This is a genomic window from Streptomyces sp. NPDC008092 (assembly GCF_042957285.1).
GTDB lineage: Bacteria > Actinomycetota > Actinomycetes > Streptomycetales > Streptomycetaceae > Streptomyces.
The window spans coordinates 56,652-171,994 of sequence record NZ_JBIBHY010000019.1 but is presented as its reverse complement, the minus strand read 5'-3'; the positions used below and the strand labels follow the sequence as shown (position 1 = coordinate 171,994).

Below are 115,343 nucleotides of genomic sequence, written 5' to 3'. Positions count from 1 at the left end.
TCCTCGATCAGCAGCAGATGCATGCCGACAGGCTCACAAAAAGCAGCCCCGCCGCGCTGTGCAACCGCCGTTCCGTTCCCTCGTATCAGTGACCCTTCGGGTTTCTCATGTGACGGCGGCACGCACGAGCCCGCCGAGGCGTTCGCGCGGAATTCAGCTGGATGGCGTACGTGCGGAGGAGGAGCCGCGCCAGGACATCCAGTGTGCTGCCAGCTTCCGGTTAGGAGACGGTTAAGAAACAGGACACCGGGGTCGCCGTGATTCCATGGGAGCGCCTGCTGCGGACAGCCGGAAGTGGCCCGTGACCTGTGCCTACCGCGTGACGGGCATGGCTGCTCTGTGCGGTGGGGCCCTTGTTGTGCCGCCGCCGAGAGGCTGCGGCAGAACTCGTGCGTGGACCTGATTCTCGGGCGTTTCACGGTTTTCGGTGCCGGGGTTTATGGAAAGCGCCTGTATTTCCGCTTGATTGGCGCTTGGACACGTTCCCGTAGTGTCCGGCATGCGGTCCGGTCCAGGTCCGCCGCGTGCTGGAAAAACCACTCGACTTCCGGGAATCCGCCATGCCTTCAGGTACCCCCGACACATCCACGAGTCCTCCGCTCCGCCACGGAAGGGGTGAGGGGACGCCCGAGGCGACGATCGACGAACTGCGGCGGGTGCGCCCGGAGCTGGCCGAGCCGTTCGCGGCGGCCTTCCCCGGCGCGCGGGCCACCGTCCTGGGACGGCTGTGGGGCGCCCTCGCCCGGGAGCCGCTGCCCGGCGTGACCGTCCGGCACCGCGAGGCGGACACCCTGGTCGTGACCCTGCGCAACGGCGACCGGCTCACGGCGCCCGACATGTGGGCCCGGCGGTTCGCCCGGGCACCCGAGGACTTCACCGTGTCGGGACCCGACGGGCCCGTTCGCGGACCGGCGCAGCTCCTCGCCCTGCTGGGGCCGGCCGGTCCGGCCGCGGACCGGCTCGCCGCCGAGCTGGACAACAGCGTCGTCAACCTCGCGCTGGCCCGCGCCGCGAACCCCGGCGGGCCCGGCAGGCCGCGCGACTCCGCCGACGCGGAGCAGGCGGTGGTCGACGGCCACCCGCAGCACCCGTGCTGCCGCACCCGTACCGGCATGTCCGTCGCCGAGGTCCTGGCCTACGCGCCCGAGCACCACCCGGTGGTCCGACTGGCCCTGCTGCCCGTCCCGGCCGACCGCTGGCAGAGCGCGGGCACCTGGCCGGCGGAGCTGCGGGACGGCGACACGTTCCTGGTCCCGGTCCACCCCTGGCAGCGGGACCACGTACTGGCGCGCCACCGCGACCTCGCCGTGACGGGGCGGACGATCGCGGCCCGGCCGCTGCTGTCGCTGCGCACGCTCGCACCGGTGGCCGAACTGCCCGGCTGCCACGTCAAGACCGCCCTCGACGTCCAGGTCACCAACTACCGGAGGACCATCTCGCCGGCGGAGGTGGCCGACGGGCCGGCGCTGTCGGAGCTGGTCTCGGCCGTCGTCGACAAAGCCGGGTTCGGCGAGAACCTGCGGGTGCTCCGGGAGCTGGGCGGCGGCGCGGTCCGGGTGGGCGGGCGAGCCTCCGGCAGCCTGGCCGCGATGCTCAGGGAGTCCACCGACTCCCACCTCGGCGACGGCGAGATCGCCGTCCCGCTGACGGCGGTGCACGCGACCGGCGCCGCCGTCATGGCGGGCGATCCGGTGCGCTGGCTGCGGGACTTCGCCGCGCTGGTGCTGCCGCCCGCGCTGACCCTGCTGTCCATGGGGGTGGCGCTGGAGGCGCACGGCCAGAACACCCTGGTCGTCCTGCGGGACGGGCAGCCGGTGCGGGTGCTCTACCGGGACCTGGACGGGGTCCGGGTCAGCCCGCGCAGGCTGGCCGCCTGCGGATTCACCCTGCCGCCCCTGGCCGGCACCCGGGCGGGCGACGACCCGGACGCGCTGCGCGGCAAGCTGTTCGGCGCGCTGCTCAGCGGGGTCTTCAGCGAACTGGCCGACGTCGTCGCCCGCACCCGTGCCGTCGACCCCGGGACGCTGTGGGAGACGGTGGCCGAGGCCGGCCGCCGGGCGTACGCCGAACTGCCGGACCACGGCGACGCGGCCGTCTTCTTCGGCGACACCCTGCCGTTGAAGGCCACCGTCGCGATGCGGCTGGCCGACGACTCCGGCAAGGCCCAGTGGATTCCCGTCCCCAACCCCCTCGCCCGGTACCGCCCCTTCCGACGCACTGGAGCCACCCTGTGACCACCTTCGCCCTCGCGCCCGGCGCCGGCACCGCGGCGCCGGCCGGTCAGCCGGACCTGACCGCCGACGCCGTCACCGCCCACACCCTGCTCAACTGCCTCGTCCGTGAGGTGTCCGCCCCCGAGCACCAGGTGACCGTCGACCACGGCCACCTCCTGCTGCGCCTGCCCCACCGCGGCCTTCTGCTGCGGGCCCGGCTCCGCCGGGTCTCGATGATCGGCGCCCACCGCTTCCAGGGCCCCGTCCAGAGGCTCCACGAGGCCGCATGGGCCACCGTCGGCTGGCGGGAACTGGCCGGCTACGTCCGGGAGGAACTGGAACTGCGCACCGGCACCGCCAACGACGAGTTCCTGGAGCAGGTCACCGACAGCCACGAGACCATCCGCGCCACCCTGGAACACCGCGCCCGGGCGCCGCAACCGGACCTCGTCCCGGACCTCGTCCCGGACCGCTGTCCGGATCTCTATCTGGCTTCGGAGCAGGCGCTGGTGTTCGGACACCGCTTCCACCCCACGCCCAAGGCCCGCAGCGGCGACCCGGCGGACTGGCTGGCGTACGGACCGGAGACCGGGGCCCGCATCCGCCTGCGCCACCTGGCCGTACGCCGCGAACTGGTCCGGGAGGAGGGGGAGCCGGAGGAGCTGGACAGGCTGGGGCCGCCGGTGGACCCGGACTTCGTGACGCTCCCGGTGCATCCCTGGCAGTTCCGGCTGCTGCGCGGCCACCCGGGGCTGCGCGCGGCGATGGCGGAGGGCGCCGTCGTGGACGGGGGCATCGGCGGGCCCGAATGGGTGCCCACCGCGTCGGTGCGTACGCTCTACCAGCCGGACGCGGACACCTTCCTGAAGTTCAGCCTGAACGTCCGTATCACCAACTGCCTGCGCAAGAACGCCGGTTACGAACTGTCGGGGGCCGTTGCCCTGAACCGGCTGGTCCAGCCCGTCATGACCCGGCTCGCCGACCGCTTCCCCGGCTGCGCACTGCTCGCCGAGCCCGGCTACCGCACGCTCGCCGCCGGCGGCGACACCGACCTGGCCGAGGGGTTCGGCGTCATCGTGCGCGCCGGCCTGCGACCCCACCTCCGGCCGGGCGTGACGCCGCTGCTGGCCGCCGCGATCGCGGACGAGTACCCCACCAGCCGGGCGCACGTCTCCCACCTGCTGGCCCGCGCCGACGCAGACCCCCTGGCCTGGTGGGAGGCGTATCTCGGACTGCTGCTGCCACCCGTGCTGGCCGCGTACTTCGAACACGGCATCGTCCTGGAACCGCACCTGCAGAACGTCGTCGTCGGGGTCCGGGCGGACGGCATGCCCGCACAGATGCTGTTCCGCGACCTGGAGGGCACCAAGCTCCTGCCCGGCCATCACGAGCGGTTCCTGGCCACGCTGCCGGAGGACGTCCGCGGGCCTTTGACCTACGACGCCGAGCGCGGCTGGAACCGGGTCGCGTACTGCCTGCTGGTCAACCATGTCGCCGAGGTGCTCGCCGCCCTGGCCGACCTCCGGCCGGCGCTGGAACCCGCGCTGTGGGGCCTGGTCCGTGACCGTGTCGACGCCTACGCCCGCGGCGCCGGCGCACCGCCCCGGCTGCGTGCCCTGCTCTCCGGCGTCCCGCTGCCCGCCAAGGCCAACCTCCTGCTGCGCTGGTCGCGCCAGGCCGACCGGCAGGCCCGCTACGTCCCCCTGCCCAGCCCGCTCGGCGCGGACTTCCCCCGCGAGGTGACGCCGTGAGGCCCGCGCTTGCGCACCACGTCGGCCGGCTGGCCGACGACGACCTGCCCGCCTACCTGTACGACCTGCCCGGCCTGCGCGAGCACGTCCGCGCCGTCCGGGCCGCGCTGCCCCGCCGCGTCGAACTGTTCTATGCGGTGAAGGCCAACTCGGACCCCCGCCTCCTGCGGGCCCTGGCCGGGCACGTCGACGGGTTCGAGGTCGCGTCCGGCGGCGAACTCCACCACGTCCGCGGCCTCCTCCCCGAAGCGCGGATCGCCTTCGGCGGCCCCGGCAAGACCCCGGCGGAACTGGCCGAGGTCCTGGACGCGGGCGTGGAGCGCCTGCACGTGGAGAGCGAACACGAACTGCGCACGCTGACGACGCTGCTGGGCGACCGCACGGCCGACGTGCTGCTGCGCGTCAACGTGCCCGTGCTGCTCCGTTCGGTCTCCCTGGTCATGGGCGGCTGTCCCAGCCCCTTCGGTCTTGACCCCGCCCAGCTGGACCCGTGCCTGCGGATCATCGCGGCCGACGGCCGTATCCGGCTGCGCGGCCTGCACGTCCACGTGGCCAGCGGCCTCGACGCGCGCGCTCACCTGGCCCTCGTCGGCCAGGTCATGGCCTGGGCGGACCGCTGGGCCCACCAGCAGGGAATCGCGCTCGCCGAGGTCAACATCGGCGGCGGGATGGGCGTCGACTACGCCCGTCCCGACGAGGTCTTCGACTGGGCCGCGTTCGGTGTCGGGCTGTGCCGGACGCTGGAGCGCCACCCCCATGTCACGCTGCGGATCGAACCCGGCCGCTCGGTCACGGCCTACTGCGGCTGGTACGTCACGCAAGTCCTGGACGTCAAACGCAGCCGCGGCCAGGCGTTCGCGGTCCTGCGCGGCGGGACCCACCACCTGCGCACCCCGGCCGCGAAACAGCACGACCAGCCCTTCGAGATCGTCCCGGACCCGTCCTGGCACCACCCCTGGACCCGTCCGGAGGTGCGCGGCGAGCCGGTGACACTGGTCGGTCAGCTCTGCACCCCCAAGGACGTCCTGGCCCGGCGCGTCATGGTCGACCGGCTGCGGACCGGCGACCGGATCGCGTTCGCCATGGCCGGCGCCTACGCGTGGAACATCTCCCACCACGCGTTCCTCATGCACCCCCACCCGGCCTTCCACCACATCGACGACCTGGACGCGCCCGTCGGGGACGCGGACGCGCACGCGGGCCGGCCGGCATGAGCGTGCAGTGCCGCCCGCCACGCGGAGCAAGGGACGGCACGGTCCTCGCCACCCTCACCGTCCGGGTCTTCCGCCGGTACCTGCTCGGCCAGCTGACCTCCAACATCGGCACCTGGATGCAGCGAGCCGCCCAGGACCTGCTGGTCCTGCGGCTGACCGGCGGCAGCGGCAGCGCGGTCGGCATCGTGACCGCGCTGCAGTTCCTGCCCCAGACCCTGTTCGGCCTCACCGGGGGAGTCCTCGCCGACCGCTGCCCCCGGCGCAGGCTGCTGCTGATCACCCAGACCACCATGGCGGCGCAGTCCCTGCTGCTCGGCCTCCTGACCGTCACCGGCACGGTGAGCCTGCCCGCCGTCTACGCCCTGGCGGTGGCCCTGGGCACCGCCACCGCCGTGGACGGTCCCGCCCGCAACGCGCTCATACCGGACCTGGTCGCCCGCGACCAGGTGGCCGCCGCCGTCAGCCTGAACTCCGCCCAGTTCAACGTCGCCCGCATCCTCGGCCCTGCCGCCGCGGGGCTGACCGTGGCCGCCGTCGGTACCGGTCCGGTGTTCCTGATCAACGCGGTCTCCTACCTGGCGGTCCTGTACGGGCTGGCCACCGTTCCGTCCGGTGGAGTCCGCCACCCCGGCCGAGACCGGCCCGGCCGCACGCGCCTGACCGACGCCTTCCGCCACATCGCCGGCACACCGGAACTGCTGCTGCCGGTCACGCTCGTCGCCTTCGTCGGCACCTTCGGACTCAACTTCCAGGTCACCATCTCCCTCGTGGCCGTCACCGTCTTCCACTCCGGCGCGGCGGCCTTCGGCTGCCTCTCCGCCGCCTATGCCGGGGGCGGCCTGCTCGGCGCGCTCCTCGCGGCCAACGGGAAGCAGCCGCCCACCGCACGACGTCTGATCACGGCAACGGTCGCCTTCGGCGTACTGGAGGCCGCGCTGGGCCTGATGCCCGGCTACGGCACGTTCACGGCCCTGCTGGTCCCCGTCGGCTTCGCCGCGGTGATCGTCACCACGACCGCCAACGCCCTGACCCAGCTGCACGTCGACCCGCACCTGCGGGGGCGGGTGCTGTCGGTCTACTTCCTGGTCCTCCTGGGCGGCACCCCCGTCGGCGCCCCCCTCGTCGGCGTCGTCTCCGACGCGCTCGGCCCCCGCTCCGCCCTGGTCCTCGGCGGTGTCATCTCGGCGGCCTCCGCACTCGCCCTCCAGGCCTGGAACACCCAGCGGCACCGGCCGCACCGGGGGCGCGGGACGACGGGCCCGGCCGCGGAGGGCGGCCGGAGCGCGCACACGGAACTTCTCCGGTCGCGGGGCGAGTGATCCGCCCGGCGGCAGTCAGGATGTGTTCAGGTTCCGGCTGGCACAGTCGAGCACCATGACCCGGGAAACATCCGATAATCCGGTGGCTTCAGAGGCCGGCGCCCGCCGGCGCGATCAGCGGCGCCCCGGCGGAAAACCGGCCGGGGCGGGCTCGTCTCTTCTTGCGCCGCGGAGATCGAATCCGGAGACGCATTTCCTGGAATTACCGCCGAGAATTCGGGCGCTTGCACAGCGGTCCATGCCCGCAGGCCGGTGACCAGGCGACTCCGAGAACGCGCTTGGCCATGCATTTCCAGACAATCACCGTTGCGCAGACGTGAGGGACACCCCTCCGCGCTGCCGCTCGTTCCATGCGAGGACTACATGACAACTGCGACGACGCCCGAGGATGTTCGGACGCCTGCCAGGCAGATGCTGAACAAGGTTCCCGAGGTCACGATCTGGTTCTGGATCATCAAGATTCTCTGCACCACGGTCGGTGAAAGCTTCGCCGACTGGATCAACATGAACCTCGGCGTCGGCCTGATCAACACGGCGTTGATCTTCACCGTGGTGCTGGCAGGCGTCATGGGCTGGCAACTCAGCACCAAACGCTACGTCCCGTTCGTGTACTGGCTCGCCGTCGTGGTGGTGAGCGTGACCGGCACCCTCTACACGGACATCCTCACCGACAGCCAGGGCGTCCCCCTCGCGTTGAGCAGCAGCGTCTTCGCCGGCCTCCTGGCCGTTGTCTTCGGGATCTGGTACGCCCGCGAGCGGACCCTGTCGGTCCACACCATCACCACCCGTCCCCGTGAGCTCTTCTACTGGCTCGCGGTCCTGGTCACCTTCGCCCTCGGCACCGCGACCGGCGACTGGACCCTGGAACTGACCGGCTGGACCGCGGGCGTCTCCGTGTTCCTGCCGCTCGGGCTGATCGTCGCGATCGTCCTCGGATGGCGCCTCGGCGCCAACGCGGTGCTCTCCTTCTGGCTGGCCTACATCCTCACCCGCCCGCTCGGCGCCAACCTCGGCGACTGGCTCGGCTCGCCCAGCGGCGACGGCGGCCTGGGTCTCGGCACCGCGGTGACCAGCGTGATCTTCCTGGGCGCGATCCTCGCCACGGTCGTGTACCTCACGGTCAGCCGCAGCGACGTCATCGAGACCGACGCTGTCGCTCATGCCCCGCAGGCGCTGAACCCGGCCCGCGAGCGGATCATGCTCGGCTACTACGCCGTCGTCGCGGTGGCGACCGCGGCGCTGCTCGTCTGGGCGCACCACCAGCCCCACGCGGCCGCGGCCAGCGAGGAGGACAGCCCCGCACCCGTGACCGCCCACCTCACCCCGGAGCAGGCGACGTCTCCGTTCCCGCCGGCCGAGATCGCGAAGTTCCGCACGATCGCCGCCGACACCCTGGCAAAGCTGAACGCGGGCGACCAGTCGGCCGCGACGGCCCGGGTGACCGACCTGGAGACCGCCTGGGACAAGGACCAGTCCGCCCTTGAGCCCAAGAGCGGACAGTCCTGGCACTTCCTCGACGGCGAGATCGACCAGGTCCTGACGGCGCTGCGGGCACCGAACCCCGACAAGGCCACCGAGGTCAAGGCACTCGACACCCTTCTCACCTCGCTCGGCTGACCGAGCCCGACGACGGACCGCCCCGGCGCATCCCTGGCGCCGGGGCGGTCGGCGGTCCGGTCCTGGGCGGGCGGTTGCATGCGTTTTGCGAGTGCGACTTACTCTGACAGCTTGTAGGAGCCCCCGGGAGGGTGTCAGCGTGTCCCGGTCAGGCCCCCGAGGGGACACCGGAGGGTGGTCCCGCGGCCACGGCGGGGCCGTGTCCCTGGTCGACGGTGGGGCCGTGGCCTTGGTTGAGGAGTGGAGAGAATGAGCGAACACCGGCGCCGACCGGCGGGCAGGACCACGCCGTCCGGCTCGGACGGTATGCCGTACGGCGGCCGGGCCGCGGCACGCAGGGCAGCCCAGGCCAAGGGCGGGCGTGCCCGTCGCGCGGGGGGCACGCGGCGTACGGACGAAGGACGTCCCGCTCGGCGCGGCCTGATCGACTACCCGCGGGCGGGCAGGCGCGGCTTCCGGCGCTGGCTGCCTTCGTGGAAGCTGGTGTCCGGCACCTTCCTGCTGTTCGCCGGCGGGCTGATGGGCCTGTTCGGCTACGCCTACGCCACGACGACGATCCCCGGCGCGAACCCCAGTACACAGGCGCAGAGCAACACCTACTACTGGTCCGACGGCTCGGTGATGACCACCCAGGGGTCGACCAACCGGCAGAACGTCGATCTCGCGCAGGTCCCGAAACTGGTCCAGTGGGACTTCCTCGCCGCGGAGAACGCCACCTTCTACTCCGATCCGGGCATCGACACACAGGGCATGCTCCGCGCCGTCTACCACATGGCCACGGGCGGTGACGTGCAGTCGGGGTCCACCATCACCCAGCAGTTCGTGAAGAACACCTATCTCAGCCAGGACCAGTCGGTCACCCGCAAGCTCAGGGAGATCATGATCTCCCTGAAGATCGGCGGCCAGATGTCCAAGGAGGAGATACTCCAGGGCTACCTCAACACCTGCTACTACGGCCGGGACGCCTACGGGATCGAAGCCGCGGCCCGCACCTACTACCACGTGCACGCCTTCCAGCTGAACGTCAGCCAGGGGGCCTTCATCGCCGCCACGGTCAACGAGCCGAGCCTGCTGATGCACGCCGACACCGACCCGCAGGCCAAGGCCCAGGCCAAGGCGCGCTGGACGTACGTGCTGGACCGGATGGCGAAGATCCACCAGATCACCGACGCCCAGGAGCAGCGCTACCTGGCGGCGGGCTTCCCCACGCCGAAGCCGTACACGCCGTCGGCGGGAATGGCCGGGCAGACCGGCTACCTGGTGCAGGCCGCGGCGAAGTACGTCGAGGCCCACACCTCCCTCACCGAGCAGCAGCTGGACCGGGGCGGCTACCAGATCTACACGACCTTCGACAAGAAGAAGGTGAACGCGCTGTCGGCGTCCGTGGCGGCGATGGAGCACCGGCACCTCGACCCGCAGCACCGCTCGGCCGACAAGGACGTCCAGGTCGGCGCGGCGTCGATCAGCCCGTCCACCGGCGCGATCGTGGCGCTGTACGGCGGGGCCGGCTGGAACAAGGGGCACTGGACGGACAACGCGGACGCGACCGGGGTGCCGGTCGGCTCCACCTTCAAACCCTTCGACCTGGCCGCCGCTCTCGACCACGGCGCCGTCCTCTCTCCCGGGCAGCAGGCCTCGCCGATCACCCCGGCCTCGAAGTTCGACGGCGACGACGGCATCACCATCAAGAACCAGCAGGGCCAGGAACTGCCGGACCCGAACGACCCCACGGGGCTCCTGCACCAGCGCAACGACGTGACCACGAAGTGGGGTTACATCACCCTGCGCAAGGCGATGGAGCAGTCGGTCAACACCCCCTACGTCCAGCTCGGCGAGTACGTCGGCTACGACAACGTGGAGAGCGAGGCCCTCAAGGCGGGGCTGCTGCGCACGAGCCTGCAGTACGACACCCCGGGCTTCTACATCGGTACCTCCACACCGTCGGCGATCCGCATGGCGGACGCGTACGCCACCTTCGACGACGGTGGGATCCAGCACGAGCCGTACTCGGTGACCAAGGTCGTCGCCGACGGCCGGCAGCTGCCCGGCTTCGCCAAGCCCAAGGGCACCACGGCCATGCCCTCCGCGACCGCGGACACCGTCACCGACGTCCTGCGGGACGTCGTCAAGAACGGCACCGGTACCCACGCCCAGGCCCTGGGCCGCCCGGTGGCCGGCAAGACCGGTACGACCGACGACTACAAGTCCGCCTGGTTCATCGGCTACACCCCGCAACTGACCACGGCTGTGAGCATGTTCAAGGAGGACCCGAAGAACGCCGGCCTGCAGTCCATGCAGGGCGTCGGCGGCTACGCCAAGGTCTTCGGCGCCGACATGCCCACCGAGGTGTGGACCGGCTACATGACCGCCGCCCTGCAGGGACAGCCCGTCCAGCAGTTCCCGCCCGCACCCGAGCCGGGCCAGAGCACGGACGAACTCGGCGCACCCTCGCCGACGCCTTCCGCCACCGTGGCCCCGAGCACACCCGCGGCCACCCCGACGGCACCGGCCACCCCGACCCGCACGGCCGCACCGTGCCACCGGCATCGGAGGCACTGCGTCAACCCCAGCCCGACCGACACCACCGGCACCACGACCGGCACCACCGCCGGCACCGGGGGCGGCCTGCTCGGCGGCACAACCGGCGGCAACACCTCCCCCTCGCCGACGACCAGCTCACCGGCCCCGGCCTTCACCCGCGGGGGGTGAGCGCGTCGGCCGTACGGCGCGCCCCATGTCCCGCGGCCGCACCGTCCTCACCCGGCGTTACGCTCGGGGACTGTGAGTGACGCGCCGCGCAAGCAAGTGACGGAGACCCCGGGGGAGCCGCCGGCGGAACCGGGGACCGCCCTGCGGGTCGCCGTCGTGCTTCTGGTGGCGGCCTCCGGGGCGCTGGAGACCATCTCCTTCACCGCGTTGGACCGGGTCTTCGCCGGGGTCATGACCAGCAACCTGGCCCTGCTCGGGATGGCGGCCGGCCGTGCCCAGGGCGCGGGTGTGACCGCGGCGGTGCTGGCGCTGGCGGGATTCGGGCTCGGCGCGGCCGTCACCGCCCGGTTCACCCGCGGGTGCGAGGGCACCGTCACGCACTGGCCGCGGCCGGTGCTGCGCTGTCTCGTCGGCGAGGCGCTCCTGCTGGCCGCGGGCGCGGTGGTCTGGGCCGTCCTGGGCGGAGCGCCGGGGCGGACGGCCCGGGACGTCCTGCAGTTCGGTGCCGCGCTGACGATGGGCATCCAGTCGGGGGCCATGGTGGCGGCCGGCCGGGCGGCGGCGCCGACCACCTATCTGACCGGCACCCTGGCCACGTACATCGTCAAGGGAGTGGGGGCGGGCCGCCCGAGCCGCTGGGTGCCCGTCCGGCTGGCAGCCCTGATCGCGGGCGCGGCGGCCGGCGCGGCGGTACTGCGGACCGCGCCGGGATGGGCCGGAGTGCTCCCGCCGGTGCTCGTGGTGTGCGCCCTCCTGGCCGCGGGCACGCCTGCGGACCGGACGGGCCGCGGCGCGTCCGGGTAGCGAGTGCGAGGCCGCGGTCTCCTGGCCGGGCGGAGTCGATGTGCCGGTGTTCCCGGGGCACCTCCTTCTCGGTTCTCCTAAATTAGTAATTAATCTTGACACAGTTTCGGCCACGGGCCACAGTCGTCGCCGTGACGACGCAGGACCGCTCCGGCAGAGCGGCCCGCGTCCGGTTCTCCTGCTTCCCAACCCCCGGGAGACGCAAGTGACTTCGCACCCGCCCGCAGCCGGACCCCGGCACCACCGGATCACCAGGGCCGCCCTCGCGGCAGCCGTCGCGGTGGTCCTGGCCGCCACCGTGACCCCCGACGCCGTCGCCCGGACGGCCGTCGACCAGGGCGCACCCGCCGGCTATGACAGCGGCCTCGCGCCGACGCCCTACATGGGCTGGAACTCGTACTACGGGCTCGGCGCGCCCACCGAGAAGGAGGTACGCGCCGTCGCCGACAAGCTGGTCGGCAGTGGCCTGCGGGACGCCGGCTACGACATCGTCTGGCTGGACGGAGGCTGGCAGGCCGACAACCCCCGGGACGCCCAGGGCCGGTTGGTCGCCAACCCGGACCGCTTCCCCTCCGGCATCCCCGCCCTCGTCTCCTACCTGCACAAACGGGGACTCCGGGCCGGCATCTACACCGACGCCGGCACCTACGACGGCGGCAGGAGCTGCGGTCTGGGCAGCCGTGGGTACTACGACCAGGACGCACGGCAGTTCGCGGGCTGGAAGATCGACGCGATCAAGGTCGACTTCCTCTGCGGGATCGGCGCCAAGCTGGATCCGGGCCCCGCCTACAAGGAGTTCAGCGACGCGGTCGCCAAGTCCGGCCGGAAGATGCTGCTGAACCTCTGCAACCCGCTCACCGACGACTGGGGCCTGCCGCACACCCCCGAGCAGGACGCCCACAACACCTACGTCTACGCCCCGGCGATCGCCGACTCCTGGCGCACCGGCACCGACATCGCCTGGGGCACCCCCAGCCCCGGCGAGTGGCCCAACATCCTGCGCAACATGGACGCCAACGCCTGGCACCCCGAGGCTCAGGGCCCCGGCCACTACAACGACCCCGACTACCTCATCCCGATGCGGAAGATGACCGACGGGACGTACGAGCTGACGCAGGAGGAGTCCACCACCCAGTTCGTGATGTGGGCCGAGATGGGCTCGCCGCTGATGCTGGGCTCCGACCCGCGCACCCTGTCCGACTCGATGCTCGGCACCCTCCGCAACCCGGAGATCATCGCCGTCGACCAGGACCCCCTCGCCGTCCAGGGCGTACGGGTCGCGACCGACTCCGTCGGCGACGTCTACAGCAAGGTCCTGCAGGGCCACGGACAGCGCGCGGTCGTCCTGCTCAACCGCTCCGACCAGCCGGCCCTGCGCACCGTGCAGTTCGCCGACACCGGCCTCGGCGGCCCGGTCCGGGTCCGTGACCTGCGGGCGCGCGCCGACCGGGGTACGCACACCGGGTCGTACACCGTCGAGGTCCCCGCGCACGGCACCGCCTTCCTGAAGCTGACCGGCGCCGACGCACTGCCGGGGACGGACCTGGGCGTGGCGGCCACGGCGAGCCCCGCCGTGGCGAGCGACGGCTCCGCCTTCTTCCGGGGGACGCACGGCTCGCTCGTCCAGAACACCGGCGGGAGCACGAAGGACCTCGGCGGGCCCGCACAGGGGAAGATCCTCGGCCAGCCCGCCGTGTACGCCTCCGCCGGCGGCCGGATCGACGTCTTCGTACGCGGCGCCGACTCGCGGGCCTACCGGCGGGTCTACGCCGACGGCCGCTGGGGGCGGTGGCAGTCCCTCGGCGGCGATCTGACCGACGCGCCGTCCGTCGCCTTCACCGATCCCGCCCACTGGACGCTGTTCGCGCGCGGCGCCGACGGCACGGTCGTGCAGCGCGGCCCGGCCACCGGCTGGTCCTCGCTCGACGCGCCCGCCGGACTGCAGGTCTCCGGCCGGCCGTCCGCCGCCGTCGACGCCCAGGGGCGCGTCCGTGTCGCCGTCCGCACCACTGCCGACGACGTGTGGACGCGGACCCGGGACACGTCGGGGGAGTGGTCCGACTGGACCTCGCTCGGCGGGACCGTCAGCGGCAGCCCGACGCTGGTCGCCGCCGGGGACGCGGTGCTGCTGTACGCGCGGGCCGCCGACTACACGCTCTGGCAGCAGCGGTACGCCGACGGCGCCTGGCAGGGCTGGAGCAAGCGGCAGGAGTTCCCGAGCGCCGCCTTCGACGGCGCGCTCGGCGCGGTCGCCGGCCCGGACGGAGCCGTGGACGCGGTGTTCCGCGGAGTCGACGGCCACGTGTACCGGACCCAATTCAAGTGAACGAGGAAACCACCATGGCCAACCCCCAGACCAGCAGACGGCGGTTCCTCGCCGGACTCGGTGCCGCCGGGACCGCGGCACTGCTCAGCGGCTGCGTCACCTCCACCTCCTCCGGGAAGACCTCCTCGAAGGGCCCGGCGACCCTCCAGTCCAACCTCTCCGCCCCGCAGGCCAAGGCCGCGATGGAGGACCTGGTCGCGGCCTACGGCAAGAAGGGGTCAGGCAGCGCGAGCCTCAACACCGTCGCCGCCGAGACCTTCCGCACCCAGCTGCCGACGTACCTCACCTCCGCCAACCCGCCGGACGTCTACACCTGGTACCCCGGCTCGGTCGCGGACGCCTACGCCAAGAAGAACCTGCTGCTCGACCTCGACGAGGTGTGGAGCTCCTCGCCCGACCTCAAGCGGTACACCAAGGCACTGAACTCGCTGTGCACCGCTAGCTCCGGCAAGAAGGTCTTCGTGCCCAACACCTACTACTGGTGGGGCATGTTCTACCGGAAGTCCAACTTCGCCAAGTGGGGCGTGAGCGAGCCGAAGAGCTGGGACGAGTTCCTCGACCTGTGCGACAAGCTCAAGTCCAAGGGCGTCGCCCCGATCGGGCTCGGCGCCGGCGGCAACACCCCCTGGGTGGCGTCGGCCTGGTTCGACTACCTCGACATCCGGATCAACGGCGCCCAGTACCACCGTGAACTCCTCGCCGGGAAGCACCGGTTCGACGACCCCGAGGTCCGCAAGGTCTTCGACCGCTGGCAGGAGGTGCTGCCGTACTTCGACCCGAACGGCACCGCCCTCGCCTTCCAGGACGCCACGACCGCCCTGCTGGGCGGCAAGACCGGCATGATGCTCATCGGCACCTTCTTCGCCGACTCGGCACCCAGGAGCGCCCTGGACGACATCGACTTCTTCCGCTTCCCCGTCATCGACGCGAAGATCCCCCTGGCCGAGGAGGCGCCCGTCGACGGCTACTTCGCCAGCGCCCGCACCGGCCGCCGCGACCAGGTCTTCGACCTGCTGAAGTACCTCGCCACGGCCGGGGCCCAGGAGATATACATCAAGGGCTCCTCCGGCACCGTCCTGCCCTGCAACCCGGACGCCAAGGACTCCGGCACCGCGCTGGTGAAGAAGGGCCGCGCGCACGTCGCGGAGGCCGCCGAGATCACCCAGTTCTTCAACCGGGACTCCAGCGACGCCCTCCAGCCCACCGCGGACACCGCCCTGACCAAGTTCCTGGCCAAGCCGAAGCAGATCGGCAGCATCCTGACCGACTGGCAGCGCGACGCCCAGAAGATCTGGAACGCCTGACGTGGCCGTGCTCACCGCCCCCGACCGGACGTCCCCGGCCCGCCTGCCCGTGAGGGGCAGGCGGGCCCGGGGCCCCCGGCGCACCCCGCCGCTGGTCCTCGCCTTCGTCCTGGTCCCGCTGCTGGCCGAGGCCCTGTGGGTGTTCTGGCCCGCGCTGCAGGGCTTCTACCTCGCCTTCACCAAGTGGGACGGCGTCTCCCCGCCGCAGTTCGTCGGCCTGGACAACTTCCGGGAGATGGCCCACGACGACGTCTTCCGCAGCGCGCTCGGCCACACCGTGCTCTGGCTGGTCCTCTTCGGCGGCCTCTCCGCCGTCCTGGGCCTCGCCGCCGCGCTGCTGCTCCAGCAGGAGCGGCGCGGCGTCGGCTTCTACCGGGCCGCGCTGTTCCTGCCGGTCGTCTTCTCGCTCGTCGCCACCGCCCTCGTCTGGCAGGCCATCTACCAGCCCGACGGCGTCCTCAACCGGATCCTGGCAGGCGTGGGCCTCGGCAGCCTCCAGCACGCCTGGCTCGCCGACCAGGACACCGCCCTGTACGCGGTGATCGTGCCCGCCCTGTGGCGCCAGATCGGCTACGTCATGGTCCTGTACCTGGCCGGCCTCAAGGGCATCGACCCGGCGCTCTACGAGGCCGCCAAGGTCGACGGCGCGAGCGCCTGGCAGCGCTTCCGGCACGTCACGCTGCCCCAACTGCGCAGCGTCAACGCGGTCGTCCTGTCGGTCATCGTCATCGACTCGCTGCGCTCCTTCGACGTCGTCTGGTCCCTCACCCGCGGCGGCCCCTACCACTCCTCCGAACTGCTCAGCACCTACATGTACTCGACCGCCTTCCAGTCCCTGCGCCTCGGCTACGGCTCCGCCCTGGCCGTCGTCATCTTCGTCCTCGCCTTCGGGGTCATCGCCTCCTACCTCGTCCGCGCCTTCCGGGAGGCCGACTGATGTCCGCCGACGCCACGGCCGACTTCCCGGCCAACTCCACGGCCAACTCCACGGCGCTGCGCCGCAGAAGGGCGGCCACCGCCGGTTTCCACCTCGGTGCCGGCGCCCTGGCCGTCCTGTGGCTGCTGCCGATCGCCCTGGTCCTGGTGACCAGCCTGCGCTCCTTCGACGACATCGCCGCCCACGGCCTGGGCAGTTGGCCGCACTCCTTCACCCTGTCCAACTTCGGCCAGGCCTGGACCGGCGGCGGCCAGCAGCAGGCCCTGATCAACAGCCTGCTCGTCACCGTCCCCTGCGTCCTGGTGACCCTCGCCCTCGCCGCGATGGCCGCGTTCGCCCTCAGCCGCTACGAACTCCCCTTCCGCCGCTCCCTGTTGCTGCTCATGCTCGGCGGCAACCTGCTTCCGCCGCAGATCCTGCTCATCCCGGTGTCCAAGCTCAGCGAGGTGCTGGGCGTCTACGACACCCTGCCCGCGCTGATCGGCGTGCAGATCGGCTTCGGCGTCGGCTTTTACGTCTTCGTCCTGCACGGGTTCATGCGGTCGATCCCGGTGGAGATCCAGCAGGCGGCGGTCGTCGACGGCGCCGGGCCCTGGCAGATCTTCTGGCGGATCATCCTCCCGCTGACCCGCCCCGCCCTGGCCGCCCTCAGCGCGCTGTCCTTCACCTGGATCTTCAACGACCTGCTCTGGGCGATCACCGTCCTGCGCAGCGACACCAAGATGCCGATCACCGCCGCCCTCATCGGACTCCAGGGCCAGTACGTGTCGATGTGGAACGTGATCGCCGCCGGCTCGGTCATCGCCGCCGCGCCCACGGTCGCCGTGTTCCTGCGCTTCCAGCGGCACTTCGTGGCGGGCCTCAACCTCGGAGCGGTCAAGTGACGTACCAGCGCTGGACCTTGCGGACGGACCACACCAGCTACACCGTCCGCCTTTCCCCGGACGGGCCGTGGGCCGAGCTCGACGCCTGGGGCCCGCTCGGCGTCGAGGACGGGCCGTCCGCCCTGGACTGGTCCCACCGCACCCACTTCATCACGCCCGCCGACGCGGCCCCGGCCGAGTACCTGCCGTACGGGCTGCGGCCGTTCACCGGATCCGAACTGGTGGTACGAGGCCGGGGCGAGGACCGGGGCGTGTGGTGGGAGTTCGCCGGCGCCGAGGAGACGGCCGGGGGCCTGCGGCTCGCCTTCACGGACGAGCTGACCGGCCTGCGCACGGTCCTCTGCTACGAGACCGTCCCCGGCACCGACGTGATCCTCCGCTGGGCCGAGTTCACCGCCGCCACCGGACTCCGCCTGGAACGGCTCGACTCGGCCGCCGTCACCGTCCCCGTCCGGGGCGCGGCCCGGCTGACGTACCTGTCCGGTCAGTGGTCGCAGGAGTTCCAGCACACCCGACTCGACCTCACCCGGGGCACGTTCAGCATCGGCAGCCTGCAGGGTGCGCCCGGCCACGCGTACGCGCCCTGGCTCGCCGTGCAGGACGGGGACGCCACCTACGGCGTCGCCCTCGAATGGCCCGGCAACTGGCACATCACGGCGGAGGCCGAGCCGGGCGGTGCCGTCCGGGTCCGCGCCGGGCGGGTCCCGCACGAGGGCGCCGTGCACCTGGCCGCCGGTGAAACCCTCGCGACCCCCCGCCTCGCCTGCGCCTTCAGCCCCGACGGACTCGACGGCCTGTCCCGGGTCTGGCACCGCTACGAGCGCCGCCTCACCGGCGACCGGCTGCACCGCACCCGCAAGGTCCTCTACAACTCCTGGGAGGCCACCGGCTTCGACGTCGACGCCGCCGGGCAACTGGAGCTCGCGAAGGCGGCCGCGGACCTCGGGGCCGAGCTGTTCGTCGTGGACGACGGCTGGTTCACCGGCCGCGGCGACGACACCGGCGGCCTCGGCGACTGGTACCCGGACCCGGAGGCGTTCCCGCAGGGCTTCGACCGGTTCGTGGCGGACGTCCGCGCCCTCGGCCTGGACTTCGGCCTGTGGGTGGAGCCGGAGGCGGTCAGCCCCGGCAGCCGGCTGCACACCGAACACCCCGAGTGGGTCTACCGCATCGACGGCCGCCCGGCCCGCCTCGTCCGCAACCAGCTGCTCCTCGACCTGGGCCGCACCGACGTCCAGGACTTCGTCATCGGCACCCTCGACCGGCTGCTCGGCGCCTACGGCATCGGCTACCTGAAGTGGGACATGAACCGCCCGCCCACCGAACGCGGCCGCCCCGGCACCGGCCCCGCCGACGCGGTCGACCTCGACGCCGAGCACGTCGCCGGATACCTGCGGGTCCTCGACCACCTGCGCGCCGCCCACCCCGACGTCACCGTCGAGGGCTGCGCCGGCGGCGGCGGACGGATCGAGCACGCCACCATCGCCCGCACCGACGTCGTCTGGCCCAGCGACAACACCGCGCCGATGGACCGGCTGCGCGTCCAGCACGGCTTCCTGCACGCCCACGCGCCGCACGTCATGAGCTCCTGGGTCACCGACGCCCCCGGCATCTTCGACCCGCGCCCGCGCAGCCTCGCCTTCCGCTTCGTCAACGCCATGTGCGGCGTCCTCGGGATCGGCGCCGACCTGCGCGCCTGGACCCCGGAGCAGCGGGCCGAGGCCGCCCGCTGGATCGCCCGCTACAAGGAGGTGCGGGACGTCGTCCACCACGGCGAGGCCCGGCTGCTCGGCACGCCGGACGACCCCACCTGCGGCGTGCAGTTCGACGCCGGTGACCGGACCGTCGTCGCCGCGCTCTCCACCGGCCGCCTCGACGGGGCACCGCTGCTCCCCGGCCGCCCCGACCGGCTCCGGCTGCGGGGCCTGGACCCGGCGGCGCGCTACCGGGACACGGCGACCGGAACGCCGTACGGCGGAGCCCATCTGCTCCACCACGGCCTGCCGTTCGCGTGGAGTGCCGAACACGACGCCGACCTGGTGGTGCTGAGGCGCCTGTAGGCCGCATATGTTTCCAGCAGCTCACCCTCTAAGGAGCCCGATGGACCAGTCCGTACGACGGTACGGTGCCCGCTTCACCGGCCGTACCGCCGTGGTGACCGGCGCCGCCTCCGGTATCGGAGCCGCCACCGCCGCCCGCCTCGCCGGGGAGGGCGCCGCCGTCGTGGTCGCCGACCTCGCCGACGAACGCGGCCAGGCCGTGGTGGACGGCATCGAGAAGGACGGCGGCCGGGCCGGTTACGTGCACGCGGACGTGGCCGCCGAGGACGACTGGGCGCGGATCGTCACCGCCGCCCACGCCTTCGGCCCGGTCGACGTGCTCGTCAGCAACGCCTACACCGTCGACGTCGCGGCGGCCCACGAGACGACTCTGCCGTCCTGGCAGCGGCAGCTCGCCGTCAACCTCACCGGCAGCTTCCTCGGCGTCAGGGCGGTCCTGCCCGACCTGCGCGCCCGCCGCGGCGCCGTCGTCCTCACCTCGTCGGTGCACGCCCACGCGGGCATTCCCGGCCACCCCGCCTACGCCGCGGCCAAGGGCGGCCTGCTGTCCCTGTGCGGGCAGCTCGCCGTCGAGTACGGGCCCGAGGTGCGCGTCAACGCGGTACTCCCCGGCCCCATCCTGACCGGGGCCTGGGACCGGGTGGAGCCCGGGGAGCGGGAGCGCAGCATCGCCGGAACGGCCGCCCGCCGCTTCGGCACCCCCGAGGAGGTGGCCGCCGCGATCGCGTTCCTCTGCGCCGACGAGGCCTCCTACATCACCGGGTCCAGTCTCGTCGTGGACGGTGGCTGGAGCGTCGTGAAGGCCTCCGCATGATGCCCTTTGAAAAGAAAGGCTGTACGACATGACGCCCTACGCCCGCCGCGGTGTGCACGGCCAGACCGTGGAGGCCCTGGCGCGCCGCATCCTGGGCGGCGAGATCCCGGAAGGGGCCACGCTCGACCTGGTGGCGCTGCAGAGCGAACTCGACGTCAGCCTCACCGCCCTGCGCGAGTCCCTCAAGGTGCTCGCCGCCAAGGGCATGGTCGACGCCCGCCAGAAGCGCGGCACCTTCGTGCGGGCCCGCGCGGACTGGAACCTCCTCGACGCCGACGTGCTGCGCTGGCAGTTCGAGGGCGGTCCCACGACCGGCGCGGAACGGTCGCTGCTGCGCAACCTCGCCGAGGTCCGCGCCATCATCGAGCCGGCCGCCGTCCGGCTCGCCGCCGAGCGCCGCACCGAGGCCGACCTGCTGTCCCTGGAGACGGCCGTGGCGGCGATGGGGCGGGAGGAGGCCGACCCCGGCCACGCCGTCGACGCCGACCTCGCCTTCCACCGGGCCCTGCTCACCGCCACCCACAACGAACTGCTCGAACGCATGGAGATGGTCATCGAGTCGGGGCTGGCCCACCGCGACCGGATCGTGCACAGCTCCCCGCACAGCGAGGACCCCGTCCCCGCCCACCGCGCCGTCCTGGACGCCGTACGCGACCGCGACCCGCAGGCGGCCGAGACGGCCATGCGGGCCCTGCTCGACCAGGCGGGCCGCGACCTGGCCCGGCTCGACAGCCCCGAGGACGGCACCGAGGACAGCTCCGAGGACGGCACCGGGACCGGGACAGGTACGGACGACACGAAAGGCAGCGGCGGCCGGTGAAGATCGAGCGGATAGAGACCTTCCTCGTCCCGCCACGCTGGCTGTTCTGCCGCGTGGAGACCGACGACGGAGTGGTCGGCTGGGGCGAACCCGTCGTCGAGGGGCGGGCCGAGGTCGTCCGCGCGGCCGTCGACGTCCTCGCCGAGTATCTGGTGGGGCAGGACCCGCTGCGCATCCAGGACCACTGGCAGGTGCTCACCAAGGGCGGCTTCTACCGGGGCGGTCCGGTGCTGTCGAGCGCCGTCGCGGGCCTCGACCAGGCCCTGTGGGACATCGCCGGCAAGACCTACGGCGCACCCGTGCACGCCCTGCTGGGCGGTCCGGTGCGCGACCGGGTGCGGGTCTACGCCTGGGTCGGCGGCGACGAACCCGCCCAGCTGACCGAGCAGATCGCGGCCCAGGTCGAGGCGGGCTTCACCGCGGTGAAGATGAACGGCGCCGGGGCCACCTCGCCGCTGGCGACCGCCGCGGAGACGGCGGCCGTCGTCGCCCGGGTGAGCGCCGCCCGGGACGCCCTCGGCCCGGACCGCGACGTCGCCGTCGACTTCCACGGCCGCTTCACCGCCGCCAGCGCCCGCCGCGTCCTCGCCGAACTCGCCCCGCTGCACCCGCTGTTCGTGGAAGAGCCGGTCGTCCCCGAACAGGGCCACCTGCTGCCCGGCCTGGTCACCGCGAGCCCGGTGCCGCTGGCCACCGGCGAACGCCTGTACTCCCGCGCCGAGTTCCTGCCCGTCCTCGCCGCCGGCGTCGCGGTCGCCCAGCCGGACCTCTCGCACGCCGGCGGCATCTCCGAGGTGCACCGCATCGCCTCGCTCGCCGAGACCTACGGCGCCCAGCTCGCCCCGCACTGCCCGCTCGGCCCCATCGCCCTCGCCGCCAGCCTCCAAGTCGCCTTCGCCACCCCGAACTTCCTCATCCAGGAGCAGAGCCGGGGCATCCACTACAACAAGGAGGCCGACCTCCTCTCCTACCTCGTCGACCCCGAACCCTTCCGCTTCGTGGACGGGCACGCGCATCGCGGTGACGCCCCCGGGCTCGGCATCACCCTCGACGAGGCGGCCGTCCGCGCGGCCGACCGCGCCGGGCACCGGTGGCGCAACCCGGTGTGGCGGCACGCCGACGGCTCCTTCGCGGAGTGGTGACCGTGCCGCCGCCCCTCGACGTCGTGACCGACCTCGCGCACGGCGGCCGCTGGACCTCCCTGCGGCACGGCGAGCGGGAATGGCTGTGGCACCGTGCGAGCCCGGGACGCGACGGGGTCGCACCGGGCGACGCGTTCGTGGACGCCGGGGGAGTGGAGGAGTGCGTCCCGACCGTGCGCGGCACGCCCGACCACGGGGACGCCTGGTCGCGGCCCTGGACGCGCGACGAGGACGGCTCCGGGGACGGCTTCGGGGAGACGGTCCGCTGCGAGCGCTTCACCCTGAAGCGCAAGCTGCGTGGTACGGCCGAGGGCGTGGAGGCCGACTACGCGCTGACGGCCGAGCCCGGTTTCCGCTTCCTCTGGGCCGCCCACGCACTCCTGGACCTCTCCGAGGAGGCCGTCGTGCGGGCCCGTGACGGGGCGCCCACCCGGCTGTTCCCGGAGGCGGCACCCCTGCTGGACCGTCCCTGGCCGGACGGCGCCCCCTGGGTGGAGGGCGACTGGCCCGCCCCCCGGGGGCTGCGGCTCGACCGGTTCGGGCCGGACGACGGTACGGCAGTCGGGGCCGTGGTGGACGGCGGCCGGTGCTGTGTGCACGACGGCGCGGACCGGCTCGCCCTCGCCGTCGAGGCGGAGGGACAGCCGCTCTCCGTCGCCCTGTGGCGCAACCTCGGCGGCTTCCCCGCCGGCCGGCCCTATCGCAGTACGGGCGTCGAGCCGATGCTCGGCCGCGTCTTCGACCTCGCCGACGCGGGCCCGGACGACGCCGCCCGCGTCCCCGCCTCGGGCGAGGTCCGCTGGCGCCTCACCGCAACCGCGGACTGCCGCTGCCCCTGAGGCATGAAGCCCCTGGGGCACAGACCCCTGTGGCCCAAGTCCTCACAGACACAAGGCCCCTGAGACACAAGGAAGGAGCCCGCTCGTGGATCTGCGAGCCGCCCTCGCCGCCCGCCGCCTGCTCGCCATCGTGCGCGGCGGCGACCCGGACGCCGCCCTGCGCACCGTGCTGACCCTGGCCGAGGAGGGCATCGAACTGATAGAGGTCTCCCTGAGCGGCACGGACGCGCTCACCGTCCTCAGCCGGGCCGCGAAGGAGCTGGGCCCCGGCCGGCCGCTGGGCGCCGGCACGGTGCTGACCGCCGCCGACGCGCACGCCGCCCACCGCGCGGGCGCCACCTTCGCGGTCACCCCCGGCCTCGGCGCCGGTGCCGACACCGCGGGACAGCTCGGCATGCCGGTCCTGGCGGGCGTGCTGACCCCCACCGACGTGATCGCGGCGCAGGCCCGTGGCGCGGCCGCGCTGAAGCTCTTCCCGGCCGCCGAGGCCGGGGGAGCGGCGTATCTGAAGGCGCTGCGCGGGCCGTTCCCCGACGCGGCGTTCGTCCCGGTCGGCGGCGTCGACGTGCCGGCCGCGCGGGCCTACCTGGCCGCCGGGGCCACCGCGGTCGGCGTCGGCTCCCCCCTCGTCGGGGACGCGGCGGACGGCGGCAGCATCCTCGCCCTGCGCGACCGGGCCCGCGCGTTCCGGGCCGTCGTGCGGGAGGAGGGGGCCGCGTGACGGCTGCCTGGCGTCCGGCCCCGGGACCGGTCGTCTGCCTCGGCGAGACCATGGCCGCCCTCGCCCCGGACCCGCCCCGGCCGCTGGCGGACGCCGGGCACCTGCGGCTGTCCGTCGCGGGCGCCGAGTCGAACGTGGCCATGTACCTCGCGGCCCACGGTGTCCCGGCCCGCTGGCTCTCGGCCGTCGGCGACGATCCGCTGGGCCGCCGGGTGCGTGCCGCGGTCGCCGCCGCCGGAGTGGACGTGACCCATGTGCGCACCGACCCGCACCGGCCCACCGGCCTTCTCCTCAAGAACCCGGGCCCCGCCGGAACCCGCGTCCACTACTACCGCACCGGCTCGGCGGCCTCGGCCCTCGGCCCCGGCCTGCTCGACGGCGAACCCGTGGGCTCGGCCGCCCTGCTGCACCTCACCGGCATCACTCCCGCCCTGTCCGCGTCCTGCCGCGCCCTGGTGACCCGGGCCCTCGCCCCGCCCGCCGCCGAACGGCCGTACACCGTCAGCTTCGACGTCAACCACCGTGCGGCGCTGTGGCCGGACGGCACCGCGCCGACGGTGCTGCGCGCCCTCGCCGACCGTGCCGACATTGTCTTCGTGGGCCTCGACGAGGCCCAGGAGCTGTGGGGCGGCGACCTGACCGTCACCGGGCTGCGGGAACTGCTGCCCGGCCCGCGGATCCTCGTCGTCAAGGACGGCGCCCGCACCGCGACCGCGGTGACCACGGACGGCACGTGCACGGTGCCCGCGCTGCGGACGGCCGTGGTGGAACCGGTCGGGGCGGGCGACGCCTTCGCGGCGGGCTTCCTGGCCGGACTGCTGCGCGCGGAGACGCTGCCCCGTGCCCTCCGGCTCGGCCACCTCACCGCCGTGTCCGCCCTCAAGGTGACGGGGGACCACGGACCCCTGCCCGAAGCGGCGGACATCGCCCGGCTCCTCGGACTCCCGGACCGGGACTGGCAGCGGTACGAGGAAGGCTCCGAGGCGGTTCGAAGTTAGTTAATCAAGGCGATGGAATAATCGGTGGACCGTCGCTGGACTCGCCGGCGCGATCGGCAGGGCCAGGGACGGTCTCGCCGGTCCGGCCGGGACGGCGTTTCCAGGGCGTGGGGCGCCTGCTCGGCGAGGTCATTCCGCCTTCGTCCGTTCGCCCCTGCGGCGGTCGAGGGTGTTTCCGCGGACTTCGTCCAGGTGATCCCGGCGTGGGCCGGTGCCGGTCCGATCCGGCCCGGCCCGGTCCGATCCGACCCAGTCCGGCCCGGTCCGATCCGACCCAGTCCGGCCCGGTCCGATCCGGCCCAGTCCGGTCCGGCACGGCTGTGCGCCGGGGCCGGACGAGGTCGATTTTGGCATGTTCGTGTCATTCACATGCCGAGCGGCTCGCCGGCCGCCACCTCGCGGTATCCGGACGTCAAAACGAACGTCACCCTGAGCAACAACACCCTGCGCGGGGCCTTCCGGGCGGGCCTCTGCATCGACCGCAAGAGCGTCGACGTGACCCTGACGGGCAACACCATCGACGGTCCGGCCGACCAGGGGATCTGGATCACCTCGGGGGTCACCGGCACCGGGACCTTCTCCGGCAACACCATCCAGAACCTGCGGTCGGGCCGGCCCGCCACCCAGAACGACTCGGCGTCCACCTTCACGATCACCGGCTGACCGGAACCCGTTCCGGCGCCGCGGCCGTCCGGACGGGCGACGCCCCGGCCGTGCGCACGGCCGCGACCCGGAAGGGCCCCGCCGACGTTCGTAAAACGTATTGACAAACCAAGGGGGCGTTCATAGGTTCGCAACGCCCCCCGTCCGACCCGCCCTTTCAACACCGACCGCCGTGCCCGACCGCGCGGCGCCGATGGGAGTGTGCGATCACCTTGACCACCGACATCCGGCGGGCGCCGGCCGTCCGCGGCGGCTGGGACGGGCACCGGCCCGTGACGATCGGCGACGGCCGCGCCGCCACCACCTGCCCGCCCGCCGGACTCCGGGCCCGGCCCGCGGTGCCGCCCGCCGTGCGGGTCGGGAACAGGACCAGGGGACCCGAAGCGCGGGGCGGGTCCTCGCACCGGCCGCCGGCCGCCGGACCGACGGCTTCAACGGAGCCCTCGCGCAGAGGGCGCCCGCACCCCGCGTCGGCCGAACCCGCCGCCCACGTCCCGGACATCACGCTCACCCCCATGGACGCGGCGGACCAGGGCCGCGCCCTCCCGGTGACCAGCACCTGCGAGCGTCCCGCACCGCTCCACTGACCCTTCCCCGCAACAGGAGACCCCCCTCATGCACGACGACCGGAACCTGGTCGAAGCACGTCTGGAACGCGTCCTCAGGGAACGCATCCGGCCCGCCGTCCACCCCGTCAGCACACCGCTGAGCGTGGAGATCTGGTCCACCCCGGGCGAACCCGTCCCGGTGGCCGAGGGGCTGGCCGCCCCGACCCGCCCCGTCGCCGCGGGCACCCCGTGGGGCACGCCGTGGGGAACCAGCTGGTTCAAGGTCACCGGCACCGTCCCCGCCGAGTGGGCCGGCCGCACCGTCGAGGCCGTCCTCGACCTCGGCTTCACCCCGCGCACCCCGGGCTTCCAGTGCGAGGGCCTCGTCCACCTGCCCGACGGCACCCCGGTGAAGGGCCTGCACCCGCGCAACGCCCACGTCCGCGTCGGCTCGCCGGTGACCGGCGGCGAGCAGGTCCACTGGCGCGTCGAGGCCGCCTCCAACCCCGACCTCGACGCGGGCGGCGTGCCGTTCCGGCCCACCCCGATGGGCGACCGGGCGACCGCCGGAGACGCTCCCCAGTACGTGCTGGGCGAGATGCGGCTGGCCGTCTTCGACGAGACCGTGTGGAACCTGGTCATGGACCTGGAGGTGCTCGGCGAGCTGATGGCGGAGCTGCCCGCCGACGGGGCTCGCCGCCACGAGATCCTGCGCGCGGTCGGCCGGGCGCTCGACGCCGTCGACCTCCAGGACGTCAACGGCACCGCAGACCGGGCCCGTTCGTGTCTCGCCGGGGTCCTCGCCGCCCCCGCCGCGCCCTCCGCGCACCGGATCAGCGCGGTCGGACACGCGCACATCGACTCGGCGTGGCTGTGGCCGCTGCGCGAGACGGTCCGCAAGGTGGCCCGTACGGCGTCCAACATGACGGCCCTCCTGGCGGAGGACCCCGACTTCGTCTTCACCATGTCCCAGGCCCAGCAGTTGGCCTGGATCAAGGAGCACCGGCCCGAGGTGTACGCGAAGGTGAAGAAGGCGGTCGCGGACGGGCGGTTCGTGCCGGCCGGCGGGATGTGGGTGGAGTCGGACACCAACATGCCGGGCTCGGAGGCGATGGCCCGTCAGTTCGTGCACGGCAAGCGGTTCTTCCTGGACGAGTTCGGCATCGAGAACGACGAGGCGTGGCTGCCCGACACCTTCGGCTTCGCCGCCGGACTCCCGCAGATCATCAGGGCCGCGGGCTCGACCCGGCTGCTCACCCAGAAGATCTCCTGGAGCCGGACCAACAGCTTCCCGCACCACACCTTCCAGTGGGAGGGCATCGACGGCACCCGGATCTTCACCCACTTCCCGCCCGTCGACACCTACAACTGTGAGATGACGGGACGTCAGATCGCGCACGCGGCACGCAACTTCAAGGAGAAGGGCGTCGCCACCCGTTCCCTCGCGCCGACCGGCTACGGCGACGGAGGCGGCGGCACCACCCGGGAGATGGTCGCCAAGGCGGCCCGGCTGCGCAGCCTGGAGGGCTCGGCCACCGTCGAATGGGCAGCGCCCGCCGACTTCTTCGCCAAGGCCGAGGCCGAGTACCCCGACCCGCCCGTCTGGGTCGGCGAGCTGTACCTCGAACTCCACCGCGCCACCCTCACCAGCCAGGCGCAGACCAAGCGCGGCAACCGGCGCAGCGAACACCTGCTGCGCGAGGCCGAACTGTGGGCGGCGACGGCCGCGGTGCGCACCGGATTCCCCTACCCCTACGAGCAGTTGGACCGGATCTGGAAGACGGTCCTGCTCCACCAGTTCCACGACATCCTGCCCGGCTCGTCCATCGCCTGGGTGCACCGCGAGGCCCGCGAGACCTACGCGCGGCTGGCCGGGGAGCTGGAGGACGTCATCGGCGCGGCGCAGCGGGCCCTGGCGGGGGAGGGGACCCGGGAACTGGTCTTCAACTCCGCCCCGCACGCCCGCCGCGGCGTCCCGGCCGGGAGTGCCTCGGCGCGATCCGTCCAGGGCGGCACCGCGACCCCCGTACCGCGCGAGGGCGGCGGCTACGTGCTCGACAACCACCTGCTGCGGGTCGAGATCGACGGCCGCGGACTGGTCGTCTCGGCGTACGACAGGGCCGCGGACCGGGAGGCGATCGCACCGGGAGAGGCCGCCAACCTGCTCCAGCTGCACCCCGACTTCCCCAACCAGTGGGACGCGTGGGACGTCGACGCCTTCTACCGCAACGTCGGCAGCGACCTCACCGAGGTGACCGCACTGGAGGCCGAGGGCGGTGCGGTGCGCGTCGAGCGGGTCTTCGGCGGCTCCCGCGTCACCCAGCTGCTGTCGGTCCCCGCGGACGCCAAACGCCTCGACATCGACACCGAGGTGGACTGGCACGAGACCGAGCGCTTCCTGAAGCTCGCCTTCCCGCTCGACGTCAAGGCCGACCGGTACGCCTCCGAGACCCAGTTCGGGCATGTCCACCGGCCCACCCACCAGAACACCAGCTGGGAATGGGCCAGGTTCGAGGCCTGCAACCACCGCTTCGTGCACCTCGACGAACCGGGCTGGGGCGTCGCCGTCGTCAACGACGCTACCTACGGCCACGACGTGACCCGCGCCGTACGCACCGGCACCGACGCGGGCACGACCACCACCGTACGGGCGTCGCTGCTGCGCGCGCCCCGCTACCCGGACCCGGAGACCGACCAGGGAGTGCACCGCTTCCACCACGCCCTGGTGCCCGGCGCGACGATCGGCGACGCCGTCCGCGAGGGCTACCGGGCCAACCTCCCCGAGCGCCGGGTCACCGGAGCCGTCGCCGAGGTGGCGCCGCTGGTGACCGTGGACGACGAGGCCGTCGTCGTGAGCGCCGTGAAGCTGGCCGACGACCGCAGTGGCGACCTGGTGGTCCGGCTCTACGAAGCGCACGGAGGCCGGGCCCGTGCCACCGTCCGCGGCGACGGCCTCGCGACGGACCGGGCCGTCCTCACGGACCTGCTGGAGCGCCCGCTCGCGGACAGCGAACCGCCCGCCACGGCGGACGGCGCGGTCGTGCTCGCCCTGCGGCCGTTCCAGCTGGTCACGCTGCGGGTGCCGCGCGCGTGACCCGGCGGTGCGCCACCCCGGGCCCGGCGCGTCCGCCGGGCCCGGGGCCGGCTCCGTCTCCGTTCCCGTACGCACCGAGAGAGGCCCAGCACCATGACAGTCCCCGCGTCCGGGACAGCCCCCTCGTCCGGCCGGCCCACGGCGGTGTCCGTCATGGACCCCGCCGTCGCCGGCCAGGTGCTCCCGGCGGACCTGCGCGACCGGCTCGCTGGGCACGTCCGGCTCGCACCCGGCCCGGTGGGGGCGGCCTTCCCCGCCGCGTTCGCCGAGGCGGAGGTGCTGATCAGCGGCTGGGGCTGCCCGCGCCTGACCGCCGGCGCCCAGGGCAGCGAGGTGCGCCGGCTGGGCCGGTACGCGGTCGCGGAGGTCGAGCGCTGGGCGGCCGGCGAGCCGCTGCTCGGGCAGGTGACCCGGGAGGCGCTGCACCGGCTGGCCTGACCCGGCCCGCCGGGCCGCACCGGGCGTCACCCCGATGCCGATCGGCCTCCGCCATCCGGCCCGCGTCCGGGGGCAGTTGGGGGGCGGTGGGGGGAGTCAGTCCTCGGCCACCCGGATGATCGTCCGGCCCGGCGTGCGCTTGTCCGGGGTGAACGCGGCGACCGCCTCCGCCAGCGGCAGCACCGCACCGACGACCGGTGCGAGGCGCCCGTCCCGCAGCCGTGCGGCGAGGTCGGCGAGGCGCGCGCGGTCGGGTTCGACGACGAAGAAGACCGCCCGCCCGTCCGCGGGGCGCACGGTGACCGGGTGGGCGATGGTGACCAGCGTGCCGCCGGGGCGGACCAGCGTCGTGGAGCGGTCGAGGATCTCGCCGCCGATCACGTCGAAGACCACGTCGACCTCGCCGACGTCCTCCAGCCGCTCGGCCTGGAGGTCGACGAAGGTGTCCACGCCCAGGTCGCCCGCGAGGTCGCGGTCGGCCGCCCGGCCGGTGCCGATCACCCGCGCGCCCGCCTCCCGCGCCAGCTGTACGGCGATGGAGCCGACACCGCCCGCGGCACCGTGGATCAGCACGGTCTGCCCGGTGGTCAGGCGGCCGTGGTCGAAGAGGCCCTGCCAGGCGGTGAGCCCGGAGACCGGCAGGGCGGCGGCCGTGACGTGGTCGACGTCGGCCGGGAGCGGGGCGAGGTTGCGGGCCTCGACGGCGGTGTACTCGGCGAGCGTGCCGTCGCGGGCCCAGTCGGCGAGCCCGAACACCCGCTGGCCGACGGTCAGTCCGGTGGTGCCGTAGCCCAGCTCGGTGACCACACCGGACAGTTCGTGGCCGGGCACGCTCGGCGTGCGGTCGTGGCCGGCCCGGTCCGTCCAGGTGGCGGGCCAGGTCAGCTCGCCGGGCGTGAACCCGGCGGCGTGCACGCGCACGACCACGTCGTTCTCGGCGGCGTGCGGATGCGGCAGCTCGGTGAGGGCCAGGCCGCCGACTCCGGCGTCGCGGTCCTTGACGGTGATGGCTCGCATGAGGGGTTCCTCTGGGAGGGTGGGGACATCGTGGCGGCGAACCGGCCCCGCCCCCGGCGGCGGCCGTTCGCCGTGACCCGTCTCAGCGCCCGGCGCCGGGCCCTGCCACCGCAGACGGCGGCGGGCCGAGGCGGGCGGCGGGTGCTGCGGTCGTCACGCTCCCGACCCTACGCCGGAACCGGCCCGGCCCCCTGGGCCACTTCGGCTCCTCTGTCATGGGCCGCTTTGCCCGCCTCCCGGCTGCCCCCGCGCACCGGCAGCCCTCCCGGCGGACGCCCCTTTCGTCCCGCAAGCCGCAAACCGACCCATGAACTGTCCTGCCGGAAGCATTGACGTTAGCCCATCGATTGGATTTACATACTGGTGCCGGTCCCGGGTGCCCGGGGCGCCGCCGCGACCTGGGCCTGTTCTGGTTCCGAGATACCGGGTCCCGTGTTTCGGCACCCTCCTGGACGACACCCGCAAGGGCGTCATACAGGGCCGGCGACCGATGAAGGCGTGGGACGACGCGATGGACAACTCGCGCAAGGAGGCCGGCGACCGGATCCGCGCCGAGTTCGAACAGGCAGGGGAGACCCGGAACTCATGAACCGCACACCAGCCGAGGACCGCGCCCACTGGGAGTCGGCCGCGGACCGGATGCTGCTCGCCGTCCGGCCGTACGCCGGCGAGGACCACGCGCTGGTCCGGCTCCCCGGCGTGCCCAGCGCCAACGGCACGCTCAGCGACGGCCTGGAGGGGTTCGCCCGCACGTTCCTGCTGGCCGGTCTCCGGCTGGCGGGGGCCGGCGGGGCCGACCCGCACGACCTGGCCGGGTGGTACGCGGCCGGGCTGGCCGCCGGCACCGACCCGGACCACCCGGACCGCTGGCCCACCTTCGCCGAGTGCAACCAGGCCAAGGTCGAGGCCGCGTCCGTCGCCCTCGCCCTGCACGAGACCCGGCCCTGGATCTGGGACCGCCTCGACGGCCGGGTCAGACGGCGGATCCTCGACTGGCTCGCCCCGATGGTCGGCGACCCGATGCCCGGCAACAACTGGATCTGGTTCCAGGGCGTCACCGAGGCGTTCGCCCGCACGGCCGGCGGCGCGTGGCGGCAGCAGGACCTGGACCGGGTCATCGCGCTCACCGACGGCTGGTACGCGGGCGACGGCTGGTACTCCGACGGACTCACCGGCGGTGAGCGGCGCAACTTCGACCACTACAACGGCTGGGCCATGCACCTCTACCCGCTGTGGTTCTGCCGCATCCTCGGCGCCGATGCGCCCGCCGGACTCCTCGACCGCTACCGGGCCCGGCTGCACCGCTTCCTCGAAGACCACCGGCACCTGATCGGCGCCAACGGCTCACCGCTGATCCAGGGCCGCTCGCTCACCTACCGGCACGCGGCGCTCGCCCCGCTGTGGACCGGCGCCCTGTTCGACGCCACCCCGCTGGCGCCGGGGGAGACCCGCGCCCTCGCCAACCGCATGCTCGGCCACTTCGGCACCGGCGCCGACGGCCTGCTCACCCTCGGCTGGCGGCGCCCGTTCCGCGGCATCCTCCAGGTGTACTCGGGACCCGCCTCCCCGTACTGGGCGTCGAAGGGCTTCATCGGCCTCCTGCTGCCGCCGGACCACCCGGTGTGGACCGAGCCGGAGCGCCGAGTCGCCGTGGAGAACGGCGACTTCACGCGCTCCCTGGCCGCTCCCGGCTGGCTGGTCTCCGGCACCGCCGCCGACGGCGTGGTACGCGTCGTCAGCCACGGCGGCGACCACGCCGACCCGTCCCGCCCGCACGCGGACGACCCCTGCTACGCGCGGTTCGCCTACTCGACGCACACCGCGCCCGAGACACCCGGCGACCCCACCCTGCCCGGCGGCAGCGCCGACGCCGACCCGCTCGACAACGCGGTGGTGCTGCTGGACGCCGCGGGCCGCGCCTCGCACCGGCGCCCGGCGACCCGGGTGTCCCTCGCCGGTGCCACCGCCGTCTCCCGGTCCCGCGCGCACTGGCCCGCGGACGCGACCTGGGACCCGTTCGGCGGCCCCGACACCCGCTACACCCCCGGCCCCTGGATCACCGTCGGATCCGCGCTGCGCGGCCCGGTCGAGGTACGGGCCGTACGCGTCGACGGCGACCCCGGGGACGAGCACGTGCTGCGGGTCGGCGGCTGGGCCCTGGCCGGCCGGGCGGACGGCGGTCCCGCCAGGAGCGCCGATGACGACCGCGGCGCGGCCGCCCGGGGCGCCGGCGCAACCGCCCGGGTGGCCGGCGCAACCGCCCGGGTGGCCGGCGACGACGGGCTGGTCTCGCTCGTCGTCGGCGAACGGGGCCTGCCGCGGGCCGCCGTGGCCGCCGGCGTCGACAGCAACGCCCTCGGCTCCCCGTCCGCCACCCCCTTCGCCGAGACCGACGGGCCCGTCGCCCACGGCACCCTGTACATCGCCCTGATCCACCTCGGCGGCACCGACCCCACCGCCCTGCCCGAGGTCACCGCCCGTGCCGAGGGCACCACCCTGCTCGCGGACGTGACCTGGCCGGACGGCAGCCGGGACACCCTCCGGCTGCCCCACCCCGCGCACGACGGACGGAAGGACCAGCACCGTGCATGACGACCGCCGGATCACCGAGACCCGGATCCGCAAGCTGCTGGACCGGGTCGTCCGCCCCGCCCTCTACAGCGCCGCGCGCCCCTTCGAGCTGAGCGCCTGGTTCGTGGACGGCGAACCCGTCCCCGTCGCCGACGCGCTGCGCGCCGACTACGCGCCCTTCGCGCTCGGCTCCACCTGGGGCGGCCCGTGGGCGACGACCTGGCTGCGGGCGAGCGCGGAGATCCCCGCGGAGTGGGCGGGCCGGCGCGTCGAGGCCGTCTTCGACCTGGACTTCGACCTGACCAGGGGACCCGGCGGCCAGGCGGAGGGCCTGGTCCACGACGCCCAGGGGGCACCCGTCCAGGGCCTGCACCCCTACCACCGGACCGTGCTCCTGGCCGGCTCGGCCACCGGCGGCGACCGGGTCGACCTGCTGGTCGAGCTGGCCGCCAACCCGCCGATCGTCGCGAGCGCGGGCGTCGGCGTCCACTACGGCTCGCCCGGCACCGCGGGCACCGCGCCCCTCTACCGGCTGGTGCAGGCCGAGATCGCGGTGCGCGAGGACGAGGTGTGGCACCTCGTCCACGACATCGAGGTCCTCGACGAGCTGATGCACGAACTGCCGGCCGGATCCAGCCGGCGGCACGGGATCCTGCACGCGCTGCGCCGGGCCGCCGACGCCGTCGACCCGGCCGACGTGGCGAGGACCGCCCCCGCGGCCCGGGAACGCCTGGCCGAGGTGCTGTCCCGGCCCGCGCACGCCTCCGCGCACACGGTCGCCGCGGTCGGCCACGCCCACATCGACTCGGCGTGGCTGTGGCCGGTGCGGGAGACCGTGCGCAAGTGCGCCCGCACCTTCACCAACATGACCACGCTGGCCGAGGAGTACCCCGAGCTGGTCTTCGCCTGCTCCTCGGCGCAGCAGTACGCGTGGATGAAGGAGCAGCGCCCGGAGATCTTCGCCCGGATGAAGAAGGCCGCGGCCGACGGGAACTGGGTGCCGGTCGGCGGTATGTGGGTGGAGGCGGACGGCAATCTGCCCGGCGGCGAGGCACTCGCCCGCCAACTCGTGTACGGGCGACGGTTCTTCGCGGAGGAGTTCGGCGTCGAGCAGAACGGCGTGTGGCTGCCCGACTCGTTCGGCTACACCGCCGCCTATCCGCAGCTCGCCAGGCTGGCGGGCGCCCGGTGGTTCCTCACCCAGAAGCTCTCCTGGAACGAGACGAACAGGCTGCCGCACCACACCTTCGCCTGGGAGGGCATCGACGGCACCCGGATCTTCACCCACTTCCCGCCCGTCGACAGCTACACCGCCTCCCTCACGGCGGGCGAACTCGCCCACGCGGAAGCCAACTTCGCCGACAAGGGCGCGGCCACCCGGTCGCTGGCCCCGTTCGGCCACGGCGACGGCGGGGGCGGTCCCACCCGCTCGATGCTGGAGAAGGCGCGCCGGCTGCGCGACCTGGAAGGCTCCCCGAAGGTCGTCATCGAGTCGCCGGACGCGTTCTTCGACGCGGCCCGCGCCGAGTACAAGGACCAGCTCCCGGTGTGGCGAGGCGAGTTGTACCTGGAGAACCACCGCGGCACCTACACCAGCCAGGCCCGCACCAAGCGCGGCAACCGGCGCAGCGAGGCGCTGCTGCGCGAGGCCGAGCTGTGGGCCGCCACCGCCGCCGTCCGGGCCGGGGCGCCGTACCCGTACGAGCGGCTTGAGTCGCTGTGGCGGCGGGTGCTGCTCAACCAGTTCCACGACATCCTCCCCGGCTCGTCCATCGCCTGGGTGCACCGGCAGGCCGAGCGCGAGTACGCCGAGATCCACGCGGAGCTGGAGACGCTGATCGCCGAGGCCGTGGCCTTCCTGCCCGGACCGCAGGCCCTCCTCAACGCCGGGCCGTACCCGCGCCGGGAGGTCGCGGTGGTCCCCGGATTCCCCGGTGGCCAGCGCCTGTCGGACGGCCGTAACGCCGTCCTCGCCGAGGTCGGCGCGCTCGCCTCCGGCGCCACGGCCGACGCGCACCACGGACCGGTCACCGCCACCGCCCGCGACGGCGGCTTCGTCCTCGGCAACGGGCTGCTGACCGTCGTCGTCGACGGCCGGGGCCTCGTCACCTCGGTGTACGACCACGCGGCGCGGCGCGAGGCGATCGCCCCCGGAGCCGCCGGCAACCTCCTGCAGCTCCACCCGGACGACCCCAACCTGTGGTCGGCGTGGAACCTCGACCCCTACTACCGGGACACCGTGCGCGACCTGGACGAGGCCGAGTCGGTGACCCTCGTGGACGCCGGGCCGCTGCTCGCGTCGGTGCGGGTCGAACGGGTCCACGGAGCCTCGCGGTTCGTGCAGTACGTCGAGGTGGCCGCCGAGAGCCGCCGCGTGACCGTCCGCAACGACATCGACTGGCAGGAGCGGGACACCGTGCTCAAGGCGGCCTGGCCGCTGGACGTGCACGCGGACCAGGAGAGCGCCGAGATCCAGTTCGGGCACGTCCGGCGGCCCACCCACGAGAACACCAGCTGGGACGCGGCCCGCTTCGAACTCTGGGCGCACCGCTGGGTGCACGTGGGCGAACGCCACTGGGGCGCGGCCCTGCTCACCGACTCCACGTACGGGCACGACGTCCGCCGCGACACCCGCGACGACGGGGGTACGACCACCACCCTGCGGCTCTCCCTCCTGCGGGCCCCGCACAGCCCCGACCCACAGGCCGACCGGGGCCGGCACGGCTTCGGCTACGCGCTGCTCGCCGGGGCCGGCATCGAGGAGGCCGTCGCGGGCGGCTACGCCCTGAACCTGCCGCTGCGGCCCGCCCCGGCCGCGGCCAGGGCGCTGGTCGCCCTGGACACCACCGACGTGGTCGTGGAGTCGGTCAAGCTCGCCGACGACCGCAGCGGCGACGTCGTCGTCCGCCTGTACGAGGCCTGCGGGGGAGCGGTCCGGGCACGTCTCACGGCGGGCTTCGCGACCGCCGCCGTCCACGACTGCGACCTGCTGGAGCGGCCGGAACAGGAGCTGCCCCCGGTGTCCGGCGGGGCCGCCGTCGACCTCGCGTTCCGGCCCTTCCAGATCCGCACCCTGCGGCTGCGCCCGGCCGCCGGACCCCCGGAAGCAGCTTGACGTGTACGCGCACAGACGATCCGCGGCCGCGGGACCGTGCCCTAACATTCCACCAACCGAATGCGTCGGAGAGGCGGGCGCGGGGCGCCGCCGGCCGAGGCAGGGAGAACGACGTTGACCAGCACCACGGGGACCACGGCGAGCACCGGGCAGCCCGCCATCCGGCGCGGTACCAACCTGCCGCGCCTCGGCGACTTCAACGAGTCCGTGATCCTGGACGCCATCCGGCGGCACCCCACGGGCCTGAGCCGGGTGGAACTCGCCCAGGCCACCGGGCTGTCCGCGCAGACCGTCTCGAACATCACGCGCCGGCTGCTCGACGGGGGCGTCGCCCGGGAGTCGGGAAAGCAGAGCACCGGCAGCGGGAAGCCCCGCACCCTGCTGGAGATCGTCCCCGCGGCCCGGTACGCGGTGGGGGTGCACCTCGACCCCGCGGTCATCACCTGCGTCCTCGTCGACCTGCTCGGCACCGTGGTGGCCCAGCGCAGCGTGGTGACACCGAGCGGCGGCGACACCGACGCCATCGCCGCGGACATGGCGGCCTCGGTGTCCGCGATCGTCGCCGAGTCGGGCGCCGACCGGGAGCGGGTCCTCGGCCTCGGCATCGCCGCGCCCGGTCCGATCGACGCGGCCGCCGGCTGGGTCGTGGACCCGCCCGAACTGCCCGGCTGGGGCCGCTACCCGCTGCGCGACCGGCTCAGCGAGGCGACCGGTTTCCCGGCGCTGCTCGACAAGGACGTCACGGCCGCCGTCGTCGCCGAACGCTGGACCGGAGCGGCCACCGACAGCCGCAACCTGCTCTTCTTCTACCTCGGCACCGGATCCGGCATGGGCCTGGTGGTGGAGGACACCGTGCTGCGCGGGGTCTCCGGGAACGCGGGCGAGGTCGGCGGCCTCGGCGCCGCCTCCTCGACGAAGACCCTCGTCGAGGAGGGCGTCGCCCTGGGCGTGCTCGGCGCCGAGTACACGGTGACGAACCCGGCCGACGCCCAGCGCGGTCTGGAGCGGCTCGTGGAACTCGCCGCCGCGGGCGAGGCCCAGGCGGACGGCATCATCGAGCGGCTCGCGATCCGGATCGGCCGGGGCGTCTGCGCGGCGGCGACGCTCCTGGACGTCGACACCATCGTGTTCGGCGGACCCACCTGGAAGCTGCTCGCCGACCGGCTGCTGCCCGTCATCGAACCCATGGTCGCCCGCTCCCCGTTCGTGAAGCCGACCCATCCGACCGCGGTCGTCTCCACCACCCTCGGCGAGAACGTCGCCGCCGTCGGCGCGGCCTCCCTCGTCCTCGACCAGGCGCTCTCCGCCCAGCCCAGGTCGCTGCTGCTCGGCTGAACGTGTTCGCTCCGTAGTCGCCGACCAAAAAACACGTGGACCGCGCGACCGTCGTCGCGGGACACTTCCCTTTCCTGACCTGCCGATTCCAGGCCGCCGCGGACCACGCGGCGGCCGGCCAGGCATGCCGTACGACGACTACACAGGGTTGAGATGACATCCTCAGTCGATTTACCTGCGACCGGACCCCGGCAGGGCGCGGTCCTGCTCGCGCTGCGCTACTACGGACGGGAGCTGGCCCGGCTCAAGTGGCTCACACTGCCCGGGATGCTGCTGCCGGCGCTCGGCAACATCGGAATCAACTACCTGGCCCCGCTGGTCGTGGCCAAGCTGGTCGGCCGGATCGCGGACGGCCACGGCCTGGGCTTCGGTGCCACACTGCCGTACGTCCTCGGCTTCGGCGGTGTCCTGCTGCTGGCGGAGACGCTCTGGCGGATCGGTCTGCACTGCCTGAACCGTCTGGACGCCCTCGGCATCGAGCAGTTGTACGTCACCGGCATGGACGAACTGTTCGCCAAGGACGCCGCGTTCTTCCACGACAACTTCGCCGGGTCGCTCACCAAGCGGGTGCTGAGCTTCGCCACCCGCTTCGAGGAGTTCGCGGACACGCTGACCTTCAACATCGTCGGCAGCTTCGTACCGCTCGCGTTCGGGTCGGTGGTGCTGTGGCGCTACGAACCGCTCCTGGTCGTCGGGCTGCTGACGATGATCGGTGTCACCGGCGTGTGCGTGGTGCCGCTGATCCGCCGCCGGCAGCGGCTGGTCGCCCAACGCGAGGACGCCATCGCCCGGGTGTCCGGGCACGTCGCCGACAGCCTGATGAACATGGACACGGTCCGGGCGTTCGCCGCCGAGAAGCGGGAGGCCGCCGAACACCGGTCGCGGGTCGCCGAGTCGCGGCGGCGCACCCTGCGCTCCTGGGACTACGGCAACCTGCGCATCGACACCTTCGTCGCGCCGATGTCCGTGGCGACCAACGCGCTGGGCCTGCTGCTCGCGGTCGCGCTGGCCGGTGGCGGGCACAGCGTGGAGGCGGTCGTGGTCGCCTTCACGTACTACTCCAACGCGACCCGGATCATGTTCGAGTTCAACCAGATCTACCGGCGCATGGAGAGCTCCATGACGGAGGCGGCGCAGTTCACCGAACTGCTCCTCGAACCGCCGACCGTGGTCGACCCGGAGGCTCCGGAACCGCTCGCGCCGCGGGCCGCCGGCGTCCGCTTCGAGAAGGTCTCCTTCGCCCACGCGGGTGCCAAACCGCTGTTCGAAGGGCTTGAGCTGGACGTGCCCAGCGGGTCGAAGTTCGGGTTCGTCGGCCGGTCGGGCGGTGGCAAGACCACGCTCACCCGGCTGCTGCTGCGGATGACCGACATCGACGCCGGCCGGATCATGATCGGTGGCCAGGACATCAGCCGGCTGCGCCAGGCCGACCTGCGCAGCCAGATCGCCTACGTCCCGCAGGACCCGGCGATGTTCCACCGCACCCTGCGGGACAACATCGCCTTCGCCCGGCCGGACGCCACCGACGCCGAGATCCGGCTGGCCGCCGAGGCCGCGCACGTCACGGAGTTCGCCGACGCGCTGCCCGACGGGTTCGACACGATGGTGGGGGAGCGCGGCGTCAAGCTCTCCGGCGGCCAGCGCCAGCGGGTCGCCCTGGCCCGGGCGATCCTGCGGGACGCCCCGATCCTGCTCCTGGACGAGGCGACCAGCGCGCTGGACTCCGAGAGCGAGATCCTCGTCCAGGAGGCGCTGTGGCGGCTCATGGAGGGCCGTACGGCACTGGTGGTGGCGCACCGGCTGAGCACGGTCGCCTCCATGGACCGGCTGGTGGTCCTCGACCGCGGCCGGATCGTCGAACAGGGCACGCACCACGAGCTGCTGGCCGCGGAGGGCGCCTACGCCAAGCTGTGGCAGCACCAGTCGGGCGGGTTCCTGGACGAGGGGCCGCGGCCTGCCGAAGTGCGGTAGCGCTTCGCTGGAGGAGCCGGGGCGTGGGCCGTCGGTCGTCCGCGGCGCCGTCGTGGCTGGTCGCGCCCACGCGGCGGAGCCGCATATCGATACAGCCCCGCGCCCCTGACGGGGCGCGGGCGGGTGGTAGACAGGTGATCATGAGTCACCTGTCTGCCCCTGCCCGCCCGGACGGTCCCCGATGACCGCCGGGATCGACACCCCCGACCGCCGGGGCCGTACCGGTCTCGACCGTACCGGCCTGGATCTGACCGGCAACCCGCGCGTGAAGGTCCGGGAGGTGAGGCTCCTGTCCAGCAACTGGTACGTCGAGCGGGCCACCACCTTCGACCTCCAGCACGCCGACGGCACCTGGCACACCGAGGAACGCGAGACCCACGACCGCGGCAACGGCGCCACCCTCCTCCTCTACGACGCCGAGCGCGAAACCGTCCTGCTCACCCGCCAGTTCCGCTTCCCGGTCTACGTCAACGGCCACCCCGACGGCATGCTGGTCGAGACCCCGGCGGGCCTCCTGGACGACGAGGCCGAGCACCCGGAGCACGCGGTCCGCCGGGAGGTCGTCGAGGAGACCGGCCACACCGTCGGCGAGGTCGAGCACGTCTTCGACGTCTACATGAGCCCGGGTTCGGTCACCGAGCGGATCTCCTTCTACGCGGCCGCCTACGGCCCCTCGACCCGCACCCACGAGGGCGGCGGCCTGGACGAGGAGGGCGAGGACATCGAGATCCTCGAACTCCCCTTCCGGCGCGCCCTGGAGATGATCCGCACCGGCGGGATCGCCGACGCCAAGACGATCATGCTGCTGCAGTGGGCGGCCCTGGACGGACCGTTCGCCCGACACCCTTGACTTCGTGCGCACTTCAAGCCGAAGACCCGCCACCGGGCACCCGGATCCCCGGGTGCCCGGACGGAGGAGACGGCATGAAGTACCGCACCATCGGCACCGCCCCGGGCACCCGGCGCGAGGTGAGCGTCCTCGCAGCCTCGGCTCCGCCGACGCCCAGCTGCGCGGCTGTCTGCGCGCGGAGCCGGACAACCTCACCCTGGTCGCCTACTCACCGCTGCTCAAGGGCGCCTACACCCGGCCCGGCAAGGCGCTGCCCGCCGACTACGACCACCCCGGCACCCCGGCCCGCCTCGCCGTGCTCAACGAGGTGGCCCGGGAGACCGGGGCGACCCCGAACCAGGCGGTGCCGGCCTGGCTGCTGGGCGGGCCGCTGCCGGTCGTCCCGCCGGCCGGGGTGTCGTCCCTGGCCCAGCAGGAGGAGAACCTCGCCGCGGTGGACCTGGAGCTGACGCCCGGCCAGCGGGCCCGCCTGGACACGGCTCACTGACCGCGCGGCTCCCGTACGACGGCGATCTCGCCCGGCGCCACGGTGACCGTGCCGTCGGCGGGCTTGCCGGACAGCAGCTCCACCGAGCCCGCCGCCACCGGGACTTCGGCGCCCGCGCCGGTGTGGTCGATCACGAACACGTAGTCCGCGTCCGCACCGCGCCGCACGACGACCTCCACGCCCGCCGGGGCGGTGCGGCCCGCGGCCACGCCGGCCTCGGCGCGGATCCGGCCGAGCAGCCCCGCCAGGGTGTCCGGGTCGGGGAGCGTGGCCAGGTACCAGGCGGTACCCGTGCCGTAGTCGTGCCGGGTCACCGCAGGCACCCCGGCCAGCGGCCCGTCGGCGTACGACGTCACCGCCGCCGCGCCCGCGAGCCGCACCCGCTCCGACCAGAGCGAGCCCGTGCCGCCCTCGCTCAGCGTCACCCGCTCCTCGGGCAGCAGCGGGAACAGCTCGTCCGTGGACACGCCCAGCAGCTCCCGGAAGGCGCCCGGGTAACCGCCCAGCCGCACATGGCAGTTCTCGTCCACCGCACCGCTGTGGAAGCCGATGGCCAGGGTGCCGCCGGCCTCCGCGAAGGCGGTCAGGTTCGCCGTGCCCGTGTCGTCCACCAGGTAGAGGCTCGGGGCCAGCACCGCCTTGTACGCCGACAGGTCCGCGTCCGGACGGACGAAGTCCACCGCCACCCCGGCCCGCCACAGCGGCTCGTACCAGGCGCGGACGACGTCCTGGTAGCGCAGTTCCTCGCTGGGCTGCGAGGGCAGTTCCACGGCCCAGCGGGCGTCCCAGTCCCAGACGACGGCCACTTCGGCCGTGCCGGTGCTGCCGCGCACCTCGGCGAGTGCCTTGAGGTCGGCGCCCAGCCGGACCACGTCCCGCCAGATCTGGCTGTCGGTCCCGGCGTGCGGCAGCATCGCCGAGTGCCACTGCTCGGCACCGGCCTTCGCCGCCCGCCACTGGAAGTAGCAGATGCCGTCGGCGCCGTGCGCCACGTGCGCGAGCGCGTTGCGGCGCAACTCACCTGCCGTCTTCGCCCGGTTGACGGGCTGCCAGTTCACCGCGCCCGTCGAGTGCTCCATCAGCAGCCACGGCCCGCCCGCGAGGGACCGCATCAGGTCGCCGCTCAGCGCGACGTCGATCTGCGACTCGGGGTCGGCGGACATCAGGTAGTGGTCGTTGGCGACCACGTCCAGCTCCGGTGCCCAGCGCCAGTAGTCGAGGGCGTCGAAGTTGTACATCACCATGAAGTTGGTGGTGGCGGGGATGGCGGGGGCCGCCGCCCGCAGGACGTCCCGCTCCGCCGTGTACAGCGACAGCAGCTCGTCCGAGCAGAACCGCCGCCAGTCCAGCTGGTGCGTCGGGTTGGGGACGGCGCCGGTCGCGCGGGGCGGCAGGATCTCGTCCCAGTCGTAGTACCACTGGCTCCAGAAGGTGGTGCCCCAGGCGTGGTTGAGGGCGGCGAGGTCGTCGCCGTACCGGGCCCGCAGCCAGCGGCGGAAGGACTCCGCGCTGGTGTCGCAGTAGCAGGCCGCGTTGTGGCAGCCGTACTCGTTGTGGACGTGCCACATCCTGACGGCCGGGTGGCTCGCGTACCGGTCCGCGATCGCGCCCGCGATGCGCAGCGCCGCCTCGCGGTAGGCGGGGCTGCTCGGGCAGAACGTCTGGCGGCTGCCGTACGACAGGGTGCGGCCGTCGTGGTCCACCGGGAGCGCCTCGGGGTGGGCGCGGAAGAACCAGGCCGGCGGGGCGGCCGTCGGGGTGGCGAGGTCGGCGGCGATGCCGTTCTCGTGGAGCAGGCCGAGGATCCGGTCCATGCGCGAGAAGTCGTAGACGCCCTCGGAGGGTTCCATCAGCGCCCACGAGAAGATGCCGACGCTGACCATGTTCACGCCCGCCTCGCGCATCAGACGGACGTCCTCGGCCCACACCTCCTCGGGCCACTGCTCGGGGTTGTAGTCGCCGCCGTAGGCGATGCCGGGGACGGAGAGGGTGCGGTCGTTCATCGGTTGACTCCGGTTCCGGTGGCTCCGGTGAGAAGGCGGCGGGTCGTCTCCACGCCCCACTGGTCGAGGGAGAGCAGCCGGTCGCTGGAGGCGACCAGGCCGCCGACGGCCTCCACGTGCGCGGCCCAGCGCGCACGGGTCTCCACGGCGGGGCGGGCCATCAGGCAGTCCGGGTCGTTGACCCAGAGGCGGTTGTGCTGCCACTGGCGGCCGACCCCGGTGAACTCGGCCGGGTCCTGGCCGGGCTGGCTGTAGTCGTCGGCCTCGGGCCGGCGGTGCGGGGCCGTGTCCGGGCTGACCCGCATCGCGTCGAACAGGCCGATGGAGGGCAGGATCGGCGCGCCGCAGCCCAGCAGGTAGGCGTCGGCGCCGATCGCCTCCCGGATCAGGCCGATGCCCAGCCGGTACGCCGTCAGCGGGTCCGCGCCCGAGTGCCGTACGCCGTCCATCGCGCCCGCGTACAGGAAGTCGGTCTTGAAGTAGTCGTAGCCCTCGGCGCGCAGCGTCGCGAAGACGTCGTTCAGGTAGGCCGCGGCGGCCGGGTGGGTGGTGTCCAGGACGTACAGCGCGTGGCCCCAGTTGCGGCCCGCGCGCAGCGCTCTGCCGTCCGGGTCGCGGACCAGCCAGTCCGGGTACGTCTCGGCGAGGTCGCTCCCCGGGTCGACCAGGAAGGGCGCCGTCCAGATGCCCGCCCGGCGGCCGCGGGCGCGAATGGCGTCCGCGATGCCCCGCCGGGAACGGAAGCGGCCGGAGACGGTCAGCCAGTCGCCCAGGGCGCTCTGGTAGCCGTCGTCGATCTGCACCACGTCGATCGGCAGGTCGAGGGTGTCCATCGCCCGCAGGTTCTCGTGGATGTCGTCCTCGGTGACGGCCGTGAAGTACTCGTACCAGGAGCACCAGACGGTGGGCGCGGGGCGCGGCGCCGGCACGGCCAGGGCGCCGGCCCAGTCGGCCAGCACGGACTGGATGCCCGTGCCGGTCCACTCCTTGACCGGGCCGTCGGCCTCGACCTCCGCGACCCCGGCCGCGACGGTCAGCCGGACCGAAGGCACCTCGTGCAGCGGGTCGGCCGCCGCCCAGAGCCGGACCGGGGAGCCGTCGCCCGGGTCGAGCGCCAGCAGGCCCTCGCCCTGGAAGGCCCCGGCGGGGACGGCACGGCCGGGGCGGTAGCAGACGGTCGCCCAGTTGGCGTTCGCCGGGCGGTACGGGGCCGCGCCGAGGGCGTAGGCGCCACTGGGCGACCAGGACTGCCAGCCCTCCTCGTGGACACGGGCGGTGCGCGTGTCCACCGGCACCGAGGCGACCGGGGTGAACGGGTTGTGCACGAGGTTCTCTTTCGGAGTTCTCTTTCGGACGGGGCCGGATCAGCCCTTGGCGGAGCCCAGGGTCAGACCGCTGACGAACTGCTTCTGGAGCGCGAAGTACACGAGCAGCGTCGGGATCGCGGTGAGCAGGGAACCGGCGGCGACCAGGTTCGGGTCGGTGAAGTACTGACCGGAGAGGTTGTTCAGCGCCGACGTGATCGGCATGTTCTCACCGGTCGAGATCAGCACCAGGGCCCAGAAGAAGTCGTTGTAGATCCAGATCGACAACAGGGTCGCCAGGGCCGCCATCGCCGGCTTGCACAGCGGCAGGGTGATCTGCCAGTACAGCCGCCACACCGACGCGCCGTCCACCAGCGCGGCCTCGGTCAGCTCGTGCGGCAGCGAACGCATGTAGTTCGACAGCACGAAGGCACAGAACCCGGACTGGAACGCCACATGGATCAGCACCAGGCCGAGCGCCGAGTCGTACAGCTTGCCGCTCGCCGTGATGCCCGGCAGGTTCGTCAGCAGGTACATCCGGTACAGCGGGGTGATGATGACCTGCTGCGGCAGCAGGTTGCCGGCCGTGAACACCAGCAGCAGGAAGAGGTTGACCCGGAAGTCGAAGCGGGCGACGTAGAACGCGACCATCGACGACAGGAACAGCGTGAGCAGCACGGCCGGGACCGCGATGACCAGCGTGTTCATGAAGTAGTGGGTCATGTCCGACTGCTCGAACGCGTTCTTGAAGTTGTCGAAGTTCAGCGTGTGCGGCCAGGACACGTAGCCGTCGTTGCTGGTCTCGCTGTACGGGCGCAGCGCCGAGAAGATCGCCCACAGCAGCGGGGCGAGCCACGCCAGGGCGGTGAGGGCCAGGAACACGTGCAGCAGGACACGGGCCGGGCGGATCGGGTTGCGCTGCTTGGGCAGCGCGCTGCTCACGGTGCTCATGCGCGCCGCTCCTTCCGGAAGGTCGCGATCAGGTAGGGAATGATCACGATCAGGGAGATGAACAGCAGCACCACCGCGATCGCCGAGCCGTAACCGATGCGGCTGGACTCGCCGATGATGTTGTTGGTCACCAGGATGGAGAGCAACTCGGTGCCCTGGGCGCCCTTGTTGAAGACGAAGACCAGGTCGAAGGCGCGCAGCGACTCGATGATGGTCACGACCAGGACGATGGTGTTGGTCGGCCGCAGCGTCGGGAAGATGACGTTCTTGAACGTCTGCCACTCGTTGGCGCCGTCCAGGGCCGAGGCCTCCCGCAGCGACGGGTCGACGCTCTTCAGGCCGGCCAGGTACAGGATCATCATGTAGCCGGTGTGCCGCCAGGACGCGGCGACCAGGACCGCCCACAGGTTGAGGTTCGGGTCACCGATCCAGTCGATGTAGTGGCCCGGCTTGTTGGCGCCGATGAGGCTGTTGATCAGGCCCGTGTCCGGGTTGTAGATCAGCTGCCAGACGAACCCGATGCACGCCAGGGAGATGACGACCGGGAGGAAGAACGCCGTCTGGTAGACCCGGCTGAACCGGATCTTCTTGTCCAGCTGCACGGCCAGGAACAGGCCGAACGGGGTCGGCAGCAGGATGAGGACGACGAACCAGATGACGTTGTGCTGGACGGCCGGCCAGAACTGCGGGTTGTCGTTGAAGAGTTGCTGGAAGTTGTCGAGCCCGACCCACTTGATGGAGTCGAAGCCGATGCCGTCCCAGGAGGTGAAGGCGAGGAGGATCGAGGCCAGGGCGGTCACCCAGACCAGGAGGACATGGAGGACCGTCGGCACACCCGCCATGAAGGCGAGGGTGATGCGGTCACGGCGGGTCAGCAGGCGCTTGTGCCCCTGCTGGACCCGCTTCTTCTCGGACGCGCGCCCAGGAGGCGGCACGGCGGCCGCCTCCTGGGACTTCGTGGGGATGTCAGTCGTCATTCAGCCGGCTCACTCGGACGCGAAGATGGTCTTCTTCTGGCGCTCGATGGACGAGAGCAGGCTGTCGACGCCCTTCGGGTTCTGCAGGAACTTCTGCAGACCGGGCTGCATCACCGTCGAGGTGAAGTCGGGCCGGGAGTCGCGGTCCATGAACTGGGTGAGGCTCTTGGCGGCGCCGATCATGTCGAACGCCTTCTTCTGGAGCGTGGAGTAGGCGGCGGTGGAGGCCTTGTTGGAGGCGGCGACCACGCTCGGGTCGGTCTTGAGGTAGGTCTCCTCGGCCGCCGGGGTGCCCAGGTACTCCAGCAGCTTCACGACACCGTCGTGGTTCTTCGGGGACTTGCTCACCATGAAGCCGTCGGTGGGCGCCTCCACGGTGTCCTGCCCGTACGCGGAGTTGATCTCCGGGAAGGGGAAGAAGTCGAGGTCCTCAAGGTCCGAGGCGTTGGTGAACTGCTGCGCCACGAAGGAGCCGAGGAGGTACATGCCGGCCTTCTTCGACACCAGGGTCTGGGCGGCGTCCTGCCAGGTGCGGCCCATGAAGCCGTCCTGGTGGTAGGGGAGGAGCTCGGCCCAGTGGTCGAAGACGTCCTTCACCTTGGAGTCGGTCCACTCCGCCTTGCCCGCCATCAGCTCGACGTGGAAGTCGTAGCCGTTGAGGCGGAAGTTGATCTGGTCGAAGGTGCCCATCGCCGGCCAGGCGTCCTTGTCGCCGAAGGCGATCGGGACCAGGCCGTCCTTCTTCATCTGCTTGCACAGGGCCACCAGTTCGTCCCACGTGGTGGGGACCGTGTAGCCCTTCGCCTGGAAGACGCTCTTGCGGTAGAAGATCGCCCAGGGGTACGTGGTCAGCGGCACGAAGTAGTACTTGCCGTCGGCGCCCTTGCTGAGCTTCTTCATCGCGTCGGGGAAGTTGGCCCCGATCTTCTCCCACACGTCGTCGATCGGGGAGGCGAGGCCCTTGGCCGCGAAGAACTGCATCCGGTAGCCGGCGAACCAGTTGAACACGTCGTCAGGCGTGCCCTGCAGGTAGGAGTTGATCTGCTCCTGGAAGGTGTTGTGGTCCTTCGTGTTCACCTTGACGGTGACGCCGGACGACTTCTTGAAGGCGTCGTAGACGGACTGGTACGCCTTCTTCGGCACGGCGTCGGACGCGTTGGAGCCGAGGCTGACGGTCTTCGGGTCCGAGGAGGAGGACCCGCTGCCGCCGCAGGCGGACAGCAGGGGTATGCCGGCGCCCGCGAGGAGGGCGGCCGAACCGGCACCGCGCAGGACGTTTCGGCGGCTCGGACCCGGCACGTGAAGACCGGACGGGGAGATGCGCATGGCGGCTCCTGAGTAACAGGGTTCGGCAAGGGGAAGAGCTGATCTTCGAAAGGTCCCGAAACCGATCAGAAACCAACTCGGCCGAACATCGTGGGCGCAATAACAGCCGCTTGTCCGCTCATGCGTCAATAGCCTGCGACTCTCTCGCCCGTCTCTTGCCCGAAACGTAATCGACATGGTTGCCTGCCGGTTTGTTGAACAAAGCGGTACGACGGAGCCCCCACGGGACAAACTCCGTGGGGGCTCGTGTGCGGGCGTGTTGGTTTCGGGTGGCGGGACCAGCGGTTAAACCCGCAGCAACCGGACCGGCACGGCATGTTCTACGGCCGTACCAGCAGCTGGAAGTCGAAGGCGTACCGGGACGCCCGGTAGACGTGGCTGCCGTACTCCACCGGGCGCCCGGTGTCGTCGTACGCCGTGCGCTGCATGGTGAGCAGGGCGGCGCCCTCCTGCTCGTCGAGCCGGACGGCCTCCTCGGCGGTGGCGCTGCGGGCGCCCACCGTCTGCCGGGCGCTGTGCAGGGTGATGCCGGCCGTGCGCATCATCCGGTACAGACCGGTCGACTCCAGCCGCTCCGTGTCGAGTTCGAGCAGGGCGGCCGGCAGGTAGTTGCACAGGAACGCCACCGGCTGGCCGTGCGTGCAGCGCAGCCGCTCCAGGACGACCACCTCCGCGCCCTCCGCGATCCCGAGCGCGGCGGCCACCTCGGCACTCGCCGGGATCCGCTCGTTGCGCAGCACCTGGGTGGTCGGGCCCTGCCCGGCCGACTCCAGGTCGTCGTAGAGGCTGCTCAGCTCCAGCGGCCGCTTGACCTGGCTGTGCACCACCTGGGTGCCCACGCCCCTGCGGCGGACAAGGAGGCCCTTGTCGACGAGCGACTGGATGGCCTGGCGGACCGTGGGCCGGGACAGGCCGAGCCGCACCGACAGGTCGATCTCGTTGCCCAGGAGGTTGCCCGGGGCGAGCACCCCGTGCTCTATGGCCTCCTCCAGCTGCTGGGCGAGCTGGTAGTAGAGCGGTACCGGGCTGCCGCGGTCCAGGGCGAAGTCCAGGGCGTCGAGTGCCGAGACGGTCGCGGTGCGGGCGGAATCATTGGTACGGGCCACCGGGACACCTCCTTCCGGGGTTCGGGGGAATCACAGATGCCGGCGGCGGTCGGCGACCTGCCGGTCGTACTCCTCGCGGGCCCGGACGGCGGACTCGCGGGCGGCGGTCTCGGCGACCGGCACGTCCCACCAGGCCTCGGCCCCGGGAGCGGTCGGCGCCGGGTCCGTCTCCACGTACACACACGTCGGCCGGTCGCTCGCGCGGGCCGCCGCAAGGGCCTCGCGCAGCTCCCGCACCGTCTTGGCGCGCAGCACCTCCATCCCGAGGCTGGCCGCGTTGGCGGCGAGGTCCACCGGCAGCGGCGCCCCGCCGAAGGTGCCGTCGGCGGACCGGAAGCGGTAGGCGGTGCCGAACCGCTCGCCGCCGACCGTCTCGGAGAGGCCGCCGATGGAGGCGTACCCGTGGTTCTGGATGAGCACCAGGTTGACGGGCAGGCCCTCCTGGACGGCGGTGACGATCTCGGTCGGCATCATCAGATAGGTGCCGTCGCCCACCAGCGACCAGACCACCGTGTCCGGGGCCGCCTGCTGGACGCCGATGCCGGCCGGGATCTCGTAGCCCATGCAGGAGTAGCCGTACTCCAGGTGGTACTGGCGCGGCGAGCGGGCCCGCCACAGCTTGTGCAGGTCGCCCGGGAGCGAGCCGGCCGCGTTGATGACAACGTCGTCATCGCCCACGACGGCGTCGAGGGCCCCGAGCACCTGGGTCTGCGTGGGCACGGCGTCCTCGTCGTCCGCGCGGTAGGCCGCCTCGACGACGGCGTCCCAGCGCTCCTTGCCGGCCCGGTACCCGGTCTCGTACGCGCCGTCCACGCGGAACCCGGCCAGCGCCTCCGTGAGCGCCTCCAGTGCCGCCCGCGCGTCCGCGACGACCGTCCGCGCGGCCAGCTTGTGGGCGTCGAAGCCGGTGATGTTCAGGTTCAGGAAGCGGACGTCCGGGTTCTGGAAGAGGGTGCCGGAGGCCGTGGTGAAGTCCGTGTACCGGGTGCCGACGCCGATGACCAGGTCGGCGGCGCGGGCCAGGTCGTCCGCGACGGCGGTCCCGGTGTGCCCGATCCCGCCCAGGTCGGCCGGGTGGTCGTGGCGCAGCGAGCCCTTGCCCGCCTGGGTGGAGGCCACGGGGATGCCGGTGGCCTCCACAAGGGCCCTCAGAGCGTCCTCGGCGCGGCTGTGGTGGACTCCGCCGCCCGCCACGATCAACGGCTGCCGGGCGGCCCGTACGGCGCTCACGGCGGCCGCCAGCTCCACGGGGTCGGGGGCGGGCCGCCGGACCCGCCACACGCGCTCCGCGAAGAACTCCTCCGGCCAGTCGTACGCCTCCGCCTGGACGTCCTGGGGGAGGGCCAGGGTGACCGCGCCGGTCTCGGCCGGGTCGGCGAGGACCCGCATGGCGTTCAGCGCGGAGGGGATCAGCGCCTCGGGGCGGGTGATCCGGTCGAAGTAGCGGGAGACCGGGCGCAGCGTGTCGTTGACGGAGACGTCGAACTCGCTCGGGTGCTCCAGCTGCTGCAGCAGCGGGTCGGGCGCGTGGCTCGCGAAGTAGTCGCCGGGGAGCAGCAGGACCGGCAGGCGGTTGATGGTGGCGAGGGCGGCGCCGGTCACCAGGTTGGTGGCGCCCGGTCCGATGGACGTGGTGACCGCCTGCGCGGAGAGCCGGTCCAGCTGGCGGGCGTGGCCGACCGCCGCGTGCACCATCGCCTGCTCGTTGCGGCCCTGGTGGTACGGCATCACGTCGCCGTACTCCAGGAGCGCCTGGCCGATCCCCGCCACGTTGCCGTGGCCGAAGATGCCCCAGGTGCCGGCGATCAGCCGGTGCCGGACGCCGTCGCGCTCGGTGTACTGGGCGGACAGGAACCGCACCAGCGCCTGGGCGACGGTCAGGCGGGTGGTCGGCTGGCTCATGGGGGACCTCATTCGGACGGGGTGGCGGAGCGGGGCGGGCCGGCGTCCTGCTGCGCCGCCCGGGGCAGGGGTACGCCCGGCGGGAGCGGGTAGAGATCGCCTTCGGAACGGCCCGTCGCGACAGGGCCGGAGGCCTGTGGCGGCGACTCGGTCATGCGAGGCTCCTCGGGGTGGGCGGATGCCCCTCAGGTGTAGATCGGGGCAGGTCGCGCTGTCAATGGTTTGTACTTACATTCGGACCTGAATGTGAAATGATGTCTTAACAAAGTATTGACAGCGGGCCTCACAGGGACTTGTATCCCGTCCCAGCGCACAGCAGTGACCCGGGCCACTTCCGTCGGCCCGGGCCCGGGGATCCGCCGGATCCCTTCCCTCTTCCGGTCGCACAGTGAGGTGCAGGATGGACCGCTCTTCCCACTCCCGTTCGCGCAGGCTGGCCCCGATCGTGGCCGTCGCCGCGGCGGCAGCCCTGACCCTCGCAGGCTGCTCCAGCAGCTCCGGCGGAAAGAAGTCCGAAGAGGGAGGTGCTGCGGCCTCCGCGGGCAAGGCGTCCACCCCCCGCATGACGGTCGCGATGGTCACCCACCAGTCGCCGGGCGACACCTTCTGGGACATCGTCCGCAAGGGGGCCGAGGCCGCCGCCGCGAAGGACAACGTCAAGCTCGTCTACTCCGCCGACCCGAACGCCGGCAACCAGGCCAACCTGGTGCAGAACGCGATCGACCAGAAGGTCGACGGGATCGCCGTCACCCTCGCCAAGCCGGACGCCCTCAAGGACGTCGTGGGCAAGGCGACCTCGGCGGGCATCCCCGTCGTCGGCCTCAACTCCGGTGTGAGCGACTGGAAGAAGCTCGGTCTGATGGAGTTCTTCGGCCAGGACGAGACGGTGGCGGGCGAGGCGCTCGGCAACCGGCTGAACACGGAGGGCGCCAAGAAGGTCGTCTGTGTCATCCAGGAGCAGGGCAACGTGGGCCTCACCCAGCGCTGCGACGGGGTGAAGAAGACGTTCTCCGGGACGACGGAGACCCTCTACGTCGACGGCACGTCCCCGACCTCGGTCAAGTCCACGATCACCGCCAAGCTCAAGACGGACGGCTCCATCGACCACGTGGTCACGCTCGGCGCCCCCATCGCGCTGATCGCCGTGCAGTCGGTGTCCGACGCGGGCAGCAAGGCGAAGATCGCCACCTTCGACCTCAACAAGGACCTGACCGGCGCCATCAGCAAGGGGACCATCGAGTTCGCGGTGGACCAGCAGCCCTACCTCCAGGGCTACCTGGCGGTCGACTCGCTGTGGCTCTACAAGAACAACGGCAACTACATGGGCGGCGGCGAGCAGCCGGTCCTGACCGGCCCGGCCTTCGTCGACAAGTCCAACGTCGACAAGGTCGCCGCCTTCGCCGCGAAGGGCACCCGGTGATCGGTATGAGTCAGCAGGCACAGCCGGCGGTGGCGACGCCGCCGGCTCCCGGCCCGAAGGAGAAGGACGGGCGGACCGCGCAACGCCCCCTGGCGCTGCGGATCCTGGCCCGGCCGGACGTCGGTGTCTTCCTCGGCGCGGTCGCGGTCTACGTCTTCTTCCTGATCGCGGCACCGCCGGTGCGCGAGGCCAGTTCGATGGCGAACATCCTCTACCAGTCCTCGACCATCGGCATCATGGCGCTGCCGGTCGCCCTGCTGATGATCGGCGGCGAGTTCGACCTCTCCGCCGGTGTCGCGGTGGTCAGTTCGGCCCTCACCGCCGCCATGCTCAGCTACCAGCTGACCCTCAACGTCTGGGCGGGCGTGATCGTCGCGCTCGTCGTGTCGCTGGCCATCGGCTTCCTGAACGGCTGGCTGGTCGTCAAGACCGGCCTGCCCAGCTTCCTCATCACCCTGGGCAGCTTCCTGATCCTCCAGGGCGTGAACCTCGCGGTGACCAAGCTGGTCACCGGCAACGTTGCCACCGACGACATCAGCAACATGGACGGCTTCGGCCAGGTCAAGGCGGTCTTCGCGTCGTCCTTCGACATCGGCGGCGTCCAGGTGAAGATCACCATCTTCTGGTGGCTGTTCTTCGCCGCCATCGCCACCTGGGTGCTGCTGCGCACCAGGTACGGCAACTGGATCTTCGCGGTCGGCGGCAACAAGGAGAGCGCCCGCGCGGTCGGCGTCCCGGTGAACTTCACCAAGATCTCGCTGTTCATGCTGGTCGGCTTCGGCGCCTGGTTCGTCGGCATGCACCAGCTGTTCTCCTTCAACACGGTGCAGTCCGGCGAGGGCGTGGGCCAGGAGCTGATCTACATCTCCGCCGCGGTCATCGGCGGCTGCCTCCTGACCGGCGGCGCCGGTTCGGCCATCGGCCCGGTCTTCGGCGCCTTCATGTTCGGCATGGTCCAGCAGGGCATCGTCTACGCGGGCTGGAACCCCGACTGGTTCAAGGCCTTCCTCGGCGTCATGCTCCTCGGCGCCGTGATGATCAACCTGTGGGTCCAGCGGACCGCGACCAGGAGGTGACCCGATGACAGACAACACCACCGGAACCCACGGCGCCGTCCTCCAGGACGACACGCCCGCCGACGGCGGCCCGATCGTCGAACTGCGCGGCGCCGGCAAGTCCTACGGCAACATCCGCGCCCTGCACGGCGTCGACCTCAAGGTCTTCCCGAACCAGGTGACCTGCGTCCTCGGCGACAACGGCGCCGGCAAGTCCACCCTCATCAAGATCATCTCGGGGCTGCACCAGCACACCGAGGGCGACTTCCTCGTCGACGGCGCCCCGGTCCGCTTCTCCACCCCGCGCGAGGCTCTCGACAAGGGCATCGCCACCGTCTACCAGGACCTCGCCACCGTCCCGCTGATGCCGGTGTGGCGGAACTTCTTCCTCGGCTCCGAGATGACCAAGGGCCCCTGGCCCGTGCGCCGGCTCGACATCGCGAGGATGAAGGAGACCGCCGACCGCGAACTGCGCAACATGGGCATCGTCCTGGACGACCTGGACCAGCCCATCGGCACCCTCTCCGGCGGCCAGCGCCAGTGCGTGGCCATCGCCCGCGCCGTCTACTTCGGCGCCCGCGTCCTCATCCTGGACGAGCCGACGGCCGCCCTCGGCGTCAAGCAGTCCGGCGTGGTCCTGAAGTACATCGCGGCCGCCCGCGAACGCGGCCTCGGCGTCATCTTCATCACCCACAACCCGCACCACGCCTACATGGTCGGCGACCACTTCAGCGTCCTGCGCCTCGGCACCCTGGAACTCTCGGCCGAACGCAGCGACATCACCCTGGAGGAGCTCACCAACCACATGGCCGGCGGCGCCGAACTCGCGGCCCTCAAGCACGAGCTGTCCCAGGTGCGCGGGGTCGACACCGAGGAGCTCCCCGAGGAGGAGGACCTCACCGCACCCGCCGCGACCGGTCCGGAAGGGAAGTCGTGACCCCATGACCGACCCTCTCGACCGCATCCGGGTCGGCTCGGCCCCCGACTCCTGGGGCGTCTGGTTCCCAGACGACCCCCGGCAGGTCCCCTGGGAACGCTTCCTCGACGAGGTCGCCGAGGCCGGCTACTCCTGGATCGAACTCGGTCCGTACGGCTACCTCCCCACCGACCCGGCCCGGCTCACCGACGAGATCGCCAAGCGGGATCTGAAGGTCTCGGCGGGCACGGTCTTCACCGGCCTGCACCGCGGCCCGGCCGTCTGGGAGTCCACCTGGGAGCACGTCGGCCAGGTCGCCGCGCTCACCAGGGCCATGGGGGCGAGGCACCTGGTGGTCATCCCGTCCTTCTGGCGGGACGACAAGACCGCCGAGATCCTGGAGCCGCCGGAGCTGACCGGAGAGCAGTGGGCCCACCTCACCAAGGGCATGGAACGGCTCGGCCACGAGGTGAAGGAGGCGTACGGCCTGGACCTCGTCGTCCACCCGCACGCCGACACCCACATCGACACCGAGGACCACGTCGAGCGCTTCCTCGACTCGACCGACACCGACCTGGTCAACCTCTGCCTGGACACCGGTCACTACGCCTACTGCGGCGGCGACAGCGTCAAGCTGATCGAGACCTACGGCGAGCGGATCGGCTACCTCCACCTCAAGCAGGTGGACCCGGCGGTCCTGGCCGACGTCCGGGCCAAGGGCACCCCGTTCGGGCCGGCCGTGGCCCAGGGCGTGATGTGCGAGCCGCCCGCCGGCGTGCCCGAGCTGGGTCCGGTGCTGACGGCGGCGCAGCGGCTGGGGGTCGACCTGTTCGCGATCGTCGAGCAGGACATGTACCCCTGCGAGCCGGACCGGCCGCTGCCCATTGCGGTGCGCACCCGGAAGTTCCTGCGGTCCTGCGGCGCCTGACAGCCGCTTCCCGGGGACCGTGCGGAGAGATCCGCGCGGTCCCGCGCGCCCCGGCGGGTTCGGGAACACCCGCCGGGGCGCGCGCGTTCTGCACACGACGGACGATGTCCGCTACAGCGGGGAGGACGAGCATGAGCCACGAGGAGACCGCGGCCGAGGCCGTGACACGCAAGGAGCGCTTCGGCGCGCTGCCCGACCGGATCCGCCCGGAGGACATGGTGGAGACCAGGCCGGCGGTTCGGCACGACCCGGACCGGGACGCCTACGACCCGGACGAGTTCGCGGTCCGCTACGGCCTCTGAGGTCCCGGACAGGTGCGCGGTCGCGGCGTGTCACGGCTTCCGGGCCGCCGCCGGGACCCGGACCGCGCCGTGGGCGAGCAGGCTCTCGGCGCAGTCCAGCACCGTCTGCCGGGCCGGGCGCGGCTGCCAGCCCAGCAGCCGCGCCGCCTTCTCGGTGGTGTGCCGGTTGCGCCGGCCCAGCGCCGGGGTGATCTCCCGCAGCCCGGGATCCCGGAAGCGGGCCGCGAGGCGCACCGCGACGTCGGGCAGCCGGCGGGTGGAGACCAGCCGTCCGCGCTCGCCGAGGCCGTCCCGCAGCACCCGCGCCATGTCCGCCATCCACACGAACTCGCCGGTGCCGAGGAAGCGCTCGCCCGCCGCGGCGGGTGAGGTCATCGCCCGGAGGTGGAGGTCGACCAGGTCCCGGACGTCCACCACCTCGAGACCGATCCGCGGCACCCCGGGCATCGCCCCGGACAGCATCCGGGCGACGATCCCGACGGAACCGGCGGCATCCGCCGTCAGCACCGGCCCGAACGCCGCGCCGGGCAGCACGGTGGTCAGCTCGGTGGGCCCGCCGTGCCCCCGCACGAACTCCCAGGCCGCCAGCTCGGCGAGGGTCTTCGACCGGCGGTAGGGGATCAGCGCCGGATCCTCCGGGTCGGTCCACAGCGTCTCGTCGGTGACCCCCTCCGAGGCGTACGACGACGGGCTCGCGGCGTTCGCCGCCGAGGTCATCACCACCCGCCGCACTCCGGCCGCGGCGGCCGCCCGCAGCACCCGCAGGGTGCCGTCCCGGGCCGGTGTGACCAGGTCGGGGGTGCCCGCGCGCACACCCAGCGGCGAGGCCACGTGCAGCACCCGGTCGACGCCCTTCATCGCGGCGTCCCAGCCGGCGTCGGCGGTGAGGTCGGCCACGGCGAAGCCCAGCCGCCCGGCCGGGTCGACGACGGCCGAGACGGCGTCGACGACCGCCTGCTCCCGGCCCGGCGCGCGCACCGTGGTCCGGACGTCGTGGCCGCGCCTCAGCAGCTCGACGACGCACCAGCCGGCGATGTACCCGGTGCCCCCGGTGACCAGAACGAGTTCGGGCATGACTGACCTCCACGGACGCGGTGGGATGTGTGCCAGAATCGGCAATGAAACGGAGACCCCTCCGCTACGTCTCCCAACGTACCGGAGGGGTCTCCGGATAGCAATCCACACCGGACGGACGACCACCACCGTGAACCCGCAGCCCTCGAAACCCACCCGGAGGGACGCCCGCGACAACCGGGACCGCATCCTCTCCGTGGCCCGGGCGGAGCTCGCCGCCTCCACCACGGCCTCGCTCTCCGCGATCGCCCGCAAGGCCGGCGTCGGCATCGGCACGCTCTACCGGCACTTCCCGACCCGGGAGGCGCTGATCATGGAGCTGTACCGGCACGACCTCCAGCACCTCATCGACCTCGCGCCGCGGCTGCTCGGCACGCACCCGCCGCTGGAGGCGCTGCGCCGCTGGTTCGACGAGGTCGCCCACTACGGCCGGCTCAAGTTCGGCGTCTCCGAGGTCGTGCACGCCGCGACCGGCGGCGCCGCCGAGGACCCGATGTACGGCCCGTTCGTCGACGCCATCGGCGTCCTGCTGGACGCCGGCGCGGCGGACGGCACCCTCAAGCCCGGCATCGACCCCGAGGACGTGCTCCTCCAGCTCAGCGTCCTGTGGCGGATCGACCCGGCCCGCGGCGACGCCGAGGCGCGGGCGGCACGGATCCTGGCGCTGATCGTGGACGGGCTGCGGGCCTGACACGAAGAACGGCGGGGCGGGGACCGTGTCTCCGGTCCCCGCCCCGCCGTGGCAGGAGTGTCCGCGGGTGTCAGGCGCCGCGGACCTCCGCGATCGTGACCGGCCGGTGCTCGTGCAGGGACAGCGTGCAGGCGTCGGCGATCCAGCCGGCCTCCAGGGCGTCCTCGACGGTGCAGGGGGAGGGCCGGGTGCCGGCCACCACCTCGGTGAAGGCGGTGAGCTCGGCACGGTAGGCCGCCGTGAAGCGGTCCATGAAGAAGTCGTGCGGGGTGCCCGCCGGGAAGGTCACGCCGGGCTCGACCGAGCGCAGCGGCAGCTTGTCCTCCAGGCCGACGGCGATGGAGTCCGCGAAGCCGTGCAGCTCCATGCGGACGTCGTAGCCCCGGGCGTTGTGCCGGGAGTTGGAGACCACCGCGATGGTGCCGTCGTCGAGGGTGAGGATCGCGCCGGTGGTGTCGGCGTCCCCGGCCTCCTTGATGTACTCGGCGCCCCGGTTGCCGCCGACCGCGTACACCTCGGTGACCTCACGGCCGGTCACCCAGCGGATGATGTCGAAGTCGTGCACGGAGCAGTCCCGGAAGATCCCGCCGGACGCGGCGATGTAGGCGGCCGGCGGCGGCGCCGGGTCCAGGGTGGTGGAGCGCACGGTGTGCAGCTTGCCCAGCTCACCCGCCCGGACGGCGGCGCGGGCGGCGACGAAGCCCGCGTCGAAGCGGCGGTTGTAGCCGATCTGGATCGGCACGCCGCTGCCCTGGACGGCCCGGAGCACCTCGACGCCCTCGGCCATCGTCTTCGCGACCGGCTTCTCGCAGAAGACCGGCACACCGGCCTCGACACCGGCCCGGATCAGCGCCGGGTGGGCGTCGGTGGCGGCGGCCACGACGATGCCGTCCACACCGGCGGCCAGCAGCGCCTCGGGCGAGTCCACGACCTCGGCACCGAACTTCTCCGCGGCGGCCTTGGCGGCGTCCGCGAACGGGTCGGTGAAGACGAGCGACTCGACGACGTCGAGCCCGGAGAGGGTCTCGGCGTGAAAAGCACCGATACGGCCGAGGCCGAGGATTCCGATACGCATGTGCTTGTAACTCCTTGATGTATGACGCGCCCCCGAAGGGGCGCGGGGCTGCATCCATATGCGGCTGCCGCCGCGTGGGCGCGACCAGCCACCACGAACCCGCGGACGACCTCCGGCCTCCCGGCCCCTAGCTCTCCCGCCGCGCCGACGCCGCCCGCAGGCCGTCCCTCAGGACCCGCGGCGCCCACCCCTCCCGCAGCGCCCGCCGCACGAGGTCCGCCTGCGAGGGCGGGGCCATGCCGTCGACCGGCGGATCGCTGTCGAGGTTGGTCGGGAACGGGTAGCCCTCGGCGCTCGCGGCGATGACCTGCTCCAGCCACGCCTCGCCGGCCCCCTCCGACCGGCGCCGGCGCAGCACCGGGTAGACCGCGTTGGCCACCGCCTCCCGGTCCACGGTCTCCATGGCCCGCCCGAACGCCGAGGACACCTGGAGCAGGTTGGCCGTCCGGCGCACGTCGAGGGTCCGGTTGGTGCCGGCCGCGTGGAACACCGCCGGGTTGAAGAACACCGCGTCGCCCTTGGCGAGCGGCAGCTGCACATGGCGGGCCTTGAAGTACTCCTGGAACTCCGGCCGCCGCCAGGCCAGGTAGCCGGGCTCGTAGGTCTGCGAGTACGGCAGGTACATCGTCGGCCCCGACTCCACCGGCATGTCGCAGTGCGCGACCGCGCCCTGGAGGGTGAGCGCGGGGGAGAGGCGGTGCACATGGGCCGGGTAGGCCTCGGCCTGCTCGTCGGAGAGGAAACCGAGGTGGTAGTCGCGGTGCGCGGTCTGCGCCGCGCCACCCGGGTTCACCACGTTGACCTGCGAGGTGATCTGGTAGCCGGGGCCCAGCCAGGCCCGGGAGACCAGGGCCAGGACGTCGTTGGCGTAGTAGTCGGCGAACCCCTCCGGGTCGTAGAGCGCCGCCTTCTCCAGGGCGTTCCACACCCGCTCGTTGGCCCCGGGCGTCGCGAAGTGGTCGCCGGCCTCCGCACCGGACTCGTGCTGCTCGGAGATGAGCGCCTCGAACACCGCGGTGGCCCGGTCCACCACGTCCGGATCGGGGAACGCGCCCCTGAAGACGGCGATGCCGGGACCGTCGGTCAGGACGCGCACGAGCTCGGTCCGCACCTCGTGGTCCGCGCCGGCGGAGCGCAGCCGCTCGCTGTCGTAGACGAGGACGTTCTCCTCGACGGCCGAGGCGTACGGGTAGCCGGCCCGGTCGGTGGTCCGCTCGACCAGGGCACGGAAGGCGTCGAGGTCGCAGTCCTGCTGCGAGAGCCAGGGACGGCCCTGTTCGGCGGCGAGGGACATCGATGTCCTGCTTTCGGTCACGGCCGTGGTCCCGGCCACGGCGAGGCTCTGCCATTCTTGTCAGCACAAACCCCTCGAACAACCAGCAGCGACCCGTCAAAAACCCCTCAAGGAGGCAGCCCGTGGGCCACCCCTTCCCCATCCGTGAGATCGCCCGCCAGGCAGGGCTCAGCGAGGCCACCGTGGACCGGGTGCTGAACGACAGGGGCGGCGTCCGGGAGAGCACCGCCCGCGAGGTGGAGCGGGCCATCGCCGACCTGGACCGGCAGCGCACCCAGGTCCGGCTGGTGGGCCGTACCTTCATGGTCGACATCGTGATGCAGGCGCCCGAGCGGTTCACCACGGCCGTACGCGGCGCGCTGGAGGCCGAGCTGCCGGCCCTGCACCCGGCGGTGGTGCGCTCCCGGTTCCACTTCCGGGAGACCGGGCCGGTCGAGGAACTGGTGCGGACGCTGGACCGGATAGGCCGCCGCGGCTCGCAGGGCGTGATCCTCAAGGCGCCGGACGTCCCCGAGATCACCGCCGCCGTCGGGCGCCTCAGGTCGGCGGAGATCCCGGTCGTCACCCTCGTGACCGACCTGCCCGCCAGCGGAAGGCTGGCCTACGTCGGCAGCGACAACCGGGCCGCCGGCACCACCGCCGCGTACCTGATGGGCCAGTGGCTCGGCGACCGGCCCGGCAACGTCCTCACGAGCCTCAGCAGCGGCTTCTTCCGCAACGAGGAGGAGCGCGAGATGGGGTTCCGCAGCGCCATGCGGGCCAGGCACCCCGAGCGCACCCTGGTGGAGATCGCCGAGGGCCAGGGCCTGGACGCCACCCAGTACGACCTGGTCCGTGCCGCCCTGGAGCGCGACCCGGAGATCCGCGCCGTCTACTCGATCGGCGGCGGCAACATCGCCACCCTGCGCGCCTTCGCGGACCTGGACCGCGAATGCGCCGTGTTCATCGCCCACGACCTCGACCACGACAACACCCGCCTGCTGCGCGAGCACCGGCTGTCCGCGGTCCTCCACCACGACCTGCGCCAGGACATGCGCGAGGCCTGCCACCTGGTGATGCGCGCCCAGGGCGCCTTGCCCCCGGCCGGCCCGACCCTGCCCTCGGCGATCCAGGTGGTCACGCCCTACAACATGCCCGCGGCCACGACCCGCTGAGCGCGCCCCCGCCTCGCCGGGCCGCCTCAGAGGCTGATCGCGTAGGCCTTGCGCAGCGTCTCGTGCACCGTCCACGTCGTACGGTCGCCGGCGCGCAGCACGGCCATGTCGCCGGGGCCCACGGTGAACGTCGCCCCGCCCTCGACCTCGATCGTCGCCGAGCCGCTGACCACCACGAACAGCTCGTCCGCCTCGGTGTCGGTGACCACCCCCGGGGTGATCTGCCAGATCCCGCGGAGCTGCTTCCCGTCGGCCGACTCCCAGACCACCTTCCCGGTGACCTCGGGCGTGCCGGAGACGATCTGCGCCGGGTCGAGCGGGTCGGGTTCGAGTGCGGCGTCGGGGATGTGCAGGGCGAAGCTGTGCGTCGTCATACGGCGACCCTAGCGAGTCGGCCGCCGTCCCGGCCGTGGACAGGGTGTGCGGCATCCGGCCTGGTGGGAGGACACTTCGTCGGGCCGTGCCCGGTGGCGGCCGGGTCCGGCCCGGGTGATCGTGGAGGACATGCCCGACTCCCCGGCGGCCGTGGCTCAGCCGCGCGCGCACGACACCCGCGAGGCCGTCCTGTTCGGCGGGGTCTACGGCGCCGTGCTGGCCTGCTCGATGGTGGCCGCGCTCACCCAGTACGGCCACACCTCCGAGGCCAGCCGCCGCTACGACGCCCTCTGGCTCCTGGTCACCGCCTGCGCCTCCGCCCTGGCGCACGGCTACGCGCACTACATCGCCGAGCGGGCCCCGCACCAGCGCTGGGACGCGCTGCACACCCTGGCCGACGAATGGCCGCTGGTCACCGCGGTGCTGCCCACGGTCTTCCTGCTCGCGGGCGCCGGCTGGGGCTGGTGGCCGCCCAAGGGCGTCGAGTACCCGGCGTTCGTCCTGAACATCGTGATCCTCTTCGGCCTCGGGATCGTCACCGCCCGCTGGTCGGCGCGGAGTTGGCCGGCCACCGTGCTGATCGGCACGGTGGACGCGCTGCTCGGGGTGATCGTGGTGGTGGCGAACGCGTTCATCAAGTAGCCACGGTGAGCGGGCGCGGTGCGTGGCTGCGGTGAGCGGGCGCGGTGTGTGGCTGCGGTGTGTGGCTGCGGTTCATTGAACGGTGAACGGGTTTACGATCACCCAAGGGCACTGTTCCTCCGCGCAAGGAGCCGGCATGACCACCGAAGACGCAGTCACCGCAGAGGCCGTCGACAGTCTGCGGGGCACCGACGACCCCCGGCTGCGCGAACTGCTGACCGCGCTCGTCCGGCATCTGCACGCCTTCACGCGCGAGACCCGGCTGACCCAACGCGAGTGGGAGGCGGCGATCGCGTTCCTCACCGGGACCGGGCAGACCTGCACGGACACCCGGCAGGAGTTCATCCTGCTCTCCGACGTCCTGGGCCTGTCCATGCTGGTCGAGACGGTCAACGGGCACAGCGACCCCGGCAGCACCGAGTCGACCGTCCTCGGCCCCTTCCACATGACCGAGTCCCCGGTCCGCGAACCCGGCGCCGGCATCGACCTGATGGGCACCGGCGAACCCTGCGTGGTCAGCGGCGTCGTCCGCTCCGCCGACGGCACCCCGCTGCCCGGCGCGGTCCTGGACGTGTGGCAGGCCGACCCGCACGGCTACTACGACGTGCAGCAGCCCGACGTCCAGCCGCCCGGCAACGGCCGCGGCCTGTTCACCGCCGACGACGAGGGCCGTTTCCGGTTCCGGACCTGTGTGCCGAGCGCCTACCCGATCCCGACCGACGGCCCGGTCGGCGCCCTCCTCAAGGCCACCGGACGGCACCCCTACCGCCCCGCCCACATCCACTTCATCGTCTCGGCCGCGGGGCACGCGCCGGTCACCACGCACATCTTCGTCGCCGGCGGCGAGTACCTGGACTCCGACGCGGTGTTCGCCGTCAAGGAGAGCCTGGTCAAGGACTTCACCCCGACCGACGACCCCGCCCTGGCCGAGGAGTACGGCGTACCGAACCCGTTCCGGCACGCCCGCTTCGACCTGGCCCTGGAGCGCTCGTGAACCCCTTGGACTTCGTGTACGAGACCCGTCCCTCCCGAGTGGTCTTCCGACCCGGTGCCGCGTTCACCGCACCCGCCGAGGAGGCCCGGCACCTCGGTCTGCGGCGGCTCCTCGTGCTGAGCGGGGAGCGGGGCGCGCGGACGGCGCGGGCGGTCGCCGACTCGCTGGGGGACGCCTGCGCGGGGCTGCACACCGGCGCCCGGATGCACGTCCCCGCGGAGGTCGCCGACCGGGGTGTCGAGGCGGCCCGGGCCGCGGGCGCCGACGGCTGCGTGGCCGTCGGCGGCGGCTCGGCCATCGGCCTCGGCAAGGCCGTCGCGCTGCGCACCGGACTCCCGCTGATCGCCGTGCCCTCGACCTACGCCGGCTCCGAGATGACCCCGGTCTGGGGTCTGACCGAGCACGGCGTCAAACGCACCGGCCGCGACCCCGTCGTGCTGCCGCGCAGCGTCGTCTACGACCCTGAACTCACCCTCTCCCTGCCCGTCCCGCTCTCGGTGACCAGCGGGATCAACGCCCTCGCCCATGCCGTGGAGGCGCTCTACGCCCCCGACGGCTCGCCGCTGGTCGCGCTGATGGCCGAGGAGGGCGTACGGGCGCTGGCGGGCGCGCTGCCGGAGATCGCCGCGGCCCCGGACGCCGTACCCGCCCGCTCCCGCGCCCTGTACGGCGCCTGGCTGTGCGGGGCCTGCCTGGGCGTCACCACCATGGGCCTGCACCACAAGCTGTGCCATGTCCTCGGCGGCACCTTCGGCCTCCCGCACGCCGAGACCCACACCGTCGTCCTGCCGTACGCCCTCGCCTTCAACGCGCCCGCCGCCCCGGACGCGGCCGCCGCCGTCGCCCGGGCCCTCGGCGCGGCCGACGCCCCGGCCGCCCTCCAGGACCTGGCGGGCCGCCTCGGCGCACCGCGCTCGCTCGCCGGACTCGGCCTGAGGGAAGCGGACCTGGCGGTCGCCGCCGCCCAGGTCGCCGGGCAGCCGTACGCCAACCCGAGGCCGGTCACGGCCGACGACGCGCTGACCGTGCTGCGGGCGGCGTACGAGGGCGGCCCGGCCGGGGCGTGACGGCGGCGGACGCCTCGGGACGCCTGCCGGGCGATCCCGGCCACGCTCCTCGCGGCCGGGGACGGCGCCGGAGCCGAGAGGGCGGTCCTGCCGTCCGGGGTCGCGCCGCTGCGCCGGCGGACGGCCCGATCCGGCCGGATCCGCGCGCGGGCGCCGGCGGTCAGCCGCGGCTGCTCGTGGACATCGGCGGGGCGGACGCGTCGGCCTGGCGTAGTTCGGCGAGGAGGACGTTCTGTCCGTCGAGGAGTTCGGTGAGGATACGGCGGGCCGCGCGCAGGAGTTCGGCGACGTCTCCGCCGGCCAGTGCGTAGCGGACGGTGGAGCCCTCCCGGGTGGAGACCACGATGCCGGACCGGCGCAGGACGGCCAGTTGCTGGGAGAGGCTGGACGGCTCGATCTCGATGTCGGCGAGCAGATCCCGTACCGGGACGGGCCCGTGCTGGAGCAGTTCCAGGACCCTGATCCGGACCGGGTGCCCGAGCATGCGGAAGAAGTCCGCCTTGGCCTGGTAGAGGGGGACTTGCATGACCGCTCGCTCTCTGCCGGGACGGGTGGTGGCGCCGCGGTGCGGCGGCGCCTTGCGACACCGCCGCACTGGCCCTGTACGGCCGATCCTTGCCGTCAGGAGCCGTGCGCAGACATGAGTTGGGATCATGCTGATGTGGTCACTTGAAGAGGTTTTCACATCATGGGCGCACGAAGTCCCGAAACCTGGAGAGTCGCTAGACCTCCAGTTCCCCCTCGACCCGCTTCAGCTGGTGGCGGGCCATGGCCAGGTTCGAGCGCTCCTTGTCGAGCACCAGATAGAGGAACAGACCGTTCCCGCTGCGGCCGGTGATCAGACGGATGAGGTGGTACTGCTTCTCCAGCGTGATCAGGATGTCCTCGATCCGGCTCTTGAGGCCCAGTTCGCCCATCGTGCGCACCTTGGCCCGGATGACATCCGTGTTCCCGGCCGCCGCGACCGTCAGATCGAGGTCCTTGCCCCCGCCCAGTGTCCCCAGGGCCATACCGCTGGTGTAGTCGACGACCGCGGCTCCCAGCGACCCCTCCACCCCGGCCATCATTTCCTTCAGCGACACTTCCACGCTCGCCATACTGGCGCCTCCCCTTCGCATGCGGATGGCGGCGGACCGGCAGCCGCCGGTCCGCCCGATGCAGGGACCGTAGGTCGGCGGGCGCGACGCCGGGACGGCGTCTCCGGGTCTGACGCATGCTGGCCGATCAACTGCGTCACCCGTCCATTTGAGCGACGGAAATTGGTTCGATGATGAGCGAAGTTGACACTGCGCCCCGAGCCGGCCGTGGCCGCGCAGGGCACGGACGCCGCAGTCGGGACCACGGAGCGCAGCGCGGCCGCCGGGCGTGTCGTAGTTCCGACACGCCGCACCCGCCGACCGGATCCCGTCCCCGCCGAAACCGCGGACGGCCGGTCTCCGGGAAGGCGGCGTGCGGGGTGGCGTGTTCGTGCCGAGCCTGGGAGGAGTCCGGCTTCCGCGGCGCATACGGGACTCGGCAAATGGGCAGAAGTGCCCACTGTGAAAACCGAGTTGATCCGCATCCGGTCCGGATCCCGGTGTGCCGTGTGGTGTGGGGCCGTGTCGGGCCCGGACCCGGCACTCCGCGGCCCTGACGGCCGACCATGACTCCTGACGTCCGCCTGGTCCAGGACGGGACCGCCGGTGCGGGCGCGCACCCCGGCCGCGGCAGGGTCCCCCGTATTCGGGGACGGCTCGGTGCGGGGTCCGGCGCGGATCCGGCCGGGGCCGTTCTCGGTGTGCGCTCGCGCCGGCCGAACTGTGAAGATCCGTTCCCGGGAGCCGCCGACCGCCCGCTCCGTCACCGCCGCCCCGTGCGCACCCGACGGAATTCCGCCGAACACACCCTGATTGCAAGCCAGTTGGCAGAACCTGGACACCTCTGGTCGACGCCGGTCCCGGCAGCTCGGAGAACTCGCGTCATCGCAGGTCACAGGGCGCATCCCGGATCGCCGGAGCACCCTTGGGCAGTCGCCTGTCCGTTGACCCGTCTTCAAATAGCGAGCACAAATTCCACACAGCCCTCTCTTCAGACGGGCCCCGATGGTCTAGATTGACCGTGCTTCGCATGCTGGGACACGGGGCGACAAATGATGATCTATGGGTCAGGCGATGCGGGCGGCCAGTGGCCGCACCCGTGCCGTCGGCCGTGGGGGTGATCAACTCCTGGAGCCCGAGAGGGACTTCGGGTGCGGGGAGCACCCGCGGTATCCACGGGTTCCCGTGCACCTCGTGAGCATGGCAGGGCAGGCAGGTCCGCCGCGGCACGGGCGGGTTGTTCAAGCAGCGCTGAAGTAGCCGGGATGTCAAACGCGGAGGGCGGGGGCCGTCTGCGGGAGGAACAGCGCGGCGCGGGGAGCCGGGGGGCCTCCCGGGGGCGGAAGCGTACGGGAGGCGGGGGCCTCCCGGGGGGAGGAACGGTGTCAGGGCACCATGTCGAACCACTGGGAACCGGGGGGTTTCTGTGCGGCAGGGGGGACTAGTCGGCCCTTTTCCGCCGGCGCGCGGGCGTCTGGCGGACGGGGGAACCAGCAGGCCGGCGATCGAGTGGGAGCAGCGGTACCGGCGTACCGTGATCATCAGCGATACCGTCGCCACCGCCATCGTGGTGGCGGGCATCGGCGAGTTCTTCGGGGCCCGGGACGCGGCCAACTGGCACGAGAAGTGGGGGATTCTCGCTTTCGGCACCGAACTGCTGGTGCTGTCGGCGCTCGTGGTGGGCCGGTCGTGGGCTCCGGCCGTGCTCGGCCAGGGCGCCGAGGAATTCCGGCGGCTCGGACGCTCGCTGTTCGCGGCGACCGTCGTCCTGGCGCTGGGCGGGATCGCCCTCACCTCACGCAACATCAAACTCTGGATCTTCGTCGCGATTCCCGCGATCGGGCTCGTCACCATGACCGCGCGGTACCTGCTCCGCCTCGATCTGCACAGACGGCGCAAGGACGGCCGGTGCCTGAGACCGGTGCTCGCCGCCGGCAGCCCGGCCACCGTGGGCGACCTGGTCACCCGGACCCGCAAGTTCCCGCACATCGGCTGGCGGGTGGAGGCGGTGTGCACGACGGACGGCCGCGGGCTCGACGGTGACGAACTGGACGGCGTCCCGGTCGTCGGCGGGCTGGCGGACGTCGCCAAGCACGTCCGCCACGACGGCTACCGCGTCGTCGCGGTGACACCGGACCCGTACTGGACGCCGGACCGGTTGCAGCGGCTGGCCTGGAACCTCGAAGGCAGCGACGCCGAGATGGTCGTGGCCCCGGTGCTGATGGAGGTGGCCGGCCCGCGGCTGCACGTCGACGCGGTGCTCGGGATCCCGCTGCTGCGGGTCAGCCTGCCGACCTTCACCGGCGGCCGCCGGGCGATCAAGGAAGTCGTCGACCGGGTGGGCTCGGCGGTCCTGCTCATGCTGTTCGCACCGCTGATGGCGGTCGTCGCACTGCTCGTGCTGGCGGACAGCCGGGGCGGTGCCTTCTACCGGCAGCGCAGGGTCGGCAAGGACGGCCGGGAGTTCACGATCCTCAAGTTCCGCACCATGGTCGTCGGGGCGCACCGGGCACGCGCCGAGCTGGCCGACCGCGACGAGGGCGCGGGACTGCTGTTCAAGGTCCGCCGGGACCCACGGGTGACCCGGGTGGGAGCCGTGCTGCGCCGGTACTCGATCGACGAACTCCCGCAGCTCTTCAACGTGCTCACCGGAGCGATGTCACTCGTCGGCCCGCGGCCGCCGCTGCCGGAGGAGTGCGCCGCGTACGACCCGGACATCCGGCGGCGGCTGCTGGTCAAGCCCGGGCTCACCGGGCTGTGGCAGATCAGCGGACGCAGTGACCTGCCGTGGGAGGAGGCGGTCCGCCTCGACCTGCGGTACGTGGAGGACTGGTCGCTCGCCCTCGACACGGTGATCCTGTGGAAGACGATGCGAGCGGTGCTGCACGGGCAGGGGGCCTACTGATGCGCGGGGGGGCTGCGGCTCAAGGGTCCCGCCGACGCGCGGACCGCAGGCCACAAGGGCCTGCCTGGGGGGAGGGACGAGTCATGAGAGTCAGCGTTTTCGGGCTCGGCTACGTGGGCTGCGTATCAGCCGCGTGCCTGGCCGGCATGGGTCACGAGGTCATCGGGGTGGACGTCAACCAGGTGAAGGTCGACCTGGTCAACGACGGCAAGGCTCCGGTGGTGGAGGAACGTATCGGCGAGCTCATCGCGGAGGTCGTGGGGACCGGGGCGCTGCGCGCCACCCGCGACGTCCGCGAGGCGATCGCCGGCAGCGACGTGTCGCTGGTCTGCGTGGGCACCCCGTCGGAGCCCAACGGCAGCCTGTGCACCACGTACCTGGAGCGGGTCACCGAGGAGATCGGCGCCGCGCTGGCCGAGGGGGCCGGGAAGGGGGGCCGGCACACCGTCGTGTTCCGCAGCACCATGCTCCCGGGCACCTGCCTGAACCTGCTGGTGCCGATCCTGGAGAAGACCGTCGGCGGCACGGCAGGGGTGGACTTCGGGGTCGCGGTCAACCCGGAGTTCCTGCGCGAGGGCACGAGCGTGCGGGACTTCTTCGACCCGCCCAAGACCGTCGTCGGCGAACTCGACGCCGCGAGCGGCGACGCGGTGCTCGCGCTGTACGAGAGCCTGCCCGGCGAGGTGTTCCGGGTGCCGGTCCCGACGGCCGAGGCGATCAAGTACGCGGACAACGCGTTCCACGGCCTCAAGATCGGCTTCGCCAACGAGCTGGGCGCGGTCTGCCAGGCGCTCGGGGTGGACTCGCACCAGGTGATGGACGTGTTCCTGGCCGACCGCAAGCTGAACATCAGCCCCGCCTACCTGCGGCCGGGCTTCGCCTTCGGCGGCTCCTGCCTGCCCAAGGACCTGCGCAGCCTGGTGCACGCGGCCCAGCGGGCCGACGTCTCGGTCCCCATCCTCGCCCACGTGCTGACCTCCAACTCCGACCATCTGCAGCGCGCGGTGGACCTGGTCGAGCGCACCGGGAAGCGCCGCGTGGGGATGTTCGGGCTGTCCTTCAAGCCCGGCACCGACGACCTCCGCGAAAGCCCGCTCGTCGAGCTGGCGGAGCGGCTCTTCGGCAAGGGCTACGACATCAAGATCTATGACGCCAACGTGAGCCTCTCCCGCCTGCTCGGCGCGAACCGCGAGTACATCGAGAGCCGGCTGCCGCACCTCGCGCAACTCCTCGCGGACTCCGTGGAGGAGGTGCTCGACCACGCCGAGGTGTGCCTGGTCGGGACCAAGGAGCCGGCCGTGCTGGCGGCGCTGCCGCACGGCGAAGGACCCGTGATCGTCGACCTCGTCCGCCTTCCCGACGCCGAGACGCGCCGGACCGAACCGGGGTACATGGGCCTTGCTTGGTAACGCAACAGGCGGCGCCGGGACCGACCGGCGTGCGCTGATCCTGGTGGAGAACCTGTCGGTGCCGTTCGACCGGCGGGTGTGGCAGGAGTGCACGACGCTGCGCGACGCGGGCTGGACGGTGGACGTCATCTGCCCGCAGGGCAGCAAACGCGACACGGAGCCGGAGGCGGAGATCGACGGCGTGCGGATCCACCGCTACCCGTTGCGCGCGGCCACCGGAGGACCGGCCGGGTACCTCAAGGAGTACGGATCGGCGCTCTGGCACACGGCCCGGCTGGCCCGCAAGGTCGGCCCGGTCGACGTCGTCCACGCCTGCAACCCGCCCGACCTGCTGTTCCTGCCGGCGCTGTGGCTGAAGCGGCGCGGCGCACGGTTCGTCTTCGACCAGCACGACCTGGTACCCGAGCTGTACCTCTCCCGGTTCGGCCGCGGCGAGGACCTGCTCTACCGCGCCGTCCGCGCACTGGAGCGGTGGACCTACCGGGCCGCGGACATCGTCCTCGCCACCAACGAGAGCTACCGGGACGTGGCGATACGGAGGGGCGGCCGGCGGCCGGAGGACGTCTTCGTGGTGCGCAGCGCACCCGCCGTCGAACGGTTCCAGCCGGTGCCGCCCGAGCCGGAGTTGAAGCGCGGCAAGCCGCATCTGCTGTGCTACCTCGGCGTCATGGGCCCGCAGGACGGCGTCGACTACGCCCTGCGCGCCCTCGCGAAGCTCCGCGACGACCTCGGCCGGACCGACTGGCACGCGGTGTTCGTCGGCTCCGGCGACGCCTTCGACGCGATGGTGGAGCTGTCCCGGCAGCTCGGGCTCGGCGACCAGGTGCAGTTCACCGGGCGCATTCCGGACGCCGACCTGGTGCGCTACCTGTCCACCGCGGACGTCTGCCTCTCTCCCGACCCGTGCAATCCGCTCAACGACGTGTCGACCATGAACAAGGTCCTGGAGTACATGGCGATGGGCCGGCCGATCGTCTCGTTCGACCTGAAGGAAGCGCGCGTCTCCGCCGGCGAGGCCGCCGTCTACGCGGCCGACGACGACGAGGCCGAGTTCGCCGGGCTCGTCGCGCAGCTCCTCGACGACCCGGACCGGCGGGCCCGGATGGGCAAGATCGGCCAGGAGCGGGTCGGCGGCCCGCTTTCCTGGCGCAACTCGCAAGCGTCGCTGCTTGCTGCCTACGCAGCCGCCTGCCGTGACCACACCCCGGTGTCGGCGGCCGATCAGGTTCGAACAGGGAAGAGGCAGCGCAGTTGAGCGAGGAATCGATACGTCTGGTCACCATCGGGCGGATATTCCGCCGGCGCTGGCGGTTTCTCGCCGTCCTCGCCGTCGCGGGAGGGCTCGTCGGCTACGGCGCCTCGGTGGTGTTCCCACCGACCTACACGACGTCGGCGTCGGTCCTGCTGCCGGGGCAGTGGGAGGAGCGTGAGCTGCTCACCCAGGTCGACATCGCGACCAGTTCGACGGTGGTCGACCGCGCGGCCGCCACGCTCCGCTGGAAGGACGTCAGCGATGCCGAGCTGCGGGGCCAGGTGACCGCCTCGGCCGCCGACGGGAACATCATCAAGATCTCGGGCACCGCCGACTCCCCGCGGCGCGCGCAGCAGCTCTCCGACCAAGTGGCCCAGCAGTTCGTCAAGTTCGCCTCGCGGATCGCGGGCGGCGGCACCGACTCCGCGGCGGCCACGGAGTCCGAGGCGCTGCGCAAGCAGGTCGAGGAGGCCAACCGCCGCATCACCGAGCTGGCCGACGCGGCCGATCCGGGGCAGACCGTGGAGGGCGTGCAGGCCCGGACGGAGCTCGAGAAGCTGAGCACCTCGCTGGAGGAGGCCATGACGAAGCTGGACGAGGCCAACCCGGCGACCAACAAGGCCGGCATGGTCGTCATGGGACCGGCGGCCCGTCCGACCGGCCAGGCGCCGCCGACGAGGGTCCAGCTCGTCGGCGCCGGAGCGCTGCTGTTCCTCCTGCTCGCGGTCGTCGGCCACCTCGCCGCCGCACGCATGAACCGCCGGCTGCGCACCGAACCGGAGATCACCGCGGCGCTGGGCGCGGCGCTGCTGGGCACCGTGGAGGTGCCCGACGGAGGGCGCGGCGCGCACCGGCCGGAGGACGGCGCCCGGCGGAGCCGGCTCCGCCGGCTGCTCGGCGCCGACACCCGGTGGGACCTGCCGACCCCGCCGAGGTCCGACGACGAGGCCGCCCGGCGGATCCGCTACCGGCGGGTCTGCACCCGCCTCCGGGACCAACTGCCCGCCCCCCGGCGGCTGCTGGTGGTCGTACCGGACGGCGACGGGATCGCCCGCCGGGCCGCCGGACAGCTCGCCGCCGAGGCCAAGGGCGATCCGCAGCTGCGGGTGGTGGAGGTCTCGGCGGACCGGCCGATCGTGCCGGACCGCGACACCGAGTCCGGCGCCCTCGTCGTCCTCAGCGCGGGCAGCTGGACCGCGGAGGAACTCGCCGGTATCGCCGAGGCGTGTGCGGACGGCCGGCACGAGATCCTCGGCATCGTCGTCGCCGACCCGGTCCGCGCCCGGGAGACACGGCCCGTCGGCCGGCCTCCGGACGACGCCACCCTCGCACTCGCGGTTCGCGGCCAGGCCACAGGAGGTTCAGCGTGACGACCAGCACGACCGCGGAGTCGTCGGCCGCCGGTCCGCTTCTCGACCTTCAGGCCCTGGTGGTGGCGGTGCGCAGGCGCCGCCGCCTCTGGTACGCCACGGCGCTCCTCGGCCTGCTCGGGGGCTCCGGGCTGGCGGTCGCGATGCCGCCGGCGCCGACCGCGGTGACCGAAGTGCTGGTCGCGCACGAGGCGGACCAGCCGAACGACACCGGAACGCTGATCCGCACCGACGTTCAGCTGCTGCAGACCACGCAGATCGCCGGCAAGGCCCTGCAGGCCCTCAAGTCCCGGGAGAAACCCGAGGACTTCCTGCAGGAGTACCGGGGCACCGGACTGACCAACAACCTGCTGCAGATCACCGTGACCGGCGACACCGACGCCCAGGCGGTGGCCCGGGCCAAGGCGCTGGCCGACGCGTTCGTCGCGGACCACGTGCAGCGGATGCAGCGGACCGCACAGGCCGAGGCCCAGGCCCTGATCGACCAGCGTGACCGCATGCGGGACGAACTCGCGCAGGTCAACAAGGAGATCGGAAACCAGTCCGCGGACAGCGACCCGAAGGCGTCGGCGACCCTCGAATCGCTCTTCGCCCGCCGTGCCGAACTCAACTCGCGCATCTCCGACTTCGACGAGCGCGCCGCGGACGCGCGGACCGGCGCGCCCCAGGTCGTCGCCGGCACGCAGATCGTGGACACCCCGCGCGCGCTGCGGCACTCCCTGCCCAAGACCGTCGCCACCGACTCCGCGATCGGCCTCGTCCTCGGGCTCTTCCTCGGGCTCGCACTGGCCGCGGTCGGCACGGTGGTGGCGGACCGCCCCGTGCTGCGCCGGGACATCTCGGCGAACCTGGGCGCCTCGGTCATCGCGGAGCTGCCCCGCCGCAGGAGCAGGCCGTGGCAGCGCCGGCGGACCCGGCTCACCCGCGAACGGCTCACCGCGGCCCTGGCCCGCACCGTGCGCGGCTCCACAGAACCGGTGTCGCTGCTGGAACTGGGCTCTGCGCGCGCCACGAGCGCGATCGCCCTGGACCTCGCCAGGGCCCTGGCGGCGGAGGGGCCGGTGACCGTCGTCGACGCGCTGCCCGGCCGGCAGCTGGCGGGCCGCCGCCAGAAGCCGGGCGACCCGACCGTGGTCGGCGCCGAGCAGGCCACGACCGCGTCGCCCCAGGAACGCAGGATCGGCGTCGGCTCGGTGGCGCCCGGCACGGCGTGGACCGACCTCCGGTACCTCGGCACCCAGACGGTGCTCGTGGTGCGGGCCGGACACGGCAGCGCCGCCTGGCTGCACACCGTGGCCCGGCAGCTCGCGGACCAGCGCATCCCGGTGATCGGAGTGGTGCTGATCGACCCCGACCCGCGGGACCGGACCGACGGCACCCTCTGGGACGGGCTGCAGACCGCGCTGCGCGGCCGGAGCGAGCGCCCGGCCACCCAGGCGGGGACGGAGCGGCCGACCACGCAGCCGGGGACCGAGCGGTCGGCCACGCAGCCGGGGACGGGCCGGCGGCGGACCGACCGGCAGCCGGTGTGGGCCGCCCGGGGCCCGGAGAACGAACAGGAGGTGCGCTAGCACATGTGCGGCATCGCAGGCACCTACCGATGGCCGGACGGAAAGATCGTCACCGACCGGCTCACCGACACCCTCGCCCACCGCGGCCCGGACGGCTCGGGCCGGTACAGCCACCCCGTCGGCGACGGCGAGGTGCACCTCGGCCACCGCAGGCTGGCCATCATCGACCTGTCCGACACCGGCGCCCAGCCGATGGCCTCGGACGGCCTCGTCCTGACCTACAACGGCGAGCTGTACAACGCGCCCGAACTCCGGGCGGAGCTGGAGGCCACCGGGGTGCGCTTCCGCGGCACCTCCGACACCGAGGTGCTCCTGGAGGCCTGGCGGCGCTGGGGCACGGACTGCCTGCCCCGGCTGCGCGGCATGTTCGCGTTCGGCGTCTTCGACGAGCGCACCGGCGACCTGGTGCTCGCCCGCGACCAGCTCGGCATCAAGCCGCTGTTCCTGCTCCGGCGCGGCGGCGGCCTGGTGTTCGCCTCCGAACTCAAGGCGCTCTCCGTCGCCACCGGCCGGTCGCTGCAGGTGGACGACGCGGCGCTGGTGGCCTCGCTGCTCTACTACTGGGTGCCGGACTCACGGTGCGCGTTCCGCGAGGCGGAGAAGCTGGAGCCGGGCAGCTGGCTGCGGTGCCGGCCCGACGGCCGGGTGGAGCGCGGCCGGTTCTGGAACCTGAAGGACGTCGCCGCCGAAGGGCGGGCGCGGGCCCTGGCCGGTGAGACGCCGGACCTGGCCGCCGTCGTCGAGGAGTCGACCCGGCGCCACCTGCTCTCCGACGTCCCCGTGGCGACCTTCCTCTCCGGCGGCCTCGACTCCAGCTACCTGACCGCGCTGGCGGCCCGCCACCAGCCGGGGATCTCCGCCTACACGATCGGGTTCCGCGCCGAGGACGCGAAGTTCGAGGCGATGCCGGACGACCTGCGCTACGCCCGGCAGGTCGCCGGGCAGTTCGGCGTCGACCTGCACGAGATCGAGATCGCGCCGAACGTCCTCGACCTGCTGCCGCGGATGACGTACCACCTGGACGAGCCGATCGGCGACCCCGCCGCGATCAACACCTACCTGATCTGCATGGCCGCACGCGAGGCCGGGGTGAAGGTGATGCTCTCCGGGATGGGCGCGGACGAGCTGTTCGCCGGGTACCGCAAGCACCTGGCCAACCTGATCGCGCTGCGCTACCAGCGGGTCCCGCGGCCCCTGCGGCGCGGGGTGTCCGCGGCCGTGGACCGGCTGCCGGTCGCCAGCAGCCGCCGCGGGTACCGCTCGGTGCGCTTCGCCAAGCGGTTCCTCTCCTTCGCCGACCTGCCGGAGGAGACCGCCTTCCGGCGCAGCTACACCATGTACGACCAGGACGAGCTGCTCGCCCTGCTCGATCCGGACCTGGCCGGGACGGTCGAGGACGTGCTGACCGAGCACGCGGACGTCTACGCGGACAACGAACTGGACGACTTCGTCAACCGCATGTGCCTCACCGACGCCCGGATGTTCCTGCCGGGCCTGAACCTCACGTACACGGACCGCTCCAGCATGGCCGCCTCCACCGAGGTCCGCGTGCCGTACGTGGACGTCGAGGTGGTCAGGGCCGCGTTCGCGGTGCCCGGCGACCGCAAGATCGTCGGACGGCAGGGCAAGGCCGTCCTCAAGGAGGCGGCCACCTCGATCCTGCCCCGGGAGATCGTGTACCGGCCCAAGGGCCTGTTCAGCGCCCCGCTGCGGGCCTGGATGAGCCGGGACCTGGCACCGCTGGTACGCGAGGTGGTCAACGACGGCGAGCTCGTCCGCTCCGGGTTCCTGCGCCGCGACGCGCTGGCACGCATGGTCGCCGAGGACGCCGCCGGGCAGCAGGACTACTCGAAGCATCTGTGGCACGTACTGACCCTTGAGTACTGGTATCGGGACGCGACCGCTGGGTCCGGCCAGAGCACTCGGTTGACAGCTTAGGAATCTGAGGAGTTCGGGTGAAGCAGGTTGTACAGAACTACAAGAGCGGCGAGCTGGCGGTGCTCGACGTTCCGGTGCCGGGGTGCAAGCCGGGCGGTGTGCTGGTCCGCAGCGCCTACTCGCTGATCTCCACCGGCACCGAGCTCATGAAGGTGTCCGAGGCCGGCATGTCGATGCTCGGCAAGGCCCGCTCCCGTCCCGACCAGGTGGCCAAGGTCATGCAGAGCGTGGCCACCAACGGGCTGCCCGCCACCTACCGCAAGGTGATGGGCAAGCTGGACTCCTACACGCCGCTGGGCTACTCGCTGTGCGGGGTGGTCGAGCAGGTCGGCGCCGGGATCGACGACGTGAAGGTCGGCGACCTCGTGGCCTGTGCCGGCAACGAGCACGCGCTGCACGCCGAGCTGAACTGGGTGCCGAAGAACCTCTACACCCCGGTGCCGGACGGCCTCGCGCCGCGGCACGCCGCCTTCGGCACCGTCGGGTCGATCGCGATGCAGGGCGTCCGCCAGGGCGAACCCCAGCTCGGCGAGGTGGCCCTGGTCATCGGCCTCGGCCTGATCGGGCAGCTGGTGGTCCAGCTCCTGACCGCCGCGGGAGTCCGCGTCGTCGGCGCCGACCCGGACCCGTCCCGCTGCGAACTCGCCGAGCGGCTGGGCGCCGTGGCCTGCGGCGACCCCGCCTCCGCGGCCGTGGAGACCGCGGTCGCCGAACTCACCGACGGGCACGGCGTGGACCAGGTGTACCTGGCCGCCGGCGGCGGCAGCAACCAGCCCGTCGAGCTGGCCGCCCGGCTCTGCCGGGACCGCGGCCGGGTCGTCGACATCGGCAAGTGCCGCCTGGACCTGCCGTGGAACGCGTACTACGAGAAGGAACTCGACGTCCGGTTCTCGCGGTCGTACGGCCCCGGGCGCTACGACCCGGAGTACGAGCTGGAGGGACGCGACTACCCGATCGGCTATGTGCGCTGGACCGAGCGCCGCAACCTGGCGTGCTTCCTCGACCTCGTCGCCCGCGGCCGCGTCGACGTGGAGCCCCTGGTCTCCCATGTCGCCGACTTCGACGACGCCGTCGAGACGTACCGGCGGCTGAAGGACGGCGAACTGAAGGCCGTGGCCGTGCTGTTCCGGTACCCCGAACAGGCGACGGAAGCGGTGGAGGGCGAGGCCGAGCCCCCGTCGGTGGCGGTGCCCGCGGTGCGCCGCGGCGGGGGAGCGCCCGCCCCGGCCCGGGCCGGCAACTCGTCGGTGCGCCTCGCGTTCGTGGGCGCGGGGAACTACGCGACGTCGATGCTGCTGCCGCACCTGGCCCAGCGCGACGGCGTCGAGCTGGCGACCGTCGTCTCCACGACGGCGCTCTCCGCGGCTAACGCGCAGCGGAAGTTCGGCTTCGGCGAGGCGACCACCGACCTCGACGCCGTACTCGGCGACAAGTCGATCGACGCGGTGTTCGTGGTCACCCGGCACAGCTCGCACGCCGAACTGACCCGCAGGGCACTGCTGGCCGGCAAGACGGTGTTCGTGGAGAAGCCGCTGGCCCTCACCGAGGACGAACTGGCCGGCGTGCTCGCGGCGGTGGAGGAGTCCGGCAACGACCGGCTCCAGGTCGGCTTCAACCGCCGGTTCGCCCCGCTGCTTCAGGAGGCCAAGGAGCGGTTCGGCGCCCGGACCGGTCCGGCGAGCCTGCGCTACCTGGTCAACGCCGGACGGCTGCAGCACGGCAGCTGGTACCTCCAGCAGGGCACCGAGGGCTCCCGGTTCGCCGGCGAGGGCGGCCACTTCATCGACACGGCGAGCTGGCTGCTGGAGGCCGACCCGGTGTCCGTCTACGCGGTCGCCTCCTCCGGCAACGACGACCTGCAGGTCGTACTGCGCTACCCGGACGGGTCCACGGCCACCGTCAGCTACGTCACCACCGGCGCCCCCGGCTTCCCGAAGGAGACGCTGGACCTGGTCGCGGACGGCAAGGTGCTGCGGCTCGACGACTTCGTCCGGGCCTCGGTCTACGGCCGCAAGCGGTGGGTGAGTTCGCGGCTGCCCAAGGCCCGGGACAAGGGCCAGAACGCCGAACTGGCCGCGTTCATCAAGGCCGTGCGCACCGGCGGACCGATGCCGGTGCCGCTCGAATCCCTGGTCGCGACCACGGCCGCCACCCTCGCCGTGCAGGCCGGCCTGGCCGGCGGCGCGCCGGTGACGTTGGCGAGGCCGTGATGACCATGAGCGCAGGGTGGTACCTGCGACGGCTGTCCCGGATGGGGCCGCGGGAGATCGCGGGCCGGGCGGGCGACACCGTGCGCAGACGCCGCTGGCGGTCCGCACGGCCGGACTGCCCGAAGGTGACCGGCGCCCGGTTCACCGCCGTACTCCCCGCCGGGACGATCGCCGCGGTGCCGCCGGACGCCGCGAAACGCCTGGTCGCCGAGGCGGACCGGCTGATGTACGGGCACGTCGAGTACTTCGGGGTGGTCCGCGACGACCTCACCGACCCGGACTGGTGGTGCGACCCGAAGACCGGGCGCCGGGCCCCGTGGGGCTACGCCTTCGACGTGCCCTACCGCGACGAGGACACGGTCGGGGACATCAAGCAGATCTGGGAGCCGTCCCGGCACCAGTACCTCACCGTGCTCGCCGCCGCCTACGCGGTCACCGGGAACGAGCGGTACGCCGAGCGCGTGGCCGAGCACCTGCGGTCGTGGTGGACGGCCAACCCGCCGCTGCGGGGCGTGCACTGGATCAGCGGCATCGAGCTGGGCATCCGGCTGCTGTCCTGGGTGTGGATCCGCCGGCTGCTCGACGACTGGCCGGGCGCGGCCGGGCTGTTCGAGGAGAACCCGGTGGCGCAGAACCAGATCTGGCACCACCAGCGCTGGCTGGCCGCCTTCCCCAGCCGGGGCTCCTCGGCGAACAACCACGTCATCGCCGAGGCCGCCGGACAGCTCGCGGCGGCCTGCGCGTTCGGCTGGTTCCCCGCCTCGGCGCGCTGGCGGGCCGACGCGCTGCGGTCGCTGGAGCGGCACCTGCGGAGCAACACCTTCCCCTCCGGGATCAACCGCGAACTGGCCAGCGAGTACCACGGCCTCGTGCTGGAACTCGGCCTGGCCGCGGTCGCCGAGGCGGACGCCGCGCGCGTCCAGGTCCCGCCGTCCGTCCGGCTGGTGCTGCTGCGGATGACCGACGCCCTCGCGGCCGTCGTGGACAACCGGCTGCGGCCGCCGCGCCAGGGGGACGCCGACGACGGGCACGGCCTGGTCGTGGACGGCGCGGGCACCGACCGCTGGGCCTCACTGCTCGCCACCGGCGACGCCGTGTTCGGCCGCCTCGACTGGTGGCCTGCGGTGACCGGCACCGACGTGCGCACCCCGCTGCTGGCCGCGCTCATCCGGCCGTACGCGAAAGACGGCACCGCACCCGCCGTGTCCCGCCCGGCAAGCCGGCCCGCCCACTTCGCCGACGCGGGGCTCACCGTGCTGCGCGGTCCGGGAGAGATCTGGTGCCGCTGCGACGGCGGTCCGCACGGCTTCCTGTCCATCGCCGCGCACGCCCACGCGGACGCGCTGTCCGTGGAGGTACGGCACGACGGGGTCGAGGTGCTCGCAGACCCGGGGACGTTCTGCTACCACGGGCAGCCCGCCTGGCGGCAGTACTTCCGGTCGACCCTCGGCCACAACACGCTGCAACTGGACGGCGCCGACCAGTCCGTCTCCGGCGGCCCGTTCCTGTGGACCCGGCAGGCCCGCACCCGCGTCCTGGCCGCGGACCCGGCCGGCGAGGACGTGGCCCGCTGGTGTGCCGAGCACGACGGGTACGAGGGCTCCGTGCACCGCCGCCGGGTGGAGCTGACGGCCGCGAGCCGGGAGCTGACGGTGGTCGACGAGGTGCGCGGCCCGCGCCGGACCGTGCGGCTGGCGTTCCACCTCGGTCCGGAGATCGCCGCGGACCTGGTGGGGAACCGGGCGGTGCTCACCTGGATCCGGGACGGCGAGGGGCGTTCCGCGGTGCTCGACCTGCCCGGGCAGCTGTCCTGGCGGGCGCACCGCGGCGAGACCGACCCGCCGCTCGGCTGGTACTCCGCGGGCTTCGGGCGCAAGGAACCCACCACGACGCTGATCGGCACCGGCACCAGCCCCGCCGCCGGTGCGGGCGGGTTCACCACCGTGCTCAGGTTCGGCGGCTAGGGGGCACGTGGTGATCAAGAGGCGGCACTGGGCGACGGCGGCGGCACCGCTGGCGCTGGCCCTGCTGACGGCGACCGGCTGCGACAGCACGTCGGGCGCCCGGGCAACGGCGCCGACCGCCGCACCCTCCACGTCCACCTCCGCGGCCCGGGCCGTGGCCCGGGTGTGCGCCAACCCCGCGGCCGGGCCGGCGAAGGCGCCGGCGGGCGCGGTGACGGTCGACCCCTCGGTCGTCGGCGACCTGGCGACGAAGACCAGGAACAGCCCGGCGAACACCACGTTCTGGCTCCGGCCGGGCAAACACCGGCTCGCCCCCGACCGCTACGCCCAGGTGATCCCCAAGAAGGGGGACCGCTACCTCGGTGCGCCGGGCGCGGTGCTCGACGGCGGGAAGAAGAACCAGTACGCGTTCACGGGCACCGCCCCCGACGTCACCATCCGCTACCTGACCGTGCAGCATTTCGTCGCACCGCAGAACGAGGGCGTGGTCAACCACGACTCGGCCGACGGGTGGGTGATCGAGCACGCCACGATCCAGGACAACTCCGGGGCGGGCCTGATGGCCGGCGCCCGCCAGCGGGTTCGCTTCAGCTGCCTGCGCGACAACGGACAGTACGGAATGAACGCCTACAAGGGCGGCGGCGGCATCAGAGACCTCGTCGTCGAGGGCAACGAGATCGTGGGCAACAACACCGACGACTGGGAACGGCGCCAGCAGGGCTGCGGCTGCACCGGAGGCATCAAGTTCTGGGCCGTCGACGGCGCGGACATCCGGGGCAACTGGGTGCACGACAACCGCGGAGCCGGGCTGTGGGCGGACACCGACAACAACGACTTCCTCATCGAGAACAACGTGCTCGACTCCAACGACGGTGCCGCGCTGATCTACGAGACCAGCTACAACGCGGTCATCCGGAACAACACGGTCCGGCGGAACAACTGGGTCGAGGGCCGCAGGTACGCCGACCGCGGCGACAACTTCCCGTACGCCACGGTCTACCTGTCCGAGTCGGGCGGCGAACCACGGGTCCGGGCCCGCACCGACAAGATAGAGATCTACCGGAACGTGCTGGAGAACAACTGGTCCGGGATCACCCTGTGGGAGAACGCCGACCGGTTCTGCAACAGCCCGGCCAACACCTCGTCCGGCGACTGCACGCTGCTGGTGAAGAACGCCGCCCGCTGCGCCGCACCGGCCATCGACAAGGCACCGCTCTACGCCGACTGCCGGTGGAAGACCCAGCGCGTGGACATCCACGACAACCGGTTCGTGCTCGACGAGTCCGTGGTCAGGTGCACCGAGATGTGCGACCGCATGGCGGTGCTGTCCAACTACGGGACGTATCCCGACTGGTCGCCGTACAAGGGCGAGAAGGTGGCCGAGGCGATCACGCACAAGCAGGACAACCGCTGGCACCGCAACGTCTACGTCGGTCCGTGGGAGTTCGTCGCCTACGACCCGAGCCGGGTGCTCGACTTCGACGAGTGGCAGGGCCCCGACTACCGGCAGGACGCGGGCAGCACCCTCGATCCAGGGGCCGGTGGCTGAGATGGACAAACCGATGAACAAGTCGATGAATATGCCTACGAACTCGCCTACGAACTCGCCTACGAACACGTCGGGGAACACGTCGGCGAACGCGGAGGCGAGCAGGCGGCCGGACGCGTCGCCCGGCGCCGGGCCGGGCTCCGCCGGCACCCCGAGGATCGTCGGGATCGTCTGGGGACTGCTGGTCCTCAACACGCTCGGCTCCGCCGGGGCGAAGACCATCGTCCCGCTGCCGCGCTCCCTCATCCAGATGGTCACCATGGGCGCCCTGGTCGCCGCGTTCGCGCTGGCGCTCGCGGTCAATCTCCGGCTCCGCATCCGGCCCAGCGCCTACCTGCTCCTGCTCACCCTGCTGCTGGTGACGAGCGTGATCTCCAGCGCCAACCTGGAGTCCGGGTTCGGCGCGCTGTTCCGCTGCTTCCGGCTCACGCTCTTCATCGGCACGCTGTGGCTGCTCAGCCGCTGGTGGGACGGCAGCCTGACGTTCGTCCGGTACCACATCCGGGCGTACTTCGCGGTGCTCGGATCGGTGGCCCTCGGCCTGGTCGTCTCACCGGGCGCGGCCCTGCCCGACCTCTACGGCGGACGCCTGGTCGGCGCGCTGTGGCCGCTCACCCCGCCGCAGATCGGGCAGTACGCGGCGGTGATCATCGGGCTCACCGCGCTGCTCCTGCTGGGCCGCCGGACCGACCGGAAGAGCGCCGCGGTGGTCATCGTGCCGTCCTTCGTGCTGCTCGCGCTGACCCATACCCGCACGGCCACGCTCGGCCTGCTGCTCGGATTCGCGCTGGCGATCGGCTCGCTCATCCTGACCAGCGCGGCCGCCCGCAAGTTCTTCAGCTGGGCGGTGCTGCTCGGCGTGGTGGCCGCGGTCGGGTTCGCCTCCGCCCTGCAGACGTGGTTCCTGCGCGGACAGAGCAAGGAGAACTTCTCCAGCCTCACCGGCCGGGCCAAGGTCTGGGACGCCCTCCTTGCCGCACCCCGGACCACCTCGGAGAAGTTCCTCGGCGTGGGCCTGGGCGACAAGTCGTTCGGCGGGCTGCCGATCGACAACAGCTGGCTGGCCGTCTACAACGAGCAGGGTCTGGCCGGTGTCACTCTGGTCGCGATCATCATCGTCGTCCTCGGCGGTGTCGCGTTGCTGCGGCCGCCGTCGCTGCAGCGGGCCTGCGCGATCTTCCTGATCAGCTACTGCGCGATCGCCTCGTACACCGAGGCCGGTCTCGGCGACGCCTCGCCCTATCTGCTGCATCTGGCGCTGGCCGCCTCGCTGCTGGCGTCGCCCGCCGCGACGGCCCCCCTTCCGGCGCCCGAACTCCCCGGCCGACCGGAGGTGACCTGACCATGCACGTCCTCGTGGTGCACAACCGCTACGGCTCGGCGCAGCCGAGCGGGGAGAACAAGGTCGTCGACCAGGAGGTGGAGCTGCTGCGGGCGGCCGGCCACCGGGTCGAGGTGTTCGAGCGGCGCAGCGACGACATCGCCGGCCGGTCCCTCCTCGGGAAGGTCGCGGTGCCGCTGCTCGTGCCGTGGAACCCGGCGGTCCGCACGGAACTCGCCGCCCGGCTGCGCGCCGAGCGGCCGGACGTGGTGCACGTCCACAACGTCTTCCCGCTGCTGTCGCCCGCGGTCCTCGCCGCGTGCGCGGACGCCGGGGTGCCGGCCGTCGCCACGCTGCACAACTACACCCAGGTCTGCCCGCCCGGCACCCTGCAGCGCGACGGCCGCCCGTGCACCGAGTGCGTCGGCACCGCACCGCTGCCCGCCGTCCGGCACGGCTGCTACCGCGACTCCCGCCTCGCGACCGTGCCGCTCGCGGTCAGCCTGTCGGCCAACCGGCGGCGGTGGCGGTCCGGCGTGGAGCGGTTCCTGTGCATCTCCGCGGCCCAGCGCGACGTCCTGGTCCGGTCCGGCATGCCGGCCGAACGGCTGACGGTGAAGCACAACTTCGTCCCCGACCCGGGCAGTTGCCGGGACGGCGAGGGCGAGCACGTGCTCTACCTCGGCCGGCTCGCGGAGGCCAAGGGCGTACGGCTGCTCATGGCCGCCTGGGACGAGATCGCGGCGGTCGGCGGGGTGGGCGTGCCGCTCGTGATCGCCGGCACCGGACCGCTGGAGCGCGAGGTGACCGCCTGGGCGGCGGGCCGGGACGACGTGCGCTACGTCGGCCTGCTGGACACGGCGGAGTGCCGCAAGGCCGTCGCGCGGTCGGTCGCCGTGGTGGCCCCCTCGACGTGGCTGGAGGCGTTCGGCCTGGTGGTCGTGGAGGCGATGGCGGCCGGCGTGCCGACCGTCGCCGCAGGACACGGCGCCTTCGTCGAACTCGTCGAGGACGGCGTCACCGGGCTGCTGCACCGGCCGGGCGAGCCCGGCTCGCTCGCGTCCGGCATCCGCCGGATCGCGGCCGACCCGGCCCGCAACGGGGAGATGGGCCGGGCCGCGCGCCGCCGCTACGAGCAGGGCTTCAGCCCGGCCGTCGGCCTGCGGCGCCTGGAAGAGGAGTACCGCACCGCGATCGCGGGACGGTCGGCACAGGCTCGCGACGGGGACACCCGCGCGAGCAGGGGGGATGGGGACAACAGATGACACGATGCCGACTCTGCGGCTCGGAAGCGCTGGCGAGCGTCGTCGACCTGGGGGCGACGCCGCCGTGCGAGAGCTTCCTCGCCGCGGACCGACTGGACGATCCGGAGCCTGCCTACCCGCTCCACCTGCGGGTCTGCACCGACTGCTGGCTCGCGCAGATCCCGCCGCTGATCACACCCGAGGAGACGTTCAAGGAGTACGCCTACTTCTCCTCCTTCTCGACCTCCTGGGTGGAGCACGCGCGCGCCTTCGTCGCCGGTGCCGCCGAGCGGCTGCCGCTCGGCCCCGACGCCTTCGTGGTCGAGGTGGCGAGCAACGACGGGTACCTGCTGAGGCACGTGGTGGACCGGGGGATCCGCTGCCTCGGCATCGAGCCGTCGGTGAACGTCGGCGCCGCGGCACGGGAGGCGGGCGTGCCCACGCTCACCGAGTTCCTCTCCCCGGAGACCGGCGCCGCCGTCCGCGCGGAACACGGCCCGGCGGACCTGGTCGTCGCCAACAACGTGTACGCGCACATCCCCGACGTGGTCGGGTTCACCCAGGGGCTGCGCGCCCTGGTCGCCGACGACGGCTGGGTCTCCATCGAGGTGCAGCACCTGCTGACCCTGATCGAGGAGAACCAGTACGACACGATCTACCACGAGCACTTCCAGTACTACACGGTGGCTTCGGCGATCCGGGCCCTTGCGAGCGGCGGACTCGCCCTCGTGGACGTCGAGTTGCTGCCCACGCACGGCGGCTCCATCCGGCTCTGGGCCCGCCCGGCCGAGACGGCCGGCGAGCCGACGCGGCGGGTGGCCGACGTACTGGAACGCGAGAAGGCCGCCGGACTGCAGGAGCTGTCCGGGTACGCCGAGTTCTCCGCCCGCGTCGCCAAGGTCCGCCGGGACCTGCTGCGGTTCCTCATCGAGGCGGCCGAGCGCGGCGAGACGGTCGTCGGCTACGGCGCCCCGGGCAAGGGCAACACCCTGCTCAACCACTGCGGCATCCGCCCCGACCTGCTCGCCTACACCGTCGACCGCAACCCCTACAAGCACGGCAGGTTCACCCCGGGCACCCGCATCCCGATCCTCTCGCCCGAGCGGATCGCCGCCGACAAGCCGGACTACGTCCTCGTCCTCCCGTGGAACCTGCGGGCCGAACTCGCCGAGCAGCTGGCCTTCGTCCACGAGTGGGGCGGCCGGCTGGTCTTTCCCATCCCGGAACTGAGCATCGTCGAGGCCGCGAAAGAGGTCACAGCATGAAGGTCGTCCTGTTCTGCGGCGGTTACGGGATGCGGATGCGCAACGGCACCTCCGACGACGTGCCCAAGCCGATGGCGATGGTCGGCCCGCGCCCGCTGATATGGCATGTCATGCGCTACTACGCGTACTTCGGGCACACCGAGTTCATCCTGTGCCTCGGGTACGGGGCCCACCACATCAAGGACTTCTTCCTCAACTACGAGGAGACCACGTCCAACGACTTCGTCCTGCGCGGCGGGAAGACCGAGCTGCTCTCCACCGACATCGCCGACTGGACGATCACCTTCGCCCAGACCGGCATCGAGTCCCCGATCGGGGAGCGGCTGCGCCGGGTGCGCCACCACCTGGACGGCGACGAGATGTTCCTCGCCAACTACGCCGACGTGCTCACCGACGCCCCGCTGCCCGAGATGATCGACAAGTTCGCGGCGCGCGACGCCGGGGCGTCGATGATGGTGGTCCCGCCGCAGTCGTCGTTCCACTGCGTGGAGCTGGGCGAGGACAACCTGGTGGGCGGCATCACCGCGGTCAGCGAACTGCCGCTGTGGGAGAACGGCGGCTACTTCGTGCTCCGCCAGGAGGTCTTCGACCACATACCGGAGAACGGCGACCTGGTCGCCGACGGCTGCGCCCAACTCGCCAAGCGGGGACGGCTGGTGGCACACCAGCACCGCGGCTTCTGGAAGCCGACCGACACCGTGAAGGAGCGGGCCGCGCTCGACGAGGCCTACACCCGGGGCGACCGTCCGTGGGCCGTGTGGGAGCGGGACACCGCCGGAGCCGGAGCGTGATACGGCTCGGGGCCGGACCCCTGGACCGGATCGTCGCGGTGGGCGCCCACTGCGACGACATCGCCATCGGCGCCGGCGGCACGCTGCTGACGCTGTGCCAGGCCCGGCCCGGCATCCGGGTCGACGCGCTGGTGCTCACCGGCGGCGGCAGCGAGCGCGAGCAGGAGGAGCAGGCCGCGCTCGCGGCCTTCTGCCCCGGCGCCGACCTGCGGCTGACCGTGCACAAGCTGCCGGACGGCCGGTTCCCGGCCCACTGGGAGGAGGCCAAGTCCGCCGTCGAGGAGCTGCGTGCGCAGACCGAACCCGACCTGGTCCTCGCCCCGCGCACCGACGACGCCCACCAGGACCACCGCGGCCTGGCGAAACTCATGACCACCGCGTTCCGTGACCATCTCGTGCTCGGCTACGAGATCGTCAAGTGGGACGGTGATCTCGGCCGACCGGCGGCCTACCAGCCGCTGGCGACGGAGACCGCCGAACAGAAGGTGCGGCTGCTGCAGGAGCACTACCCCTCGCAGCGCCACCGGCCCTGGTACGACCGGGAGGCCTTCCTCGGCCTCGCCCGGATCCGCGGCATCGAATGCCACGCGCGCTACGCCGAGGCGTTCGCCGTCACCAAACTCACGCTCAACCTGGGGGGTTGAACCACCTTGCGCGTACTACTGACCGGACACCAGGGCTATCTGGGCACCGTCATGGCCCCGGTCCTCAAGGCCGCCGGGCACGACGTCACCGGCCTCGACTCCGGCCTGTTCGCCGACTGCGTCCTCGGCCCGCGGCCCGACGACCCGCAGGGGTACCAGGTCGACCTGCGCGACGTCACCGCCGAGCACATGGCCGGGGTGGACGCCGTGATCCACCTGGCCGCGCTCTCCAACGACCCGCTCGGCTCGCTGGCCCCGGAACTCACCTACGACATCAACCACCACGCGTCCGTCCGCCTGGCGCAACTGGCCCGGGACGCCGGGGTGCGGCGCTTCCTGTACGCGTCGACCTGCTCGGTGTACGGCGCCGCCGGCGACCCCGACTTGTCGAACTTGGTGACCGAGGACGCCCCGCTGCGCCCGGTCACCCCGTACGCGGAGTCGAAGGTCCGGGTGGAGGACGACCTGCACGCGCTGGCCGACGACGACTTCACCCCGGTGTTCATGCGCAACGCCACCGCCTTCGGCTACTCGCCCCGGCTGCGCGCCGACATCGTGCTCAACAACCTCGTGGGCCACGCGCTCCTATCCGGCGAGGTGCTGGTGCTCTCCGACGGCACCCCCTGGCGCCCGCTGGTGCACGCGGCCGACATCGCGCGGGCCTTCACGGCCGCGCTGACCGCGCCGCGCGAGGCGGTGCACGACCGGGCGTTCAACATCGGCAGCGAGGTCAACAACGTCACGGTCGCCGAGATCGCCGAGCAGGTCGCCGAGGCGGTGACCGGCTCCAAGGTGGTGATCACGGGGGAGACGGGCGCCGACCCGCGGTCCTACCGGGTGGACTTCTCCCGGTTCCGGGCCGCGATCCCCGGCTTCGACTGCGAGTGGACGGTGCAGCGGGGCGCGCTCGAACTCGCCGACGCCTACCGGAAGTTCGACCTCACCCGGGAGGACTTCGAGCAGCGCTTCACCCGGCTCGCCGTGCTGCGCGCGGGGGCCGAGGCCGGCACCGTCGACGACACCCTCAGGCGGCGCCGGTGACCGACGTGAGCGAGGAGATGTACGCGCTGGTGGAGCGGATGTACCCGCTCTGCCGGAGCATCACCGGCGACGGCGTGCGCGCCACCCTGGACATCGTCGGGGAGTACATCCCGCTGCAGGTGCACGAGGTGCCGACCGGGACGCAGGTGCTCGACTGGACGGTGCCGCAGGAGTGGAACATCCGGGACGCGTACATCGCCGACACCGCCGGCAACCGGGTGGTCGACTTCGCCGCGTCCAGCCTGCACGTGCTCGGCTACAGCGTGCCCGTGTCGGCGACCATGCCGCTCGCCGAACTCCGCGGCCACCTGCACACCCTGCCCGACCACCCGTCCTGGGTGCCGTACCGCACCAGCTACTACAAGCCGGACTGGGGATTCTGCCTGGCCCAGGAGACCCTGGACTCGATGCCCGACGGCGAGTACGAGGTACGCATCGACTCCACCCTCGCCGACGGCCACCTCACCTACGCCGAGTACGTGGTCCCCGGCCAGGTCCCCGACGAGGTGATCGTCTCCTGCCATGTCTGCCACCCGTCGCTGGCCAACGACAACCTGGCCGGCATCGCGGTGGCGACGTACCTGGCCCGTGCCCTCGCCGAGCAACCGACGTACTACACCTACCGGTTCCTGTTCGCGCCCGGCACCATCGGGGCGATCACCTGGCTGGCCCGCAACGCGGAACGGGTGGACCGGGTCAAACACGGCCTGGTGCTCGCCTGCGCCGGGGACCCGGGCCAACTGACGTACAAGCAGAGCAGGCGCGGCGACGCGGAGATCGACCGGGTGCTGCGGCACGTCCTGACCGCGTCCGAACGCCCGCACCGCGTCAACGAGTTCACCCCGTACGGCTACGACGAGCGGCAGTTCTGCTCGCCCGGGTTCAACCTGGGCGTCGGCTCGCTCACCCGGACCCCGTACGCCGGCTACCCCGAGTACCACACCTCGGCGGACAACCTGGACTTCGTCTCCCCGGCGGCGATGGCGGACACCCTCGCCGTCTGCCGCGAGGCGTTCGCCGTCCTCGACCGCAACCGGCGGTACGTCAACCTCAGTCCCTACGGTGAACCGCAACTGGGCCGGCGCGGGCTGTACGACGCGCTCGGCGGCCGCAGCGACACCAAGCAGGCCCAGATGGCCATGCTCTGGGTGCTCAGCCTCTCCGACGGCGAGCACAGCCTGCTGGACGTCGCCGAGCGGTCCGGGCTGCCGTTCGACACCGTCGCCGCCGCGGCCGATGCGCTGCGCGGCGCCGACCTGGTCAAGGAATGACGCCCATGACCACCCAGGGGGAGAAGACGACAGCACCGGCCGGGTCCGCCAGGCGGGCCCTCGTCGGCCGGCTGTCCTGGGGCCTCGCCGACCAGGCGGCCTCCAGCATCAGCAACTTCGCGGTGGGCCTCTACGTGGCCCGCTCGCTGGGCGTGACCGCGTTCGGCGTGTTCAGCCTGGCCTGGGTGACGTACGGCGTGGTGCTCAACGTCTCCCGGGGCCTGGCCACCGACCCGCTCGTGGTGCGCTTCAGCGGCGTGCCGGACGCCTCCTGGCGCGGGGCGGTGGCCCGCTCCACGGGTACCGCCCTCGGCGTCGGCGCGGCCCTCGGCGTGGTGTGCCTGGCGGCCGGGCTCGGCCTCGGCGGCCGGGTGGGGCCCGCGTTCGCCGCCCTCGGTGTCATGATGCCGGGCCTGCTGCTCCAGGACGCCTGGCGGTTCTCGTTCTTCGCCGCCGGCGCGGGGCGGAAGGCGTTCGTCAACGACGTCGTGTGGGGCATCGCGCTCGTCCCGGCCATGGTGGTGGCGGCCCACGTGGACACGGTGGCCGCCTTCGTGCTCGCCTGGGGCGGGTCCGCCACGGTGGCGGCGGGGTACGGCTACCTCCAGTCCGGCATCCGGCCCCGGTTGGCCGAGGCGCGCAGCTGGCTGCGCGAACAGCGCGATCTCGGCTACCGGTACCTGGTCGAGAACGTCAGCCTCAGCGGCGCCAGCCAGGTACGGGCGTACGGGCTCGGCGTGATCGTCGGGGTCGGCGCGGTGGGCGCGGTGCGGGGCGCCGAGCTCCTGATGGGGCCGTTCCTCGCCGTCCTGATGGGGCTTTCGCTGGTCACCGTCCCGGAGGCGGCCCGGGTGCTGCGGCGGGCCCCGCACCAACTCGGCAGGTTCTGCCTCCTCCTCGGCGGCGGGCAGGCCGTCGGAGCGCTGCTCTGGGGCTCGGCGCTGCTGCTGATGCCGGACCGGCTCGGCGACCTGGCGCTCGGCGACGTCTGGCACTCGTCCTCGCACCTCCTCGTGCAGATCACCCTCAGCGTCGCGGGAGCGGGCCTCGGCACCGGCGCGGCGGCTGGGCTGCGCGCGCTCGGCGCGGCCCGGCGCAGCCTGCGCTGCCAGCTGTTCGCCTCCGCCTGCTACGTCGGCGGCGGGCTCGGCGGGGCGGCCGTCGCCGGCACGGCCGGTTCGGCCTGGGGCGTCGCCGCCGCGACCCTCAGCGGCTCGGCCGTGTGGTGGCTGCAACTGCGGTCCGCCCTGCGCGAGCACCGCCGCCATCCCATCCCCGAAGTGAGGACCGCATGACCGACCGACCCAGGCTGAGCATCGGCCTGCCCGTGTACAACGGCGAGGAGTACCTGGCCGAGTCGTTCGACGCCCTCCTCGGCCAGACCTACGAGGACTTCGAACTGGTCGTCTCCGACAACGCCTCGACCGACGGGACCGAGGACATCTGCCGCAAGTACGCCGCCCAGGACTCCCGCATCCGCTACCACCGGCTGCCCCGGAACATCGGCGCCACCCCGAACCACAACCACGTGTTCGCCGAGTCCCGCGGCGAACTGTTCAAGTGGGCCTCGCACGACGACCTCTACGGCCGCGACCTGATCCGCCGCTGCGTCGAGGCACTGGACGAGCGGCCGGACGTCATCCTCGCCCACACCGACCAGGCGGTCATCGACGGCGACGGCCAGGTGACGGTCCCCTACGAGTACACGCTCGCCACCAACTCGCCACACGCCCCGGAGCGCTTCCGCAGCCTGTTGTTCGAGCCCGGCGGCGACGACTTCTACGGGGTCATGCGCGCCGACATGCTGCGCCGGGTGAAGCCGATGGACAGCTACCACCACGCGGACCGCACGTTCGTCGCCGAGATCACCCTGCACGGCCGCTTCCACCAGGTCCCGGAGCTGCTGTACTTCCGCCGCGACCACCCCACCCGCGCCGAGCGGGCGAACCCGTCCAAGCGCTCCCGGTGCGTCAACCTGGACCCGCGCCGGGCCGGCCTGCTGCACCCGACGCCGCGGCTGCTCGCCGAGTACGTCTGGGGCTTCGCCTCGGCGGTCCGGCGGGCGCCGCTGTCCCCGGCCGACCGGCGGGAGTGCTACCGCCACCTGGCGTCGTGGATGACCAGCCGGGTCCGGCCGGGCGCCGGCGAGCGGGTCGAGGACCGCGCCCCGGTCGACCCGGCCCTGCTCACGGTCTCCGTCGACGCCCTCGTCGCCGGCCGCGAGGGGAGGCGGCGATGACGGCCGCGGGCGAAAAGCCGGTGCGCGTCGGGGTGTTCGGCCTGCTCGGCTCCGGCAACCTCGGCAACGACGGGTCGCTCCAGGCCGTCCTCGGGTACCTGCGCGCCGAGCACCCGGAGGCGGTCGTGGACGCGCTGTGCGGCGGGCCCGAGGCCGTGACGGCCCGGTTCGGGATCCCCGCCACGCGGCTGCACTGGAACCGCGCGGAGTACCGGACCGCCTCACGTGCGGGCGCGATCGCCTCGAAGGGGCTCGGCAAGCTCGTCGACGTCTTCCGCACCGCCGCCTGGGTGCGCCGGCACGACGTCGTGATCGTGCCGGGCATGGGCGTCCTGGAGGCCACCCTGCCGCTGCGGCCCTGGGGCTTCCCGTACTCGCTGTTCCTGCTCTGCGCGAGCGGCCGGCTGCTGGGCACCCGGGTCGCGCTGGTCAGCGTCGGCGCCGCCGGGATCCGCAACCGGCCCACCCGGACCCTGGTGCGCTGGTCCGCGCGGCTGGCCGCGTACCGGTCCTACCGGGACGCCCAGTCCCGGGACGCGATGCGGGCGATGGGCGTGGACACCACGCACGACGAGGTCTACCCGGACCTCGCCTTCTCCCTGCCGACACCGCCGGCGAGCGCGCCTTCGGGCTCACCGGGCACGGTCTGCCTCGGCGTCATGGACTTCCACGGCGGCAACGACGACCGCGCCCGGGCCGACGAGATCCACCGGCGCTACCTCGACGGGACGATCCGGTTCGTCCGCGTGCTGGTCGAGGAGGGCAGGCCGGTCCGGCTGCTCACCGGCGACCGGTGCGACGCCTCGGTGGTCGCCGCGATCCTCGACGCGGTGGACTCACCGCTGGTCACCGCCGCCGAACCGGCGTCACTCGACGACCTGATGACGGAGATGGCGGCCGCCGACACCGTGGTCGCGGTCCGCTACCACAACCTGATCTGCGCGCTGAAGACCGGCACTCCGGTGCTCGCACTCAGCTACGCCGCGAAGAGCGACGCGCTCATGGCCGGGATGGGCCTCGGCGCCTACTGCCACCCGGCGCGCGAGGTCGACGCCGACCGGCTCCTGGAGCAGTTCCGGGCGCTGGAGAAGGCATCGGCCGAGCTGCGGGAGACCCTCGCCGAGCGGAACCTGGACGCCGCCCGGCAACTCGACCGGCAGTTCGCCGCCTTGACCGCTGCCCTGTTCCCGGCGACCGACCACACCGACCCGCACGCCCGGCAGGAGTCTCCATGAAAGCGACCCGAGTCCCGGAGATCGCCGGCGCGTTCTTCTTCGAGCCGACGCCCTACGCCGACGAACGCGGCTTCTTCTGCCGCACCTTCGACGCCGACGTGGTCCGCTCGGTGGGCCTCGACCCGAACGCCTTCGTCCAGGACAGCGTCTCCCGCTCGGTCCGGGGCGTGCTGCGCGGCCTGCACCTGCGCTCCGGCGCCGGCGAGGCCAAGCTGGTGCGCTGCTCCTACGGGAGGATCTTCGACGTCGTCGTGGACCTGCGGGAGGGCTCTCCCACTTTCCGCAACTGGGTGTCCTTTGAACTTTCTGGAGAAACACAACCAACTCTTTACATTCCCGCGGGATGCGCGCACGGTTTTCAGGCACTGACCGACATCGCCGACACCTCGTACCGCATCGACCGCCCGCACGATCCGGCCGAGGACGTGACCATCGCCTTCGACGACCCGGAGCTTGCCATTCCCTGGCCGCTGCCGGTCGCCTCGATGTCCCAACGGGACCGGGAGGCGCCGAGCCTCGCCCAGGTCCTGAAGCACAGAGAAAGTTGAGGTCCCCGTGGACACCGAAGTGCTTGACCTGCCCCTGTCGCGGACAGCCAACGAGCGGCTGCACGCGATGATCCCCGGGGGTGCGCACACCTACGCCAAGGGCGACGACCAGTACCCCGAGAACCTGGCCCCGGTCATCAGCCACGGCAGCGGTGCCCACGTGTGGGACGTCGACGGCAACCGGTACATCGAGTACGGCTCCGGCCTGCGGTCGGTCAGCCTCGGCCACGCCCACCCCCGCGTGGTCGAGGCGGTGCGGCGGGAGCTCGAACGCGGCAGCAACTTCGTGCGGCCGTCCATCGTCGAGGTCGAGGCCGCCGAACGCTTCCTCGCCACCGTGCCCACCGCCGACATGGTGAAGTTCGCGAAGAACGGCTCCGACGCCACCACCGCCGCGGTGCGCCTCGCCCGCGCCGTCACCGGGCGGGCCCGGGTGGCCCTCTGCGCCGACCACCCGTTCTTCTCCGTCGACGACTGGTTCATCGGCACCACACCGATGAACGCCGGCATCCCGGCGGCGACCACCGATCTCACCGTCTCCTTCCCCTACGGGGACCTGGCCGCGACGGAGGAACTGCTCACCCGGTACCCGGACGGCATCGCCTGCCTGATCCTGGAACCCGCCACCCACACCGAGCCGCCGCCCGGCTACCTCGCCGGCCTGCGCGAGCTGGCCGACCGGTACGGCTGCGTACTGATCTTCGACGAGATGATCACCGGCTTCCGCTGGTCCGAGGCGGGCGCCCAGGGCCTGTACGGCGTCGTCCCCGACCTCTCCACGTTCGGCAAGGCGCTGGGCAACGGATTCGCCGTCTCCGCGCTGGCCGGGCGCCGCGACCTGATGGAGCGGGGCGGGCTGCGCGACTCCGGTGACCGGGTGTTCCTGCTGTCGACCACGCACGGTGCCGAGACGCACTCCCTGGCGGCCGCGATGGCCGTGCAGACCACCTACGTCGAGGAGGGCGTCACCGCGCGGCTGCACGCCCTCGGTGAACGGCTGGCCGCCGGTGTCCGCGCCGCCGCGGCCGCCATGGGCGTCGGCGACCACGTCGTCGTCCGGGGCCGGGCCAGCAACCTGGTCTTCGCCACCCTCGACGAGAACCTGCAGCCGTCCCAGCGGTACCGCACCCTGTTTTTGCGCCGGCTCCTCGCGGGCGGGGTGCTCGCCCCGTCGTTCGTGGTGAGCAGCGCACTCGACGACGCGGACATCGACCGTACCGTCGACGTGGTCGCCGAGGCGTGCGCGGTGTACCGCAAGGCGCTGGACTGCGCCGACCCCACCGCCTGGCTGGCCGGGCGGGCGGTGAAGCCCGTGTTCCGCCGCCTGGCGTGACGTGGCGTCAGCGGGGCTCCCGCTGAGCCGTGTCCGGCCTCCGCGCGGACGGCCTCCGCGCGGACGGCCTCCGCGCGGACGTCCGGTCGGCCGCCAGGTCGACCAGCCACGCGGTCGCCGGTAGCACCGCCAGCGCGGTGCACCAGCCGCCGAGGGCGTCGGTCGGGTAGTGCGCGCCCAGGCCGACCTCGGCCCAGCCCATGGTGGCGCCGGCGACCAGCGCCGACCCGAGCACGAGCGACGTGCCGGCCGCCCTGCCCAGGCCGAGCCGGTCCGTCGCGAGGAACGCCGCCATGAGGGCGAGCGCGGTGAAGAAGGCCGTGTGCCCGCTCGGGTAGGACAGGTTGCCGGGACCGTGGATGGTGCGTCCCACCACATGCTTCAGCAGGGTGGTCGCCCCCACGGTCAGGGCCGCGCCGGCCATGACGAGCACCGCGGCGCGGGGACGCCGGAGCAGCAGACAGCCCGCCACACCGGCCACGATCACCAGCGCCGAACCCCCCGGTTCCCCCAGGAAGTCCAGGGCCAGGGCGACGTGTCGCCACGGCCCCTGCACACTGTCCGCCGTCGGCCGGACGATCCACCGGTCCACCCTGCCGGGCCGGCTGTGTCCGGCGTACCCGACCCCGAGGACGACGACCACCAGCGCGGCGAGCACCGAGACCGGCCCGAGCCACGCGCGCACCGCCCGGGGCAGCAGCGCGGGCGCCGTGGGCCGGGCCGGGACGACCTCCGGGTCCGCTCCTGCCAGCCGATCCAACGTGCGCCCCCCGTCGTGTCCGAGCCCCCTTCCAGCGACCATAGCCGCCCCGAGCGGGGAGGGTGGGCGGACCGGGCGGACATCACAGTTCAGGGCCGATCGGGTGGCGACGGCAGGCGGTCGAGGAGTGTCCGAAACCGTTCGACGGATTCCACGAGTTCCCGCGACAGCCGGTGCTGGAGCTCCCCGGTACGGTCCGGCCACAGCACCCGGAACAGCTGGGCGCCGAGCTCCGGCGGCAGCGCCCTCAGCCGCTCGTGCTGCCTGCCGAGGGCGAGCGGGACCAGGTCCTTCGCCAGGAAGTCCACGAGACCGTCGGACACGTCCGCGGGAAGCCGCTCCCTGTCCCGGCAGAAGGCCGTGATCAGCAGGTTCACGGCACGCACGAGGTGCGGTGACGGCGCGTCGAGCAGCAGCCGTATGCCGCTCACGGCGCGCTCGTGCAGCGCGGCGACACGGCTGTCGGCCGGTCCCTCGCGGTCGGCGAGGAGCAGTTCGAGCAGATCGTGGGCGAGCGAGGAGGCGGCGGCCCCCTCCACCGCGACGAACGTGGTGACGGCCGGGCCGAGCCACTCGAACACCGGGTCCATGGCGTGCCGTATCACCGAGTCGTTGGTGCCGGCGGACAGCGACATCTTGTGCCACACGTCGTCCCAGTACGACCGCGACCAGCCGGGACCGCCATGGCCCCGGGGATAGCGGTAGAGCCAGTTCATGTCGAGCGGCTCGGGCGGCCCCGCACCCTCCTCGTCCGTGCGGAGCACCACGTCCAGGGCGCGGCCGTCCCGGTCCCAGTAGGGGTGGACGGACAGCGAAAGGGAGAAGTCCGTCCACTGGCCCTCGTACATGGCCGAGCGCCACAGCAGGCAGTGCCGGTGCCAGGCGCTTACCGGGTCCGCGGAGTCCGGGAACAGCTCGGCCACCGAGCAGCGCCCCGCGAGCAGCACGGTGACCAGGACGAGGTTGGAGCCGTACAGGCCGTGCCGCGTCGCGGTGCGCAGGAGCGCGGGACGGTAGCCCGGGTGCTGGTCGCCGGTGCGGGTCTCGTGCTGGGTGTGGACCTGGATGAGGCGTCCCGCGAGCCGTCGGCGATCGGCCACCGGCATCCGCCCGGTCAGCGCCCGGGCGAAGCGCAGCATCTGACGGGAGGACAGGGAGGCGTACGACAGCAGCGCGAACGCGAGATCGTCGTCGAAGAGGGCACCGCCGAGCGAGAGGGCCGGGCGGGGCCTGAGCAGGTCGGCGAGCACGTGCAGGGCGAGCCGGATCGCCAGGTACTCGCCGAACGTCGCATGCAGGAACTCGTAGCTGGCGAGCACCTGTCCGTCGCGCACCGACTGGGCGCGCTGCACGAAGAAGAAACGGCCCAGAGCCGTCTCGGCGGCGTTCAGCGGGGTGCGGAAAGCGGCGGCCGGTGTCTGCCGCCGCCCGAGGATCGCGGTGAGGTCCTCCTCCAGCTCGGCGGCCGACACCCACTGGCGGCGCCGGTTGAGCTGGGCGAAGGCCACCAGCGAGAGCCGCTGCAGCTCCTGCTCGATCCGGTCGGCGGTCTCCTCGTCCGGTACGGCGTCCAGGGTCGACTTGCGGACTTCGCGCCGCGCGAACGAGGTGAGCAGCTGCTCGTACAGGTCGGCCACGTCCAGGGAGTCGCCGGTGGCACGCTGCAGGCCGCCGTCCGTGGCGTCGTACAGCGCGAGCATCGTCAACAGCAGCGGCTGGGCGGCGAGTTCCGCGTGCCGTGCGACGTGCCGCCACGTCAGCGGTGCCCGGCCGCGGGCGCCGAAGCCGGCCGCGTTGGCGGCGTTCCACACCGCCAGCCACTGCCCGATCTGGCCGTCCCGGAACGGCTCCAGACGCAGCGCCACCAGTCCGTCGGGATAGCGGGCGCGGTCCGCCACGGCGGTACGGCTCGTCACCAACGCCAGTACGGGGCGGCCCTGCTCGGCCTCCCGCTGCTGGAACTGGGCGACGCGGATCAGGAAGTTGTTCTGGTGGACGCCGGTGGTCTGCAGCAGCTCGTCGAAGCCGTCGAGGAGCAGCACGGGGGTGCTGCCGCCCGCCGCTCGGACCAGCTGCGGCCAGCTCACGGTCTCACCGGTGGCCGCGCGGATCGCCTGCTCGATCTGGTCCTGGAGCTCGTCCTCCGCGCGCACGTCCCGCAGCGGCACCCGTACCGGCAGGAAGCCCACGGAGGGCAGGCGCGCGGCGAGGACCCGGGTCAGCGCCGACTTCCCGGCTCCGGGCTGGCCGAGCACCAGCAGCGGTGCCCCGGCCAGGTGGGGGGAGGTGAGCGCCCCGGCCAGGTACCGGGTCAGGTCCTGCCGTACGGGGACGCGCTCCCACCACGACTCGTCGGCCGGCCCGCTCGGCCCGGACACGCCGGACACCCGGAAGTCCGGGTCGAGATAGAGCTCCTCAAGGGTGGGGATGACGATGCCGTCCGGCGCGGACTCGGCATCCAGGATGGTGCGCGCCAGCGCGGCCTCGTGGGCGCGCGCGAGTGCGGCGGCCACCTCGACCGGCGGGTGCAGCGCCTGGGCGGTGCGGGCGAGGAGCGTCTCCACACCGTCCAGCGCGCGGTGGACCCCGGCGCGGGTCGCCTGGTGCTCCCACTGCGCCGTCCAGAGCCCGAACTCGGGCGCCTGCACGCCGAGTTGCGTGTACAGGTCCCGGTAGCGGGCCTGCGCCGCCCCGGGCAGCACCTCGACGAGCAGGCGGCGGGCCTCCCGCCGGTCGGCCGTGCCGAGGCGGTCCCACACCGCCAGCCCCTCGACGAAGGCCAGGAACCTGCCGGCGTACTCGTCGTAGCGGCCGAGCAGGGCCGCCGCGACCGCCTCGGACGAGGTGTGCGGGGCGGGGCTCGGCAGATCCGCCGCGACCAGCAGGGCGACGAGATCCGAGACCTGCGGTGCGGGTGCCGGAGCCGTCGCGTCCGACCGGGCCAGCGCCAGCTGCTCGGTCCGCGTCAGATCAATCTCACCGAGCCCGAACGGCAGGTCCAGCTCCTGCATCGCCTCGAAGAACGCCACCACCACGACCACCGTGTGCGCGGCGCGCAGCACGTCCGTCCGCTCGGCCCGGCTGTGCGCCCTGCCGAGACGCACGCCGATGCCCCGCACCGCGTCACGGCCGAGCCCGAGGACGCGGCCCCTGGCGTCGGCCATCCCGATCACGGTGCCGCTGATCCCGCCGGTCGCCAGGTTCAGCGCGCCGCCGAGGACCCGGTCGAGCGCCGCCAGCCGGGCCGGTTCGGCACCGAGCAGTACCAACGCGTCGCCGAACCTCAGCAGTCTGCGCGCCCCCATGCCCCCCACTCCCCGTCTGCGGCCTCCACTGTGGCACATGAAGCTCCGGCCGGCGGCGCCCGGCGGCGGGGACGGGACAAGAGCCCTACGCCCAGCAGCCGTTGACCGTGGCCGCCAGACCGTCGAGAGCGTCCTTGGTGGCGGCCGGGTCGGCGGTGGAGTTGTTCTCGATGAAGGAGAAGATCTTCCAGTGTCCGTCCCCGGCCACGGTCAGCCCGCTCAGCGCGATCGCACCGGTGAGCGTGCCGGTCTTCGCCCGGACCTTGCCGACGGCGCACTGCGAGTCCGCGGTGTCGAAGCGCCCCCACTCGGGGCCCAGGGTGGAGCCGGCCTCGCCCGCGACGGGCAGGCCGTCGATGATGTGCCCGAGGGTCGCGGCGTAGCGCGGATCGTCGGCGACGTCCAGGATGTCGGCGATGGTCCGGGCCGGGATGCGGTTGGCACGGGACAGTCCGCTGCCGTCGTGGATCTCGTAGTTGTCCAGCGAGACCCCGTACCCGCGGAGCACCTCGCGCACGACCGCCGTGCCGTCCTCGAAGGTCGGCAGGCGGCCGGCGCCGATCGCGGTCATCCGCAGCAGGGTCTCGGCGATATCGTTGTCACTCACCTTGAGCATGTGCTCCACGACGGCGGACAGCCGGTCGGACCGGTGCTCGGCGACCGGCGCGTCGCCCGTGCCGGCCGTGCCGTGGGTGACGCCGCCCGTGACGGTGACACCCTGCTGGGCGAGGAACCCGGCGAAGATCCGGCCCGCGTCCAGGGACGTGTCCGTGACGTGGTGGCCGTCGGCCACCAGCGCCCGGACCGGTGCCACGGAGTCCGGGTAGTAGCCGTCGTTCCAGCCGGTCGCGAGCGTGGGCTCGGGAAAGAGGCTGTCGTCGACCTGGACCCGGACCGCGGCGAGGCCCGCACTCCTGAGTCCCGTGACGGCGGCCTTGGCCATCTCTTCGAGGTCGGCGCTGGTCAGGGTGCGGTCGCCGCCGCCGACCAGGGTGAGCGTGCCGTCGCCGTAGACGGCCTTGGTGGTGAACCGGTGGTCCGGGCCGAGCACCGTCAACGCGGCGGTGGCGGTGCCGAGTTTGGTGTTGGACGCGGGCATCAGCGCGGTGCTCGCGTCGTGTCCCCAGACGGTCCTGTCGGACGTCGCGTCGATGACGACGCCGCTCAGCGTGGTGCCGAGACGGGTGTCCTGGACGCGGGCGTCGAGATTGTCCGCGATCTTCTGCTCGGCGGGGTCGAGCGCGGTGGCCGCGGTCCTGGGGACGGCCTGCTCGGCGGCGAAGGCGCTGGTGCCGAAGAGGATCGTCCCGGCGATGGGGGCGGTCACGGCGACGACGGCGACCCGCCGCAGCGCGGGGTGGAGGGCTCCCGCCCCGCGGTGACGAGCGGCCGCGCGGACGGGGGAAGGGGGGTTGGACATGCAGACCTCGGTAAGTGGTCGTGGAAGAAAGGAAGTTGGCAAGGAAAGCCGGTTCCCGGGAGTGAAAGCTACAGGCTTGATCCGGTTCTCCCCGCGCGGTTCCCCGTCTCCGGCCCGAGGATCCGTCTCCGGCCCGCCTGACCTGGGGCTGTTCCGATGCGCGACACGCAGGGGATCTTCACCCGCAGGGGGCACCCGGCAGGGCGGCGCGAAGGACGGGAGCCCGGCTGCCGGGGCGGGCGGCGGGTGGTGCCCGGGGGAGGGCCGAAGGAATACTCTGGGCAGATGACGACCGGCCTGCCGCCGGGGCCCGTGCGCTTCAGCACGATCGGACTGCCCGAGGCCCAGCGGGTCGCGCTGTGGGAGAACCACAACGCGACCGCGCTGATCGGCGTGCGCTGCCGGTCGCTCGACGACCAGGCCCTTGAGGCGACGGAGATCAACCTCCAGCTCCCCAGGGTGCACGTGGCCCGGGTCACGGGGAACTCCCACGTCGTGGAACGCACCCGCGCGGTCGTCCGGCGCCTGCCGTCCGAGGCCGTCGCCTGCTACCTGACGCTGGTCGGGGAGGCGTTCTTCTACCACGACGACGGAGTGCAGGTGGTCCGGCCCGGACAGCTGATCGTGTGCAACGCGGACCGGCCCTTCATGCGCGGTTTCTCGCAGGGCCTTGAGGAGCTGGCCGTGAAGGTGCCGCGGCAGGTGTGGCGGGAGATCGCCGGGCCGGAGCCGTTGGCCCGCCCCCGGGTGCTCGACTTCGGCACCGGCGACATCCAGGCCAGGACGCTGGCCCGGCTGGCCGGCCGGGCCGTGCACCCCGAGACGTCCCGGCCGGTCGACGAGGACACCCTGCTGGACCTGCTCGCCGGCGTGGTCACCGGCCGCCCGGCCGCGCTCTCCGCCGTCCATCTGGCGATGGCCAAGGCCTACGCCGAGGACCGCCTGGGCGACAGCGGCCTCAACGCGGCCCGGATCGCCAAGGGCATCGGGATCAGCGAGCGGCACCTGTCCCGGGTGTTCGCGGCGGGCGGCACGACCGTCCCGCAGTACCTGCTGGCACGCCGCCTGGAAGGTGCCCGGGCGCTGCTGGCCGCGGGCGGGCACCCGACCGTCGCCGAGGTCGCCGCGCGCTGCGGCTTCGTGTCGGCCGCCCACTTCTCGCACCGCTTCAAGGAGCGGTACGGGGTGCGCGCCACCGATGTGCTGCGGGAGGCCCGGGCGGCCGGCTGACGGCCGGCGGCCCGCGCGGCGCCGGACCCGCCGCCACCCGCCCGGGGCGGGTCAGGCGCCGTCGGGTGCCAGCACGATGTCGAACCGGACCCGGGACCAGGCGCGCCCCGCCAGGTCCCGCCCGTCGGGTGCCGGGGTGTCCGGCGACTGCCGCCGGAACTCCTTGACCAGGGACTCCTTCACACCGAACACCGCGTCCTGGTCCAGGAGCCGGTCGCCCCGCACGAAGATGTGCGTGACCAGGGTGCGCAGGCCCGGCGCACCGACCATGAAGTGCAGATGCGAGGCCCGCATCGGCGAACGGCCGGTCGCCGCCAGCAGCTCGCCCACCGGTCCGTCGTGCGGGATCGGGTACGGGGTCGGGGTCAGGCCCCAGAAGCGGTAGCCGCCGTCCGGCCCGGCGAACAGATGGGCACGCGCGGCCGTGCGGTCGTCGCCGTACTGGGTGTCGTAGAAGCCGTCCTCGTCGGCCTCCCACACCTCGATGCGCGCGCCGGGGACCGGCTTGCCCGCGCTGTCGGTGACGGTGCCCTCCACCCAGCAGGGTTCGCCGGCGGCGCCGGACGCGATGTCCCCGCCGCTCGCGATCTCCGGGCTGTTCTCGACGAAGAACGGCCCGAAGACGGTGGCCTCGGTGGCGTCACCGTACGCCTGGTTGTTGACGGCGACGGTCTGCATGGAGGCGCCGAGCACGTCCGAGAGCAGGATGAACTCCTGGCGCCGGTCGTCGGTGATGTGCCCGGTCCGGGTGAGGAACCCGATCCCCTGGCTCCACTCGTCCTCCGTCAGCCGCACGTCCCTGACGAACGCGTGCAGATGGCGCACCAGGGACTCCATGACCTCCCGGAGCCGGGGGTCGGTGCAGTCGCCGAACGAGTCGAGGACCTGGCGGGTGATCTCGGCCTCCCGCGCCTGCTGCTCGGCGGGGACGGCGGCCCGGGTCTCGCTGGTCATGGCCGTGCTCCTTCCCAGGCCGCACGCACCAGCCGGCGGACCGGTCCGAGCGTGACGGCCCGCGGGTTGTCGGGCGGGGCGGCGGCGACGATCGCCTCCGCCGCCGGGGCGATGCCGTCCTCGGGCATGCCGAGGTCGCGCAGGGCGCGCGGCGGGTCCAGCTCGTCGTACAGCAGGGCCAGCCCGGCGGTCGCCGTCGGCGCGTCGAAGGCCGCCGCGAGGCGCCGCCCGGCCTCGGGGGCGTGCGGTGCGTTGAAGGCGAGGACGTGCGGCAGGACGACGGCGTGCGTCTGGGCGTGCGGCAGGTCGAACATGCCGCCGAGGACATGGCAGATCTTGTGGTGCAGCCCCGAGCCGGCCGAGGCGAAGGCGGTCGCGGAGAGGTAGGCGCCGTACAGCGCCCGCTCCCGGCCGTCCAGCCCCTCCGGCTCCTTGGTGATCAGCGGCAGCCCGGTCCGCAGCGCCCGCACGCCCTCGGCGGCGAGGGCCTGGTCGATCGGGTCGGTGCGGGGCGCCCACATCGAGTCGACGCAGTGCGCGAGGGCGTTGAGTCCAGAGGCCACGCTCATGGCGACCGGGAGGGAGAGGGTGAGGGCGGCGTCGTAGACGACGGCGCGCGGCAGGACCCGCGGGTCGGTGCCGGTCGTCTTGCGGGCGTCCTCGGTCAGGCCCCAGACCGCGGTGGCCTCGGAGCCGGCGTAGGTGGTCGGCACCGCGACCACCGGGATGCCGGAGGTCAGGGCGACCGCCTTGGCGAGCCCGGTCGTCGAGCCGCCGCCGACGGCGACCACGACGTCCACGGCGTGCTCTGCCGCCGCCGCACGGGCCCGCTCGGCCACCGCGACCGGCACGTGCATGACGACATCGCCGTCCCGGTCGTGCCAGTGCACGACGCCCGGCCCGTCCGCGATCTCACGGGCGACGGCCCGCGCGGCCGGGTCGGCGATCACCATCGTCCGCCGGCCGCCGAGGCGCTCGACCTCGGCGGCCAGGTGGGCGGCGGCCGCACCGGAGGCGAACCGGACGCGCTGCGGCAGGGTCTCATGATCGAAGCGCACCGGCTCAGGCCCTTCCCAGTACGGCGGTCAGGGCGTCGCGCAGCCGGCCCTCCGGGTCGTCCGGCAGGGTCGTGGCGCGCCAGGCGATGTGCTTGTCGGGGCGGACCAGCAGCACCCCGCTCTCCTCGACCTCGCGCAGCTTGGCCCAGTCGTAGTAGAGGTCGGTGACCTCGCGCCCCGGGCCGATCACGACCGTGGCCAGCGGCACACCGAGTTCCTGCCCGACCTTCTCGGCCGCGGCCTCCCAGGCCTCGCCCGCGATGCCGGTGAGGAGCGTCCAGCGGTCGTACGGCGCCACGTCCATCAGCGCCCTGCGGTGCGCGCTGTCCCCGACCCAGGCGTGCGGCAGGTGCGAGCCCGGCACCGTGGACATCTCGTAGTAGAGGTCGGGATCGCGCGAGGGCACGGGCGGTGCGCTGCCGTCGGAGAGGATCGCCGACGAGGTGTAGAACTGGCCGAGTTCCACGCCGTGCGCGTTGAACTCGTAGTTCTTCAGGTCCATCGCCCGCACCAGCGCGGCCCGTTTGGCGGCGCCCGCGGGGGTGTTGGCCTTGCGTTCCTCGATCGCGGCCGCCATCTCGGCCTCCGTCGTGGCGTCGAGGACACCGAGGGCCCTGAAGATGTCCACGAACTCCCGGCTGGACCTGTTGGCCCGCTTCACGATCCGCTCGGCCACCGGCGCCCGCTCGGCGGAGTAGGTGTCGAGCAGCGCGGGGCCCGCCTGGCCCCTGAGGACGGCGGCCAGCTTCCACACGAGGTTGTAGGCGTCCTGCACCGAGGTGTTGGAGCCGAGGCCGTTGCTCGGCGGGTGCCGGTGGACGGCGTCGCCCGCGCAGAACACCCGGCCGCTGTGCAGGCGGGTGGCGTACATCTCGTTGTTGCCCCACAGGCTGGTGCCGGTGATCTCCACGTCGAGGTCCGGCATGCCGAGCAGGTTGCGGACGATCTGCACCGCCGCCGCCTCGTCGACCTGCGGGGGCTCCTCGTCGATGTCGTAGCCCCACACGATCAGCCACTCGTTCCAGGGCCGGACCATCCGGACCAGGCCCGCGCCGATCCCGCCGACGTTCGAGCCGGGCTGGATCACCCAGTACAGGACCGAGGGCCGGTGGGAGACGTAGCGGCCGATGTCGGCCTTGAAGGTGATGTTCATCGAGCCGGCGATGTCCATCGCCCCCTCGAAGGGCAGCCCGATGTCGGCGGCGACCATGGAGCGGGCGCCGTCTGCGCCGATCAGGTACTTGGCGCGGATCAGGTACGCCTTCCCGGTCAGCCGGTCGAGGACGTCGACGGTGACCCCGTCGGCGTCCTGCGTGTGGGAGAGGTACTCGGTGGAGAACCGCACCTGGGTGCCGCGCTTCGCGGCGTTGCGGACCAGGATCGGTTCCAGGTAGGTCTGCGGGATGTCGACGGTGAGACAGGGCGAGGCGAGCCGGTAGTCCGCCTCGCGGTCCGGGCGGGTGCCCCAGGTGTGGATCCGGCCGATCTCCTCCCCGGCGATGCTGGTGCAGAACACCGTGTCGCCGACGAGGGCGTGGTCCGTGGCGTCGGCGAGCACCTGGTCCTCGATGCCGGCGTCGCGGAAGACCTCCATGGCCCGCTGGTTGGTGATGTGGGCGCGAGGGGTGTTCGCCGTCCAGCGGTACTTGGTGATCATGATGTTGTCCACGCCGAGCGTGGACAGCAGCAGGGCCGCGGCGGAGCCCGCCGGTCCGGATCCCACGACCACCACGTCCGTGGTCATCACCGGGCCGGAGGGCGGCTCGGTCTCGGGGGTCCCGTCGTCGAATTCCGGCATCCTGGGCACCTTTCGTCCGTCCGGCGTCGTCGCCGATGGCTTCACTGTGCGGCCGGCGACGCCCGATGAAAGCGGTGACGGACGTTCTCGGCGGAAACCGCAAGACATGGCGGATCCGGGAAGACCGGGCCGCCCCGTGCCGCGGGGCCGCGCCCGGACCCCGGCGCGGCCCCGCGGCCCGGGGTCAGGGCAGTACGACGATCTTGCGCCCCTGGCCGGCCGCGAACCGTTCCAGGGCCTGCGGGTACTCCGCCAGCGGCAGCCGGTGGCTGATGAAGACCTGCGGGTCGAGGACACCGGCGGCGAAGAGCTCCGCCGCGCGTTCGTAGCTGTGCAGGACCGCCATGGAACCGGTGATCGTGATCTCCTGGTTGTAGATCCGGTACGGCGAGACGGTCGCCGTCGTCGCGTAGTCGGCGACCCCGAACTGCAGGAACGTGCCGGCCTTGGCGACCCGGTCCAGGCCGTCCTGGATGGCGGCGGCGTTGCCGGTCGCGTCGACCACCACGTCCCAGCCGCCCGGCCGCGCCAGCTCGTCGGTCGAGAGCGCCGTCCGGGACGAACCCAGCTTCTCGGCCGTGGCGAGCCGCTCCGGGTTGACGTCGACGACGTCCACCGACGCGGCGCCGGTGCGCTTGGCCAGCTCCAGCATCATCAGGCCCATCGTGCCGCTGCCGTAGATCAGCAGATGCGCGCCGAGCCTGCTGTTCAGCACGTCGTAGCCGCGTACCGCGCAGGACAGCGGTTCGATCAGGGCCGCGTCCTGGACGTCCACGTGGTCCGGCAGCCGTACGCAGTTGGCGACCGGCGCCACGGCGTACTCGGCGGCGCCGCCCGCCACGGTCACCCCGATCGCCTGCCAGCGGTCGCACAGGTTGTTGCGTCCGGCCCGGCAGTAGCGGCACTCGTTGCAGTACAGCGAGGGGTCCACGGCCACCCGGTCGCCGACCGCGAGTTCGGTCACCTCGCGGCCGGTTCCCACCACGACACCGGCGAACTCGTGGCCCGGTACGACCGGCAGGGTCGGCGCGAACTCGCCCTGCAGGATGTGCAGATCGGTCCCGCACAGCCCGCAGGCCGCCACCTCGACGACGACCTCGCGCGGCCCCGGAGCCGGATCGGGCACCGTGGTGACGACGACCTTGCCGGGCGCTTCGATGACGGCGGCTCTCACTTGACTGCTCCTAGGGACAGGCCGCGGACCAGTTTGTCCTGGGCGGCGAAACCGGCGATGAGGACCGGCAGGGAAACCAGCGTCGCGGCGGCGCAGAGCCGGGCGAGGAAGAGGCCCTCGCTGGTGATGAAGCCGACCAGGAAGACCGGCGCCGTCGACGCGTTGGTCGCGGTGAGGTTCACGGCGAACATGAACTCGTTCCAGCTGAAGATGAAGCAGATCAGCGAGGTGGCCGCCAGTCCCGGCGCCGCGACCGGGGCGACGATCCGCCACAGCACGGTGAGCAGTCCGGCGCCGTCGACCTCGGCGGCCTCCAGGATCTCCCGGGGCACCTCGGCGAGGAACGAACGCATCATCCACACCGCGATCGGCAGGTTCATGGCGGTGTAGAGGACGATCAGCGTCCACACGTTGTCCAGCATCCCGGCGTCCTTGACGATCAGGTACACCGGCAGCAGGGCCGCGATGGCGGGCAGGAACTTGGTGGACAGGAAGAAGAACATCACGTCGGTCCACTTCCTGACCGGCTTGATGGACAGCGCGTAGGCCGTCGGCACCGCGAGGGCCAGCACCAGCAGCGTCGAAATCACGCTGGCCATCGCCGAGTTGAGGAGGAACGGGGTGATGTCCCGGCTGAACAGCAGCCGGTACTGGCCGAAGGTGAGCGGGGCGAGCAGGCTCGGCGGGTTGGTCGCCGCGTCCGCCTCCTGGTGGAAGGAGGTCAGCACCATCCACGCCACCGGCGCGAAGAACGCCAGCGTGGCCAGCCAGGCGACGAAGGTCCACAGCGGTGACAGCCGCGGCGCACCCCCCTGCTCGTCCCGCTGCCGGCGGAGCAGCTTCCTGCCCCCCGCGCCGGGCGCGGCGACGGCTGTCTGCGTCATCGGGACACCTCCTCGCGGAACAGCGACGCGATGGTGCGCAGCGCGAAGGTCGCGATCACGATCGAGCCGAGCACGACGACCACACCGGCGGCCGCCGCCTGGCCGTACTCGTACTTGCGGAACATGGTCAGGTAGATCTCGTAGGGCAGGTTGGTCGTCTGCGAGCCGGGGCCGCCCTGGGTGATCGTGTAGACCGCGTCGAAGGTCTGCACGACGTAGATCGTGCCGAGCAGGATGCCCAGCTCGATGTACTGGCGCAGGTGCGGCAGGGTGAGGAACCGGAAGGTCGCCAGCGCCGACGCGCCGTCCACCCGGGCCGCCTCCAGGACGTCACCGGGCTGCGCCTGCAGACCGGCCAGGAGGATCAGCATCATGAACGGGGTCCACTGCCACACCAGCGAGACCACGACGGCGGGCATCGGATACGACGAGACCCAGTCGACCGTGGGCCCGTTGGCGGCGCCGAAGAGCCGGTACACGGCGTTGAGGGTGCCGTTGAGCAGGCCGTAGTCGGGGTTGTAGATGGCGTGCTTCCACAGCAGCGCGGCCGCCACCGGCATCACGAGGAACGGTGCGATCAGCAGCGTCCGCGCCAGACCACGGCCGGCGAACCGGCGGTCCAGCAGCAGCGCCAGACCGAGGCCGAGGACCACGCTGACGAGCACCACCGACGCGGTGAGCACGATGGTGTTGAGCACCGCGGTGCGCAGCCGCTCGTCGGTGAAGACGAACTTGAAGTTGGACAGGCCGACGAAGTGCCGGTCGCCCGGCTTGAGGATGTTCCACTGGAGCGTGGAGATCACGATCGTCGCGACGAAGGGCAACTGCGTGACGACGATGGTGAAGACGAGCGCCGGGAGCAGCGGAAGGCGGCGCTTCCACTTGGCGAGGGCCGGGGACTTCCGCGTCCGGGCCGGCGGCGGCGCGGTCGTGGGTGGAGCGGTGAGCGTGGTCATGGAGAGTTCCTCTGCCGGTGACAGCCGGGGTGGGGGAGCGGTGCCCGGCCGGCGCGGAGGCCGGCCGGGCGGTGACGGTCACCGGTAGTTCTTGGCGACGTCCTCGGCGAGCTTCTGGCCGTCGTCGAGCGCCTTGTCCACGCTGGTCCTGCCGGCGATGGCGGCGGAGATCTCCTGGGTGACCTTGGTGCCCAGGTCCTGGAACTCGGGGATGGCCACGTACTGGACGCCCACGGTCGGCCGGGGCTGGGTGCCCGGGTTCGCCGGGTCGGCCTGCTCGATGGACTGCAGCGTGATGTCGCCGAACGCCCCGGCGGCCTTCTGGTACTGCGGGATCGCGTACGTGCTGGCCCGCTTGCCGGCCGGGACGCGCGACCAGCCGAGCTTCTCGCCGACCAGGTTCTCGTACTTCTTGCTGGACGCCCACAGCATGAACTTCGAGGCCGCGTCGGCGTTCTTCGTGGTCTTGGGCATGGCCCACGCCCAGCTCCACAGCCAGCCGCTGCTCTTGGTCTCGGCGGTCGGCGCGTAGGCGTAGCCGACATGACCGGCGATCTTGCTGGTGCTGGGGTCCTCCAGCGACCCGGCCGCGCTGGTCGCGTCGTACCACATCGCGACCTTCTTCTGGCTCATGGCGTTCAGGCACTCGGTGAAGCCGGACTGCGCCGCACCCGCCTCGCCGTGCTTCCTGACCAGGTCGACGTAGAAGTTCGTCGCCTTCTTGAACGCCGGGCTGTTGACCTGCGCCTGCCAGTCCTTGGTGAACCAGGTGCCGCCGTAGGTGTTGACCACCGTCGTCAGCGTCGCCCCGAGCTCGCCCCAGCCGGCCAGGCCGCGCAGGCAGATGCCCCGCATGCCCGGCTCGGCGCCGTCCACCTTGGCCGCGATGTCGGCTATCTGCTGCCAGGTCGGGTGCTCGGGCACCGTGACGCCCTTCGCCTTCATGACGTCCTTGTTGTACATGAGGAAGGACGACTCGCCGTAGAACGGCAGGGCGTAGAGCTTGCCGTCGGAGCCGGACAGCGACGTGACCATCGGCTTGAGCAGGTCGGCCGAGTCGAAGGCGGCGTCCTTGTCGGCGTAGGAGCCGAGCTCGTGCAGCCAGCCGTTCTTCTGCCAGATCGGCACCTCGTAGGCGCCGATGGTGGCGACGTCGTACTGGCCGGCCTGGGTGGCGACGTCCTGGGTGACCTTGTCGCGCAGTTCGTTCTCGGGAAGGATCGTGAAGTTGACCTTGATGCCGGTGTCCTTCGTGAACGTGCTCTTCGTCAGCTTCTGGATGTCCTCCATCTGCGGGTTGCCGACCATGAGCACGTTGATGCTCTTGCCGCCGCTCCCGGAGCCGGAGGTGCCGCCCGCCCCGCTGCACGCGGCCAGCAGCGAGCCCGCGGCCGTGGCGGTGAGGAGGACATGGATCATTCTTCGTGTACGCATGACTGACTCCATCGAGAGGGTTCGAGGGCGTGCGGAACCAGGACCCCGGCCTTACGGGGTGGGGCGGTGGGGTGGACGTGCGGTGCGGCTCAGGCCTGGATGACCTGGGGACCCAGCAGGGCGTAGCGGCGGGCCTCGGACGAGTGCAGCCCCGTGTCGGTCACGATGGCCTCGAAGTCCGTGACGTTCGCGAACCGGCAGAAGCTCACGGCGCCGAACTTGGTGTGGACGCCGGAGAACACCCGGCGTTTGGCGATGCGCATGACCTCGGCCTTCACCTCGGCGACCGCGGGATCGGGGGTGGTGAGGCCCCACTGGCGGGAGATGCCGTTCGCGCCGACGTACGCCAGGTCGATGACGAAGTCGGAGAGCATGCGGCGCGCCCAGTGGTCGACCGTCGCCAGCGTCCCGCCGCGCACCCGGCCGCCGAGCAGCAGGACGGTGATGTTCTCGGCCGAGGCCAGGTCACCGGCCGTGGCCAGCGAGGAGGTGACCACGGTCAGCGGCCGGTCGCGGGGGAGGGCTGCGGCGATCAGCTGCGGGGTGTAGCCCTCGTCGAGGTAGACGGTCTCGGCGTCCCCGAGCAGGGCGGCCGCGGCGGTCGCGATCCTGGACTTCTCGGGGATGTGTTCGGTGGTGCGGAAGACGAGTGTGGTCTCGAAGCCCGCGCTCTCGACCGGGTGGGCACCGCCGTGGGTACGGCGGACCAGCCCGTGTGTTTCCAGGAGGTTCAGATCCCGCCGCACGGTCTCCTTGGACACCCCGAGGTCGGCGGCGAGCGTGCCGACCTCGACGGATCCCGAACGGCGTGCGGTCGCCAGGATTCCGCGTCTTCGTTCCTCGGCGTCCACGGCGGCACCTCCGTTTCACGGCTCTGTTCCATGGCTCCGCGCGTTGTGCCCGCGCCGGCCGATTACGCGGAGTCCGGCCCGATCGGGCTCCGGTGGCCAAATTTGTACAAGGGGATGGCGCGTACTGACCAGCTTCGACGTAGCGAAGTTCGTGACCGAATGTGCCCGTTTCCCGGAGGGTGAAGTGCCTGGACGGAGCGCTGGAGCGACCCATGGCACGGAGCCGCGCTGCCCGCTCCCCGACCGGCGACCGCCCGTTCGCCGCCCGTATGTCCCCGCGGGGCCGGACGACCGGCCGCTGCCGGGAGGCGCCGTCCACGATCGCGGGCGGCTCCGGCAGGGCATCCGCCGCCCTCGGCCGACGGCGTCGGGCGGTACCACGGACCCGAAGCGACTTCCCGGAACGGGTATCGCGGTCGTATCGAGAACCGCATACGCCGCCGCAACGCTCTCCCGTCTTCAGTGGAGGCACGGACCACAGCGCGTCAACGGGCGGCTGGTCCCTCGGGAAAGGACTGTGACCATGGACTCGGACTCCCTGCACGGGGTCGACCGGCGGCGGCTGCTCGGGTGGGGCGGGGTGGCGGCGGCCGGAGCGGTGGCGGCCGCCGGCGGGGTGGCGGGCGCGTCGCCGGCGGCCGCCCGGCCCGGCCACGCCGGCCGCGCCGGCCGGGCCCCGACCGGCCCGATTCCGCCGGACACCCGGCCCGGCGGAGCCTATGACCGCTATGTCGCGAAGCTGGCCGCCGAGGGCAGGTTCTCCGGCGTGGTGCTGCTGTCGCACCGGGGCCGGACGGTGCTGTCCCGCAGCTACGGCATGGCCGACAGGGAGAAGGGGGTCGCCAACCACGAGGGCGTCGCGTTCAGCCTCAGTTCGGCGGGCAAGCCGTTCGGCGCGGTGGCCCTCCTGCAGTTGGCGCAGCAGGGCAAGGTGAAGCTGTCGGACACGGTCGGGACCCATCTGAAGGGGTTCGCCAAGGAGATCGCCGAGCAGGTGACGATCCACCACGTGCTGTCCGGCACCTCCGGGCTGGACAGCCCGGACGACGACGTGCGGCGTGTCTTCCGGAGCCGGGACGAGGTGCACGAACACTACGAACAGCGGGCCAGGCAGGCCAACCTGGTGGGCGTCCCGGGCGTTCCCGACACCGCCCACGAGGAGGCGGAAGTCACCCTTTCCGCGCTGATCGTGGAGGCCGTGACCGGCATGACGTACTGGGACTACGTCCAGGAGAACATCTTCGAGCGGTGCGGCATGACCGGCTCGGCGTTCTGCACCAGGCCGCAGTGGCTCACCGACGCGCACATCGCGCACCCGTACATGGAGCTGGCCGACGGCAGCGTGGTGGACGCCGTCCGCAACCTGGACCTGAGCAGCCCGGACCCGGACGTGCTCGGCAAGAACCCGGGCCGCGCCTACATCGACGCCCCCGGGGACGGCGGCTTCGCCACCGCGCCGGATCTGGTCCGGTTCGCCCGCGCGTTGGGCGACGGCACGGTGCTGGACCGGCCCTGGGCCGACGTCCTCACTGCTGCCAAGATCCCCCATGGACCGGTGTCGTTCGGGGCGTACGGGATTCCGGTCTCCATCGCCAACGGCCAGTGGATCCACCAGCGCGCCGGCGGCAACCCCGGTGTCAGTGCCAACTGGGACATCTACCCGTACAGCGGCTGGGTCGGTGTCATCCTCGGCAACGGCGACGGCGTGCCGCTGCAGGAGATGATCGGGCAGGAGATGCAGGCCGTCACCGGGGCCCCGGTCGGCGGGGGACCGGGCGGCTGAACTGCCCCACCGCCCATCGACGTCGGCCAGGGGTGGGAGGACGACGACCGCAGTCTCGTGGTCGGTCCACTCCCGGGGCGGCGCGGCCTCCTTCACGGGCGGCGACGTCTTCGCTCGCTTCGCCTTGGCGACGAACGCGCGCGCCGCGACCGTCTTCGAACACCGCCGCCCCCTCCCCGTGACGTCGACCGTCCCGGCCGGTCTTCCTCCGTCGGCGGCGCGCCGACCGTGAATTCCGTATGTTCCGCGGTGGGATCGGCCCGTACGACTCGGCGCGTCCCGGCCGCGGCCACCGCCGCCCGGCCGGGCGGGGAAGGCGGACGCATGAAGCTGGTCCTGCGACCGGGCGGCGGGCGCCCACGGCTGCGCTTCGACGGCTGGATCGCCGGCCTCGGCACCGCCTCCGGCACCCGCGTCGTGCTCGGCCACTGGCCCCGCTCGCCGTTCGGCCCGTTCAGCGACGTGATGCTGGAACGAAGCGACGGAGAACGGCTGTTGCTCGCCCCGACCCGGCGGACGGCCGAATTCGTCGGCGGCACCTACGACTTCGACACGGTCCACGTCGTACCGGTCGAGGTCGCCGTCCGCGCGGACACCTGGACCGTCACCGCCGGACCGCTCCGCCTGCGCTTCACCACCGGCCGCCGCACGCTCCTCGGCCACCTGCTGCACGCCGTTCCCGGGCCGCTCGCCCGCCGCCCGGCGTGGTCCGCGGTCACGGACGGGGCCGCCCGCGTGCTGCTGCCCGGCGTACGGACCCGCGGCAGCGCGGGCAGCGGCCGCAGGGAGTGGTACGGCGCGCGGGACCTGCTCGCGATCCGCGACCTGGCGGGCACCTACGAGGGTGCGGACCTGGGCGTCCTCGCACCGGTCGAACCTCCCGTGCGGTTCGGGTTCGGCTCGGTCCCGCGCCGGCCCGCTCTCACCCGGGTCACCACGACGGTCGAGGTGGAGCGATCCTTTCCCCTCCCCGGAGCGACCGGACGAGGGCAACCGTGACACCCACCCTGCTCCGGCGTCCGGCCGGGCCGGCAAGGCCGGTCGGGCCGGTCGGGGCGGACGGGCCGGTCGGCCAGAGGATGCGGACGGTGGTGCGACGGCGCGCGGTGATCCCCCTTGAGCTCGCCGGGCACGTGGCCGCGGTCGGCTGAGACGGCAGTCTCCTTGGCGCAGGGGGCGAGAAAAGGCCCCGGCTGGACGGGGGAGACCAGCCGGGGCCGTAGGTGGTGACCTGCGGAGGGCGGTCGCCTCTCGGCGGCGGGCTCCATGGGGCTTCAGCCGGACGATCGTCCCCATGGGCTATGGGTGAGGCCCGGGGACACTGTCCCCTCCGCGGTCACGTGTGGATGAACGGTCAACAGCCCTGCGTTTGTTCCCGTGCACGTCCCGCGGGCCGTTGTGAGCTGGGGAACATACGGTGCCGTGGGCTCAGTCGAGGTAGTCGGCGATCAGACTGGCGAACTCGTCGGGATCGGCGAGGCGCGTGCCGAGGGATTCGGCCTTGGCCCGCTTGGAGCCGGCGCCGTCACCGGCGACGACGAGCGTGGTCTTCTTGGAGACGCTGGAGGAGGAGCGGCCGCCGGCGCGTTCGATGAGTTCGTTCATTTCGTTGCGGGAGAGCTTCTCCAGGGCTCCGGTCATCGCGCCGGTGACGACCACGGTCATCCCGGACAGCGGGCCCGCCTTCGCCGTGACCGCTCCCTCGTCGCTGTCGGACGCCGCGGCGTCGCCTGGGACCGGCGGGGTGGCGCCGGGCTCGGTCATGTTCACTCCCGCGGCGGCGAGTCTGTCGATGAGCGGGGCGAGTTCGGCCAGTTCCGCGACGATCGAGGGGGCCTTCTCCGTCCCGATGCCGTCGACCTGCTGCATCGCCTCGGTGTCGGCGGCGCGGATCAGGTCCATGGTGGCGAAGTGCCGGGCGATGCGCCGGGACATGGACCGGCCGGTGCCGCGCACCCCGAGCGCGCACAGCACCCGCGACAGCGGCTGCTGTTTGGCCGCCGCGATCGCGGCGAGGAGGTTGTCGGTGCTGGTGGCACCCATCCGGTCCAGGCCGAGCAGCTGCTCGCGGGTGAGGGCGAACAGGTCGGCGAGATCGGCGACGAGGCCGGCGTCGACGAGCTGGACGACGCGGGTGGAGCCGAGGCCCTCGATGTCGAGCTGGTCGCGGCCGGCGGCGTAGGAGAGGGAGGCGACCAGGTGGCAGTTGCGGCCCTGCGTGCACCGCCAGCGTTCCTCGCTCCTGTCGATGTCCGACCCGCAGCGCGGGCAGGCCTCGGGGAAGGCGATGGGCTGCTCCTCGCCGGTGCGCAGGTGCGCGGCCGGTGCCTGGATGCGGGGGATGACGTCGCCGGCGCGGTAGACCATGACCTGGTCGCCCAGACGCAGGTCGCGGCGGGTGATGTCGGCGGGGTTGTGCAGGGTGGCGTAGGTGATGGTGGAGCCGTCGATGACGACCGGTTCGAGGACGCCGCGCGGGGCGATGATCCCGGTGCGGCCGACGTTCCACTCCACCGCCAGCAGCCGGGTGATCTTCTCCACCGCCGGCAGCTTGTAGGCGATCGCCCACCTCGGTGCGCGGGAGCCGGATCCGGCGGCCTGCTGGTCGGCGGCGAGGTCGGCCTTGATGACGATGCCGTCGATCCCGAACGCCAGCCCGGCACGGGCCTCGGCGATCTCCTGCACCCGGGCGAGGACCTCCTCCACGGTGTCGGCGACGGTGTCCGGGACCGCGGTGGCGGCGCTGGTGTGCACGCCGAACTCGGCGACCAGGCGCATCAGCTCGCTGTGCGCGGCTGTGTTCAGCCGCTCGGCGAGTACCGGGTCGGTGCCGGGCACGGGGAGGAGCCCGTAGCCGAAGAACGTCATCGGCACCGTGTAGAGCCGCTCGCGGGCCCGCAGCGTGCCCGCCGCGGCGTTGCGGGGGTTCGCGAACGGCAGCCCTCCGTGCTCGGTGCGCACGGTGTTGGCGTACTCGAACTGGGCGTTCGTCATGAGGACTTCGCCGCGCACCTCCACGGTGACCGGCTCGGCCAGCCGGTCGGGCAGGCCTTCGACGGTGCCGATCGCGTGCGAGACGTCCTCCCCGGCCGTCCCGTCCCCGCGGGTGATCAGCCGGGTGAGCCGGCCGCCGGTGTAGCGGGCGGCGATCGCGAGTCCGTCCAGCTTCGGCCCGGCATGGAAGCGGGTGACCTCGTGCCCGACGCGGCGGGCCAGGGACTCGGTCCAGGCGGTGAACTCCTCCGGGGAGAACACGTTGTCCAGGCTCAGCATCGCCACCGTGTGCGGGACATCACCCTCCACCGCGCCGCCGGCCACCTTCCCGGTGGGGGAGCCGGGCAGCACCTGCTCGGGATGGTCCGTCTCGTACGCGCCGATCGAGCGCACCAGCCGGTCGTAGGCGTCGTCGTCCAGCGGCGACGTTCCGCCCGTGTAGTACGCGGCCGCCGCCCCGACGGCCTCTTCGACCGCCCGCGCGTAGGCGGCGGCATCCACGATCTCTGCTGCAGGTGTCGTCATGACCGGCATCCTGCCTCCCACCACTGACAACGAGCCCGGACACCCGTGCCGCACCCACCGGCATCAGCACCTCCAACGGTCGGCCCGGCGCCACATCCGCGGGGCCGCCGCACCGGTGACCACGGAGAAGCCGGTGCTGCCGATCACGGGGTGAGGCCCGTGCGCGGAAGGCCACGAGGACGACGCCGCCAGGAGCCACCGTCAAGTTCCGCGTCCTGCTGAGTGACGGACGCTGCCCTCTGTCCGGTCGGCAAGGGGCTCCAGTGGCCGGCGGCGGCCGGTACGCGGGGCGGTGGCACCGGGATGCCCGGACGTTCGTCCGCCGCCGCACCGCCTTCGGAGGCCGCCTCGAAGAGGACGCGGACGGATGGCCGGCCCGGAGGATGGTGCGAGCCGGGACGGGCGGGGACCTCCGGGACTTCGGTGCCGGCGGGTCCCGCTCCGCCGCAACCGGCGCCGGCCGACAGGACCCTCCCCGATGGCCGGCTACTGATCCGCCGGCGCGATGCGGCGACCCGTGAGGCTCCTGGGCCGGATCGACACCCACATCGCGCGCTCGTCGCCCGCCCACGGAGTGGTGTGAGCGCGTTCCACGAGTCGGCGGACCACCTCGGGCCGGGTCACGACGTTCGCGTGCCCGACGGCGAGTACGCTCCAGCCCCGGCTCAGCGCCTCGTCCACGTGGTCGACCTCGAAGGCGACATCCTGGTCCACGGTCAGGGCGGTGACGGAGCCGGGCGCGGTCCGGAAGACGATGGCGCCGTCGATGACGTCGTAGTTGACGGGGACGACCGCCGGCCGTCCGTCCGGCGTCGACAGCGTGACGCGTCCGATCCCGTGCGTGGAGAGCAGGGCCCGGCACTCCTGCGGGCCGAGGTCGAGCAGCCGGGGGTGGAGCAGGGCGTGCCCCTGCCCGGGCGGGAG

Annotated in this window: 91 protein-coding genes and 1 pseudogene (2 of these 92 cut by a window edge); 63 read left to right on the top strand and 29 right to left on the bottom strand. The window is 72.6% G+C overall.

The genetic code is table 11. The features are described from left to right. Window positions 1-23, bottom strand: the start of a protein-coding gene (locus ACFZB3_RS43535) for a winged helix-turn-helix domain-containing protein (protein WP_391387713.1). It extends 739 nt beyond the left edge of the window; 23 of the gene's 762 nt are visible here — the first part of the coding sequence; the start codon lies at window positions 21-23; the stop codon falls past the left edge of the window. Window positions 24-560: 537 nt separating this feature from the next. Between ACFZB3_RS43535 and ACFZB3_RS43530 the strand changes: the two genes are divergently transcribed. The 22 genes from ACFZB3_RS43530 to ACFZB3_RS43425 all read left to right on the top strand — a co-directional run bounded on the left by ACFZB3_RS43530 (window position 561) and on the right by ACFZB3_RS43425 (window position 29,215). After that, window positions 561-2,234: an IucA/IucC family protein gene (locus ACFZB3_RS43530; protein ID WP_391387709.1), complete on the top strand. Its 1,674-nt coding sequence runs from the start codon at window positions 561-563 to the stop codon at window positions 2,232-2,234. Continuing rightward, entirely contained in the window at window positions 2,231-3,964 is a 1,734-nt protein-coding gene (locus tag ACFZB3_RS43525; protein ID WP_391387706.1) for an IucA/IucC family protein, read from the top strand. The genes ACFZB3_RS43530 and ACFZB3_RS43525 overlap by 4 nt, the downstream gene beginning before the upstream one ends. Further along, window positions 3,961-5,178: an alanine racemase gene (locus ACFZB3_RS43520; protein ID WP_391387703.1), complete on the top strand. Its 1,218-nt coding sequence runs from the start codon at window positions 3,961-3,963 to the stop codon at window positions 5,176-5,178. Before ACFZB3_RS43525 ends, ACFZB3_RS43520 begins: the two co-directional genes overlap by 4 nt. Then, a complete protein-coding gene (locus ACFZB3_RS43515; protein WP_391387700.1) occupies window positions 5,175-6,497 on the top strand; it encodes an MFS transporter in 1,323 nt (440 codons plus the stop codon). Before ACFZB3_RS43520 ends, ACFZB3_RS43515 begins: the two co-directional genes overlap by 4 nt. A 363-nt stretch (window positions 6,498-6,860) precedes the next feature. Continuing rightward, on the top strand, window positions 6,861-8,114 hold the full coding sequence (locus ACFZB3_RS43510) for a hypothetical protein (protein ID WP_391387697.1): 1,254 nt from the start codon (window positions 6,861-6,863) through the stop codon (window positions 8,112-8,114). 249 nt (window positions 8,115-8,363) lie between these two features. Then, the gene (locus ACFZB3_RS43505) at window positions 8,364-10,823 is read left to right on the top strand and encodes a transglycosylase domain-containing protein (protein WP_391387694.1); all 2,460 of its coding nucleotides are present in this window, start codon (window positions 8,364-8,366) and stop codon (window positions 10,821-10,823) included. A gap of 72 nt (window positions 10,824-10,895) precedes the next feature. Beyond that, entirely contained in the window at window positions 10,896-11,627 is a 732-nt protein-coding gene (locus ACFZB3_RS43500) for a DUF1275 family protein (protein ID WP_391387691.1), read from the top strand. A 205-nt stretch (window positions 11,628-11,832) separates the two neighbouring features. After that, window positions 11,833-13,953, top strand: a complete 2,121-nt coding sequence (locus tag ACFZB3_RS43495) for a glycoside hydrolase family 27 protein (RefSeq protein WP_391387688.1) — start codon at window positions 11,833-11,835, stop codon at window positions 13,951-13,953. Between the two features lie 14 nt (window positions 13,954-13,967). Continuing rightward, window positions 13,968-15,257 (top strand): extracellular solute-binding protein, encoded by a 1,290-nt coding sequence (locus ACFZB3_RS43490; RefSeq protein WP_391387685.1) that lies wholly within the window; start codon window positions 13,968-13,970, stop codon window positions 15,255-15,257. A gap of 1 nt (window position 15,258) precedes the next feature. Continuing rightward, a complete protein-coding gene (locus tag ACFZB3_RS43485) occupies window positions 15,259-16,194 on the top strand; it encodes an ABC transporter permease subunit (protein WP_391387680.1) in 936 nt (311 codons plus the stop codon). Further along, window positions 16,194-17,078 carry an ABC transporter permease subunit gene (locus tag ACFZB3_RS43480; RefSeq protein WP_391387677.1) on the top strand — a complete coding sequence of 295 codons (885 nt, stop codon included), beginning with the start codon at window positions 16,194-16,196 and terminating at the stop codon, window positions 17,076-17,078. The genes ACFZB3_RS43485 and ACFZB3_RS43480 overlap by 1 nt, the downstream gene beginning before the upstream one ends. After that, on the top strand, window positions 17,075-19,138 hold the full coding sequence (locus tag ACFZB3_RS43475) for an alpha-galactosidase (RefSeq protein ID WP_391387674.1): 2,064 nt from the start codon (window positions 17,075-17,077) through the stop codon (window positions 19,136-19,138). Before ACFZB3_RS43480 ends, ACFZB3_RS43475 begins: the two co-directional genes overlap by 4 nt. Before the next feature lie 40 nt (window positions 19,139-19,178). Then, window positions 19,179-19,952 (top strand): SDR family oxidoreductase, encoded by a 774-nt coding sequence (locus tag ACFZB3_RS43470; RefSeq protein ID WP_391387671.1) that lies wholly within the window; start codon window positions 19,179-19,181, stop codon window positions 19,950-19,952. A 28-nt stretch (window positions 19,953-19,980) separates the two neighbouring features. Next, on the top strand, window positions 19,981-20,772 hold the full coding sequence (locus tag ACFZB3_RS43465) for an FCD domain-containing protein (RefSeq protein WP_391387668.1): 792 nt from the start codon (window positions 19,981-19,983) through the stop codon (window positions 20,770-20,772). Then, window positions 20,769-21,914 (top strand): galactonate dehydratase, encoded by a 1,146-nt coding sequence (gene dgoD, locus ACFZB3_RS43460; protein WP_391387665.1) that lies wholly within the window; start codon window positions 20,769-20,771, stop codon window positions 21,912-21,914. The genes ACFZB3_RS43465 and dgoD overlap by 4 nt, the downstream gene beginning before the upstream one ends. Before the next feature lie 2 nt (window positions 21,915-21,916). Beyond that, window positions 21,917-22,753: a hypothetical protein gene (locus ACFZB3_RS43455; RefSeq protein WP_391387855.1), complete on the top strand. Its 837-nt coding sequence runs from the start codon at window positions 21,917-21,919 to the stop codon at window positions 22,751-22,753. 85 nt (window positions 22,754-22,838) lie between these two features. Further along, the gene (locus tag ACFZB3_RS43450) at window positions 22,839-23,474 is read left to right on the top strand and encodes a bifunctional 4-hydroxy-2-oxoglutarate aldolase/2-dehydro-3-deoxy-phosphogluconate aldolase (RefSeq protein WP_391387662.1); all 636 of its coding nucleotides are present in this window, start codon (window positions 22,839-22,841) and stop codon (window positions 23,472-23,474) included. Next, window positions 23,471-24,472, top strand: coding sequence for a PfkB family carbohydrate kinase (locus ACFZB3_RS43445; protein ID WP_391387657.1), 1,002 nt, complete (start codon window positions 23,471-23,473; stop codon window positions 24,470-24,472). Before ACFZB3_RS43450 ends, ACFZB3_RS43445 begins: the two co-directional genes overlap by 4 nt. A gap of 369 nt (window positions 24,473-24,841) precedes the next feature. Further along, complete coding sequence (locus ACFZB3_RS43440; RefSeq protein WP_391387654.1) at window positions 24,842-25,135, top strand: right-handed parallel beta-helix repeat-containing protein; 294 nt, start codon at window positions 24,842-24,844, stop codon at window positions 25,133-25,135. 212 nt (window positions 25,136-25,347) lie between these two features. Beyond that, entirely contained in the window at window positions 25,348-25,722 is a 375-nt protein-coding gene (locus ACFZB3_RS43435) for a hypothetical protein (protein WP_391387651.1), read from the top strand. A 28-nt stretch (window positions 25,723-25,750) separates the two neighbouring features. After that, complete coding sequence (locus ACFZB3_RS43430) at window positions 25,751-28,777, top strand: glycoside hydrolase family 38 C-terminal domain-containing protein (RefSeq protein WP_391387648.1); 3,027 nt, start codon at window positions 25,751-25,753, stop codon at window positions 28,775-28,777. A 153-nt stretch (window positions 28,778-28,930) separates the two neighbouring features. After that, on the top strand, window positions 28,931-29,215 hold the full coding sequence (locus ACFZB3_RS43425; RefSeq protein ID WP_391387645.1) for a hypothetical protein: 285 nt from the start codon (window positions 28,931-28,933) through the stop codon (window positions 29,213-29,215). A 96-nt stretch (window positions 29,216-29,311) separates the two neighbouring features. Here ACFZB3_RS43425 and ACFZB3_RS43420 read toward each other — a convergent pair whose 3' ends face one another. Then, a complete protein-coding gene (locus tag ACFZB3_RS43420) occupies window positions 29,312-30,232 on the bottom strand; it encodes a zinc-binding dehydrogenase (protein WP_391387642.1) in 921 nt (306 codons plus the stop codon). Window positions 30,233-30,817: 585 nt separating this feature from the next. Here ACFZB3_RS43420 and ACFZB3_RS43415 point away from each other — a divergent pair. The 6 genes and pseudogenes from ACFZB3_RS43415 to ACFZB3_RS43390 form a co-directional block, all read left to right on the top strand. Beyond that, a complete protein-coding gene (locus ACFZB3_RS43415) occupies window positions 30,818-32,824 on the top strand; it encodes a DUF2264 domain-containing protein (protein ID WP_391387639.1) in 2,007 nt (668 codons plus the stop codon). After that, the gene (locus ACFZB3_RS43410) at window positions 32,817-35,918 is read left to right on the top strand and encodes a glycoside hydrolase family 38 C-terminal domain-containing protein (protein ID WP_391387636.1); all 3,102 of its coding nucleotides are present in this window, start codon (window positions 32,817-32,819) and stop codon (window positions 35,916-35,918) included. Before ACFZB3_RS43415 ends, ACFZB3_RS43410 begins: the two co-directional genes overlap by 8 nt. A gap of 114 nt (window positions 35,919-36,032) precedes the next feature. Then, a complete protein-coding gene (locus ACFZB3_RS43405) occupies window positions 36,033-37,253 on the top strand; it encodes an ROK family protein (protein WP_391387634.1) in 1,221 nt (406 codons plus the stop codon). A gap of 153 nt (window positions 37,254-37,406) precedes the next feature. After that, window positions 37,407-39,224 carry an ATP-binding cassette domain-containing protein gene (locus ACFZB3_RS43400; protein WP_391387631.1) on the top strand — a complete coding sequence of 606 codons (1,818 nt, stop codon included), beginning with the start codon at window positions 37,407-37,409 and terminating at the stop codon, window positions 39,222-39,224. Window positions 39,225-39,405: 181 nt separating this feature from the next. Continuing rightward, entirely contained in the window at window positions 39,406-40,074 is a 669-nt protein-coding gene (locus ACFZB3_RS43395) for an NUDIX domain-containing protein (protein ID WP_391387628.1), read from the top strand. Window positions 40,075-40,207: 133 nt separating this feature from the next. Continuing rightward, window positions 40,208-40,561: pseudogene (locus ACFZB3_RS43390) on the top strand (aldo/keto reductase); the annotation flags it as partial. On the opposite strand, the gene ACFZB3_RS43385 reads toward ACFZB3_RS43390, so the two are convergent. The 8 genes from ACFZB3_RS43385 to ACFZB3_RS43350 all read right to left on the bottom strand — a co-directional run bounded on the left by ACFZB3_RS43385 (window position 40,555) and on the right by ACFZB3_RS43350 (window position 50,285). Next, complete coding sequence (locus ACFZB3_RS43385; RefSeq protein ID WP_391387625.1) at window positions 40,555-42,564, bottom strand: beta-galactosidase; 2,010 nt, start codon at window positions 42,562-42,564, stop codon at window positions 40,555-40,557. The pseudogene ACFZB3_RS43390 and the gene ACFZB3_RS43385 overlap by 7 nt on opposite strands. Then, on the bottom strand, window positions 42,561-43,889 hold the full coding sequence (locus tag ACFZB3_RS43380; protein WP_391387621.1) for an alpha-galactosidase: 1,329 nt from the start codon (window positions 43,887-43,889) through the stop codon (window positions 42,561-42,563). The genes ACFZB3_RS43385 and ACFZB3_RS43380 overlap by 4 nt, the downstream gene beginning before the upstream one ends. Before the next feature lie 39 nt (window positions 43,890-43,928). Further along, complete coding sequence (locus ACFZB3_RS43375; protein ID WP_391387618.1) at window positions 43,929-44,819, bottom strand: ABC transporter permease subunit; 891 nt, start codon at window positions 44,817-44,819, stop codon at window positions 43,929-43,931. Beyond that, the gene (locus ACFZB3_RS43370; RefSeq protein ID WP_391387615.1) at window positions 44,816-45,796 is read right to left on the bottom strand and encodes an ABC transporter permease subunit; all 981 of its coding nucleotides are present in this window, start codon (window positions 45,794-45,796) and stop codon (window positions 44,816-44,818) included. Before ACFZB3_RS43370 ends, ACFZB3_RS43375 begins: the two co-directional genes overlap by 4 nt. 9 nt (window positions 45,797-45,805) lie before the next feature. Continuing rightward, window positions 45,806-47,122, bottom strand: a complete 1,317-nt coding sequence (locus tag ACFZB3_RS43365; RefSeq protein WP_391387612.1) for an extracellular solute-binding protein — start codon at window positions 47,120-47,122, stop codon at window positions 45,806-45,808. 320 nt (window positions 47,123-47,442) lie between these two features. Further along, window positions 47,443-48,228, bottom strand: a complete 786-nt coding sequence (locus ACFZB3_RS43360; protein WP_391387608.1) for a UTRA domain-containing protein — start codon at window positions 48,226-48,228, stop codon at window positions 47,443-47,445. Between the two features lie 30 nt (window positions 48,229-48,258). Continuing rightward, window positions 48,259-50,130: a 3D-(3,5/4)-trihydroxycyclohexane-1,2-dione acylhydrolase (decyclizing) gene (gene iolD, locus ACFZB3_RS43355; protein WP_391387605.1), complete on the bottom strand. Its 1,872-nt coding sequence runs from the start codon at window positions 50,128-50,130 to the stop codon at window positions 48,259-48,261. Between the two features lie 8 nt (window positions 50,131-50,138). After that, on the bottom strand, window positions 50,139-50,285 hold the full coding sequence (locus tag ACFZB3_RS43350) for a hypothetical protein (RefSeq protein ID WP_391387602.1): 147 nt from the start codon (window positions 50,283-50,285) through the stop codon (window positions 50,139-50,141). A gap of 245 nt (window positions 50,286-50,530) precedes the next feature. Here ACFZB3_RS43350 and ACFZB3_RS43345 point away from each other — a divergent pair, with 245 nt between their 5' ends. The 5 genes from ACFZB3_RS43345 (at window position 50,531) to ACFZB3_RS43325 (ending at window position 54,751) form a co-directional block, all read left to right on the top strand. Continuing rightward, the gene (locus ACFZB3_RS43345) at window positions 50,531-51,550 is read left to right on the top strand and encodes a substrate-binding domain-containing protein (protein WP_391387599.1); all 1,020 of its coding nucleotides are present in this window, start codon (window positions 50,531-50,533) and stop codon (window positions 51,548-51,550) included. Window positions 51,551-51,555: 5 nt separating this feature from the next. After that, window positions 51,556-52,626, top strand: a complete 1,071-nt coding sequence (locus ACFZB3_RS43340; protein ID WP_391387597.1) for an ABC transporter permease — start codon at window positions 51,556-51,558, stop codon at window positions 52,624-52,626. Between the two features lie 4 nt (window positions 52,627-52,630). Next, a complete protein-coding gene (locus tag ACFZB3_RS43335) occupies window positions 52,631-53,542 on the top strand; it encodes an ATP-binding cassette domain-containing protein (RefSeq protein ID WP_391387595.1) in 912 nt (303 codons plus the stop codon). Window positions 53,543-53,546: 4 nt separating this feature from the next. Beyond that, complete coding sequence (locus tag ACFZB3_RS43330) at window positions 53,547-54,449, top strand: TIM barrel protein (protein ID WP_391387592.1); 903 nt, start codon at window positions 53,547-53,549, stop codon at window positions 54,447-54,449. 131 nt (window positions 54,450-54,580) lie between these two features. Continuing rightward, window positions 54,581-54,751 (top strand): hypothetical protein, encoded by a 171-nt coding sequence (locus ACFZB3_RS43325; RefSeq protein ID WP_391387589.1) that lies wholly within the window; start codon window positions 54,581-54,583, stop codon window positions 54,749-54,751. 30 nt (window positions 54,752-54,781) lie between these two features. Here the strand turns inward: ACFZB3_RS43325 and ACFZB3_RS43320 are convergent, their stop codons facing one another. Beyond that, on the bottom strand, window positions 54,782-55,825 hold the full coding sequence (locus ACFZB3_RS43320; RefSeq protein ID WP_391387586.1) for an NAD-dependent epimerase/dehydratase family protein: 1,044 nt from the start codon (window positions 55,823-55,825) through the stop codon (window positions 54,782-54,784). Window positions 55,826-55,955: 130 nt separating this feature from the next. On the opposite strand from ACFZB3_RS43320, the gene ACFZB3_RS43315 reads away from it, so the two are divergent. Continuing rightward, on the top strand, window positions 55,956-56,516 hold the full coding sequence (locus ACFZB3_RS43315; RefSeq protein WP_391387584.1) for a TetR family transcriptional regulator: 561 nt from the start codon (window positions 55,956-55,958) through the stop codon (window positions 56,514-56,516). A 70-nt stretch (window positions 56,517-56,586) separates the two neighbouring features. Here the strand turns inward: ACFZB3_RS43315 and ACFZB3_RS43310 are convergent, their stop codons facing one another. After that, window positions 56,587-57,591, bottom strand: a complete 1,005-nt coding sequence (locus tag ACFZB3_RS43310) for a Gfo/Idh/MocA family oxidoreductase (protein ID WP_391387582.1) — start codon at window positions 57,589-57,591, stop codon at window positions 56,587-56,589. 127 nt (window positions 57,592-57,718) lie between these two features. After that, on the bottom strand, window positions 57,719-58,885 hold the full coding sequence (locus ACFZB3_RS43305) for a phytanoyl-CoA dioxygenase family protein (RefSeq protein ID WP_391387853.1): 1,167 nt from the start codon (window positions 58,883-58,885) through the stop codon (window positions 57,719-57,721). Between the two features lie 122 nt (window positions 58,886-59,007). Between ACFZB3_RS43305 and ACFZB3_RS43300 the strand changes: the two genes are divergently transcribed. After that, on the top strand, window positions 59,008-60,039 hold the full coding sequence (locus ACFZB3_RS43300; RefSeq protein ID WP_391387579.1) for a substrate-binding domain-containing protein: 1,032 nt from the start codon (window positions 59,008-59,010) through the stop codon (window positions 60,037-60,039). Between the two features lie 26 nt (window positions 60,040-60,065). Here the strand turns inward: ACFZB3_RS43300 and ACFZB3_RS43295 are convergent, their stop codons facing one another. Further along, window positions 60,066-60,413, bottom strand: a complete 348-nt coding sequence (locus ACFZB3_RS43295) for a cupin domain-containing protein (protein WP_391387576.1) — start codon at window positions 60,411-60,413, stop codon at window positions 60,066-60,068. Between the two features lie 130 nt (window positions 60,414-60,543). Between ACFZB3_RS43295 and ACFZB3_RS43290 the strand changes: the two genes are divergently transcribed. From ACFZB3_RS43290 to ACFZB3_RS43280, 3 genes are all read left to right on the top strand, one after another. Next, window positions 60,544-61,056 (top strand): hypothetical protein, encoded by a 513-nt coding sequence (locus ACFZB3_RS43290; protein ID WP_391387574.1) that lies wholly within the window; start codon window positions 60,544-60,546, stop codon window positions 61,054-61,056. Between the two features lie 136 nt (window positions 61,057-61,192). Further along, the gene (locus tag ACFZB3_RS43285; protein WP_391387571.1) at window positions 61,193-62,050 is read left to right on the top strand and encodes a dioxygenase; all 858 of its coding nucleotides are present in this window, start codon (window positions 61,193-61,195) and stop codon (window positions 62,048-62,050) included. Between the two features lie 5 nt (window positions 62,051-62,055). Continuing rightward, the gene (locus tag ACFZB3_RS43280) at window positions 62,056-63,117 is read left to right on the top strand and encodes an iron-containing alcohol dehydrogenase (RefSeq protein ID WP_391387851.1); all 1,062 of its coding nucleotides are present in this window, start codon (window positions 62,056-62,058) and stop codon (window positions 63,115-63,117) included. A 160-nt stretch (window positions 63,118-63,277) separates the two neighbouring features. On the opposite strand, the gene ACFZB3_RS43275 is transcribed toward ACFZB3_RS43280, so the two are convergent. Both ACFZB3_RS43275 and ACFZB3_RS43270 read right to left on the bottom strand, forming a co-directional pair. Beyond that, complete coding sequence (locus ACFZB3_RS43275) at window positions 63,278-63,643, bottom strand: helix-turn-helix transcriptional regulator (RefSeq protein ID WP_093497714.1); 366 nt, start codon at window positions 63,641-63,643, stop codon at window positions 63,278-63,280. A gap of 196 nt (window positions 63,644-63,839) precedes the next feature. Further along, a complete protein-coding gene (locus ACFZB3_RS43270; RefSeq protein WP_391387567.1) occupies window positions 63,840-64,214 on the bottom strand; it encodes a hypothetical protein in 375 nt (124 codons plus the stop codon). A 1,405-nt stretch (window positions 64,215-65,619) separates the two neighbouring features. Here ACFZB3_RS43270 and ACFZB3_RS43265 point away from each other — a divergent pair. The 21 genes from ACFZB3_RS43265 to ACFZB3_RS43165 all read left to right on the top strand — a co-directional run bounded on the left by ACFZB3_RS43265 (window position 65,620) and on the right by ACFZB3_RS43165 (window position 93,293). Beyond that, window positions 65,620-67,098, top strand: coding sequence for an exopolysaccharide biosynthesis polyprenyl glycosylphosphotransferase (locus tag ACFZB3_RS43265; protein ID WP_391387564.1), 1,479 nt, complete (start codon window positions 65,620-65,622; stop codon window positions 67,096-67,098). Window positions 67,099-67,181: 83 nt separating this feature from the next. Next, entirely contained in the window at window positions 67,182-68,507 is a 1,326-nt protein-coding gene (locus tag ACFZB3_RS43260; RefSeq protein ID WP_391387563.1) for a nucleotide sugar dehydrogenase, read from the top strand. Continuing rightward, window positions 68,497-69,762, top strand: a complete 1,266-nt coding sequence (locus ACFZB3_RS43255) for a glycosyltransferase (RefSeq protein ID WP_391387561.1) — start codon at window positions 68,497-68,499, stop codon at window positions 69,760-69,762. Before ACFZB3_RS43260 ends, ACFZB3_RS43255 begins: the two co-directional genes overlap by 11 nt. Beyond that, window positions 69,759-71,129 (top strand): polysaccharide biosynthesis protein, encoded by a 1,371-nt coding sequence (locus tag ACFZB3_RS43250; RefSeq protein ID WP_391387559.1) that lies wholly within the window; start codon window positions 69,759-69,761, stop codon window positions 71,127-71,129. The genes ACFZB3_RS43255 and ACFZB3_RS43250 overlap by 4 nt, the downstream gene beginning before the upstream one ends. Next, complete coding sequence (locus ACFZB3_RS43245) at window positions 71,126-72,700, top strand: Wzz/FepE/Etk N-terminal domain-containing protein (protein WP_391387556.1); 1,575 nt, start codon at window positions 71,126-71,128, stop codon at window positions 72,698-72,700. The genes ACFZB3_RS43250 and ACFZB3_RS43245 overlap by 4 nt, the downstream gene beginning before the upstream one ends. 3 nt (window positions 72,701-72,703) lie before the next feature. Next, window positions 72,704-74,638: an asparagine synthase (glutamine-hydrolyzing) gene (gene asnB, locus ACFZB3_RS43240; protein ID WP_391387553.1), complete on the top strand. Its 1,935-nt coding sequence runs from the start codon at window positions 72,704-72,706 to the stop codon at window positions 74,636-74,638. Between the two features lie 17 nt (window positions 74,639-74,655). Beyond that, a complete protein-coding gene (locus tag ACFZB3_RS43235) occupies window positions 74,656-76,848 on the top strand; it encodes a Gfo/Idh/MocA family oxidoreductase (RefSeq protein ID WP_391387550.1) in 2,193 nt (730 codons plus the stop codon). Then, window positions 76,848-78,812, top strand: coding sequence for a heparinase II/III family protein (locus ACFZB3_RS43230; RefSeq protein WP_391387547.1), 1,965 nt, complete (start codon window positions 76,848-76,850; stop codon window positions 78,810-78,812). The genes ACFZB3_RS43235 and ACFZB3_RS43230 overlap by 1 nt, the downstream gene beginning before the upstream one ends. 7 nt (window positions 78,813-78,819) lie before the next feature. Next, the gene (locus tag ACFZB3_RS43225; RefSeq protein ID WP_391387544.1) at window positions 78,820-80,361 is read left to right on the top strand and encodes a right-handed parallel beta-helix repeat-containing protein; all 1,542 of its coding nucleotides are present in this window, start codon (window positions 78,820-78,822) and stop codon (window positions 80,359-80,361) included. A gap of 31 nt (window positions 80,362-80,392) precedes the next feature. After that, on the top strand, window positions 80,393-81,703 hold the full coding sequence (locus ACFZB3_RS43220; protein WP_391387541.1) for an O-antigen ligase domain-containing protein: 1,311 nt from the start codon (window positions 80,393-80,395) through the stop codon (window positions 81,701-81,703). 2 nt (window positions 81,704-81,705) lie between these two features. Continuing rightward, a complete protein-coding gene (locus ACFZB3_RS43215) occupies window positions 81,706-82,947 on the top strand; it encodes a glycosyltransferase (RefSeq protein ID WP_391387539.1) in 1,242 nt (413 codons plus the stop codon). Continuing rightward, on the top strand, window positions 82,944-84,191 hold the full coding sequence (locus ACFZB3_RS43210) for a methyltransferase domain-containing protein (protein WP_391387536.1): 1,248 nt from the start codon (window positions 82,944-82,946) through the stop codon (window positions 84,189-84,191). The genes ACFZB3_RS43215 and ACFZB3_RS43210 overlap by 4 nt, the downstream gene beginning before the upstream one ends. Next, window positions 84,188-84,982, top strand: a complete 795-nt coding sequence (locus tag ACFZB3_RS43205) for a sugar phosphate nucleotidyltransferase (RefSeq protein ID WP_391387532.1) — start codon at window positions 84,188-84,190, stop codon at window positions 84,980-84,982. The genes ACFZB3_RS43210 and ACFZB3_RS43205 overlap by 4 nt, the downstream gene beginning before the upstream one ends. Then, window positions 84,979-85,626: a PIG-L family deacetylase gene (locus tag ACFZB3_RS43200; protein WP_391387529.1), complete on the top strand. Its 648-nt coding sequence runs from the start codon at window positions 84,979-84,981 to the stop codon at window positions 85,624-85,626. Before ACFZB3_RS43205 ends, ACFZB3_RS43200 begins: the two co-directional genes overlap by 4 nt. 6 nt (window positions 85,627-85,632) lie before the next feature. Beyond that, window positions 85,633-86,667, top strand: a complete 1,035-nt coding sequence (locus ACFZB3_RS43195; RefSeq protein ID WP_391387526.1) for an NAD-dependent epimerase/dehydratase family protein — start codon at window positions 85,633-85,635, stop codon at window positions 86,665-86,667. 17 nt (window positions 86,668-86,684) lie between these two features. After that, entirely contained in the window at window positions 86,685-87,938 is a 1,254-nt protein-coding gene (locus ACFZB3_RS43190; RefSeq protein WP_391387848.1) for a DUF4910 domain-containing protein, read from the top strand. After that, window positions 87,935-89,233, top strand: coding sequence for a hypothetical protein (locus tag ACFZB3_RS43185; protein WP_391387523.1), 1,299 nt, complete (start codon window positions 87,935-87,937; stop codon window positions 89,231-89,233). Before ACFZB3_RS43190 ends, ACFZB3_RS43185 begins: the two co-directional genes overlap by 4 nt. Continuing rightward, the gene (locus ACFZB3_RS43180) at window positions 89,230-90,177 is read left to right on the top strand and encodes a glycosyltransferase (protein WP_391387520.1); all 948 of its coding nucleotides are present in this window, start codon (window positions 89,230-89,232) and stop codon (window positions 90,175-90,177) included. Before ACFZB3_RS43185 ends, ACFZB3_RS43180 begins: the two co-directional genes overlap by 4 nt. After that, window positions 90,174-91,412 (top strand): polysaccharide pyruvyl transferase family protein, encoded by a 1,239-nt coding sequence (locus tag ACFZB3_RS43175; RefSeq protein ID WP_391387517.1) that lies wholly within the window; start codon window positions 90,174-90,176, stop codon window positions 91,410-91,412. The genes ACFZB3_RS43180 and ACFZB3_RS43175 overlap by 4 nt, the downstream gene beginning before the upstream one ends. Continuing rightward, the gene (gene rfbC, locus ACFZB3_RS43170; protein WP_391387512.1) at window positions 91,409-91,960 is read left to right on the top strand and encodes a dTDP-4-dehydrorhamnose 3,5-epimerase; all 552 of its coding nucleotides are present in this window, start codon (window positions 91,409-91,411) and stop codon (window positions 91,958-91,960) included. Before ACFZB3_RS43175 ends, rfbC begins: the two co-directional genes overlap by 4 nt. 7 nt (window positions 91,961-91,967) lie before the next feature. Next, complete coding sequence (locus tag ACFZB3_RS43165) at window positions 91,968-93,293, top strand: glutamate-1-semialdehyde 2,1-aminomutase (protein WP_391387509.1); 1,326 nt, start codon at window positions 91,968-91,970, stop codon at window positions 93,291-93,293. Window positions 93,294-93,300: 7 nt separating this feature from the next. Here ACFZB3_RS43165 and ACFZB3_RS43160 read toward each other — a convergent pair whose 3' ends face one another. The 3 genes from ACFZB3_RS43160 to dacB all read right to left on the bottom strand — a co-directional run bounded on the left by ACFZB3_RS43160 (window position 93,301) and on the right by dacB (window position 98,778). Next, window positions 93,301-94,053 carry a phosphatase PAP2 family protein gene (locus ACFZB3_RS43160; RefSeq protein ID WP_391387506.1) on the bottom strand — a complete coding sequence of 251 codons (753 nt, stop codon included), beginning with the start codon at window positions 94,051-94,053 and terminating at the stop codon, window positions 93,301-93,303. A gap of 89 nt (window positions 94,054-94,142) precedes the next feature. After that, window positions 94,143-97,358 (bottom strand): NACHT domain-containing protein, encoded by a 3,216-nt coding sequence (locus ACFZB3_RS43155; RefSeq protein WP_391387503.1) that lies wholly within the window; start codon window positions 97,356-97,358, stop codon window positions 94,143-94,145. Window positions 97,359-97,443: 85 nt separating this feature from the next. Further along, window positions 97,444-98,778: a D-alanyl-D-alanine carboxypeptidase/D-alanyl-D-alanine-endopeptidase gene (dacB, locus tag ACFZB3_RS43150; RefSeq protein WP_391387500.1), complete on the bottom strand. Its 1,335-nt coding sequence runs from the start codon at window positions 98,776-98,778 to the stop codon at window positions 97,444-97,446. A 285-nt stretch (window positions 98,779-99,063) separates the two neighbouring features. Between dacB and ACFZB3_RS43145 the strand changes: the two genes are divergently transcribed. Continuing rightward, on the top strand, window positions 99,064-100,008 hold the full coding sequence (locus ACFZB3_RS43145) for a helix-turn-helix domain-containing protein (RefSeq protein ID WP_391387496.1): 945 nt from the start codon (window positions 99,064-99,066) through the stop codon (window positions 100,006-100,008). Between the two features lie 51 nt (window positions 100,009-100,059). On the opposite strand, the gene ACFZB3_RS43140 is transcribed toward ACFZB3_RS43145, so the two are convergent. From ACFZB3_RS43140 to ACFZB3_RS43105, 8 genes are all read right to left on the bottom strand, one after another. Continuing rightward, window positions 100,060-100,962 carry a dioxygenase gene (locus ACFZB3_RS43140; RefSeq protein ID WP_391387493.1) on the bottom strand — a complete coding sequence of 301 codons (903 nt, stop codon included), beginning with the start codon at window positions 100,960-100,962 and terminating at the stop codon, window positions 100,060-100,062. Beyond that, complete coding sequence (locus ACFZB3_RS43135; RefSeq protein WP_391387492.1) at window positions 100,959-102,020, bottom strand: iron-containing alcohol dehydrogenase; 1,062 nt, start codon at window positions 102,018-102,020, stop codon at window positions 100,959-100,961. The genes ACFZB3_RS43140 and ACFZB3_RS43135 overlap by 4 nt, the downstream gene beginning before the upstream one ends. 4 nt (window positions 102,021-102,024) lie before the next feature. Continuing rightward, complete coding sequence (locus ACFZB3_RS43130; protein WP_391387489.1) at window positions 102,025-103,818, bottom strand: FAD-dependent monooxygenase; 1,794 nt, start codon at window positions 103,816-103,818, stop codon at window positions 102,025-102,027. A 184-nt stretch (window positions 103,819-104,002) separates the two neighbouring features. Beyond that, window positions 104,003-104,992, bottom strand: coding sequence for an alcohol dehydrogenase catalytic domain-containing protein (locus ACFZB3_RS43125; RefSeq protein WP_391387486.1), 990 nt, complete (start codon window positions 104,990-104,992; stop codon window positions 104,003-104,005). Then, window positions 104,989-105,876 (bottom strand): ABC transporter permease subunit, encoded by an 888-nt coding sequence (locus ACFZB3_RS43120; protein ID WP_391387484.1) that lies wholly within the window; start codon window positions 105,874-105,876, stop codon window positions 104,989-104,991. Before ACFZB3_RS43120 ends, ACFZB3_RS43125 begins: the two co-directional genes overlap by 4 nt. Then, the gene (locus ACFZB3_RS43115) at window positions 105,873-106,832 is read right to left on the bottom strand and encodes an ABC transporter permease subunit (protein WP_391387481.1); all 960 of its coding nucleotides are present in this window, start codon (window positions 106,830-106,832) and stop codon (window positions 105,873-105,875) included. The genes ACFZB3_RS43120 and ACFZB3_RS43115 overlap by 4 nt, the downstream gene beginning before the upstream one ends. 78 nt (window positions 106,833-106,910) lie before the next feature. Continuing rightward, entirely contained in the window at window positions 106,911-108,266 is a 1,356-nt protein-coding gene (locus tag ACFZB3_RS43110) for an extracellular solute-binding protein (RefSeq protein ID WP_391387478.1), read from the bottom strand. An 89-nt stretch (window positions 108,267-108,355) separates the two neighbouring features. Continuing rightward, complete coding sequence (locus ACFZB3_RS43105) at window positions 108,356-109,117, bottom strand: DeoR family transcriptional regulator (RefSeq protein ID WP_391387475.1); 762 nt, start codon at window positions 109,115-109,117, stop codon at window positions 108,356-108,358. Between the two features lie 523 nt (window positions 109,118-109,640). Here ACFZB3_RS43105 and ACFZB3_RS43100 point away from each other — a divergent pair. After that, complete coding sequence (locus tag ACFZB3_RS43100) at window positions 109,641-110,900, top strand: serine hydrolase (protein WP_391387472.1); 1,260 nt, start codon at window positions 109,641-109,643, stop codon at window positions 110,898-110,900. A gap of 324 nt (window positions 110,901-111,224) precedes the next feature. After that, window positions 111,225-111,899 carry a hypothetical protein gene (locus ACFZB3_RS43095; protein WP_391387469.1) on the top strand — a complete coding sequence of 225 codons (675 nt, stop codon included), beginning with the start codon at window positions 111,225-111,227 and terminating at the stop codon, window positions 111,897-111,899. A gap of 429 nt (window positions 111,900-112,328) precedes the next feature. Here the strand turns inward: ACFZB3_RS43095 and ligA are convergent, their stop codons facing one another. Next, window positions 112,329-114,419, bottom strand: a complete 2,091-nt coding sequence (gene ligA / locus ACFZB3_RS43090) for an NAD-dependent DNA ligase LigA (protein ID WP_391387466.1) — start codon at window positions 114,417-114,419, stop codon at window positions 112,329-112,331. Between ligA and ACFZB3_RS43085 the strand changes: the two genes are divergently transcribed. Then, entirely contained in the window at window positions 114,418-114,573 is a 156-nt protein-coding gene (locus ACFZB3_RS43085) for a hypothetical protein (RefSeq protein WP_391387463.1), read from the top strand. The genes ligA and ACFZB3_RS43085 overlap by 2 nt on opposite strands. A 332-nt stretch (window positions 114,574-114,905) precedes the next feature. On the opposite strand, the gene ACFZB3_RS43080 is transcribed toward ACFZB3_RS43085, so the two are convergent. After that, a protein-coding gene (locus ACFZB3_RS43080; RefSeq protein WP_391387461.1) for a DUF1918 domain-containing protein crosses the window boundary here: on the bottom strand, window positions 114,906-115,343 show its end. Its footprint extends 459 nt past the window's final position; the window shows 438 of its 897 coding nt (coding positions 460-897); its start codon lies off the right edge, out of view; its stop codon occupies window positions 114,906-114,908.

Excerpts from the sequence above, each read along its gene's own strand:
- ACFZB3_RS43430 (WP_391387648.1), top strand. The coding sequence starts at position 25,751 with ATGCACGACGACCGGAACCTGGTCGAAGCACGTCTGGAACGCGTCCTC.
- ACFZB3_RS43515 (WP_391387700.1), top strand. The coding sequence starts at position 5,175 with ATGAGCGTGCAGTGCCGCCCGCCACGCGGAGCAAGGGACGGCACGGTC.
- ACFZB3_RS43175 (WP_391387517.1), top strand. The coding sequence starts at position 90,174 with ATGACGGCCGCGGGCGAAAAGCCGGTGCGCGTCGGGGTGTTCGGCCTG.
- ACFZB3_RS43310 (WP_391387582.1), bottom strand. The coding sequence starts at position 57,591 with ATGCGTATCGGAATCCTCGGCCTCGGCCGTATCGGTGCTTTTCACGCC.
- ACFZB3_RS43290 (WP_391387574.1), top strand. The coding sequence starts at position 60,544 with ATGCCCGACTCCCCGGCGGCCGTGGCTCAGCCGCGCGCGCACGACACC.
- ACFZB3_RS43440 (WP_391387654.1), top strand. The coding sequence starts at position 24,842 with ATGCCGAGCGGCTCGCCGGCCGCCACCTCGCGGTATCCGGACGTCAAA.
- ACFZB3_RS43205 (WP_391387532.1), top strand. The coding sequence starts at position 84,188 with ATGAAGGTCGTCCTGTTCTGCGGCGGTTACGGGATGCGGATGCGCAAC.
- ACFZB3_RS43395 (WP_391387628.1), top strand. The coding sequence starts at position 39,406 with ATGACCGCCGGGATCGACACCCCCGACCGCCGGGGCCGTACCGGTCTC.
- ACFZB3_RS43330 (WP_391387592.1), top strand. The coding sequence starts at position 53,547 with ATGACCGACCCTCTCGACCGCATCCGGGTCGGCTCGGCCCCCGACTCC.
- ACFZB3_RS43275 (WP_093497714.1), bottom strand. The coding sequence starts at position 63,643 with ATGCAAGTCCCCCTCTACCAGGCCAAGGCGGACTTCTTCCGCATGCTC.
- ACFZB3_RS43100 (WP_391387472.1), top strand. The coding sequence starts at position 109,641 with ATGGACTCGGACTCCCTGCACGGGGTCGACCGGCGGCGGCTGCTCGGG.
- ACFZB3_RS43400 (WP_391387631.1), top strand. The coding sequence starts at position 37,407 with ATGACATCCTCAGTCGATTTACCTGCGACCGGACCCCGGCAGGGCGCG.
- ACFZB3_RS43425 (WP_391387645.1), top strand. The coding sequence starts at position 28,931 with ATGGACCCCGCCGTCGCCGGCCAGGTGCTCCCGGCGGACCTGCGCGAC.
- dacB (WP_391387500.1), bottom strand. The coding sequence starts at position 98,778 with ATGTCCAACCCCCCTTCCCCCGTCCGCGCGGCCGCTCGTCACCGCGGG.
- ACFZB3_RS43270 (WP_391387567.1), bottom strand. The coding sequence starts at position 64,214 with ATGGCGAGCGTGGAAGTGTCGCTGAAGGAAATGATGGCCGGGGTGGAG.
- ACFZB3_RS43085 (WP_391387463.1), top strand. The coding sequence starts at position 114,418 with ATGACCGGCATCCTGCCTCCCACCACTGACAACGAGCCCGGACACCCG.
- asnB (WP_391387553.1), top strand. The coding sequence starts at position 72,704 with ATGTGCGGCATCGCAGGCACCTACCGATGGCCGGACGGAAAGATCGTC.
- ACFZB3_RS43365 (WP_391387612.1), bottom strand. The coding sequence starts at position 47,122 with ATGCGCATCTCCCCGTCCGGTCTTCACGTGCCGGGTCCGAGCCGCCGA.
- ACFZB3_RS43260 (WP_391387563.1), top strand. The coding sequence starts at position 67,182 with ATGAGAGTCAGCGTTTTCGGGCTCGGCTACGTGGGCTGCGTATCAGCC.
- ACFZB3_RS43320 (WP_391387586.1), bottom strand. The coding sequence starts at position 55,825 with ATGCCCGAACTCGTTCTGGTCACCGGGGGCACCGGGTACATCGCCGGC.
- ACFZB3_RS43230 (WP_391387547.1), top strand. The coding sequence starts at position 76,848 with ATGACCATGAGCGCAGGGTGGTACCTGCGACGGCTGTCCCGGATGGGG.
- ACFZB3_RS43295 (WP_391387576.1), bottom strand. The coding sequence starts at position 60,413 with ATGACGACGCACAGCTTCGCCCTGCACATCCCCGACGCCGCACTCGAA.
- ACFZB3_RS43185 (WP_391387523.1), top strand. The coding sequence starts at position 87,935 with ATGACGCCCATGACCACCCAGGGGGAGAAGACGACAGCACCGGCCGGG.
- ACFZB3_RS43465 (WP_391387668.1), top strand. The coding sequence starts at position 19,981 with ATGACGCCCTACGCCCGCCGCGGTGTGCACGGCCAGACCGTGGAGGCC.
- ACFZB3_RS43285 (WP_391387571.1), top strand. The coding sequence starts at position 61,193 with ATGACCACCGAAGACGCAGTCACCGCAGAGGCCGTCGACAGTCTGCGG.
- ACFZB3_RS43385 (WP_391387625.1), bottom strand. The coding sequence starts at position 42,564 with ATGAACGACCGCACCCTCTCCGTCCCCGGCATCGCCTACGGCGGCGAC.
- ACFZB3_RS43155 (WP_391387503.1), bottom strand. The coding sequence starts at position 97,358 with ATGGGGGCGCGCAGACTGCTGAGGTTCGGCGACGCGTTGGTACTGCTC.
- ACFZB3_RS43120 (WP_391387484.1), bottom strand. The coding sequence starts at position 105,876 with ATGACGCAGACAGCCGTCGCCGCGCCCGGCGCGGGGGGCAGGAAGCTG.
- ACFZB3_RS43220 (WP_391387541.1), top strand. The coding sequence starts at position 80,393 with ATGCCTACGAACTCGCCTACGAACTCGCCTACGAACACGTCGGGGAAC.
- ACFZB3_RS43095 (WP_391387469.1), top strand. The coding sequence starts at position 111,225 with ATGAAGCTGGTCCTGCGACCGGGCGGCGGGCGCCCACGGCTGCGCTTC.
- ACFZB3_RS43145 (WP_391387496.1), top strand. The coding sequence starts at position 99,064 with ATGACGACCGGCCTGCCGCCGGGGCCCGTGCGCTTCAGCACGATCGGA.
- ACFZB3_RS43305 (WP_391387853.1), bottom strand. The coding sequence starts at position 58,885 with ATGTCCCTCGCCGCCGAACAGGGCCGTCCCTGGCTCTCGCAGCAGGAC.
- iolD (WP_391387605.1), bottom strand. The coding sequence starts at position 50,130 with ATGAGCCAGCCGACCACCCGCCTGACCGTCGCCCAGGCGCTGGTGCGG.
- ACFZB3_RS43510 (WP_391387697.1), top strand. The coding sequence starts at position 6,861 with ATGACAACTGCGACGACGCCCGAGGATGTTCGGACGCCTGCCAGGCAG.
- rfbC (WP_391387512.1), top strand. The coding sequence starts at position 91,409 with ATGAAAGCGACCCGAGTCCCGGAGATCGCCGGCGCGTTCTTCTTCGAG.
- ACFZB3_RS43335 (WP_391387595.1), top strand. The coding sequence starts at position 52,631 with ATGACAGACAACACCACCGGAACCCACGGCGCCGTCCTCCAGGACGAC.
- ACFZB3_RS43345 (WP_391387599.1), top strand. The coding sequence starts at position 50,531 with ATGGACCGCTCTTCCCACTCCCGTTCGCGCAGGCTGGCCCCGATCGTG.
- ACFZB3_RS43415 (WP_391387639.1), top strand. The coding sequence starts at position 30,818 with ATGAACCGCACACCAGCCGAGGACCGCGCCCACTGGGAGTCGGCCGCG.
- ACFZB3_RS43180 (WP_391387520.1), top strand. The coding sequence starts at position 89,230 with ATGACCGACCGACCCAGGCTGAGCATCGGCCTGCCCGTGTACAACGGC.
- ACFZB3_RS43190 (WP_391387848.1), top strand. The coding sequence starts at position 86,685 with ATGTACGCGCTGGTGGAGCGGATGTACCCGCTCTGCCGGAGCATCACC.
- ACFZB3_RS43470 (WP_391387671.1), top strand. The coding sequence starts at position 19,179 with ATGGACCAGTCCGTACGACGGTACGGTGCCCGCTTCACCGGCCGTACC.
- ACFZB3_RS43210 (WP_391387536.1), top strand. The coding sequence starts at position 82,944 with ATGACACGATGCCGACTCTGCGGCTCGGAAGCGCTGGCGAGCGTCGTC.
- ACFZB3_RS43115 (WP_391387481.1), bottom strand. The coding sequence starts at position 106,832 with ATGACCACGCTCACCGCTCCACCCACGACCGCGCCGCCGCCGGCCCGG.
- ACFZB3_RS43530 (WP_391387709.1), top strand. The coding sequence starts at position 561 with ATGCCTTCAGGTACCCCCGACACATCCACGAGTCCTCCGCTCCGCCAC.
- ACFZB3_RS43325 (WP_391387589.1), top strand. The coding sequence starts at position 54,581 with ATGAGCCACGAGGAGACCGCGGCCGAGGCCGTGACACGCAAGGAGCGC.
- ligA (WP_391387466.1), bottom strand. The coding sequence starts at position 114,419 with ATGACGACACCTGCAGCAGAGATCGTGGATGCCGCCGCCTACGCGCGG.
- ACFZB3_RS43420 (WP_391387642.1), bottom strand. The coding sequence starts at position 30,232 with ATGCGAGCCATCACCGTCAAGGACCGCGACGCCGGAGTCGGCGGCCTG.
- ACFZB3_RS43110 (WP_391387478.1), bottom strand. The coding sequence starts at position 108,266 with ATGCGTACACGAAGAATGATCCATGTCCTCCTCACCGCCACGGCCGCG.
- ACFZB3_RS43130 (WP_391387489.1), bottom strand. The coding sequence starts at position 103,818 with ATGCCGGAATTCGACGACGGGACCCCCGAGACCGAGCCGCCCTCCGGC.
- ACFZB3_RS43505 (WP_391387694.1), top strand. The coding sequence starts at position 8,364 with ATGAGCGAACACCGGCGCCGACCGGCGGGCAGGACCACGCCGTCCGGC.
- ACFZB3_RS43215 (WP_391387539.1), top strand. The coding sequence starts at position 81,706 with ATGCACGTCCTCGTGGTGCACAACCGCTACGGCTCGGCGCAGCCGAGC.
- ACFZB3_RS43350 (WP_391387602.1), bottom strand. The coding sequence starts at position 50,285 with ATGACCGAGTCGCCGCCACAGGCCTCCGGCCCTGTCGCGACGGGCCGT.
- ACFZB3_RS43480 (WP_391387677.1), top strand. The coding sequence starts at position 16,194 with ATGTCCGCCGACGCCACGGCCGACTTCCCGGCCAACTCCACGGCCAAC.
- ACFZB3_RS43490 (WP_391387685.1), top strand. The coding sequence starts at position 13,968 with ATGGCCAACCCCCAGACCAGCAGACGGCGGTTCCTCGCCGGACTCGGT.
- ACFZB3_RS43340 (WP_391387597.1), top strand. The coding sequence starts at position 51,556 with ATGAGTCAGCAGGCACAGCCGGCGGTGGCGACGCCGCCGGCTCCCGGC.
- ACFZB3_RS43370 (WP_391387615.1), bottom strand. The coding sequence starts at position 45,796 with ATGACGACTGACATCCCCACGAAGTCCCAGGAGGCGGCCGCCGTGCCG.
- ACFZB3_RS43140 (WP_391387493.1), bottom strand. The coding sequence starts at position 100,962 with ATGACCAGCGAGACCCGGGCCGCCGTCCCCGCCGAGCAGCAGGCGCGG.
- ACFZB3_RS43375 (WP_391387618.1), bottom strand. The coding sequence starts at position 44,819 with ATGAGCACCGTGAGCAGCGCGCTGCCCAAGCAGCGCAACCCGATCCGC.